105 protein-coding genes and 1 pseudogene (1 of these 106 only partly in view) are annotated in these 106334 nt (G+C 49.6%); 75 read left to right on the top strand and 31 right to left on the bottom strand.

From position 1 onward, the window contains the following. Nucleotides 1-162, bottom strand: a pseudogene (locus MHN33_RS16400) (transposase); the annotation flags it as partial. 424 nt (nucleotides 163-586) lie between these two features. Between MHN33_RS16400 and MHN33_RS16395 the strand changes: the two are divergent. From MHN33_RS16395 to MHN33_RS16385, 4 genes are all read left to right on the top strand, one after another. Then, nucleotides 587-1180, top strand: a complete 594-nt coding sequence (locus MHN33_RS16395) for a Crp/Fnr family transcriptional regulator (protein ID WP_239399385.1) — start codon at nucleotides 587-589, stop codon at nucleotides 1178-1180. Nucleotides 1181-1232: 52 nt separating this feature from the next. Next, nucleotides 1233-1355, top strand: coding sequence for a hypothetical protein (locus MHN33_RS23920; protein ID WP_275442843.1), 123 nt, complete (start codon nucleotides 1233-1235; stop codon nucleotides 1353-1355). Then, on the top strand, nucleotides 1355-1783 hold the full coding sequence (locus MHN33_RS16390; protein ID WP_239399383.1) for a hydrogenase: 429 nt from the start codon (nucleotides 1355-1357) through the stop codon (nucleotides 1781-1783). The genes MHN33_RS23920 and MHN33_RS16390 overlap by 1 nt, the downstream gene beginning before the upstream one ends. A 246-nt stretch (nucleotides 1784-2029) precedes the next feature. Further along, nucleotides 2030-2464, top strand: a complete 435-nt coding sequence (locus MHN33_RS16385) for a thioesterase family protein (RefSeq protein WP_239399381.1) — start codon at nucleotides 2030-2032, stop codon at nucleotides 2462-2464. 188 nt (nucleotides 2465-2652) lie between these two features. Here MHN33_RS16385 and MHN33_RS16380 read toward each other — a convergent pair whose 3' ends face one another. The 3 genes from MHN33_RS16380 to MHN33_RS16370 all read right to left on the bottom strand — a co-directional run bounded on the left by MHN33_RS16380 (nucleotide 2653) and on the right by MHN33_RS16370 (nucleotide 4485). Continuing rightward, nucleotides 2653-2967, bottom strand: a complete 315-nt coding sequence (locus tag MHN33_RS16380; RefSeq protein WP_239399379.1) for a hypothetical protein — start codon at nucleotides 2965-2967, stop codon at nucleotides 2653-2655. 437 nt (nucleotides 2968-3404) lie between these two features. Continuing rightward, nucleotides 3405-3719, bottom strand: a complete 315-nt coding sequence (locus MHN33_RS16375) for a DUF6172 family protein (RefSeq protein WP_239399377.1) — start codon at nucleotides 3717-3719, stop codon at nucleotides 3405-3407. A gap of 262 nt (nucleotides 3720-3981) precedes the next feature. Beyond that, complete coding sequence (locus tag MHN33_RS16370; RefSeq protein ID WP_239399397.1) at nucleotides 3982-4485, bottom strand: RNA methyltransferase; 504 nt, start codon at nucleotides 4483-4485, stop codon at nucleotides 3982-3984. 215 nt (nucleotides 4486-4700) lie between these two features. Here MHN33_RS16370 and MHN33_RS16365 point away from each other — a divergent pair, with 215 nt between their 5' ends. Beyond that, on the top strand, nucleotides 4701-4907 hold the full coding sequence (locus MHN33_RS16365; RefSeq protein ID WP_239399375.1) for a hypothetical protein: 207 nt from the start codon (nucleotides 4701-4703) through the stop codon (nucleotides 4905-4907). Between the two features lie 207 nt (nucleotides 4908-5114). Here MHN33_RS16365 and MHN33_RS16360 read toward each other — a convergent pair whose 3' ends face one another. From MHN33_RS16360 to MHN33_RS16345, 4 genes are all read right to left on the bottom strand, one after another. Further along, nucleotides 5115-5423 (bottom strand): hypothetical protein, encoded by a 309-nt coding sequence (locus tag MHN33_RS16360; protein WP_239399373.1) that lies wholly within the window; start codon nucleotides 5421-5423, stop codon nucleotides 5115-5117. Beyond that, nucleotides 5420-5704 (bottom strand): ion transporter, encoded by a 285-nt coding sequence (locus tag MHN33_RS16355; RefSeq protein ID WP_275442849.1) that lies wholly within the window; start codon nucleotides 5702-5704, stop codon nucleotides 5420-5422. The genes MHN33_RS16360 and MHN33_RS16355 overlap by 4 nt, the downstream gene beginning before the upstream one ends. A 260-nt stretch (nucleotides 5705-5964) precedes the next feature. After that, nucleotides 5965-8043, bottom strand: coding sequence for a hypothetical protein (locus tag MHN33_RS16350; RefSeq protein WP_239399369.1), 2079 nt, complete (start codon nucleotides 8041-8043; stop codon nucleotides 5965-5967). 240 nt (nucleotides 8044-8283) lie between these two features. Then, the gene (locus MHN33_RS16345; protein WP_239399367.1) at nucleotides 8284-9090 is read right to left on the bottom strand and encodes an ion transporter; all 807 of its coding nucleotides are present in this window, start codon (nucleotides 9088-9090) and stop codon (nucleotides 8284-8286) included. Between the two features lie 328 nt (nucleotides 9091-9418). On the opposite strand from MHN33_RS16345, the gene MHN33_RS16340 reads away from it, so the two are divergent. Both MHN33_RS16340 and MHN33_RS16335 read left to right on the top strand, forming a co-directional pair. Continuing rightward, nucleotides 9419-10252, top strand: a complete 834-nt coding sequence (locus MHN33_RS16340; RefSeq protein WP_239399395.1) for an alpha/beta hydrolase-fold protein — start codon at nucleotides 9419-9421, stop codon at nucleotides 10250-10252. Nucleotides 10253-10357: 105 nt separating this feature from the next. Continuing rightward, nucleotides 10358-10858 carry a WbuC family cupin fold metalloprotein gene (locus MHN33_RS16335; RefSeq protein ID WP_239399365.1) on the top strand — a complete coding sequence of 167 codons (501 nt, stop codon included), beginning with the start codon at nucleotides 10358-10360 and terminating at the stop codon, nucleotides 10856-10858. A 142-nt stretch (nucleotides 10859-11000) separates the two neighbouring features. On the opposite strand, the gene MHN33_RS16330 is transcribed toward MHN33_RS16335, so the two are convergent. Then, on the bottom strand, nucleotides 11001-12335 hold the full coding sequence (locus MHN33_RS16330; RefSeq protein ID WP_239399363.1) for a fibrinogen-like YCDxxxxGGGW domain-containing protein: 1335 nt from the start codon (nucleotides 12333-12335) through the stop codon (nucleotides 11001-11003). Nucleotides 12336-12513: 178 nt separating this feature from the next. Here MHN33_RS16330 and MHN33_RS16325 point away from each other — a divergent pair, with 178 nt between their 5' ends. Then, nucleotides 12514-13131 (top strand): LysE family translocator, encoded by a 618-nt coding sequence (locus MHN33_RS16325; protein ID WP_239399361.1) that lies wholly within the window; start codon nucleotides 12514-12516, stop codon nucleotides 13129-13131. Between the two features lie 14 nt (nucleotides 13132-13145). Here MHN33_RS16325 and MHN33_RS16320 read toward each other — a convergent pair whose 3' ends face one another. Next, entirely contained in the window at nucleotides 13146-13364 is a 219-nt protein-coding gene (locus MHN33_RS16320; RefSeq protein WP_239399359.1) for a hypothetical protein, read from the bottom strand. 234 nt (nucleotides 13365-13598) lie between these two features. Between MHN33_RS16320 and MHN33_RS16315 the strand changes: the two genes are divergently transcribed. Both MHN33_RS16315 and MHN33_RS16310 read left to right on the top strand, forming a co-directional pair. Continuing rightward, on the top strand, nucleotides 13599-14102 hold the full coding sequence (locus tag MHN33_RS16315) for a sigma-70 family RNA polymerase sigma factor (RefSeq protein WP_239399357.1): 504 nt from the start codon (nucleotides 13599-13601) through the stop codon (nucleotides 14100-14102). Then, nucleotides 14102-14647 (top strand): hypothetical protein, encoded by a 546-nt coding sequence (locus tag MHN33_RS16310; protein WP_239399355.1) that lies wholly within the window; start codon nucleotides 14102-14104, stop codon nucleotides 14645-14647. Before MHN33_RS16315 ends, MHN33_RS16310 begins: the two co-directional genes overlap by 1 nt. A gap of 174 nt (nucleotides 14648-14821) precedes the next feature. Here MHN33_RS16310 and MHN33_RS16305 read toward each other — a convergent pair whose 3' ends face one another. Beyond that, the gene (locus tag MHN33_RS16305) at nucleotides 14822-15337 is read right to left on the bottom strand and encodes a GNAT family N-acetyltransferase (RefSeq protein ID WP_239399353.1); all 516 of its coding nucleotides are present in this window, start codon (nucleotides 15335-15337) and stop codon (nucleotides 14822-14824) included. 209 nt (nucleotides 15338-15546) lie between these two features. Continuing rightward, nucleotides 15547-15987, bottom strand: coding sequence for an HTH domain-containing protein (locus tag MHN33_RS16300; protein ID WP_239399351.1), 441 nt, complete (start codon nucleotides 15985-15987; stop codon nucleotides 15547-15549). Nucleotides 15988-16074: 87 nt separating this feature from the next. Between MHN33_RS16300 and MHN33_RS16295 the strand changes: the two genes are divergently transcribed. After that, nucleotides 16075-16473 carry a hypothetical protein gene (locus MHN33_RS16295; protein WP_239399349.1) on the top strand — a complete coding sequence of 133 codons (399 nt, stop codon included), beginning with the start codon at nucleotides 16075-16077 and terminating at the stop codon, nucleotides 16471-16473. Between the two features lie 49 nt (nucleotides 16474-16522). Here MHN33_RS16295 and MHN33_RS16290 read toward each other — a convergent pair whose 3' ends face one another. From MHN33_RS16290 to ettA, 8 genes are all read right to left on the bottom strand, one after another. Further along, nucleotides 16523-16840, bottom strand: coding sequence for an ATP-binding protein (locus MHN33_RS16290; protein ID WP_239399347.1), 318 nt, complete (start codon nucleotides 16838-16840; stop codon nucleotides 16523-16525). 58 nt (nucleotides 16841-16898) lie between these two features. Then, the gene (locus MHN33_RS16285; RefSeq protein ID WP_239399345.1) at nucleotides 16899-18365 is read right to left on the bottom strand and encodes a HAMP domain-containing sensor histidine kinase; all 1467 of its coding nucleotides are present in this window, start codon (nucleotides 18363-18365) and stop codon (nucleotides 16899-16901) included. Continuing rightward, the gene (locus MHN33_RS16280) at nucleotides 18362-19087 is read right to left on the bottom strand and encodes a response regulator transcription factor (protein WP_239399343.1); all 726 of its coding nucleotides are present in this window, start codon (nucleotides 19085-19087) and stop codon (nucleotides 18362-18364) included. Before MHN33_RS16280 ends, MHN33_RS16285 begins: the two co-directional genes overlap by 4 nt. A gap of 76 nt (nucleotides 19088-19163) precedes the next feature. Further along, nucleotides 19164-19943, bottom strand: coding sequence for a spondin domain-containing protein (locus tag MHN33_RS16275; RefSeq protein ID WP_239399341.1), 780 nt, complete (start codon nucleotides 19941-19943; stop codon nucleotides 19164-19166). A gap of 10 nt (nucleotides 19944-19953) precedes the next feature. Continuing rightward, a complete protein-coding gene (locus tag MHN33_RS16270) occupies nucleotides 19954-20655 on the bottom strand; it encodes a spondin domain-containing protein (protein ID WP_239399339.1) in 702 nt (233 codons plus the stop codon). A gap of 468 nt (nucleotides 20656-21123) precedes the next feature. After that, nucleotides 21124-21285: a hypothetical protein gene (locus MHN33_RS16265; protein ID WP_239399337.1), complete on the bottom strand. Its 162-nt coding sequence runs from the start codon at nucleotides 21283-21285 to the stop codon at nucleotides 21124-21126. A 378-nt stretch (nucleotides 21286-21663) separates the two neighbouring features. Next, entirely contained in the window at nucleotides 21664-22026 is a 363-nt protein-coding gene (locus MHN33_RS16260) for a PilZ domain-containing protein (protein WP_239399335.1), read from the bottom strand. Between the two features lie 135 nt (nucleotides 22027-22161). After that, on the bottom strand, nucleotides 22162-23826 hold the full coding sequence (ettA, locus tag MHN33_RS16255) for an energy-dependent translational throttle protein EttA (protein ID WP_239399333.1): 1665 nt from the start codon (nucleotides 23824-23826) through the stop codon (nucleotides 22162-22164). Between the two features lie 520 nt (nucleotides 23827-24346). Here ettA and MHN33_RS16250 point away from each other — a divergent pair. From MHN33_RS16250 to MHN33_RS16060, 40 genes are all read left to right on the top strand, one after another. Continuing rightward, on the top strand, nucleotides 24347-24622 hold the full coding sequence (locus tag MHN33_RS16250; RefSeq protein ID WP_239399331.1) for a helix-turn-helix transcriptional regulator: 276 nt from the start codon (nucleotides 24347-24349) through the stop codon (nucleotides 24620-24622). Beyond that, a complete protein-coding gene (locus MHN33_RS16245) occupies nucleotides 24597-24959 on the top strand; it encodes a hypothetical protein (protein ID WP_239399329.1) in 363 nt (120 codons plus the stop codon). Before MHN33_RS16250 ends, MHN33_RS16245 begins: the two co-directional genes overlap by 26 nt. Before the next feature lie 9 nt (nucleotides 24960-24968). Continuing rightward, nucleotides 24969-25388 carry a glycoside hydrolase family protein gene (locus MHN33_RS16240; protein ID WP_239399327.1) on the top strand — a complete coding sequence of 140 codons (420 nt, stop codon included), beginning with the start codon at nucleotides 24969-24971 and terminating at the stop codon, nucleotides 25386-25388. Nucleotides 25389-25427: 39 nt separating this feature from the next. After that, nucleotides 25428-25673, top strand: coding sequence for a hypothetical protein (locus MHN33_RS16235; RefSeq protein ID WP_239399325.1), 246 nt, complete (start codon nucleotides 25428-25430; stop codon nucleotides 25671-25673). A 135-nt stretch (nucleotides 25674-25808) separates the two neighbouring features. After that, complete coding sequence (locus MHN33_RS16230; RefSeq protein WP_239399323.1) at nucleotides 25809-26630, top strand: baseplate J/gp47 family protein; 822 nt, start codon at nucleotides 25809-25811, stop codon at nucleotides 26628-26630. 9 nt (nucleotides 26631-26639) lie between these two features. Beyond that, nucleotides 26640-27554, top strand: a complete 915-nt coding sequence (locus tag MHN33_RS16225) for a phage tail protein I (RefSeq protein ID WP_239399321.1) — start codon at nucleotides 26640-26642, stop codon at nucleotides 27552-27554. Between the two features lie 15 nt (nucleotides 27555-27569). Continuing rightward, nucleotides 27570-28127 carry a phage tail protein gene (locus MHN33_RS16220; protein ID WP_239399319.1) on the top strand — a complete coding sequence of 186 codons (558 nt, stop codon included), beginning with the start codon at nucleotides 27570-27572 and terminating at the stop codon, nucleotides 28125-28127. A gap of 33 nt (nucleotides 28128-28160) precedes the next feature. Beyond that, complete coding sequence (locus tag MHN33_RS16215; RefSeq protein ID WP_239399317.1) at nucleotides 28161-28427, top strand: hypothetical protein; 267 nt, start codon at nucleotides 28161-28163, stop codon at nucleotides 28425-28427. A gap of 42 nt (nucleotides 28428-28469) precedes the next feature. Then, entirely contained in the window at nucleotides 28470-29051 is a 582-nt protein-coding gene (locus MHN33_RS16210) for a hypothetical protein (RefSeq protein WP_239399315.1), read from the top strand. Between the two features lie 10 nt (nucleotides 29052-29061). Further along, nucleotides 29062-29424 carry a hypothetical protein gene (locus tag MHN33_RS16205; protein WP_239399313.1) on the top strand — a complete coding sequence of 121 codons (363 nt, stop codon included), beginning with the start codon at nucleotides 29062-29064 and terminating at the stop codon, nucleotides 29422-29424. Between the two features lie 72 nt (nucleotides 29425-29496). Continuing rightward, nucleotides 29497-30486, top strand: a complete 990-nt coding sequence (locus MHN33_RS16200) for a baseplate J/gp47 family protein (RefSeq protein ID WP_239399311.1) — start codon at nucleotides 29497-29499, stop codon at nucleotides 30484-30486. Beyond that, a complete protein-coding gene (locus tag MHN33_RS16195) occupies nucleotides 30479-31201 on the top strand; it encodes a phage tail protein I (protein ID WP_239399309.1) in 723 nt (240 codons plus the stop codon). Before MHN33_RS16200 ends, MHN33_RS16195 begins: the two co-directional genes overlap by 8 nt. A 7-nt stretch (nucleotides 31202-31208) precedes the next feature. After that, entirely contained in the window at nucleotides 31209-31763 is a 555-nt protein-coding gene (locus tag MHN33_RS16190) for a phage tail protein (RefSeq protein WP_239399307.1), read from the top strand. 2 nt (nucleotides 31764-31765) lie between these two features. After that, entirely contained in the window at nucleotides 31766-32494 is a 729-nt protein-coding gene (locus MHN33_RS16185) for a hypothetical protein (RefSeq protein WP_239399305.1), read from the top strand. A gap of 10 nt (nucleotides 32495-32504) precedes the next feature. Continuing rightward, nucleotides 32505-32864 carry a hypothetical protein gene (locus tag MHN33_RS16180; RefSeq protein WP_239399303.1) on the top strand — a complete coding sequence of 120 codons (360 nt, stop codon included), beginning with the start codon at nucleotides 32505-32507 and terminating at the stop codon, nucleotides 32862-32864. A 69-nt stretch (nucleotides 32865-32933) separates the two neighbouring features. Continuing rightward, nucleotides 32934-33770 (top strand): baseplate J/gp47 family protein, encoded by an 837-nt coding sequence (locus tag MHN33_RS16175; protein ID WP_239399301.1) that lies wholly within the window; start codon nucleotides 32934-32936, stop codon nucleotides 33768-33770. Next, nucleotides 33755-34606: a phage tail protein gene (locus tag MHN33_RS16170; RefSeq protein ID WP_239399299.1), complete on the top strand. Its 852-nt coding sequence runs from the start codon at nucleotides 33755-33757 to the stop codon at nucleotides 34604-34606. Before MHN33_RS16175 ends, MHN33_RS16170 begins: the two co-directional genes overlap by 16 nt. Before the next feature lie 21 nt (nucleotides 34607-34627). Further along, the gene (locus MHN33_RS16165; RefSeq protein ID WP_239399298.1) at nucleotides 34628-35107 is read left to right on the top strand and encodes a hypothetical protein; all 480 of its coding nucleotides are present in this window, start codon (nucleotides 34628-34630) and stop codon (nucleotides 35105-35107) included. 8 nt (nucleotides 35108-35115) lie between these two features. After that, nucleotides 35116-37092 carry a DUF4815 domain-containing protein gene (locus tag MHN33_RS16160; protein ID WP_239399297.1) on the top strand — a complete coding sequence of 659 codons (1977 nt, stop codon included), beginning with the start codon at nucleotides 35116-35118 and terminating at the stop codon, nucleotides 37090-37092. After that, nucleotides 37092-38279: a hypothetical protein gene (locus tag MHN33_RS16155; RefSeq protein ID WP_239399296.1), complete on the top strand. Its 1188-nt coding sequence runs from the start codon at nucleotides 37092-37094 to the stop codon at nucleotides 38277-38279. The genes MHN33_RS16160 and MHN33_RS16155 overlap by 1 nt, the downstream gene beginning before the upstream one ends. A 9-nt stretch (nucleotides 38280-38288) precedes the next feature. After that, entirely contained in the window at nucleotides 38289-38507 is a 219-nt protein-coding gene (locus MHN33_RS16150; protein ID WP_239399295.1) for a hypothetical protein, read from the top strand. A gap of 45 nt (nucleotides 38508-38552) precedes the next feature. Then, nucleotides 38553-40034 carry a hypothetical protein gene (locus MHN33_RS16145; protein ID WP_239399294.1) on the top strand — a complete coding sequence of 494 codons (1482 nt, stop codon included), beginning with the start codon at nucleotides 38553-38555 and terminating at the stop codon, nucleotides 40032-40034. Between the two features lie 9 nt (nucleotides 40035-40043). Next, nucleotides 40044-40469 (top strand): hypothetical protein, encoded by a 426-nt coding sequence (locus tag MHN33_RS16140; RefSeq protein WP_239399293.1) that lies wholly within the window; start codon nucleotides 40044-40046, stop codon nucleotides 40467-40469. A gap of 406 nt (nucleotides 40470-40875) precedes the next feature. Further along, nucleotides 40876-41757: a baseplate J/gp47 family protein gene (locus MHN33_RS16135; protein ID WP_239399291.1), complete on the top strand. Its 882-nt coding sequence runs from the start codon at nucleotides 40876-40878 to the stop codon at nucleotides 41755-41757. Next, complete coding sequence (locus tag MHN33_RS16130) at nucleotides 41750-42877, top strand: phage tail protein I (protein ID WP_239399289.1); 1128 nt, start codon at nucleotides 41750-41752, stop codon at nucleotides 42875-42877. Before MHN33_RS16135 ends, MHN33_RS16130 begins: the two co-directional genes overlap by 8 nt. Beyond that, complete coding sequence (locus MHN33_RS16125; RefSeq protein WP_239399287.1) at nucleotides 42877-43434, top strand: phage tail protein; 558 nt, start codon at nucleotides 42877-42879, stop codon at nucleotides 43432-43434. The genes MHN33_RS16130 and MHN33_RS16125 overlap by 1 nt, the downstream gene beginning before the upstream one ends. Before the next feature lie 33 nt (nucleotides 43435-43467). Continuing rightward, nucleotides 43468-44298, top strand: coding sequence for a hypothetical protein (locus tag MHN33_RS16120; protein ID WP_239399285.1), 831 nt, complete (start codon nucleotides 43468-43470; stop codon nucleotides 44296-44298). Between the two features lie 2 nt (nucleotides 44299-44300). After that, on the top strand, nucleotides 44301-44546 hold the full coding sequence (locus MHN33_RS16115; protein WP_239399283.1) for a phage tail assembly chaperone: 246 nt from the start codon (nucleotides 44301-44303) through the stop codon (nucleotides 44544-44546). 76 nt (nucleotides 44547-44622) lie between these two features. Continuing rightward, entirely contained in the window at nucleotides 44623-45204 is a 582-nt protein-coding gene (locus MHN33_RS16110; RefSeq protein ID WP_239399281.1) for a hypothetical protein, read from the top strand. Beyond that, entirely contained in the window at nucleotides 45201-45938 is a 738-nt protein-coding gene (locus tag MHN33_RS16105; protein ID WP_239399279.1) for a phage baseplate assembly protein V, read from the top strand. The genes MHN33_RS16110 and MHN33_RS16105 overlap by 4 nt, the downstream gene beginning before the upstream one ends. 2 nt (nucleotides 45939-45940) lie before the next feature. Beyond that, on the top strand, nucleotides 45941-46258 hold the full coding sequence (locus MHN33_RS16100) for a PAAR domain-containing protein (RefSeq protein WP_239399277.1): 318 nt from the start codon (nucleotides 45941-45943) through the stop codon (nucleotides 46256-46258). Beyond that, nucleotides 46255-46590 (top strand): GPW/gp25 family protein, encoded by a 336-nt coding sequence (locus tag MHN33_RS16095; protein WP_239399275.1) that lies wholly within the window; start codon nucleotides 46255-46257, stop codon nucleotides 46588-46590. Before MHN33_RS16100 ends, MHN33_RS16095 begins: the two co-directional genes overlap by 4 nt. 125 nt (nucleotides 46591-46715) lie before the next feature. Continuing rightward, nucleotides 46716-47876, top strand: coding sequence for a phage tail sheath C-terminal domain-containing protein (locus MHN33_RS16090; protein ID WP_239399273.1), 1161 nt, complete (start codon nucleotides 46716-46718; stop codon nucleotides 47874-47876). After that, the gene (locus MHN33_RS16085; protein WP_010385144.1) at nucleotides 47876-48385 is read left to right on the top strand and encodes a phage major tail tube protein; all 510 of its coding nucleotides are present in this window, start codon (nucleotides 47876-47878) and stop codon (nucleotides 48383-48385) included. Before MHN33_RS16090 ends, MHN33_RS16085 begins: the two co-directional genes overlap by 1 nt. Nucleotides 48386-48483: 98 nt before the next feature. Continuing rightward, nucleotides 48484-48741: a phage tail assembly protein gene (locus MHN33_RS16080; RefSeq protein ID WP_239399271.1), complete on the top strand. Its 258-nt coding sequence runs from the start codon at nucleotides 48484-48486 to the stop codon at nucleotides 48739-48741. A gap of 5 nt (nucleotides 48742-48746) precedes the next feature. After that, the gene (locus MHN33_RS23915; protein ID WP_257721227.1) at nucleotides 48747-48872 is read left to right on the top strand and encodes a hypothetical protein; all 126 of its coding nucleotides are present in this window, start codon (nucleotides 48747-48749) and stop codon (nucleotides 48870-48872) included. 164 nt (nucleotides 48873-49036) lie between these two features. Further along, nucleotides 49037-52723: a hypothetical protein gene (locus MHN33_RS16075; protein WP_239399269.1), complete on the top strand. Its 3687-nt coding sequence runs from the start codon at nucleotides 49037-49039 to the stop codon at nucleotides 52721-52723. A 27-nt stretch (nucleotides 52724-52750) separates the two neighbouring features. Then, nucleotides 52751-53206: a phage tail protein gene (locus MHN33_RS16070; protein WP_239399267.1), complete on the top strand. Its 456-nt coding sequence runs from the start codon at nucleotides 52751-52753 to the stop codon at nucleotides 53204-53206. A 9-nt stretch (nucleotides 53207-53215) separates the two neighbouring features. Further along, entirely contained in the window at nucleotides 53216-53428 is a 213-nt protein-coding gene (locus MHN33_RS16065; RefSeq protein ID WP_239399265.1) for a tail protein X, read from the top strand. Between the two features lie 2 nt (nucleotides 53429-53430). Next, a complete protein-coding gene (locus MHN33_RS16060; protein WP_239399263.1) occupies nucleotides 53431-54441 on the top strand; it encodes a contractile injection system protein, VgrG/Pvc8 family in 1011 nt (336 codons plus the stop codon). Nucleotides 54442-54597: 156 nt separating this feature from the next. Here MHN33_RS16060 and MHN33_RS16055 read toward each other — a convergent pair whose 3' ends face one another. Then, the gene (locus MHN33_RS16055; protein WP_239399261.1) at nucleotides 54598-54948 is read right to left on the bottom strand and encodes a hypothetical protein; all 351 of its coding nucleotides are present in this window, start codon (nucleotides 54946-54948) and stop codon (nucleotides 54598-54600) included. A gap of 303 nt (nucleotides 54949-55251) precedes the next feature. Here MHN33_RS16055 and metA point away from each other — a divergent pair, with 303 nt between their 5' ends. The 18 genes from metA (at nucleotide 55252) to MHN33_RS15965 (ending at nucleotide 82955) form a co-directional block, all read left to right on the top strand. Then, the gene (gene metA, locus MHN33_RS16050; protein ID WP_239399259.1) at nucleotides 55252-56199 is read left to right on the top strand and encodes a homoserine O-succinyltransferase; all 948 of its coding nucleotides are present in this window, start codon (nucleotides 55252-55254) and stop codon (nucleotides 56197-56199) included. 55 nt (nucleotides 56200-56254) lie between these two features. Further along, complete coding sequence (locus MHN33_RS16045) at nucleotides 56255-57277, top strand: homocysteine S-methyltransferase family protein (RefSeq protein WP_239399393.1); 1023 nt, start codon at nucleotides 56255-56257, stop codon at nucleotides 57275-57277. Between the two features lie 11 nt (nucleotides 57278-57288). After that, entirely contained in the window at nucleotides 57289-59922 is a 2634-nt protein-coding gene (gene metH, locus MHN33_RS16040) for a methionine synthase (protein WP_239399257.1), read from the top strand. A 203-nt stretch (nucleotides 59923-60125) separates the two neighbouring features. Next, nucleotides 60126-60749: a hypothetical protein gene (locus MHN33_RS16035; RefSeq protein WP_239399255.1), complete on the top strand. Its 624-nt coding sequence runs from the start codon at nucleotides 60126-60128 to the stop codon at nucleotides 60747-60749. A 13-nt stretch (nucleotides 60750-60762) separates the two neighbouring features. Further along, the gene (locus MHN33_RS16030; RefSeq protein WP_239399253.1) at nucleotides 60763-61488 is read left to right on the top strand and encodes a hypothetical protein; all 726 of its coding nucleotides are present in this window, start codon (nucleotides 60763-60765) and stop codon (nucleotides 61486-61488) included. A 371-nt stretch (nucleotides 61489-61859) separates the two neighbouring features. After that, a complete protein-coding gene (locus MHN33_RS16025) occupies nucleotides 61860-62030 on the top strand; it encodes a hypothetical protein (protein ID WP_239399251.1) in 171 nt (56 codons plus the stop codon). A 203-nt stretch (nucleotides 62031-62233) separates the two neighbouring features. Beyond that, nucleotides 62234-63307, top strand: a complete 1074-nt coding sequence (locus MHN33_RS16020) for a YjgN family protein (RefSeq protein WP_239399249.1) — start codon at nucleotides 62234-62236, stop codon at nucleotides 63305-63307. Beyond that, nucleotides 63307-64323, top strand: a complete 1017-nt coding sequence (locus MHN33_RS16015) for a M48 family metallopeptidase (RefSeq protein ID WP_239399247.1) — start codon at nucleotides 63307-63309, stop codon at nucleotides 64321-64323. The genes MHN33_RS16020 and MHN33_RS16015 overlap by 1 nt, the downstream gene beginning before the upstream one ends. A gap of 310 nt (nucleotides 64324-64633) precedes the next feature. Beyond that, complete coding sequence (locus MHN33_RS16010) at nucleotides 64634-65521, top strand: hypothetical protein (RefSeq protein WP_239399245.1); 888 nt, start codon at nucleotides 64634-64636, stop codon at nucleotides 65519-65521. Further along, a complete protein-coding gene (locus tag MHN33_RS16005; protein ID WP_239399243.1) occupies nucleotides 65518-67356 on the top strand; it encodes a GGDEF domain-containing protein in 1839 nt (612 codons plus the stop codon). Before MHN33_RS16010 ends, MHN33_RS16005 begins: the two co-directional genes overlap by 4 nt. A gap of 117 nt (nucleotides 67357-67473) precedes the next feature. After that, nucleotides 67474-69603 carry an EAL domain-containing protein gene (locus MHN33_RS16000; RefSeq protein ID WP_239399241.1) on the top strand — a complete coding sequence of 710 codons (2130 nt, stop codon included), beginning with the start codon at nucleotides 67474-67476 and terminating at the stop codon, nucleotides 69601-69603. Nucleotides 69604-69816: 213 nt separating this feature from the next. Beyond that, a complete protein-coding gene (locus MHN33_RS15995; RefSeq protein WP_239399239.1) occupies nucleotides 69817-73299 on the top strand; it encodes an ATP-binding protein in 3483 nt (1160 codons plus the stop codon). Nucleotides 73300-73379: 80 nt separating this feature from the next. Beyond that, nucleotides 73380-76106 (top strand): CHASE domain-containing protein, encoded by a 2727-nt coding sequence (locus MHN33_RS15990; RefSeq protein ID WP_239399391.1) that lies wholly within the window; start codon nucleotides 73380-73382, stop codon nucleotides 76104-76106. Nucleotides 76107-76208: 102 nt separating this feature from the next. Beyond that, nucleotides 76209-77138 carry a diguanylate cyclase gene (locus MHN33_RS15985; RefSeq protein WP_239399237.1) on the top strand — a complete coding sequence of 310 codons (930 nt, stop codon included), beginning with the start codon at nucleotides 76209-76211 and terminating at the stop codon, nucleotides 77136-77138. A 99-nt stretch (nucleotides 77139-77237) separates the two neighbouring features. After that, nucleotides 77238-79682 carry an ATP-dependent helicase HrpB gene (gene hrpB / locus MHN33_RS15980; RefSeq protein WP_239399235.1) on the top strand — a complete coding sequence of 815 codons (2445 nt, stop codon included), beginning with the start codon at nucleotides 77238-77240 and terminating at the stop codon, nucleotides 79680-79682. Nucleotides 79683-79902: 220 nt separating this feature from the next. Beyond that, nucleotides 79903-81561 carry a sensor domain-containing diguanylate cyclase gene (locus tag MHN33_RS24065; RefSeq protein WP_239399233.1) on the top strand — a complete coding sequence of 553 codons (1659 nt, stop codon included), beginning with the start codon at nucleotides 79903-79905 and terminating at the stop codon, nucleotides 81559-81561. 299 nt (nucleotides 81562-81860) lie between these two features. Continuing rightward, nucleotides 81861-82037, top strand: a complete 177-nt coding sequence (locus MHN33_RS15970) for a hypothetical protein (RefSeq protein WP_239399231.1) — start codon at nucleotides 81861-81863, stop codon at nucleotides 82035-82037. Nucleotides 82038-82616: 579 nt separating this feature from the next. Continuing rightward, on the top strand, nucleotides 82617-82955 hold the full coding sequence (locus tag MHN33_RS15965) for a hypothetical protein (protein WP_239399229.1): 339 nt from the start codon (nucleotides 82617-82619) through the stop codon (nucleotides 82953-82955). 54 nt (nucleotides 82956-83009) lie between these two features. Here the strand turns inward: MHN33_RS15965 and MHN33_RS15960 are convergent, their stop codons facing one another. Next, a complete protein-coding gene (locus MHN33_RS15960; RefSeq protein WP_239399227.1) occupies nucleotides 83010-84722 on the bottom strand; it encodes an alkaline phosphatase D family protein in 1713 nt (570 codons plus the stop codon). Between the two features lie 525 nt (nucleotides 84723-85247). On the opposite strand from MHN33_RS15960, the gene MHN33_RS15955 reads away from it, so the two are divergent. Both MHN33_RS15955 and MHN33_RS24060 read left to right on the top strand, forming a co-directional pair. Beyond that, complete coding sequence (locus tag MHN33_RS15955) at nucleotides 85248-85394, top strand: hypothetical protein (protein WP_156158677.1); 147 nt, start codon at nucleotides 85248-85250, stop codon at nucleotides 85392-85394. A gap of 458 nt (nucleotides 85395-85852) precedes the next feature. Next, nucleotides 85853-88159 carry a methyl-accepting chemotaxis protein gene (locus MHN33_RS24060; protein WP_239399225.1) on the top strand — a complete coding sequence of 769 codons (2307 nt, stop codon included), beginning with the start codon at nucleotides 85853-85855 and terminating at the stop codon, nucleotides 88157-88159. Between the two features lie 11 nt (nucleotides 88160-88170). On the opposite strand, the gene MHN33_RS15945 is transcribed toward MHN33_RS24060, so the two are convergent. Continuing rightward, nucleotides 88171-88884: an SOS response-associated peptidase family protein gene (locus MHN33_RS15945; RefSeq protein WP_239399223.1), complete on the bottom strand. Its 714-nt coding sequence runs from the start codon at nucleotides 88882-88884 to the stop codon at nucleotides 88171-88173. A 180-nt stretch (nucleotides 88885-89064) separates the two neighbouring features. Between MHN33_RS15945 and imuA the strand changes: the two genes are divergently transcribed. From imuA to MHN33_RS15930, 3 genes are all read left to right on the top strand, one after another. Continuing rightward, the gene (gene imuA, locus MHN33_RS15940; protein ID WP_239399221.1) at nucleotides 89065-89757 is read left to right on the top strand and encodes a translesion DNA synthesis-associated protein ImuA; all 693 of its coding nucleotides are present in this window, start codon (nucleotides 89065-89067) and stop codon (nucleotides 89755-89757) included. A 5-nt stretch (nucleotides 89758-89762) separates the two neighbouring features. Next, nucleotides 89763-91280: a DNA polymerase Y family protein gene (locus tag MHN33_RS15935; protein ID WP_239399219.1), complete on the top strand. Its 1518-nt coding sequence runs from the start codon at nucleotides 89763-89765 to the stop codon at nucleotides 91278-91280. Nucleotides 91281-91342: 62 nt separating this feature from the next. Continuing rightward, nucleotides 91343-94456, top strand: coding sequence for an error-prone DNA polymerase (locus MHN33_RS15930; RefSeq protein ID WP_239399389.1), 3114 nt, complete (start codon nucleotides 91343-91345; stop codon nucleotides 94454-94456). A 483-nt stretch (nucleotides 94457-94939) separates the two neighbouring features. Here the strand turns inward: MHN33_RS15930 and MHN33_RS15925 are convergent, their stop codons facing one another. Both MHN33_RS15925 and MHN33_RS15920 read right to left on the bottom strand, forming a co-directional pair. Beyond that, on the bottom strand, nucleotides 94940-96952 hold the full coding sequence (locus MHN33_RS15925; protein WP_239399217.1) for a methyl-accepting chemotaxis protein: 2013 nt from the start codon (nucleotides 96950-96952) through the stop codon (nucleotides 94940-94942). A 207-nt stretch (nucleotides 96953-97159) separates the two neighbouring features. Next, entirely contained in the window at nucleotides 97160-98821 is a 1662-nt protein-coding gene (locus MHN33_RS15920) for a HAMP domain-containing methyl-accepting chemotaxis protein (protein ID WP_239399215.1), read from the bottom strand. 491 nt (nucleotides 98822-99312) lie between these two features. On the opposite strand from MHN33_RS15920, the gene MHN33_RS15915 reads away from it, so the two are divergent. Further along, nucleotides 99313-99780 carry a hotdog fold domain-containing protein gene (locus MHN33_RS15915; protein WP_125719946.1) on the top strand — a complete coding sequence of 156 codons (468 nt, stop codon included), beginning with the start codon at nucleotides 99313-99315 and terminating at the stop codon, nucleotides 99778-99780. 49 nt (nucleotides 99781-99829) lie between these two features. Here MHN33_RS15915 and MHN33_RS15910 read toward each other — a convergent pair whose 3' ends face one another. The 6 genes from MHN33_RS15910 to MHN33_RS15885 form a co-directional block, all read right to left on the bottom strand. Then, nucleotides 99830-100432 carry an outer membrane beta-barrel protein gene (locus tag MHN33_RS15910; RefSeq protein ID WP_239399213.1) on the bottom strand — a complete coding sequence of 201 codons (603 nt, stop codon included), beginning with the start codon at nucleotides 100430-100432 and terminating at the stop codon, nucleotides 99830-99832. 329 nt (nucleotides 100433-100761) lie between these two features. Beyond that, nucleotides 100762-101136 carry a polymer-forming cytoskeletal protein gene (locus tag MHN33_RS15905; RefSeq protein ID WP_239399211.1) on the bottom strand — a complete coding sequence of 125 codons (375 nt, stop codon included), beginning with the start codon at nucleotides 101134-101136 and terminating at the stop codon, nucleotides 100762-100764. Further along, nucleotides 101126-102232 (bottom strand): M23 family metallopeptidase, encoded by a 1107-nt coding sequence (locus tag MHN33_RS15900; protein WP_239399210.1) that lies wholly within the window; start codon nucleotides 102230-102232, stop codon nucleotides 101126-101128. Before MHN33_RS15900 ends, MHN33_RS15905 begins: the two co-directional genes overlap by 11 nt. A gap of 168 nt (nucleotides 102233-102400) precedes the next feature. Further along, nucleotides 102401-103714 carry a fumarylacetoacetase gene (fahA, locus tag MHN33_RS15895; RefSeq protein ID WP_239399208.1) on the bottom strand — a complete coding sequence of 438 codons (1314 nt, stop codon included), beginning with the start codon at nucleotides 103712-103714 and terminating at the stop codon, nucleotides 102401-102403. A 156-nt stretch (nucleotides 103715-103870) separates the two neighbouring features. Beyond that, on the bottom strand, nucleotides 103871-104917 hold the full coding sequence (gene hppD, locus MHN33_RS15890) for a 4-hydroxyphenylpyruvate dioxygenase (RefSeq protein WP_239399206.1): 1047 nt from the start codon (nucleotides 104915-104917) through the stop codon (nucleotides 103871-103873). A 429-nt stretch (nucleotides 104918-105346) separates the two neighbouring features. Next, nucleotides 105347-106334, bottom strand: partial view of a peptide MFS transporter gene (locus MHN33_RS15885; protein ID WP_239399204.1) — the 3' portion only. The gene runs 449 nt beyond the window's last position; only the last 988 of its 1437 coding nucleotides appear in the window; its start codon lies off the right edge, out of view; it ends in the stop codon at nucleotides 105347-105349.

Here is a 106334-nt window from a genome sequence, read left to right as displayed (position 1 = left end):
CAGCAGGAGCAGTTTATCTTCAACCCATTCACGGCGATGCTCGTAAGACTGGCCTGTTAACGGGTCCTCACCACATAAAAAGGCACGCCTGACACAGCGAGAGATGCAGTGGTAGTATTTTGTGTCATTTAAACTGACCTGGCTTTTCCGTGCCGCTGGCATTTGCTTCGCCCTCATCCTTGGAGCAGATTAAAAGCATAGATGGTGGAAGTGTGGCAGACAAGTTTTGGAATGGGTGTCTCCAAACTCCTGTCACAGGTTCAATAGCTTCGTCTTAAAATGCTTTTAGCGGCTGCTGACTCCGTATATTTCAACTCCGTTTGTTAAGAAACATAGATTACTATCGTGTAAAGCTTCAGTTGCCCGCATCAATGAATTAAGGCGCTTAACATGAATGTGAGAGCAGTTTTTTCTGTTCATATCGTGTACGATGGTAGTATCACGCATGGTGTTGTTATCCGGTTGGTTTTTGGCGAAACGAAATAGATTGAGCAATACCGTTCCAATCCACTTTATTGATTTTAAATAATATCTGGTGACTTCTCAGTCTGTTGCATTATATGAGAAAACCGACAACTGTAGCTTTATGAAATATTTTAGAAAAATGATAGAGCAGCATATTCCTGTTAATGATGACGAATGGGATGCTGCTTGCAGTATGTTTGAGACAAAACATGTTAAAAAAGGAACAACGGTACATCGTGCAGGTGACGTTTTTAGTGAGATATGGTTTGTTCGAAGCGGTTTAGCCAGATCATATCTTATTGATATGAATGGCAAAGAGCATACCTGGCAACTCTATTTTCGCGGAAAAAGTAAGCATGGTTTAAACCACTTTATGGACGATAGTGTCAGTTTTTATGAACAAACAGGGTCAATGCTAAACTTTGAAATTCTTGAGGATTCGGTTTTTTACGTGGCACCTCTGGAGGAGCTTGATAAGTTTATTTCACAACAAAAAAAGTGGGCGATTTTGGCTAGAATATGGATACACAACACCTATTATTCGGCCACATACAAACGTGTCCTTTCGCTCATGTCAGAGACTGCCGCCCGAAGGTATGAGCGCCTACTAGACGAATACCCTTTGATATTTAAGCAAGTTAAGTCATATCATATCGCCTCTTACCTTGGTATCGCTCCCCAGACTTTGAGTAAATTGAAAAATGAATCTAGGTGAATGAACTCTCGTATTACGTTGTTTACCATGTAGTTTTCACTGGAGATGAACAATGGATACCTTTCAAGAGTTTAAACAACAAGATGAACCAGGCACTCTGCTTTGCATTGATATTGTGTGGAATGTATATGGCACCACAGAGCCTGACGTTAGGCATGCGCAAGGAGTATGGTGATGGAACTTACACAAATAGGTGCACAACTCATATTTATTGGCATCGTCTTATTCCTTATTGGGTTAATACAAGGTGCATTGATACCTTATGTCAAAAACTCCCGGATGGCGCTTTCTGGTCACCTGACGGCTGTTCAATGTGGCATGGCTGTGGCACTCTTCGGCGTTATCTGGTCGTTAGTGGAGCTGCCTTTATTTTTGGAATTGCTGGCTGCTTATGGTTCCGTATTTGGATTCATACTTATTTGGTTGGGGATAACAATTGCTTCACTGACAGGCGCAAGTAAAGCACTTCCAATCGCTGGCGCTGGATTTTCAGCAAATAACACAATCGAATTCACGGTTAAGGTTGTGGTACGTACTGGCTCACTACTATCACTAATCGCCTGTGCCGTGCTGGTTTTTGGGTTTTTGCCGATATTGGGGTAGATACTTCTTTGGGCTGAGCCAACTTCTAGTTTTGAAGACACCCTGCTTAATTCTGTTGAAACTGGTCCTTATTTGGGTTGTAGCTGGCTCAGGTCTTGAATTATGCTCAGCTCGAAAAGGCATGCTAGAGAAGACCTGATTCAGCTAGGTTGGTTGAAGTCGCCATTAGAAAGATCGCATAGCACTTGTTACTGGTACGATGAGTTGTTACCCTCAAAGTAAATACGCAGAATCAAAGGCAAGATCATGCAGGAATTTTTCGATAAGTTTGCAATTAATACCAAAATTAATGTGGTGTGGGGCGAAATGGACGCATTAGGGCATGTGAATAACGTGTCGTACTTTCGCTATTTCGAGACCGCGCGCATAGACTTTTTAAAACAGACAGGATTACTTTCTATCTTGTCAGAGCCCACACATAGCCCTGTGCTCCGTGATACTTATGCACAATACAAACGACCGGTTACCTTTCCAGATACTTTGTATATTGGTTCATATATTACTGACATCAAAGCAGATCGCTTCACCATGCGCTATGAAGCGTTTAGTGAGTCCCAGCAGTCCATATGCACAACAGGGTATGCGAATGTGGTGATGTTCAATATGATAACAGGACAAAAGTCGCCAATCTCAGAGAATATGTTGGCCATATTAAAGCAGTACGAGATGGAAAATAGCTAATAGGAGCTGCTTTTTTGGACAACGACACCTGTGCTATTTGTGAGATACCCGCCTATCAGTTACACAGCTACTCAGCGGGCAGGCAATTTTGAAATGGGTGTCTGCCAAACACTGAGCACATCCATGGCGCCTCAATATTCATCGTGTTACTGTGACGAGCTCTTATACTTCAGAACGTATTTATAATCTTAATGCACTGTAATAGGCTGATCATTCACCACCAGTGATTGGCCATTTTTCTGAGCGCGAAGAAAACTTGATATCAAAACATCATTGGATAAAGTACTGATATCGTTGACCTTCTCAACTATGCAAAACGTAATGGATTCCCAACCTAAGTCATTAATAAAAGTCTTAAGCTGATTGATGTTATCTTGATAGTGTTCATCGGTTGTAAGCAGGCCGATGGAATGTTTGTTGCCGAGTTTGTACTTTTCGTGGTGAGTGGTTGAACATTTAGCGTACCCGCTTAACACATAAACTGTATTTGTATTTTTATTCATCTTGGCGACATTCTTACATTGGATGTTGTTTCCACATGCATTTTTCAAACCAAGCTTGTAAGTATTTCAATGTTTTTTGTCTATACCTTTAAAACAATTAAAAATTGTCTGGTTACAACCAGGTCAATGTCAGATCAAGGTGTCAATTTTTTGTACGGTGCGGCTGGGGAACCGGCTTATTGCAGCAGCTCTATAAAAGACATTTCAAACACAACACACCCAACCCCCAACCCCCAACATTCTCCGTTGCTGGTCTAGTGGCAGGGTGTGTGAAGGAGATATCAAAGGGGGCAGACTTTGCATTGCACACAGACCCGCTCGATGTATTTTCAAAGGCGAATGCAGGACAAGCCATTCAGGCTCATTCAAAACGGTTATGCTGAAGCAGGTTCAGCATAACCTTCAATTTATCCGGGTAATAAGCCAGGCGCTTATACTTAGTTATCACCTAATTCATCGTCAGAGGCATCATTCACTTTTCTGAAGCCCGGTTTTGCCAGGATCTCAACATAAAAGGAGGTGAGGCTTTCTGCCTGTGTTTTATCGATCAACTTGTTCAGTTGTGATACGTGTACAGGCTCAGCTTCTGCTTCTGTGTTACCAAATTTGCAATCAAAGTCCCAATAGTCGGCGCCTGCGGGCAAAGATTTTTTGCGCTCGCGCTTAAGGTATTTTTTAAGCTCATGTTTTACGGCGTCAACGCGTCTTGCAAGTTTGATTTTAGGGTGAGTTAGTTCAAATGTTTTTTTCATAGTTGCCTTCAAGCAAGAAATACTCAAGCAGCACAAAAGCCAGGCTGAGCAGATAAAGTGTATTCAGTCGGCGTAAACTACGCGCGGACAAATACAAACATGTAATATGCCATTTTACGCTATATTCAGCGAACTGGCGAGGGCTGGGAGTGCGCTTGTACAAAGCAATTACAACGACACCTTCTTCGGTGAACTGCGTTTACTGACCACCTGTTCCAGTGCCACATTGCTTCGTTTTTACAAGTACTTTCCACCAGTAAACTTACCCAATCACCAGGCGATTATTGGTATCCCGGCTGGTCAGTATCTGGTTCGCATCAAACCCGTTTGAACGTTTCGCCATACGATCATACAGTAGCACATTGACGGTGGCAGCCAGGTTCATACAGCCGGTGGTGGGTACATACACAACGGCGTCGGCGGCATCTACAATTTCCTGTGGCAGACTGCCATCCTCGGGGCCAAATACGTATATTGCATTGTCGGGGTGAGTATATTGCGGTAATGGTGTCGCGCCTTCCACCAGCTCAATACAGACGAGCGATCGGCCCGGTACTTTTAAGCTGGTGAGATCATCCACCTGTCGAATGGGGATGTTGTCGGCGATATTTTTGGTGTCAGTATGATACTTGGCAGCCTTTGCATAGCGATTTCCATTAAAATATACAGCCTGTGCCTGATAGCAACCCGCAGCTCTTAATACGCCACCCACATTAGTTGGTGACTTAGGGTTGACCAATCCAATCGCGGCAAACGACTCACTCATACTCATTACTCTCAACATACCGGCAGCTTGACTACCAAAACTCTTAGCACAGGCAGCATGGCTGCCCACAGATCTGACGGGCGATTGTACCATGGCGGTATTTTTGTGCCAGCCAGAGAGTAAGGCAGAGTTTAATTGTGCCGTTGCGCCGTATATTGAAACTGCAATAATTTGTATGTATTCTGGGTTTTTATTTAACAAAAGGAAATTAAAAAATGAAGATGAAGTTATCTTTGAGTAAGAAGAGCATTAAAATGCTAAGTGCTGACAGTCAAAAATTACCAACTCAGGCAACGCCTGGTGTGGCTGGTGGTGGATTCAAGACTGCACGTTGTACCTTTGACTGCCTGACTGAAAAACCGTTTTGCAGAACATATAATCCAACCAATCAAACTGGTTGCTGTAACTCAACTATCTGCTAGGTTTTAAGTTAAGCATGACTGAAAGGCAAGCTTAGCTTGCCTGTTCTGATAGTGCACAGCCGCTCATTGTGAAGCAACGAAAGCATCGACTTAACCAAACTTGTCTGTGATAGCGAAATGTGTCGAGGTATTGACGCGTTTTTTGGTCGATAAACCTCTGCCTACCAGCCGGTAAATCAATAAAAAAAGAAAATCAACTTTTATATCTCAATCTTCAGGGCCTGCTAGTGTAAAGGTTAAGTGTTTGCGCATGTCTTTCAGAATCACGCCTTTTTTCAGCATGGCGGCACTGAGGCGTTTTTGCCATTTGAGTAGGTCGGGTTTTGTGGTATCCAGCGCGGCTTGATCTTCGAACTGAAAACACAATAGTAAAGAGCCTGGGAAAAGGTGGTACTCCACATCAAACCAGCATTGCACCATACCGGGGATTTCAGCACGTGCCTGTTCTTCTAGTGCATCGGCAACGCTGAGTACCAACGCTTGTTGTTTTTGCTGAACTTTAGAGAGTTTTTTCATGGAGTTTCCAGGTTAAGGAATAAATAAAATTGCTCACAATTATAACCCGATGGGGGGGACGATGGAATCAAGCATATATTGAAGGGAGGCAGTTTTCTAGTGAATAAAATGGAGGGCGCAGAAAGTAACTTGCCGCTGCTGGCTGATGCCCAGGAAACGGCAACGATTATTAAGTCGAACCAGTTCCAACCCGACTTAAAGAATTTAAGGCGATATACCATCAGCTTAAGTACCAGTTCAATGGTAAAAATCATCAAAATAACCAAATCAATTTTATGCAGGACTGCGGCATTAGCTTTACTAAACTGAGTGATTTCCTGGCCTCACGTAAAGGCATTGAAAAAAATAATCGCGATCAAAAAGTTCTGAAACCACCGGGCTTCGACAATCGCCGTCAGTTTCGACATACCCAACTTGGTTGGATTTTGAAATGGGTGTCCTTGTTTTCTTTCCTGTTTTCCTCTTGTGGGATGATCCCGGGCGCTTGCACGCCGGGATAGTGTGTAATTTGGCTGAGCAACTAGCCGTCAGCTAGAAGCCATTAGTCAACTCTGTATATTTCCAAATCATCAAAATGCACTTCTCCATCCACTGCCCAGTCAGTCGATTGCAGGTGGATCTGAAGGATATTGTCTGCGGAAGCTGGCGCTTCAAACTCTAGTGTTGTCAGAGACCAATCTGAACTGTTAAAGGCTTTCTGTGCGACTATGGTATTGTTGGTTGCGTTAAAAATCAGGATCTGTCCTCCGACAGGGCCTGTAGCTGTGCGTCCCATTGTTTCTATGCGGTATGTTGCATCAGGTGCATAGCTAAAGTCCTTTAAAACCACTTGCCAGCCCAGAGTTGGCTCGTTCTTTATCGTCAGCCCTTGGGTACCAGAGTGGGCGCTTTGTGCGCTCAAAAAAGCGGTAGAGGGGTTAGACTGCCAATGATGCCAGTCATTTGGCAGAGAGTTTTCACCACCAAGATCAAATGACTGTCGATATTGCAAATATCCTTTTACACGCTGTGCAATCGCTCCCATATATTGGTGCTGGCTCACGCCAGTAATACTGGCAAATTCTTTGTTTAACATGCTAACAGAATCGAAATAAATACTGGGTTTAAACTCAGCAAGCTGCATCCACCAGCGTAGTTCTGACGTTGACTCTGAGTCTTTACACTCGTTTACCTTAGTACTTAAACTGCTACATTGTGTAATAATGAAATCGGCAGTATTAGCAAAGTAGCGCATTTCTTCTTCCTGAAAACCTATATTGGCTTTGTAACTACTTACTACCGCAGCAACATCTAAGTTTCCGTGGCTGATGTCTTCCGTCGCTGCCCAGTCGAAGCCATCCGCAATGGTGTCTGAACTTGTCAGTACATCCCAGTAGTTCCACTCATATTTATGTGCGCTAGTTCCCGCTTTAGTCTGGTACTGTCCTAGCTTAAGTGTGCTTTTGAATGATTGAATTAACGCTTGGGCCATCTCTTTGTGCTGAGGGTCGGCATTATTGATCTGCGCTAGCTCAGCATAAGTACGCTGAAGTGCTAGGTATTGGTTGTGTGGCAACGATTGGCCTGGTTTTAATGATGCAGAGTCTTTCGGGAACAAATATACCAAACTTTCGTTTGCTGTCATTGCTAAGTCTTTTTGCCACTTAGGTAGTATATGGGAAACAATGAAGTCATAGTATTGTTCAGCCGAACTGGTATAGCTGTTCGGCAGCTTATCGTTTCTGGAAAGTTTAACGAATTTTGCCAAAGGCGCGGAGATCATGCCGTCGTGTACCAAGTGCTCACGCCACGACTTAACCGTTATATCATCGAAATGTACGGTACAGTTTTTTTGATAATCGGAGGCATAAAAGGTGACATAAACGTCGTTATTTGGATTAGACGGTGCGGTAAATTCAGCTTCGTACAGCTGATAATCTGAAGTGCTGATAGGCTTTGTAACGAGAACTTTTCTTTGGGAGTAGTCGTAAACCTGAAACAGGCCCGTGACACCGCTGTCGCAATTTTCTATTTTTGCTTTAAATTCGACGGCATACTTCCCATTTGGATCGTAAGATTCGCCTTGCATATAGGGGCTGCTCAATGGTGCATGGAGGACATGCCAGTGGTTCGTTTGCGGTGCCGTTTTAACTGTGAATGATGCATTGCTATCTTTATGATTATGCTCAGTGGCCGTGTTTCTGAACGCCGTCTCGGCAGTAGACTGCCACCTTTCCCAGTGTGCGGGCAGTGTGGCATCCTGAGCATCAGCTGTTTCAGCTTTTGCATTCTGAATTGCATTGACAGAATAAGTCCATTCTCCCCAACCCAGGTATCCATCTGCACCCATGCCTGTATTGTCTTCTGCAAGGGCTAACACTTGGTTTGTGCGTGTGACAAAAACATCAAGGTATTTTGCATCTTGGGTGGCGGTATACATTTCAATCAGTGCATCAAGATAATAGGCTTCAGCCCATGCTAAGGCATTCGCGCGCTTGAAATTGCCTTTATACTGTAACTGGTATTGATCGCTGATAGTGTCAAATTTCTTTACCCACTCTGCTTTTGTTGGCTCTGCATGTGCGTTGGATATACTAAAAGTAAGCGCAGTAACTAGAATTAATTTGTGAGCATTGTTCATTAATTATCCTTGTTAAAATATTGTCGTAGTGGTTGCTGGGGTTAATCTGGGGAAGCGAGAGCGTAGCATGTTTATACCTTTGGTCAAATTAATCCCAGCGCTGATGGAGCAGGTATTTAAGGGCGTTTAAGAGAGTGGAACGGCAATCTTTAAGGGGCTAGTACTCGCCGCATTCGGGAGGTTCTCTCTCATGCGGTATACAGTACAGCCCCATTTTTCTCGGGCGGGCTCAGCGGGAGGTTATTCTTGGTCCTTTTGCTGTTTTAACAGTGCATCTAATTTGGCTTCAACTCGTTCAATGTCTTCGCGGGTTGCCAGTACTTGATCAGGCTTACCTTCTTCTTCATGCATAACCTGCATGGCGTCGACTATGATACCAATGAAGAGGTTCAGTACCGCGAAGCTGGTTATAATGATAAACGGCACAAAGAACAGCCAGGATTGCGGGAACAGCTCCATAGTTGGACGTACAATGCCCATAGACCAGCTCTCTAAGGTCATAACCTGGAACAGGGTGTAAGCAGATGCGCCAATACTGCCAAACCACTCTTGCATGTTTGGATCCGGGTGCTGGCCAAACAGTTTGGTGGTCAGTACCGCAGAGACGTAAAAGACAATACCCAGAACGCCTATGACCGACGCCATCCCCGGCAGTGAGTGGCCAAGCGCTCCAATTACCCGACGCATTTGTGGCACGATGGAGAATAGTCGTAACACCCGCAGGATCCGGAAGGCACGCAGTACCGACAGCGGGCCACTGGACGGCACCCAGGACACGGCGACAATAATTAAATCAAACCAGTTCCAGCCCGACTTGAAAAATGTAAGCCGATAAACCACCAGCTTAAGGACCAGCTCAATGGTAAAAATGATTAGAATAACAAAGTCAATTTTATGCAAGATAGCGGCATTGTCTTTACCAAACTGAGTGGTTTCCAGGCCTAAGGTGAAGGCGTTGAATAAAATGACCGCAATCAATAAGTTTTGAAACCACTGGGCTTCGACAATGGCCGTGAGTTTCGACATAAAAGGTTTAGAAGATGACATGGTTCTTTTATAGGTAATTTCCAGAGCCAATCATGATGTCGGGAAAATGCGGTTTTTTCAAGGTTTGCAACAGTTGCCAACATACAAAAAGTTGCAGGGGCCAGATTTTGTGACTATCTGTTCCCAATTTGGCTAGTATCTGAAGCAACTGTTCTCTTCTTCTGCATCAGTTAACGTGGTATGTATACAAAAAAGCCTCCCAACTGGCTAATCAACATTTCGCATTTAGTGTCATTGTGTCTGAGCGTCACTTTGCAGAAGTAACGTACACCCGGTTGCGATATCATAAATGCTGGCTGGAAAAAATAACAACAGGATAGTTTGTTTGATGTATTCACTATTTAAACTTTTTACACGCATTCTTCTTTGCACTCTGGCAGTCAACCTGAGTGCCTGTGGTGGTAGCAGTTCAGACTCAGGCACAACGCAGCAGAGCCCGCCTAATCAGGCTGCTCAGTCTTTTATGCCTGGTGAGCGATTACAGCTGGAGGCGTTTTCTTCGAGCTACACTGGCGTGTCGTATCCGTTGAGAATTTATCTGCCGCAAAACCGTATCGCCAATAAACGCTATCCCGTGATTTATGTGCTTGATGCGGAATGGCGATTCGACACCATTGCCGATAGTCTGGACGATAATAAAATGGCGGTGATCCTGGTTGGGGTGGAAAACTATGTCGATGAGGGCTACAAGCACCGGGAGGCTTATTCGCAGTGGCCACTGGCCAAAGATTACTTTGATTTTATCCGCAAAGAGCTGGCACCAGACATCGAAGCTCATTTTCCGGTGGAACAATCCGACAGAACGATTATTGGCCATTCCAATACCGGCTTGTTTGTCGGCCTGGCGCTACTCATGGATGATCCACAGCAGCCTTTTTTCCACCGCCATGTGTCGTTTGATGGAAGCTTCTGGGCACATACCCAAGCCACTTCACAGCTGGTCAATGACAGACGAGCGCAAAGTCAGGTCTTAAATAGCCGTACCATTTTGGTGGGAGCTAATGGCAAGGTTGGTAACGTGCTTTATGTACGGGAGTTTGATTCGCAGCTTACGCGCGCCAATTTTACTCAGCTGGATTTGACCTACCTGGAATACAAGCAAGATCATATTCCCGTAGTGGCTCACTCGGTTGATGACGTGTTGAGTGCTTTATATCGCTAGCCGTCAGTGGAGTTTTAGCTAAGTGATCAAACCCCTGTGCCGAATTGCCATAAAGTTAGGTTACGATAAACTACCCATATTTGATTTTTAAGAAGAAGTAGCGCAATGAGTTTAAAATTAGATAAAGCCTTTTTTGAACAACTGATCCTCAAGGCAGATGAAAGCCCCAGAAAACGCAGCCATTACAATTTGCATCAGGATTTGAATGAACCCGTTCAGCGACTGGCAATCGCACTGAAAAAGGGGACTTATGTGCGTCCACATCATCACCCTAAAAGCAATAAATGGGAACTAATGCTGGCACTCAGCGGCAGCGTGATGTACGTCGTTTTTAATGATGCAGGCACGATACTGGAAAAACTGACATTGAGTCCGGGAGAGACCCTAAGTGGTATTGAGACTCGACCCAATACCTGGCATACCGTTTACCCTTTAACAGATCATGCCATTATTCTTGAAGTGAAAGAAGGCCCCTATACGCCGTCTGCAAAAAGTGACTTCGCGCACTGGGCGCCAGAGGAAGGCAGTGAGCACAGTGCTGAGTTTCAGACCTGGCTCTCCTCAGCATTACCTGGTGAACAATACGCTCAAACTGTCACTCTTTGAAAAATAGGACGAGCTTAGCCTTTAGATAGCGTGTAAACACCACCTGGGTTGCTTATAAACTGGTTAATTAATCCAGCCTGCGGGCAAGGGCATTAAAAAAGGGCCTGTAACCAGGCCCACGATTGGCAATGAGTGAGCTTACTTATTTAATATAATACGCCACGATACCTGCGGTATAACCGCCGCTGAATTCCCATTTGCTGAACGCACCTGTGAAGTTGTAAGCGTGTGACCAGCCCTCATTGATGATGATTTCACTGTAATCACCGCCTGAGCCGCCACACCCTGAGTTTTCTGTGTGCCAGATACGGCCATAGGGCGCTGTGTTGTAGGCAATTGAATCTGTTTGACTGAGAGGAATACAACGGCCGTTTAGCAAGGCTTCTTTTTCAATAATACCCACTTTTCCGGCACTGTCGACGACCATCATGCCATACTGCATGGTGTCTCTGAGCGCTTGCCAGTTGGCATCGGTCATCACCGAGTAGGTATCCGGGCTCACTACATCGGCCACCTCGATTGGGTTAACAGCCGTGTTGTGCGACGCGAACAGCGTCCAGCCACCCGTTTCTTTGTCCATATCACAGTATGCCTGAATAGACGTGCCGAGCGCAGGTGTAATGGTATAGTAACCCGTTTTGGCAAGTGGATACTGTGTTTTGATCTCTGCGCAAGACTGGCCGCTTGGCTCCTGAGCAAAATCACGGCTCATTCTGAGGGCAGTGGTATCACGGCCAAATGCCGTTACATCCTGCGCGAAAACACGCTGACCAAAATTCAGCACGTTTACATGCTCAGTAATGTGCTTTATCTCAGAATCTTTTGACTGCTCTTCTTGCAGGTACAAACCATAGTCAGCGGCGCTGCCACCGGTGTGGTCCAGCGTGATTTGGTCTAGCTGAAAGCTACGCCCAGCCAATGTCCCCGCATTGTTTGGTGCGTAAATGGCTAAATATGCCACCGATTCTTTGTTTGCGGCATTGACTGCTTTTTCCTGCCCTTGTTTGAGCGCGGTGAAGCCATGCTGAGTTACCCCATGTACACGGGTCGCATATGCGGTGTTATTATTGAGCGACTGTCCGCTCAGGAACAGGTGAGGTGTATGTTCAAACTTATCAGCAAAGTTGATATGTGTTTCACCATTGCCCAGCTCAAAAGTACCGACTTCTATAATGGTGCCATCTCCCAGTATCTGGCGGCCAGCTGGCAAAGATAAAACAGCCATATTTTCATCGCCATGTGCACCATCCAGATAAGGCCATTCCTTAAAAGAAATTTCGATGGCACCGTTGTTGTTTTGCAATGCAACCACACCTGCATCTGCTTCATTGTCTGTTGGCACACTTGCAAAGGTCAAATTTCCCTGAGTGTGAGCCAGAGTATTCCATGCATCATTCACTGTAGTTTCGGCATATTCATTTGCAGCAAATGCACTTGTGCAAGCTAGTAGAGAGAGGTATAACGGGGTTTTAAGCATAATTATTTCCTTTAATGCATTGTTTTAGTGTTGCCGGAGCACGGTACATGAATTTCTTTCAGGAACAAATACTAATTTTGCTTCCGTGGTGTTTTTTTCATAATTCATTGATCTCAGTCGACAAAAGGGCAGCTTTAAAAGAAAATCTATGCTGTGTTTGTTCAATCAAGGAGAAAATATGACGTTTTGGCAGTTACTATTGTTTATTCCTGCATGTTTCGCACTCAATATGACGCCCGGCCCAAACAACTTATTAAGCTTGAATAATGCACGTTGTTATGGGTTTCGGTCAGCATTGTTTGCAGGTCTTGGGCGGGTAGCGGCCTTTTCAGTGATGATTGTGCTGGTGGCTTCTGGTCTGGCGGTTATTTTGTTTGCGTCCGAAACTGTGTTTTTTGCTATTAAACTGGCAGGGGCAGCTTATCTGCTTTGGCTTGCTGTTGCGCTTTGGCGTTCAGAATCCAGTCCGGTGGCGGAGGTAAGTTCCGGCAAGAGCCTGCTTTGGCTCGCCAGGCAGGAGTTTATGCTGGCGGCAGGTAACCCAAAAGCAATCCTGATTTTTACCGCATTTCTTCCTCAGTTTGTGGACAATTCTGGCCCAATCCGTACCCAACTTTTTGCGTTGGGAGCGACGTTTCTGATGCTGGAGCTATGCGCTATTGCCATTTATGCTCTGTTTGGCATATATCTCAGACAATGGTTTTGTAAACCGAGCAGGGTAAAACGTTTTAACCAGGCATGTGCGACATTTTTGGCTGTATCCGGACTTAACCTGTTGTTTAGTAAGCAACCTTAGCGCTTCCTGTTGATTCACCCCACCCGGCCAGTCTGCTGGCGTTGTGACTTGAGTAATGGCCTGGTCATCGTCATCGCCAGCTCTGTGACGCCGACTGCCAGTAAAGTGGCGCTGAATTTGAAAATCACAAAGGGGATGAAAGCCAGGATCAGTGCCATATTGATCAGACAGAGTATGGCCACCAGCCACACGATAGCGGTATGTTGACGGTGGTTATTATTGAGTGTGTGCATCGGCCTCTCCCGGGTAATGTTTGACAATGGTTCATCAGCTTTAGTCGGTCTGGCTAAGCAGAGATTACAAAAAACTTATTTTTTAAGTTTCCGAAATTTAATCGTTTACTCTTCTCTGGAGCGGACATGCCAATCCCAGCGTGGATTAAGATAAACAAAGATCAAAAAATTTGTAATATGCAGTAAAGCTAACCGACTAATGCAAGTAAAGTCATCTCAACGGAGCAACCAGGATTGAATGAACAGGGCAGGGAACTGGACAGATCGGCCATCGTCGAGACTTACTGGCCACAGATCAGTCGTGCAGCAAAGGGGTACGAAAACCGGCCACCTCAGCGTGAAGAGCTGACACAGGATATGGCATTTGCGTTATGGCGGGCATTGGGCAACTTTGCCGGGCAATGTAAGTTGAACACTTACGTGTATCGGGTGATCCACAACGTAGCGGTTGATCATATTCGTAAGTCCAGCAAACACAATGAAGATGAGCTGGCTGATGAACATGCACACAGCACGGATTCACCAGAGGCAAATATGCAGCAACAACAAAAACAATATCGCCTGGAGAAAGCCATTCATCAGTTGCCGTTAAGCCTCAGACAGGTGATGTTGCTCAAACTTGAAGGTGTGGATACAGCCGAGGCCAGCGATGTATTGGGAATTAGCGAAGCAAACGTCGGGGTCCGGCTGCACCGTGCCAAGACGCTACTCACCGAGCAATTAAAGGAGAATGCCTAATGGATAATCAGGATTTGTCAGATTTGGCGCAGCTGTGGCAGTCGGCACCAACACCACCACCGGCACTGGAAAAGTGCATCCAGCGCCATAAAAAGCAACGGCTTCGGCTATTTTTGAGTATTGCCTTCGAAACATTGATCATGCTGTTGGTGAGCGTTTGGTTTGTACAGGCATTACTGGAGAGCACACCTTTCGTTACACAACTTTGGCTTGGTTTTGGCTGTGTGTGGGGCGCAAGCCTCTATGTACTGGTGAATCAAAGCCGCATGGCCAGTTTAAGTATCTTAAAAAGTCAGCAGCTCTCACAGGCACTGGAAATGCATCAGCAGCTGCTCAGGCAGGAGATCTGGCGCTGGGATCTAAGCATAAAAGCCACCTTGCTGTTTGCGCTGGCGCTCGTGCTTTTTATCCTGATTCAGTACATAATGAGTTCAACACTGGCGGCTAAGAGTCTGTTAGGCTTGCTGGCAGTGGCTGCCCTGTTACCTGTGTTTAAGATGAAAAAACGCCGGGTACAGAAGGTTATGAGAACACTGAGTGAGTAATCACTCAGTGTTCCTCAATTAAAAAGGCAAATAAGCGCCCTTGTAGCGTGCCCCAAAGATATATGGCTGCGCTTTTTGGAACAGCGATATTGTAGTCAGCTGTTGTTTGATTAACTGTGGCCGGGTGGATATGTATCTGGCCAATCGAATTTTTACAGCGAAATTTATCTCATTTCAGGCTTCATAAACAAACAGGTCGACGGGCACGTCGGGAATAAACGCCACATTGACGGATTTTTCCTTTTTAAACCCAAATTTTGACAGCACTTTTTTGGAGGCTTCGTTTTCAGGGTGAATGCACCCCACTAAACGAGCACATTGTTTCTCTTCCAGTGCCCAGGTTAAGACGGCTTTTACAGCTTCGGTTGCCAGTCCTTTGCCCCAAAACGCGGGTAAAAATCGGTATCCAATTTCAATTTCATCGATCTCTTCCATATATTTTAAACCGCAAAAACCAATGAGCTGTTTAGATTTTTTGTCAATACACGCCAGTCTGCCAAATCCGGTTTCCTGGTAGTCATTAAGAGGGTGGGTTTCTAAATAGTTTTCAGCGTCAGCAAGGTGTTTAAAAGGTGTGTTACCGACATATTGAATGATTTGGGGCATTGAGCCGAGCAAGTACATATCGGGGGCATCTGTTAATTCAAAAGGCCTTAAAATCAACCTGTCGGTTTCTACCGTTTTTATCATAGCGGATTCCTTACATTGTGCGGTTCATTATTATTTTTATCACTTCCAAGGTGAGAGTGATGTTCAGGTTGAGTGCCAAGTAAGTCAACCGTCGGGAAATTTTCGAAATACAAATTTTTGAAAGACACCCAAAAATTTTCGAAAGACACCCAATACAAAATTCGAAAGAGACAAAATTCGAAAGACACCCAATACAAAAACTGTGTTGGTCAGGAATGTGTTTGCTTTTCTACTACCTGATAAATGTGGCTCAGTGCATTGATTAATTGGCTAATTTTTTCACCATGCGCAGAGTTTAATAGCACATTATCTAATTCAGATAGCAATGCCCTTGCTTCTGACATCAGTTGTTCACCACGCTCAGTAAATAGGATTTCTTTTTGTCGTCCTGTTCCCTGTACTTGTTCCAGGTACCCTAACCGACACAGCTCTTTGACTGTCTTAGCCACCATTTGTCTTGTAACCCCCAGTTTTCTGGCAATGTCTGAACCGAAGTTCACGCCACATTCAAGCGTGCTCAAAAAAGACAGCAAAGACGGAGTGAGTGAAGTGTGTCCTTTTGCAATGAGCCGCTGAGAAATGTGGTGTGTCATCACATCATTGAGTTGTGATGCACGCTGCATGAGCTGTAAAGACTGAGACTCCACCATGGGAATCCCTTTTTTTGTAAACCGAGTTGACATATAAACATTCTACGCATAACCTATGTCAACCAAGTATACATATGAGTCATTGCTATGTTAACCCTCAATAAAGTAATGCGAGCTAATGCTATCAGCTGTTTGATGTTCGGCCTTGTATTTGTTGTTGGCCCGGAGCTGACAGCCACTTTTCTGGGCGGAGACACGCCACCGCCATCGCTGGCCGTACTTGGTTTAGGCATATTGCTTATTTTGAACGGTCTACACCTGTTATGGGCATCCGCTCTCAAGCCGTCGTCAAACTACCTGGTTTACTATTTTTCCGCCGGCGATTTTTTATGGGTTTTTGCATCCATGTCACTTGTGTTTACACAGGTCTGGATCACAACAACAGAAGGGATTGTCGCCACAGTTTTGGTTGCTGGGCTTGTTGCCGCATTCGCGGTGCTGCAACTTTTTCATAAGCCGTCAAGGCGCATCACAAACGAGAGCTGATTTCGCAGGACACCCACCTTCGTTATTGCCAGAAACCGTAAGTCACTCCTTACTCGGCGCCACGCACCGCAAAGATAAACTCGCTGCCTTCACCAAGGCGACTGTTGACCTTAATGTCAGATTTCAGGAGTTGTAAAAGTCTTGCGGTGATCGCCAACCCGAGTCCGGCATGGGTTTTCTTGCAGCCCTGACTGTTACTTGCCTGATAACGTGCCTCAAAGATATACGGCAGTTCTTTTTGGCTGATCCCGACTCCGGTATCCCGCACCGCAATGTCGAAGCCGCCTTCTTTGGGTGAGACGACAATGGTAATGGTGCCATCGGTCGGGGTGTGGCGCAGTGCGTTTTCCAGCAAGTTACTCAGCACTCTCTCCGATTTCGCAGGACACCCACCTTCGTTATTGCCAGAAACCGTAAGTCACTCCTTACTCGGCGCCACGCACCGCAAAGATAAACTCGCTGCCTTCACCAAGGCGACTGTTGACCTTAATGTCAGATTTCAGGAGTTGTAAAAGTCTTGCGGTGATCGCCAACCCGAGTCCGGCATGGGTTTTCTTGCAGCCCTGACTGTTACTTGCCTGATAACGTGCCTCAAAGATATACGGCAGTTCTTTTTGGCTGATCCCGACTCCGGTATCCCGCACCGCAATGTCGAAGCCGCCTTCTTTGGGTGAGACGACAATGGTAATGGTGCCATCGGTCGGGGTGTGGCGCAGTGCGTTTTCCAGCAGGTTACTCAGCACTCTCTCCAGCTTGGCGATATCTGAATAGACCACAAAGTCGCATTCGGTAGGTGTCACGCATAATGTGATCCCAGCCTGTTTTGCCCGGAGTGCAAATTTGGCGAGTACATCGTAAATGAGCTCACCTATATTGAAGATCTCAAAGTGCACCTGAGTATGCCCGGACTCAAGGTGGGCCAACTCAAAGATCTGGTCAATCAGGTTCTTCAATTGTGTACAGTTCTTCAATGCAATGTCCATATAGCGCTGCATATCGCCCGATGTGTCGCAATGGCGCTCAACCAGCTCCAGATAACCCTGTAAAGAGGCTAAAGGGGTGCGCAAGTCATGTGACAGGTGCGCTAATAACTGACGGCGTTGTTCATCGACCGCCGTCAGTTGTGACATTTGTTGATTAATGGTTTGCAGCATAGCGTTGATGGCGTTGCCCAGTTGATGGATCTCATTGTCCTGTTGCTGCCAGCTCAGCAGTGGTACCTGTTTAATATCAAATTTGTGGTTTTCAACGTTGCGAATATACTGGTTCAAACGTTTTAGCGGCTGAGTCATAAAGCGGAATAGCAGCAGTAAGGTAATAAACAGCAGAAGCAGGAATACGCCCAGCCACAGGGCCTGTTTAACCAGCTGATCAGAGCTGCTCAGTTGTGCCACAATTGAGTCATAAATCGACGAACCAATAATGATATAGAGATATCCCTGTAACTTTTGTTCATTGTACACCGGTGCAACAGAGAATATTTTTTTGCCGTCAGGCGAGCGAGGATCGTCTCCATAAATCGGCAGCCTGGCGGGCGATTTAATCAGCTGTACCAGTGGGCCCAGGTCAATTGATTCACGCTTTACTTCGCCGGGTTTGGCTGAGTAGGTCAGCAACTTGCCGCCGGGGTCAACAAAATAGAACTCAAACGCCGGGCCCAGAACCATCAAGGTATGAAACAGGTTTTCCAGTGCCTTATAATCATAAACGCCTTGTTGTAACAGTGGGTTATCCTGAGCAAGGTGTTCCGCCAGGCCAATATGTAGTTGCTGCTCTGCCTGGGCACGAGACACCGAAGAGAGATTTTGCGTCCACCAGACAAATACCGAAACGATAAGCATAAACATGGCCGTGATCGTTAGCGCCAGGCGATGATAAAGAGACAGGGTCATTGCATTTCCTGCTGTAGTGGTTTTGCATTCAGTTTGTAACCCACGCCCCACACGGTTTCTATGATGGTATGCTCGGTGATCTGCTCAAATTTGTTACGAATGCGATTGATATGAGAGTTAACAGTGTGCTCATAGCCAAGATGATCATAACCCCAGACTGACTCCAATAACTGCGCTCTGGAAAATACCTGGTTGGGATGACGGGCAAAAAACAGCACTAGATCAAATTCTGTGGCAGTGAGGTCCACTGGCGTTTGTTTGAGTGTCAGTTCATGAAAGTGTGGATCAATTTGCAGCTGCCCAATTACTACCGGGCTGGATGTTGTTGCTGTTTGTGGTTGTGGTTCGTGCAGCAGTTTGATGTGTCTTAGCTGAGCTTTGACTCTGGCCTGAAACTCTCTGTAACTAAACGGTTTACAGATGTAGTCGTCGGCGCCCATTTCGAGGCCTATTATGCGGTCCATTTCACTGCTTTTTGATGTCATCATGATCACACTGATTTTGGGGTAACGGGTTTTGATCTCCCGGCACAGTGTCAGGCCGTCGACTTCAGGCAGCATGATATCGAGTATCACAATGGTATAATGCTGGTGGGTCAGTTGTGGCATAACCTTGTCTCCACTGGCAAGGTGATCAACGTCGAGATCTAACTCGTTCAGATGAACGCGTAGCAGATCGGCAATATCGGCATCGTCTTCAACGATAAGCACTTTTTGCTGCATGGCAGGTCTCCACACCGGTAAGGGTTACCGGCTGTCTGCGCTCCGTAACCACAACGGTCACGGAGCGGCTCGGAGACTACTTGGTTCTGGTTATGGTAACTGTCATCAGCGGGTTGTCGAATTTATGACTACTCATCAGAACCGACGTTGTCAGTCCGTCATCCATTCCTACCACCCCCGGGTGCATGGCTACCTTGTTTAACGCTTCTCTTTCGGCACTAAATCCTGTACCACCATCGGCCGGGCCTGGTATGGTACCCTGGGCTTCAGTATTGGCCTCTGTGCCCGCGTCATAGGCATGTGTCGTATACGTCAGCGTCTGGCCTACAGCCATTGCAGACACATCCAAAGCATTAAGACCGGTAAAGCCATCATTTGTATTCACCATCATGGAAATCAAAGACAACTTTTGTCCATCCAGTGAGTCATGGGTCAGAGTCAGCTCGGTTTTTTGCCCCGGTGCCAAAGGAGCCGCAGCAGAGGCCTGGCTTTGCACCACATCCAGTGCGAGCAAACCACTGTTGTCGCCGCCTTCAGCCAATACTTCTAATGCATCGCTTGCAGAGGTGCCCAGTTGCCAGAACTGACCCTCCTGATGCAGGGCAACACCAATGGGAGACAGCGGCTGAGCATAAGTCAGGTTAGTTGCCGTGATCATTAACTCCACTGTGGTTGGCGTGGGGTCTGTTGGATCAGTTGGGTCCGGGTCCGCAGGATCTGGATCAGCAGGAGCCGGGTCATCGACCATGCTCATATCATCATCGGGCATGGTGATTGGCATATTGTCGTCGTTGTCGCTGCCACAGGCAGCCAGTATCAGGCAGGCTGCGGGCAGGGTGAGTCTGAATAGTTTCATGGCAACCCCCTTACTTAACGGTGACTGTGACTTTGGCAACCGGGTTTAACCAGCGATGTACGGTATTATGCAGATCGCTCTTGCCGCCGGTTGCTTCATCATCGCCCAGATTGCCGCGATGAATATGCACGTTTGTATTTTCTTCCATCTCTGTCACGCCCATCCCCTGAGTACCTGGTGCTACGCCAGGAGACGCAGGTATACCGGGTGTACCCGGTGCGCCCGAGCCCTCTACAATCAGTTCATTATTTGCTTCGGTGCCAGCATCATAGGCGTTCAGGTAGATATGATACGTGCCCGGTGTGGTTGGGATTGGCCAGCTGTTCAGACCGACAAAGCCATCGTTGGTGGGTAGCATCATGGCTACAATAGACAAGCGGTCATTGCCCGCATCGGTTTCCAGGCTGGTCATGGTCGAGGTAACCGGTGCAAGTAAACCACCAGCTGGGTTTTCCATGGTGTTTGCATTGATGCCTGTGAGTATTTCACTCAAGCCAGCCAGCGATCCGCCTTCTGCCATGGCTGTCAGGGCATCAGACGCTTGCTCGCCAGCCTGAAACAACATGGCATCGCTGGTATGAGCGGTCACCAGCAAAGGGGTAAAATAGATCCCCTGAGTCAGATTGGTTACTTTCACGTCGAGAGATGCTGCGCTGGCTGCACCGGATGCGAATAAAATGCCTGTGATGAGGGGGAGAATGCGTGTTTTCATAATTTACTCTTGTTGTTTGGATTTGACCCTGACAAGCATGCAGGTAAATTATTGAGGAACACTCGCACAGTTATCACAAAACCATCACAATAGCATGACGTTTTTATTCCCGAGTATGTTATGTACCGATGAATCGGGCCTGCACGAGACTCTTTTCTTCGAGTTCTGAGCGGACTTTTTTGTTCAGTCAAGTGGTTAGGGGAGCAGGCTACGCCTCAGACTTTTACCCTATAGCTCCTGTTTAAGTTGAATTCAGGGATACAATAGTGTGTTTGCACTGGCATTAATCGGGGCGTAAGCGCAGGTGGTCGGTGATATTGCGTTTATCGGGTATCCGCAAGCGTTGTAATGTCTTGTCGTAGAGCTGGAAAAGCTAAGTGTATGTGGCGGGCAATCACAATATACGGGGAGTGGCTATAAGCCCGCTTAGCGAAAGCCAATTCAGCGGGCGAGGGCATTACTGTACGCTTAGCACAGCCAGGATGTTTGTGTGCCCGGGCAGCGATGATCTGACCAGCAGTAGTAAGTCTGCTCTACACCACCAGCCACTTTGGGTGTCATGTTTGCAGGAACACCTGCTTTGTCGTTAGATAAGGCTTTCATTGGTTTCTTTTTTAGTTTTAGTAACATAGTTATCTCCTTTGATTGTTACATTAACTAACCTAGCACAGGCTGAAAGTGAAAATAAAGTAAAATATTCACATATTTTTATCTTTAATGAGTCGTTTATTTTCTGTTCTGCCAACAGTGTGATTCAGTCGCTGTGGAGCACTTGCTGGTGCGACAGACGATAATACCTTGAGCGCAAATTCATATTACTGTCGCTGGGAATGCGTAATGTCACCGCTGGTCTCGAGTCTGATAGGGGTTGCTGGACTAATAATGGCAGTAAGATAAGTGGGCTGATACAACGTTGTCGCACATACTGAGTCGGGGATGATTCACTGTCTCAGTGCACAGAGAAGGGTGATCTGCCACCCTTTTGCAAGTTTACCTGGTAAGAGAGACTTAGTCGTGCAGTAATAGTTGCTCCAGGTCGCGGTGAAGTACGTCATCGTCTCCCAGGTTTAGTTCAATCAGGCGTTTGAGGTGAGTCACGCTATCAAGGTCTATCTGACTGCAGTGTACACCCAGATGCCCTTCTTCTATATGACGAACTTGTACTTCCATGGCGATTTGAATGTCGCTTTGCGGTAAGGCAAAGCGCAAACTTGCAGGCTCGTCTTTAAGGGGGACGTACCCAACAGGTAACGTCAGCAGGGCGCCATTCAGTGAGAGGTCGATTACTTCGCATTTGTAGTCGCCACTGGCCGTCATGAGCAGGGCCGGATTTGAAAACAGTACGCGTGAAAATCGTCTACGTTCTTTCATTTGTATTCTCTTAGCTTGTTTATCTATAGCTTAGCCAGTTTTTTGCCGACTCTCCACTTTGCGGTGCAAATTTCAGTTCAGAGCAGATATAAAAAAGCCCCGAAAATCAGGGCTTTTATCTGGCGTTATGAGTGATTAACCAATTTTTTTGTATTTAATGCGCTTAGGCTCTGCGGCCTCGGCACCATAGGTTTTTTTCAGCCACTCTTCATATTCGGTGTAGTTACCGTCGAAGAAGTTCACCTGACCTTCGTCACGATAATCCAGGATGTGTGTCGCAATTCGGTCCAGGAACCAACGGTCGTGCGAGATACACATAACGCAGCCCGGGAATTCCAGGATGGCGTTTTCCAGTGCACGCAGAGTTTCTACATCCAGGTCATTGGTTGGCTCATCCAGCAGGATCACGTTACCGCCGGCTTTAAGCAGTTTAGCCAGGTGCAGTCGGTTACGCTCACCACCTGACAGTTCCTTCACAAATTTCTGCTGGTCGTTGCCTTTAAAATTAAAGCGGCCAACATAGGCACGGCTGGGTACTTCAAAGTTGCCAATTTTCAGAATGTCCTGGCCATCAGAGACTTCCTGGAATACGGTGTTATTGCCGTCCATATCATCACGGAATTGTTCAACGGTGGCCAGCTGCACGGTGTCACCCAGCACAATCTCACCGTTGTCCGGCTGATGTTCACCACTAAGCATTCTGAACAGGGTAGATTTACCTGCACCATTGGCACCAATAATGCCGACAATGGCCCCTTTAGGCACTGAAAAGCTTAAATTGTCGATCAGGACACGATCGCCAAAGCTTTTAGTCAGGTTGTTGACTTCAATGACCTGATCGCCCAGACGCGGACCCGGTGGAATAAATAGCTCGTTGGTTTCGTTACGCTTCTGATAATCCGTTTGCTGCAATTCGCTGAACTGCGCCATACGGGCCTTTGATTTAGCCTGACGGCCTTTCGGATTTGAGCGCACCCACTCCAGCTCTTTCTCGATGGACTTCTGACGGGCCTTTTCAGACTTCTCTTCTTGTTTCAGACGGGCATCTTTTTGCTCCAGCCATGAAGAGTAGTTGCCTTCCCACGGGATACCATGGCCACGGTCCAGCTCCAGGATCCAGCCAGCAACATTGTCAAGGAAGTAACGGTCGTGGGTAATGGCAACCACAGTGCCTTCGTAGTCGTGCAAGAAGCGCTCTAACCAGGCAACCGACTCGGCGTCAAGGTGGTTGGTCGGTTCATCCAGCAGCAGCATGTCTGGCTTTTCAAGTAACAGTCGGCAAATTGCAACCCGGCGGCGTTCACCCCCTGACAAATGTTCAATTTTGGCATCCCACTCCGGTAAGCGCAGTGCATCGGCGGCACGCTCCAGCGCGTTGTCCAGGTTGTGACCATCGTGGGCCTGAATAATCGCTTCCAGCTCGCCCTGTTCTTTGGCCAGCGCATCAAAGTCGGCGTCTTCCATTGCATATTCAGCGTAAACTTCGTCCAGGCGGCTCAGTGCGCGTTTTACTTCACCCACTGCTTCTTCAATGGTTTCGCGCACGGTTTTGCTTTCATCTAATACTGGCTCTTGTGGCAGGTAGCCAATTTTGGTGCCAGGTTGCGGACGTGCTTCTCCTTCAAACTCGGTATCGACCCCGGCCATAATGCGTAGCAGGGTCGATTTACCCGCGCCATTTAGACCGAGCACACCGATTTTGGCACCCGGAAAAAAGCACAGAGAAATATCTTTTAAGATTGTGCGTTTGGGTGGCACGACTTTGCTCACCCGCGACATTGTATAGATATATTGAGCCATGAATTTTGCTTCTCTTTGTTTAGATGTGGTTATTTTAGTGAATGCCGTGCACGGGGGCAATGTTTGTCTGTGGCACAGGGCTTATTGTGAATAATATTCTTTATAATTTTACACATGTTAAACATTGTTCTTGCATTTATTGCTCATAAAACATTTCCCAGAAGAAGTGAGGGGAAATTTTAACTTTATAATTGTTAGGGCATTTTTGACCTGTTTTGCAGCGATGAAAAAGGTATTATAGCCCTAAGCTTGACAAAGCTATAACAAGGATTTGTAAACACGTGATGCGGTTTTTGCATCAGCGCATTATTACTTCAATGACTGCGCCGGCACGCCCATAACAGCGGATGTTACATGGTTTATGTGAACAGCCTACCAGGTTCACTCACGCATCCGCTTAATTCAATGACCAGAAAAACTAACAGTGACCACTGTTGTCTGTGACTGCCTGCCACAATCGCGAGCCGCATACAGGGCGCTGTTTTGTCTGTCAAATGACTTCACCAGTATAAGGAAAACGATGAAGCAATTTATGCATGCAAAGCCGCGGTTAACGCAGCACAGAAAAACACCGTTAGGTGCCGATATCCTGAGATATGCCCGACGTCTTCGAGGTTACACTCAGGCCGAATCAGCTGCGCACTATGGTGTTGAAGAGCGCACATTGAGACGCTGGGAAAACAAAGAGTACAGCCCAAGGTGGAACGACGTAGTCGGTCTGGTGGAGGATGTTTACTCGCTCGATATTTTAGAAGTAATAGGAAAGATCAATGATGATGACACAACCAACCATTAAGCAGCTACGCACCGCTTTAAAGCGCTGGGGTCGATTCTGGCGCACTAAAGAACTGGGTAAAGGGTTTAGCCGTCAGGCTGTGACTGAGCGGATAGGCGACTCCAGTGCATGTTACTCCAGCAGCGACATGATGACGGTGCCAGAAGAGATTGAAACGCTGACGCAGTGTATTGCACAACTGCGACCTGAGTGTATTCGGGCGCTACGAGGTAAATATCTGGTTGAAGGGGATATTGCTCTGGTCGCAAAAACATTGGGATTTGACTCTAAGCGGTCACTGGAATTTTGGCTGGTAAAAGCAGAAAGAAGCCTGCTCCAGAGTTTATGTCATCCATAAGGAGCAATTATGACCATTATGAACACGGTTGAACAAGTAAAAAAGCACGAAGGGTTTCGCCGCTTCCCTTATTACTGTACGGCGGGCAAGCTGACCATAGGTTATGGCAGAAATTTGGAACAGAACGGCATTGCAGAGGAAGAGGCCGAGCAGTTGCTGGCACAGGATGTTGCCAATGCACAGGCCGGCGTGCGCCGCCGCATTGATATTGTGCATTGCAACGAGGCCAGGCAGGCTGTACTGACGAATATGGCGTTTAATTTAGGTATCCAGGGATTGATGGGCTTCAATAAGATGCTTGAGGCTGTGCAGTGTGGCGACTTTGAACGCGCGGCACTGGAAATGCTCGATAGTCGCTGGGCACGCCAAGTCCCGGAGCGGGCACAGGAGCTGGCTCAGCAAATGCTCAGTGGTCAGTGGCAGTCGTAACTTACTGGGGGTAACTATGAATGAGGAGGTGGCCACACTATGCAGGCCGAACAATGGCAAATGAAAAAGGAGCTGAATCTGGCTCATATCCTGACCACCATTGCATTATTGGTATCAGGGATTTTATATCTGAATGATCTGGACAAGCGGATCACCACAAACTCTCAGGAGCTGGCGCACCTAAAGCAGATCCGCAAAGAGGATCAGAAGCGCATTGAAAAGCGCCTGGATTCTATCGATAAAAAACTCGACGCCCTGTTGAGTGCAAAACGCAATAACGGCTAGCTGACAGAACGGCTGATGCAAACCACGCGCATCAGACAACCCCGTCAATGTCAAAGCACTCCGCCACGCCCACTGTTACTGAACTAACCTGACAACACGATTTGGGCGGGATTACTTTGCCCGAGGAACTGACTTATGAATACCGCGATTGACCTTTCACGGCTGGCGCCACCGGCGGTGATAGAAACACTAAATTACGACGAGATCCGCCAGGCGCTCATGGCAGCGATAACGGAACGCTTGCCCGAACACACGCTATTGGAATCGGATCCGGCAGTTAAAGTTTTGGAAGTGGCCGCCTATCGGGAACTGCTGCTAAGGCAAAGAGTGAACGATGCTGCACAGGCAGTGATGCTGGCTTTTGCAACCGGAAGCAACCTGGATAACCTCGGGGCGCTGTTTGGTGTTGCCCGCTCAGAAGGAGAAAGCGATGAACGTTACCGTGCACGTATTCCACTTTCACTGGAAAGCCACAGTATGGCTGGCACCTGTGGTGCGTATCAGTTCCAGGCAATGTCGGCTGACACGCGAGTGCGGGATGTGCATGTGGCCTCAAGCACGCCGGGTGTGGTGGAGGTCACGGTGCTCACGGAGTTGGGGGCTGATCCGGCGGCAGTGCAGGCGGCGGTGTCAGCACACCTGAACCATGAGGATATTCGGCCATTGACGGATCTGGTGCGGGTAACGGTCACACGGCCCACCAATGTGGTGGTTGAAGCGCATATCTACCTGAACCCGGGTGTCAATGAGGCGCGAGTCAGGCTGGCAATTGATACGGCCATGGATGATTTCAATCACGCACATACCCGCCTTGGCAAAGAGATCCCGCATTCAGCCATTATCGATATGTTGCACCAGGGCGGGGTGCGCAAAATCAAGCTTTTGTCGCCTTCGGATGATATCACGCCTGAGGCAACACAGGCCGTCAGTTTGTCGCTGCAACTGTCTTTTTTATAGGAGGATGCAATGGCAGTTTCAGCTGAATTGTTGCCACCTGGTGCGAGCGCACTGGAACGCAGCTTAAGTGAAGTAACACAGTGTACTAAGCGTGGGGTTGTACCTGAGCAGGTTGCTAAGTTATGGGACCCACAAAGGTGCCCGGAATCTTTGTTACCCTGGCTGGCATGGGCTTTGTCAGTGGACGAATGGGACGAAAATTGGCCGAGTGAGAGCAAACGGGCATTGATCGCTCGCTCAGTCCCCATCCACAAACATAAAGGGACGGTGGGATCGGTCAAGCGGGCGCTGTCTTCTCTGGGCCTGGAGCTGGAGTTTTTCGAGTGGTTTGAGGATACCGATGATGTTTATCTGGCCCCGTACCTAAGCAAGGAGCCGCATACCTTTGTGTTTATCGCCTGGGCCAATGCACTGCCATACACCAGCAGAGCTATCAAGCTCGATCAGGCCCTGTACGACGCCATTTACCGGGTGACTAATCAGACTAAGCCACACAAGGCCCACTTTGACTTTCTGGTTGGGGTGAAAATGGCCAGTGGCGCAGCGGCGGGTGCCACCGTCCACCCGATCACACACAAGCGGATGTATGCGGCCGTGGGGCCCTGCACTGGCGATAAAGCCAAACAACGTGACAGCCAGGTTGGGTTGACTTTGGCTGGCAACTTATCTCGTTCGCGCTATCAGGTGCTCAGGCACCGCGCTGGGGTGGATAAACTGCGCCACCGAACCTGGCAATGTGGTTTACGGCAGGGACTGTGCATGACGCGCAAGCCCGTGCAGGTCGTTCGCTTGAGAGGGCTGACGAGTCAGCGAATTCCCGATGAGTTTATTAACAATCGCAGTTGCGCCGCTGCGGTGATGCACATCAGTCGCCGTCGGGTGAGTGCGGTGCGTTGCTACGGCACGCTTGGCGTATCTGCGTAAAGGAGCTTTTTATCAATGAGTATTTTACTACAGCCCGTGATCACCTCGACGGGCTTATCGGCGCTTTTCAGGGCGCAACAAGGTGGCTTTAAAGCCAAAATCAGCAAAGTGGGTCTGGGCAGTGGCAGCTATCAGCCGCATGAGGGGATCACACGACTGCAGGATGAAAAGTATAGGCTCGATCTGGCCAGTGCCAAAACCCTTGCCGATGGTAAACAGTTACATCTGACGGTGCGTGACGCCGAGCCTATCGCAGGAGAGGGGTTTTTCGTTAACGAAATCGGCTTTTACACCGAAGAGGAAGTCAATGGCGAAATTCAGCATGTCTTATTCGCCGTATATTCCTCACCAACTGAGTCTATCGCTTATAAATCCAATGATGTTGAATTGCTGCTGGCGTTTGACCTGGCCCTTACGGGTGTGCCATCTGATTCAATCACGGTGATTGATCAGGGCGTTGAGCTCAACATTCTGGTCGCGCCTGAGCTGGCCAAAATGGGCTCGGCACAAATTGGCAACATGCATCGTCACCTGAAACTGAAATTTGCATTGATGGATCAGGGCGTGCTTTAGGCACCTGGCCAGAACAAACAAGGAGGCACCTCTATGACTCAATACAGCACGGCTCCTGAGCGAGCACAACAGCTGGCCGAAGAAGCCATTAAATTACTCAAACAAGCCAAAGCACTGCAACATCAGGCACACGTTGATGCCGCCCGTATGCAGGCTTATCAACAACACAGTGACGGCCTGGCATTTCAGTTTCTGGCGGCGTGCGCTGAGTATGGTGAACATAGCCCGCAGGCTGGCAAGGCCCGTGAGCGCTGGCTGGGCGCACGTAACGCCATTAAAGCACAGTTTCCAAGAACCTAATTTTATTTAACTTTTTAATTCCAATTTTAAACGGAGAAAAATATGGCATTAGAACACGACATTGCCAGCCTGGTTGAAGCCTCAGAATCGCTGACCAGTACGGTAGACAACAAAATTCAGAGTATTGATAGCACCGTCAGCAGCAAAATGACGGAAGTGAATAGCTTTGTTGCACAGCAAAAGGCCAGGGTTGACAGCTCTTTAGATGATTTAACTGTCATTGGTGATGGAGGCAAGGGCACTTTGTCTTTTGGTATTGCGCAATTTTTTACGAGTGGTTCTGGCCCAACGACTGTCCATTTACGCCTGCCTCTGAATGTAAAAACGATGGATGAAATGTTTCATCTTAAAGTGCGGGGTTACGCCTACCATGAAGCGAAAGTTGTTGATGCAACGTTTGTTGGTTATGCCTACGCAACATACGGTGACTTAATCAATGAGCAAGCCATTGGTTCTCATCTACCAACCCTCTATGTAGGCAGTGATGATCATGTTTATTGCCGATTGTCTTTTGCTCAAAAGCATTTTTTAACTTTCAGTGTAGATGCGATGAGAGTAGGAAACGGTCGCTTATTCAGAAGTGGTGACATTGAAGTGATTGAATCCGATGTGGAACAGCTATAAGGAGTAAATTATGACGGATAATTTTCTGACCATTAACCCGGACCAAATGTCTGATACTCGGGTAGCTTCGGCGAAAAATGCATTGCGTAACAAAGTTAATTTTCATGTTGCTGACACTGCATCATTAACTGGCACTGCAACCGACATTGCGCACCTGCTTCTCAATGAATTGAGCGGCTTTGTCAACAAACTGTCAGAAGCCGACAACCTGGACGATGTGAAAGCGTCTGTGACTTCACTACAAGCCACCATTGGTGATATTGAAGGCCAGGTGGCAACGGGTGAGCTGACTTTCCCGTATCAAAGCAAAGGGCTGGACACCGTAAAACAGGAGATCATTGACCGCGCCAATGGCGTTAACAATCTGCTGTAATTCTCGCCCGCCCGCCGCATTCTTGCGCTGCCCTCTACTTTAATTTCCAAACTTGTAATATCAGGAGCTGCTATGTCTCTGACCAATTTTAGTGCCATAGATATGGCACGTTTACCTGCACCAAAACTGATAGAGCCGCTGAGCTTTGATGAGATAAAAACGGCCATCGTGGCGGACTTTTCACAGCGCTATGACGGGGGAGGGCTGGATTATGCCAGTGACCCTGCCATTAAGCTCATTGAAGCCTTTGCCTACCGGGAAATGCTAATAAGGCAGCGCATTAATGAGGCGGCTGAAGCCGTGTTACTGGCCAAAGCCAGCGGCGCTGAGCTGGATTACCTGGGTGCGCGCTTTGGTGTCAGCCGTGCGCTGCTCTCGTCAGGTGATGCCTCTGCAACACCGCCAGTACCATCCGAGTACGAAAGTGATGAGCGCTATCGCGAACGAGTTCGCCTGGCGCTGGAAGGATTCAGCACTGCGGGACCGGCCGGCGCTTACGTGTTTCATGCTATGAAAGCATCGCCAAACGTACGGGATGTGTATGTCTGCGCGCCTGAATTTGAGCACTCAGCGGTGGCGGACGATGCTGCAACAAGCGCGTTTGTATTGAACTGTACATCAAGTGCGGGACTGAGTGACCCCATGCCGGGTGATGTGGCGGTAACCATTCTCAGTGATGAAGGAACCGGGCAGGCATCGCCTGCTTTACTGAATACAGTCCAGACCTATCTCAACCAGGATGAGATCCGTCCGCTGACCGATAGGGTGAGGGTGAAACCGGCATTGATCCGTCATTTTACCATTCACGCCCGTTTATATTTGTATCCAGGTATGGATGGCGACGCCATTAAGCAGGAAGCATTGAAGACCACCTCTGATTGGTTGCTTGATCATCGCAAACTCGGCCATGACATTTCTTTGTCAGCCCTGTACGCAGTATTGCATCGAGAAGGGGTTCAGCGAGTTGAGTTACTGGAACCACAGTGGGACATCACGGTGGGGCAGGATGAGGCTGCTTATTGCTCCGGGATTGAAGTCGATATCGGAGGCGAGCATGTCTGAATCACTGTTGCCCTGTCAGACGAGCGAGTTTGAGCAAGCACTGGATGAGGCCGGACGTCGTATTTCTAAGGTGCCAGTAACCATTTCGCAAATTTGGGATCCGTGGCGCTGCCCGGCGCATTTTTTGCCCTGGCTGGCCGATGGGCTCAGCGTGGATAGCTGGGACAGCCTCTGGCCCGAGCATATTCAGCGTCAGGTGATTGCCGACAGTGTGCCGAATCACAGGATCAAAGGCACCGTTGGGGCTATTAAGCGGTCTCTGAGCAGCCTGAATGCCAGTGTTGAGTTGCAAGAGTGGTGGCAAACCGGCGGTGTGCCGCACAGTGCTGAGCTACTGGCACTGGCCCATGAAAACCTGGATCCACAGGGAAACACCCTACTGACGCCAAAGCTTCAGGCCCAGCTGTGGCAAACCGTGGCGGCCACTAAGCCATGTCGCAGCCAGATCCAATTTAGTGTTGGGGTTATGCAGCAAAGTAGTTTGGCCCTGGGCGCAGGTGCGGATGCCGTCAGTGCCCAGACTGGTCAATGGCATCAGCACTACGATTTTACTTTTTCACCTTCATCAACACATCTGGCCTGCGTTGCTCAGTCGCTGTCAGTGGCTACGCCTGTTATGCATCAGGCAATAGACATGCAGCTGGCAGAGGCTATCTGGGTTGCCAGTGCAATAGCGACAACCCAATTTCAGCAGGTCGTGATGACAACTGTTTAGGCAATCTATGAGTATCTATACACCCATTATTACCCAGGCGGGGATCAACGCCGCCGTGAATGCGCAGATCCATGGCATTCAATTAGAGATCGGGCGCATCGGCGTCGGTGACAAAGGCTATGTGCCCAATCGCACCCAGACGCGCCTGCAAAATGAACGTAACAATGTGCTGGTCAGTGATGGCCGGGTGATCGGCGACGGCCAGTTTCATCTGTCCGGTGTGTTCTCTGACGATAATGAATATGCCGTCCGTGAAGTGGGCTTTTATCTGAACGATCATTCCGATGATGCCCAGAAAACGCTGTTTGCCATCTGGTCGCATCCGGAGCACGTATTATTTTATCAGACCCCGGTTGCCCGTGTTGTGCAGGGCTTTGACCTGACATTAACGGCAGTACCCTATGAGCATCTGACCGTCAATACGAGTGGGGATCTGAACCTGTTTCACACCCCCGAATTTGTGGCCATGACAGAGGCGCAAACCAGTATGGCCATTGCCCAGCTGCAGTCAAACCACAGACAAATTCAATTTAACGACCGTTTACTCGAACTAGGAGTGTAACTATGAGTAATTCACAAACTATGTCGCTGGATCAGCGTATCGCAGCGTTGCAGCAAACCAATGGAGAGCTGGTGGCGTCAAACAACACGCTGACCCAAACCGTCACCGGAAAAATGTCTGCGATTAACGCCACAGTTGCCAGTGCTGAGGCACGTATGGACCAGGCCATCGCTAACCTGGCTGCCAGTCATTCGGATATGCGTATCAATTATTTTGATGGCGTTGCACACTCCAAAACATCTTTGGAGATTGAAGCTGATCCACAGCAGCCACATATGTCTAAATGGAAACTTGTCCCTGTGACTGGCATAGGCTATCACCAGTACCCGGTAGCGGGTGCTTTAACGCGAGTCCATCTAAAAAATGGCTACAGCTATGAGCCGGGTTACTCAGAGTCTCCCACCCAGTATGCCGCGGACTGGAGTCGTTCCAATATGCAGTTCGTGCTGGCAAATGAACATGCGAACAGCGAGCAGCTTAATGCTGCCATAGAAGCCCAGGGCGCAACTGTTTATACAATCGGTGGATGGAATAGCTGCGCTAAAATGCTGACGATCCCCTGTGTGAGCATTGCTGGGCTGCACCCCTATACACGGCTTTTTGTTCGTTTTGTCAACGCTGTCAGTACTCAGGTTCCGTCTGACAAGCAACCACAGAATATTGTCGATTTTGGTGGCAATGCCACATTTGCCGTTGACCGCGTTGTTAACTATCCGCATATCAAAGCATAGGAGTATCGAAATGGATCAATTTCCAACCCCAGAAGCACATCAGGCCATGCTGGCAAGCCTGGAAAAACAGGTCAAGCGTGGTCAAATCACGCAACGAGTCGGCGACAGTGAGTCACTGTTAGGCACGACTTCAGATACGGCTCACTTGTTACTGGTGGAGCTCTCCAAACTGGTTTCTGCGATTGCCAGCGCAAGCACTCTGGAGGATATTAAACCGACGGCGCAAGGCTGTGTCGATCTCATTGGTACAATCGGTGAGCAGGTTGATTCTGGCACCTTGTATTTTCCCTATCAGCAAAAAGGGACCGAGGTGGTTTTATCCGAAATTCAAAGCCGCGCTAAAGGGGTTTCCGAGATTTTGGCGCCCTAATCACTCCACTTCTGAACCACTTCAAAGGCAGCTTCTGACGCTGCCGGTACTCTCCCTTTGAGGCTCTTCATGACCGACCTTTTCGATTTTGCGGCGCTGCCAGCGCCCGATATTTTAGAATCTATTGAATTTGAAGAAATTTATCAGGCGCGGGTAGCGCGGTTTAAAGCCCTTGCGCCACAGTATGCAGAGGCATTGGCCCTGCAAAGTGAGCCATTATCGGTCTGCTTGCAGGTCGAAAGCTATCGCGAATTGCTGCTGCGTCAGCGCATTAACGAAGCTGTGCAGTCGAACTTACTGGCAACAGCACAGGACGCCGATCTGGACCAGCTGGGGTTGTTTTATGGTGTAGTGCGGGCGGCCAATGAAGCAGACGTCGGATTTCGCCAGCGGATCCGGCAAAAGACCCTGGCATCCAGCACGGCCGGCAGTAAAGACCACTATCGCAATGCGGCACTGAGTGCTGCCCCCAGTGCGATTCGCGACGTGGAAGTAGACAGCCCTCAACCAGGTAAGGTACGGGTGGCAGTGTTATTTCATCCGGACCTGGATCCCGTAACAGCTTTACAGCAGGTACGCAGCTATGTGCTCAGTGATGAGGTTAAAGTGCTGACCGATGCGGTGGATGTGGAGCTGGCCCAGGCCATTGAGGTGGATGTCCGCGCTGATATTTACCTTAACCCGAATACGCCTTTACGGGTGTTTGAACAGCTGGAGGCTAAGCTTTTTGCAGCCTGGCAGACAGAGCTGGCGCTGGGCACTGTGATGACCCCCAGCTGGCTTAGTGCGCAGTTACACGTGGCCGGTGTGAAGCATGTTGAGATCCTTACGCCTGCTACTTTGGTTGAGGTTGCGGCAAATCAATATGTTCAGCTTAAGCAGGTAAACCTATGTCTGAAAACCTGACCCCGAACACGCCATTAGTCCCGCCAAATCATACCGCGCTGCAGTGGGCTTTAGATCAGCATGGACAACTTACCCAGACGCTGGAAGCCGGCATTGCGTTGTTACGCGGCTTTAAGTCTCATCCAAATCCGGATTTGCTGCCCTGGCTGGTATGGGAATATGGCTTAGATCCTTTGGAGCCCTATCTGGACAATTTGGATCAGGTGTTGTTGCAGGGACTGAGCTGGCAACGGATCCGGGGTACCCGGGCGAGTCTGGCCATGGCGGTCGGCTGGCTCGGTGTACCTTTATTACAGATTGAGGAGTCGCAATCACGTCGGCATTTTTACCGCTACCAGCTGCATCTTGACAGCGTGCCCGGAGAGTGGCAACTCAACCGGCTGGCGCAACTGAGTGAGTTAAGTGCACCGGCTCGAAGCCAGTTGGTTCGCATTACCTATCAGCTTGATCTGCGCGAACTGGCTCTGTCTTCGAGTCAGTTTGGCGATTTACTCAGTGATCAGTCTGGCTTTCACTACACCCTGCAAGATGGCAAAAAAGTGAGATTGTCTCGCCAGCGTTCCCACTGTGAACGCACTGATGTATCTGCGCACAGTGAGGGCGGCGCATTACGCAAGCGAGGACAACTATGGGGCCATCTCCATGCTCACCGCCTGGGTGCATTGGTACTGAGTGTCCCGCTAACTTGCCAACTTCAGGCAGGTATTTCGCATCAACGCGCGATTGCCAGCCACATTCACACTCAACCCGGGCTCTGGCAGGGAAGTTGGTCAACGGTGAGCTGGTCAGACAGCCAGACACCTCAGCTTGTCCAGTGTCATTACTCACTTACCTAACTTTCAAAACAAGGAGTTACATTGTCTATTTTCACCTTTAACGGGCGCACTCTGCTTGCACGTAGTGTGGCCCAAACCCCACTTTATCTGGCATGGGGCCGCGGTGATGGCAACTGGCAGACGCCACCATCCGAGCCCATAAGTGCTGCACAACTAGCTGATCCCCTGGGATATCGCAAAGTGAAAATACAAGGTTTTTGCGAACCGGATGAACAAGGCGACATTGAGGTACAAGGCGCGCGTTACCGCCACTGTGCTGAGCCAACGCGTCATGTTTATTGCCAGTTTATTTTTGACTTCGAAGATGCGCAGGGCGAAACCATACGCGAGCTGGGGATCTTTTCGGGCACCACGTTCACGACAGATGTACCTGGCGGGCAGGTGTATGTTTCGCCGGATCAAGTTGTATCACCAGGCACACTGCTGTTACTGGACCACCGGGCACCGTTGGTCAGGGAACCAGGAGTGCGGGAAAGTTTTGAATTTGTGATGAGTTTTTAGGAGAGCCCATGCTACAGGATTATTATCACAATTATGACAAAGCCAGCGGCTATGAACGGCTGCTGTTTCGCTCCGGGCGTGGTTTACAAAGCCGGGAACTGAACGACTTACAGTCGCAGGTTCAGCATCAGGTTAAAGGCATTGCCGATGTCTTACTCAAAGATGGTGATTTGGTCTTTGGCGGTGATGTGGTTATCGATACACAATCGGGTGAGACGCAACTGAGCGCCGCTCAGGTTTATCTGGATGGTCATATCAGAAGCCTGCCTGCTGCCACACTCACCATTGCGCTGCAAGGCCCGGTGGATATTGGTGTCTGGCTGACCCACAGTGTCGTAACGGAAGTGGAAGACCCGGGGCTCAGAGATCCAGCCGTGAATGCCCTTAATTACGATGAGCCTGGTGCTGCCAGATTACAGCAGCATTGCCTGTGGGGGTTGCGAGATGATGCCCTGGCTGAAGAAGATGCTTTTTACCCGGTACACCGCATCGAAGAGGGAGTGCTGATCATTAAACAGCCACCGCCTCAGCTGGATGCCGTGACTCAGGCGCTGGCCCGCTATGACCGTGAAGCCAATGGCGGCAGCTATGTCGTTGAAGGCATGGCGTTGAGCTATCGTGACCGCGAAGCCGACCAGCAGGTCTTTAGCTTGCAAGAAGGTAAGGCACATATTCAGGGCTATGAAGTGGCCTTTGATACTGCGCGCAGCACCGCCTTTAACTGGGATCCTGATATAGGCACGGTCAGGGAGGAGCCTAAAGCCTTTATCAGTGTTCCGGCGTCGGACGATGGCACACGCAGTATGCGGGTTGATCTGGATTTCTTCCCGGTGAAAGCGGTGGAAGAAGTGAATGTCAGTATCGAAAAAAGCGCCACAATAACCCGTGCTCAGCTGGCAGGCGGTGAAGATTTGCTACCGGATGAATCGGTGCTGGAGATCCTCAGTGTGACGCAGGGTGAGACCACGTTTGTTGCCGGAGTCGACTTTTTGTTTTTGCGTAACCACATCAGCTGGCAACTTAGTGGCGCGGAGCCTGCACCCGGCAGCCAGTTTGAGGTGCGTTATCGCTTTCGTACTCAGGTGGCAATAGACCATGATGAGTTCGGTTTTACTCTGCAAAAACAGCAGCCACAGGGTGAACTGGTCGAGAATGCGCTGATCACAGTCGATTATCAGTGGTATCGGCCACGCATTGACCTGGTGGTACTGGACCGCTTTGGCCAGCTTAAACGTATTAAAGGCCAACCTGCCCACCAGTTGCCCGTAGCACCTAAAGTGCCTGCCAACCATTTGCCACTGGCGCAGGTAAGTCAGAGTTGGTACGCCGAACAGGCGCCGGAGATTGAAAACCTGGCGGTCAGAGCGGTGTCTATGTCTGAGCTGGAACAAATGCAGTCTCAGATCAGTGATTTGTATCAGTTGCTGGCGATTGAGCGACTGCGTAATGACGCCAACAGTGAAGAATCCGCCAGCAAGTTTGGTGTGTTTGTCGATCCCTTCATTGACGACGATATGCGCGACGCAGGCGTTGAACAATCGGCTGCCATTGTTGATGGTGAGCTGATCTTACCCCTGAGTGCCGACATTGTTGAACTGTCTTTGCCGACCGGCAGTGTGCTGACCTTGCCCTATGAACTTGAAGACGTGCTGGCGCAAACCAAGCAAACCGGCAGTATGAAGGTGAATCCGTACCAGGCGGTTGAACCTATCCCTGCCACTGTACGTTTGTCACCCAGTGTTGACCACTGGACCCAGACAAGTCGCAGCTGGACCAGCCCAATCACCCGGCGCTTTGATATTGGCCGGGGCTTACGCAGGTTAACCCGCACTCGCACCAGTACTCAGGTATTGAACCGGACCACGCGTCAGGCTCAGTTTATGCGTTCACGTTGGGTGAACTTTACCATTTCCGGATTTGGCCCGCTGGAAACCCTGGACCGGGTGACCTTTGATGGGATCAGTGTCCAGGCTCAGGAGGTTTAATGATCAAGGCAGACAATAATGGTCAGGTACGTGGCCGATTTTTGATCCCCGGTAATGTGCCGGTGGGCAGTAAAGATGTGCGCTTCAGTGGCGCAAAGGGCTCGGTGGGGCAGGCGCGTTATACCGGCAATGCCACCATTCGCAGCGAAACGGTCAGGCGCATCAATTCCATTGTGACGGTGCGCTACGATCCGCTGGCGCAAACCTTCACCCTGCCAGAGCGCCGTTTCATAGCCGCAGTTGAGCTGTGGTTTAAAAAGACCGGTGAGGAAGCGGTCCGCGTGCAGATCCGTGAGACCGAGCTGGGGATCCCCAATCAGACGGTGCTGGCTGAGGCGACTTTAGAGCAAGGCGACATCAAGCTCGCTGGTGAACCAACTTTATTTGAATTTACCCCGGTGTCGCTCAATGCTGGTGAAGAGTATGCGCTGGTGGTCCTCACGGATGGCGCTGAACATGAAGTGGCGATTGCTGAGCTGGGTAAGTTTGACAGCCAAAGCGGCTGGGTAACCAGTCAGCCCTATCAGGTGGGTGTCCTGTTATCTTCAAGTAATGCGTCCACCTGGACACCGCACCAGAATCGCGATCTGGCATTTCGTCTCAAAGCAGCGCGCTTCACTCAAACCGAGCGCCAGGTTGCACTGGGCGAAGTGGCACTGGATAGCCACACAGACTTGCTGGCGCTGGCCGTTGCGGAGCGCCCGGGCAGTGACACTCAGCTACAACTTGAGTTCTCAGGAGAAAGTACAGGTACGTTCAGCTTGCAGGAGCTGCAGTCAGTACGACTTGCCAATAAAGCCACAGAAACACTCAGCGTCAGTGCCAAACTGACCGGTACGGCGACTCAGTCTCCGGTGTTGTTTGAAAGCGTACAGACGGCGCTGGGCAAGGTGGCAGAGCAGGCCGATTACGTGACCCGGGCGATTCCCTGTGAACTGGATGGCAGCCTGAAAGTGAGTTTTGAAGCCCAGCTGCCCGGTGTGGCGAAAGTCACAGTTTTGATTGAGCAGAGCGACACCTGGGCAGAGGTACCACTGAAATCGGCGCAGGCCGCGGATGAGGGCTGGCAGTTGTGTCACTATCAGTTGGATAACCTGACACAGCGCAGTGCCCGGGTGAAGTTGCTGTTGTCGGGCAGTCACACCGAACGGCCCAGGGTACGTGCTTTGCGGGCATTTTCTATCTAAGGAGGCGGTATGAATAATCCAGTAACCACGCATTTTTCATTGCCGCTGCCGCACCCGGACAACCTGTTGCAACAGGATGTCTTGCGGCTGGCCAGTGCCCTGACGGCAGTAGATATGCAGTTATATCAGCAACAACACATTCAACAGCAACAGTATCAGGCGGTGCAGGAGAAGTTGCGCCGTAGCCGTCTGAACCAACTGCTGGGTGAGCCCCTGCTTGCGCTCTAGTGCAGGCCCCTTCATTTACTTTCTACATCATTCAACGAGGAATTTATGGCAAGTATACAAACTGCTGTGCAGGTCATGGTCGACAAATTAGTCGCCGACATGCAAGGCGAACAACCGCTTAGCGCTGAAGAGCAGGCGCTGGTTAGCAATGCAATCACGAAACTGGCCGACAACGAAAAACTGGAACAGGCTGTTGTGGCAGTGGCCGAATCACATATAGATGATGCCACGACGGCGCTGCAACAGGCCGCTCAGGTCGGCCAGACCAGCCTGCAGCAGGCGGCGCAGACCCTTAACGACAATGGCGCTGCGCTTGAAGGGAAAGCGGCCAAGCTGGATCAGCTGGATGCAATGGCACCGAGTCTCGCCCGGGTTGAAGCTTTGCAGGGGAGGGCTTTCTCTAATCAGATCAAGCCTTTGTTTGGGATGGTACCTTTGGAGACTGCTCATTCAAATGCCCAGTACAGACGTTCTACAGCGGTTTTGGCTGTCTATGACCATAGTGGTAAAACATATTTGGTTCGCCCTGGGTTTACCCACGGAGCTGACCAGGAACAATGTAGACTTGAGCATTTGATGCTTGAAGACAATGGCAGCGCTAAAGTAACCACCAGTACGAGTTATTTATACTCGAATGTCTTTGCGCAAAATCCAACCAGTAAAGTGTATATGTATGGTGCAAGCGCTTTTTTACCATTGGGAACAAAAGACAACCCTGCTGATATCGACTATGACGTGGTATACAGCACTCAAGATTCGCAGGCAACAGCCACTGTAAATTATGGCGGCGTGTTTGTACGTTCACAGGGATTCACTTCATTGACTAAGCCTAAGCAAAACCTGAATGCAATAGACCAGTATGGCGTATCAACTAATACCAGCCATAACTATGCCAGTGTTGCTGTGTTATACGATAATGTGAAACATTGTTTAGTTATGGTAGATGAAAATACTTCGTTGCTTATTGAGAAGTACCGGGATGGCAATGTCGTTACCAATATAGCGATTGCTAACCAGGCTGAACTGCAGGCTTATGTGGATGCAAGAGATTTTACAACGGTTAATTTCATTCATCACTTGGTGGATCATCCTTATGGAATGAACAGGTATTCAGGCAGTGAATCAAAGCTAAGCAGCTATGCCGCCAGCTACTACGGGTTCTTTGGGGTATTTAATAACGTGGTAAAAATGGGGGGGTCTAAATACAGCGCCCATTATCGTTTCACAGCTGAAAAGCGACTTGAGCCGCTTAACTTTTTCTTTATGAGTAGTTCTGAACCTTATCGGACTCCCAGTTCAACCGGCATGACTAATAGTGAGGGAGAAGTCACAGTGGCGTTGGAGAGCCAGGATGGTGAACTCCTTGGAATGTATTCTTATCGTTCCAAGGCTGACAATATTGGTTATGATGCAGGTATTGTGGCTGGGTCCATAAATTGTATAAATCCCTACAATCATATTGGCCTGCTCAATGAGCATTATTTGTACAACCAATACGGCCTTGGCCGTACCTGTCGCGCATTTTAAGGAGAGATCATGAGTTGCGAATATTTTGCCGATAAAGGCATGAAGATTGAGGGAAACTATTGGCTGGTGCATCCGCACACGGGAGAAACCTGGGATGAAGCGTCTGTCGAGGCCTTTATCGCTGCTTACCAGCCACCTAACCAAAGCGAAGACGCCATTGCTTTACGCAAGGCTGCGCTGATTCGTGAGATTAAACGCGCCGTTTATGATTGTCTGGAAGCGCAGCAGTGGCGTGTGACCAAAGTTCAGGAACATTTACTCATGGCACAGCTTAGCCGCGATGATGTACAGCAACAGGAAGCAACGGTATCACTGCGGGCTGAACTGGTAAAACGCGAAGCGCTGCGCAAGAAAAGTGATGAAGCGGAACAACAGGTTACAGAGCTGACTTCCATTGAAGCGCTGGATGCATTCAGTTTTACAGCAGCGCTGTAACTTTGCTGCTGTCGGGCATGAAAAACGTGAAAATACTCAATCCGGTCAGAATTGACCGGTTTTCTGCCCTGAGAATCAGTAAGATATACCTAAGCTTGAGAAAGTTAAGTCAAGCAACCAGGTAACTGTTATTTTTGTAGTTAAATAATCCGCAAGTTAAAAACCACTGGCTCGTATTACGACTGGTGGTTTTTTTATGCCTGATTAACAGTGGCTCACTCTGTGACATTTAAACCGGTCAAAGTTGACCGTTTTTAATTCCAGAAAATCAGTAAGATACACCTAAGCTTGAGAAAGCTAACAGAGATTAAAAACAGACTTCCCGTGATAAACCCGATGCGGTGCTGCACTGATGCAGGACCAAATCGAGTTTTTTTATACCCTTATTGTAAAGACCGAGGATGAGATGAGCCAATTTGCAACACCAGACCTGTCTCGGGTGCCTTTGCCGGACCTGCTACAGGATGTGGATTTCGAGCAGCAGTTTAGTGAAATCAAACAGCGTTTTTTGGCGTTACATCCTCAGTATGCTGAAGCCCTTAAACTGGAAAGCGACCCGCTGACCCCCTTGTTGCAAACGCTGGCTTACCAGCAGGTACTGAATACTCAGCAGGTAAATGATGCGGTCAAAGGAATGATGCTGGCAACAGCCAGTGGCGCAGATTTGGATGCCATCGCATCGCGCTATAACCTGCTGCGCGGCGACGGTGAAAGCGACATCCGGTTTCGCCAGCGTATTCAGCTGGCCTTTGATGGGTTAAATACCGCGGGCAGCGCATCGGCCTATACCTTTCATACTTTGTCGCTCGACCCGGCCATTCGGGATGTGACGGTGCGCAGTCCGGCGCCGTGCGAGATCACCCTGACCATTTTGAGTAACGAAGGGGACGGTACGCCCACGCAGGCTTTGCTCGACAAGGTGGGTAAACATTTTGCGGCCCAGGGATGGGAGCACCAGGGGGCCTCGCAAGTCAGACCTCTGGGAGACAGAGTAACTGTGCATGGCGCACAAATTGTGCCCTTTACGGTTAACGCCCAGCTGATTGTGTTACCTGGGCCGTCTGCCGAAGCTATCCGGCTGGCGGCCGAAGACGCATTGCAAGCCTACCTGACAAGTCGCAGAGCGTTGGGCAAAAAAGTAACCCGCGCTGGTTTGTTTGCGGCGCTGCATCGAGAAGGGGTAGACGAAGTGAACTTGCTGTCTCCCGCCAGCAATGTGTCTGTCACACAGACTCAGTCGGCCTGGTGCGAGCATACGCAAGTGACTGTGGTGGTCAAAGATGAATGAATTATTGCCAACCAATGCATCGGCGCTGAGCCGGGCGGTTGCGGATGAGATAGTCAGACCAGATCAGGTACGGGCTTTGCTGCTTGATACGCTGAATATCAGCAACAGGAGCCAGGCAGAACGTCAGCGCCTTGCCACACAGTGGCGGTTAAATAGCACGACCGACCGAGCTTTTGTTAGTGCGGATATCAGTCTGCTACTGACCTTACTATGGGACCAGGCGATTTGCCCGGCAGCTAAGCTAGCTGAGCTTGCCCGGGCACTCAAGATCCCTAACTGGCACCACTACCTGGATGAACAAGCACAGCGCCGGGCGCTGCAGGATGCCTGTATTTTACAGGATATCCGCTTGCTGCTTCGTGCGCTTTGGGATCCCATGCTGTGTCCAGCGGCCCTGTTACCCTGGCTGGCCTGGGCGATGTCGGTGGATGAATGGGATGAAGCCTGGTCAGAAACACTCAAACGCCAGGTTATCCGTGATGCCTTTGCGGTGCACCAGTACAAGGGCACCCCTTACGCGCTGCAAAAAGCGCTCGACAGTTTAAATATTGCTACTGAGATCAAGGAATGGTGGCAGTCCGAAGGAGCGGACACTCCCTCAGATGAGGTCATGCCGCCCGGGACGATTAAAGTCTGGGCACTGGTGAATCAGAATTTGGACGACCAACAGCAAGGACTGCTGACTCCCCGGATGCTGAAAAAAATCCGCCGGGTGATCAATGCCGTCAAGCGCGGCGCGATTCATGTTGATTTACAGCTGGGTATAGCATTAAGCGAATCTCTGGCACCTTTCGGGGCGGCACAATCGCCGCTGACCCTCATTGACTATGAAGCGATGGGAGTAGGCATCACGCCTGATCCGACTCCGGGCTCGGTGGCAATAATCGCGGCGGGACATTTACTTCATTGTCAGCGCTGGCGCGCAGAGGGCGAGGGGATTAAACCGGACTCTGGTTGCGGCACCCTGTCCGCCCATGGGCTGCTGCAGTCGTTAAATAATGCCCGCATTGCGGTCGACGGTGTTGGTGTAACCCCCGATACATCGGCCGGGCACTTGGCGCTATTTTCTGGTGTTCATGCCCTGAATATTCAATCTTTTCATTTCCAAGGAGTGACTTAATGTCAGCATTAACCTTGCAATTTACTCAGGTGGGGCTGGATGCGCTGTTGTCGGCGCGCGCCAGAGGCTTTAAAGGGCAAATAAGCCATATGGCCTTTGGCGATGCAAGCTACACCCCGTCGAAAAATCAAACCACGCTGCGCGCTCAAAAAGAGCTGGTGGAAATTGCCGACTCGGATTATACCGACGGTGAAAGCAGCAGCCTGAAAGTGGCCGCCAAATTCGAGGCACCGCTGGAATACGCCATTGGCGAAATTGGCGTATTTCTGGATTCCGGCGAAAAGCTGGCAAACGGGGAGCCCAAGCTTATTTTACTGGGCGTCTACTCAAAACCCAATACTACGCTTGGGTACCGGACGCCGGATGTCAAGGTGCTGCAGTGGCTCACCCTGAGCCTGACACAGCTGCCCTCTGACAGTGTTGAGGTCAAACTTGGCGTTGATAACCTCAACCTGATCCTCGACAACGAACTGGCCGAGCTGGCCCTGGTCCAGTTAGATACAATGCATCGCCAGATTGCACAAGAATGGCGACTGACGGCCCTGGAACATGCCTGATAAAAGAGACTTACAAAGTTTAAAGGAGACTATATGACAACTGAAACTAAACCAATCTCGCAGCAACTAACAGAGGTCGCAGGGCGTGCCAACGCATTGTGCCAGACTGTGGCCGATAAAGCCGGTGAAATAACAACCACACTGAATGCCAAGCTAGCGCAGGTTGATGCCCGTGTAACAAACGCTGAAGCGTCGCTCAATACTGAGATGGCTCAGGCCCAGTCTGAGTTTAATAGCTGGAAAAGTGGCCATACTGAACTGGTTAACGGCTTGGATGTTCATAAACAAGGCAAAATAAAGCGTTACTTTTTTGCGACTACGCTTGGTAATGGTGGGTATACAGCAGCTGATGGACCGGATGCTGCTTTTCCGCGTTGCGCCGCGCCACAGGAGCCCTACTACATCAATTTACTTGAATTTGACGCACGAAATGGCGGTGGTTTCGGCGCACCCGGTGACTACTTTAAATGCGAAGTTATTATGACCCATCGAGGGATGTTTGCATCCGCATACACCGAGCGCCTGGTGTTTACTGGCACTTCATTTGCGGACTGTGTTTCTGCCGTGATGGAAGCAAAAAATATTGTCCACAATAACCATCTGAGCCTGTTTATTTCAGAGCCGGATAACCCTGACAAAGAAATTCCTCTGGGTCCGGATCTGGCAGGGTCGTCGGTCCCTGTGAATTTCAGGGCAATTAATCAGGGCTATGACTCGGGAATCGCGAGGTTAACCCTTAAAGTTGACCCAAGATTCCACTGCGGCGCATCCCGAGCTATTAGCGTAAGCACTGAGTATACGTCGGAACGTGGTCGCCCTAGTGCAGAGCGCATCAGTCAAAACCAACCTACATGGGAGCAGTAAACATGGACACAGAAGAAAACGAAGTGCAAATGCCCGTTCAGCAACTAGCAGATGAGAGTCAGTGGCACTCAATCAGAGTAATGCGCGATGCGTATTTGCGCTCAACGGATTGGTTAGTACTGAAGTATCAGGAAACACAAGGCGCGATCCCTGAAGAGCTGAAGCAATACCGTCAGGCATTGAGAGATTTACCGCAGGCATTTAGTTCGCCAAACGAAGTCGCCTGGCCGGTCAAACCCGAGCTGTAATATCGTCCCCTTCGGGCACGTCGCCCGCCCTGACTCACTGATTGTCTTCGAGTCTTTTTAATCTAAGAGCAAGTCTATGCAACGAACGACCTTAATCACCCAGGTGCTTGAGCGCCTGACGACGTCCCTGGCACAGGTGGCTCAGGTGGATTACCTAATCCCGAGCCAGGTTGCCCCGGACCTGACCCAGCAAGCGCAACTAACTGTCACGCCTAAACAGGAACGACAGGCCAGCGAGCTGCAAAGTAAAGGCACCGATAAAGGTGTCAGCTATGGACCGGCGTACAACAAAAATCTCAGCCCAAACCCGCTGGACAGGCGGGTGCTGAGCGTGCAGCTTGATATTGCGTTGATGGATGGCGATAAAGCCAGGCTACTGGAGCGGCTGGATGAGGTACTCAGCACAGGCGAAGCCGCGATGCAGGCGGACGACGTGCCCACCCACTGGCAACACTTTATTGCCGAGCAAACGACCTTTGCGTTTAGCCAGCACAGTGAAGGGATTAAAGCACAGTTACAGCTGAGCTGGTCATTTTACTATCAGGTTGAACAAAGCGAATCACCTGGCACGCCCATCACGGACGTTTATCTGGGGCAGCAGGGTTATGAGCACAAGTTAATCTACAGCACCCAAACGCCTGCCGGGGAGGTGCTATGAATCTGGATCCTGCTCAATCTGAGTTAGCATTATCTGACTTACAGCATCGTTTAAGCAAGCTGATCACGCTTGGTACGGTGCACGAGGTTGATTACGAGACGGCCCGGGTAAAGGTAAAAATCGGCGACTGGATCACGGCCAAACTTCCCTGGCTGACCGACATGGCTGCACATAACATGACCTGGCGCGCCCCGGAAATTGGTGAGCAGGTTATTGTCCTTGCGCCCTGTGGTGACACCGCTCAGGGGGTGATCCTGGGCAGTGTGTATAGTGCGGCAGCTGATCACCATAAACCCGACCATGTGCTAGGTGCAGGGGAAAGTTACGCTGCCGCAAGCAGCCGTGAACATGTACATCGCACCCGCTATCAGGATGGCGCGTTGGTGGAGTATGACAACCAAAACCATGCTTATCACCTCTATGTGCCGGATACCGGTGGTGAGGAAACTGCGAAAATCACAATACACAGTGACAGAGACATTCACATCGAGTGTGGTTTTAACGCCACGATAGAAGTGGGCAATAACGCCTCAATCAATGTCGTCAATGATGCCAGCCTTACAGTGGGTAATGACGCTACTGTCAGCGCTGAAAAGAACATGCGCATTGCGGCAGGAGAAACTCTGACGCTAGAGGGCAAGCAGGTCAATGTCAGTTCAACGGAACAGAATATTGCTGTCACGGCGACGGGCAACTTATTGCTCAATGCGCAGATGATCAAAGCCCAGGAGTAACTATGCCAGCCATTTCGTTGAATAAAGCCCAAACCAATTTGCACGATGATTACAACCCAGCCACGGTGGCCGCAGCGCAAAGCACCTTTAAGGTCGGTGAAGATGCCGTGTTGTGTGTTGGTGACGTATTGTCCGTGCACTTACACAGCAAAGACAGCAAGCTGCCGCCTCACGCAGGGCACACGGTAACAAAAGGTGCACCGGGCTTTACCATTGGGGGGAAGGCGGTCGTCCGAGTGGGCGATACCAGTAGTTGTAACGCAAAGCTCGAAGATGGGTATGCTCAGTTCATAGTGGGTAATAAAGGAGGTGAAACATGATTGGCATGCATGCCAAGACAGGTAAGCCATTGGGGGGTGTTGAACATCTGAAACAAAGTATTCGCGATATTGTGACGACCCCCAAGGGAAGTCGGGTGATGCGTCGCGAGTATGGCTGCGGTTTATTTGAACTCATTGACCGGCCATTTTCACATTCTCTGGTTGGTGATATTACCATTGCCATTTCCAATGCTCTTGAGCAATGGGAGCCGAGGTTCGCACTTGAAGGGGTGGCGGTGCACCCGGCCGGAGACGGCAAATTATCAATCGCCATTGAAGGCTTATACCTGATCAATGGTGAACCGGTAACCATCGAAGGGATCCAAATCTAAGTTCTGATTTTTTAATTTTCTCAACATATTTTTCAACTTAAGCCACAGCAATTGTGCTGCGTTTTGTCGCTGCACATCTGTGGCTTTTTTATTAGCTAATTGACATACCTTTAAAGGAGATATCTATGTCTGAATTTCTACACGGTGTAGAAGTCATCGAGGCGCAATCTGGTACGCGTCCTATTAAAACTGTAAAAAGCTCGGTTATTGGTGTTATCGGTACTGCTCCTGGCGCAGATACAGACGCTTTCCCGGCCAATACACCAGTATTAATCGCAGGTAAACGCAGTGAGGCAGAAAAGCTGGGTACTGAAGGTACACTGCCTGCTGCACTGAGTGGCATTTTTGACCAGGCGGGCGCCGCTGTGGTTGTGGTACGTGTTGAAGGTGCAGATGAAGCGGCTGTGATGACAGCCATGACAGACGATTCAACGGATGATGGCAAGTACAAAGGGGTGTTTGCATTCTTGGGCGCCGAGTCTGTACTGGGTGTTGCACCACGTATTCTGGTTGCTCCGGGTTACACGCATCAACGTGATGGCGGTGCGAACCCTGTCGTCAGCAAATTAGTGGGTGTGGCTGAGCGACTACGTGCGGTGATCATCGCAGATGGTCCGAATACCACAGATGCGAAAGCCATTGAGTATCGGGGTGATCAGAGTTCACGTCGTGTATTCCTGGTGGACCCACATGTTCGCGTGTTCAAAGACGGAGCCGAACAGGTTGAGCCAGCCAGTGCACGTGTTGCGGGTATGATTGCCAAATCGGATAACGATCGCGGTTTCTGGTGGAGTCCAAGTAACACGGCCATGAATGGCATCGTCGGTACAGCTCGCCCAGTGGACTTCCAGCTGGGTGACAAACAAGCGCGTGCGAATCACCTGAACGAAAATGATGTCGCGACGATCATCCGCCAGAATGGCTTCAAGCTATGGGGTAACCGCACCTGTTCCGGTGACCCGAAATGGGCCTTCCTGTCAGTGGTTCGTACCGCGGATATGATCAATGACTCACTACTGCGTGCGCATATGTGGGCAGTTGACCGCAACATCACCAAAACCTATATCGAAGATGTGAAGCAAAGCGTGCAGTCTTACCTGGACAGCCTGAAAGCGCAAGGTGCAATCCTGGGTGGCGAGATCTGGGCAGATGAAGAGCTGAATACACCGGAAAACCTCCAGGCTGGCAAGGTTTACTTCAGCTTTGACTTTACGCCGCCAACCCCGGCTGAGCACATCACCTTCAAGAGCATTCTGACAAATAACTACCTAGAGGAAATCGTATAATGGCAATGTCTCCTAAAATCCTTAAAAAATTCAAACTGTTCGTAGACGGCAAAGGCTACCTGGGCATTGCGGATGAAATTCAGCTGCCAAAAGTCACAGTCAAAACCCGCGAAGTGACATCGGGCTTTCAGGCACCGATTGAGCTGGACGTGGGCCAGCTTGAGAAACTGGAAGGTAACATCACGTTACTTGAATACAATGCTGACATGATGAAGCTGCTGGGTGACTGGAGCGGTGCAACAACGCCATTGACAGCGCGTGGTGCGATTCAGGCACAAGGTCAGCCGCCACAGCCAGTGGTTGTGACGCTTGAAGGGTTCTTCAAAGAAGTCGACATGGGCAACTGGAAAGACGGCGAAGAAGCTAAGTTGACGCTGCAATATACCGTGCAGAAGTACAAGCTGGAGATCAACAACGAAGTGATCTACGAAATTGATTTGTACAACGACGTACGCAAAATCAATGGTACAGATCAAATGGCACTGTTACGCGCTGCGATTGGCGCTTAATTCGCGTTCTTGCCTTGATGTGGTGGGTGCTTCTTGCTGGTTTAATCCCCAGGGGGTGCCCACCTGCGTACTGAGAAAACAATAATAGGAGCAAAAGCATGAAAGAAATCATTACCCTGGCATTTCCAATTACGGTTGACGGGCATGAGTATGCCGAACTGACAATGAGACGACCAAAAGTACGTGACCGGTTAATGGTGGATAAGGCAGATATCAGCGAGTCGGAAAGTGAAATTCGTTACTTCTCCAATTTGTGTGAAGTCTCACCGGATATCGTCGAAGAGCTTGACTGGAGCGACTTTGTGAAGCTCAGAGAGACCTTACAGGCTTTTCTCGTATCCCGCCCAGGCGCTTAAGAGCCATGGTTATCGCCTTAGCCAAATACACCGGCTGGGGCCTGACCGAACTCAATGCGTTGACCGAAGATGAACTAATCGACTGGTTTAACGCAGCGGTTGACTACAAAGAGGCAACCTCAGTGTCCTGAACCATCGCGGGTCATTCCACTGCAGGCATGCGCTTTGGCGCATGTTTGTGGTTCCAATCTCAGGCATTGCTCAGTGGCTTTTCTCAGGCTGCTTAGCAATGCCAATACAGATCATATCCCACTGCATTTTCTGGTAACACCACTTAACTCTTTCAGGTAAATCTATGAAACAAGGAACTGTCGAACATCTTCGTGCTCCTGGCGGGGCCAAAAACAAAGTTAAATATCGCCTGGCGCAGAGCAATGGCGTGGACCAGCGACTAGCAAAACTGGGTCAGGCTCTGCGTATTTTGCAGCAGCAAAGTGAGGCAAGTGCCATGTCCATCGGACAATTACTTGCACAACTTCAGGCGCTGACGTTTTTAGTCCCTCAAAGTGGCGAATTGCAAAAACGCCTGCAATCCGTGCTGGCGCAACAGGGGCCGTCGGCGCAGCCTGCTTCAGGCGCAGGCGCAGGCGCTGTCAGTCTGAGTGTCGATAATCCGGCTTCTGCTGAGGTGTCAGACGCTTTGCTGGCGTCTTTGGATAACCTTGGCACTGTGATTGCGCGCCTCGCAGCTCAAAATGCACCAGCATCTCAGCCTGGCGGAGTCAGCCAGATTGCAACCACAACGGCACCAGATTTTGCGCCGGTAAACGCACCCGGGCTTCGTCAGGAGACGCTTGAACTCAATACGTCCGCAGGCACAGGCAGTGATGCGTTGGCGACAGCGGCTGCTGAGGGCGCAGTGGATGGTTCGGCCGTGACTGCGCTGTCTCAGTCAGTGAATGCTGAACTGGACAGCCTGACCACTTTGGTGCCCGAAATGGCGCGCTCACTGGATCTTGGCCAGGCAGTGGCGGCGTTTCAATCCGCAGTGCCGGTATTGCAAAATCTGGATCTCAAGTCGTTGCTCGAAGGGGACCTGAGTGGGCTAAAAACGGCTTTACCCGCGTTGATTGACGCGGTCGACTTGCCTCAGCTGCACCAGGTATTGGCCTCAGAACTACCGGCACTGGCACAGTTAGACTTATCAGGTGCATTGCGTGGTGATGCACAGGTATTGGCATCAGAGCTGCCGCACATGCTCAGTGCGCTGCAACTGGACGGCGTATCGGCCAGCGTTGCACAAGCCTTGCCCGCACTTGCGCAACTGGATATGCCGGCAATTGCTTCAGGGGAGCTGGATTCCCTGGTTCAGGCTGCTCCGCAGCTATTTCAGGCCTTGAATATGCCGGGTGCACTACAGGCGATGGAAAAAGCCTTGCCAGTGCTCAGTAAACTCAACGCGCCTGCAATCATCAAAGGTGACCTAAGCAGTTTACTGGACGCTGCGCCTGAGGTACTGCGTGCATTTGAACTGGAAGAGGCTGCCAACAAATTGCAGGGCGCAATACCCAGCCTGACCCAGCTCGACCTCAAAGGCATAGCACAGGGCGATGTGTCCACTCTGATGACTGTGGCACCTCAGTTGCTGAGTGCATTGGAGCTGGGGGATGCGGGCACGGCGATGGCTGCCGCGCTACCGGCATTACAAAAATTTGATGTCGATGGAATGCTCAGTGGTGATCTGACTTCTCTGGCTGAAGCCGGCCCGGATCTGCTCAATGCACTGGGGATGGAAGATGCGGCAGCCCTGCTGCAGCAACACGCTGGCATTGTGCAAAAGCTGGACATCCAGGGCATGATGCGCGGCGAGCTGGCTTCACTGGGTGAGGTTGCTCCGGCCATATTTGATGCGCTGGACATGCCCGGAGCGTCGGCAGCAATGCAAAAGGCCACGCCGGTGCTAAGTAAGCTCAATGCCCCGGCGATTATGGAAGGGGATCTCAGCAGTCTGCTGGATGCCGCGCCCGAAGTATTACGCGCATTTGAGCTGGACGACGCCGCAGACAGGTTACAAACCGCCATTCCCGGGCTGGCCAAGCTTGATTTGAAGCACATAGTGCAGGGGGATGTCTCCAGCCTGATGGACGCCGCCCCGGACTTGCTTAAAGCACTGGACCTGGGTGACGCAAGCATCCTGCTTGAGTCGGCTTTACCAGCGCTACAGAAATTCGATGTGGACGCTCTGCTGAGCGGTGACTTGTCTTCTTTGACTGAAGCGGGCCCTCAGCTGCTGAGCGCCTTTGGTATGGATGATGCCGCCGCGTTGTTGCAACAACATGCCGGGGTGTTCCAAAAGCTTGACGTGAAAGGCGTGCTGGATGGCGACTTGTCGTCACTGGTGTCTGCTGCACCGGATCTGCTGAATGCGTTTGGCATGGACGGCGCGGCCTCATTGTTGACGCAACATGAAGGGGCGCTCAGCAAGCTGGATTTTAAAGGGCTGATGAACGGCGACTTGTCGTCTCTGGGCGACGCTGCATCTGAGTTTTTGACAGGTTCAGGGCGATTTGGCGATTCCGAAGGGGACGTCGAAGCCTCCAGTGTCTTTGATGACCTTGACGGGCACCTGGAAGACGAGCCTGAAGAAAAGAAAAAGCAGTCAGGAAAGCGCAAAAGCAAAGGCAAATCAAAGGTTAGATCAGGCTCTAAACGAGGGCGTCATAAAGGAAAAGGCAAGGGCCAGACTGATCCAGAACGTGAAGAGAGCACCAGCAGGAAAAATAAGCGTAAGCCAGCGCCACAGGGCAATACGATCCGCACACTCGACCGTGGCAGGCAGCTTCCGGGGGCAACATCGAAATCGATCTCGCTACAGGCTGCGGCAAACGATGCCAGGGCGGGCAAACTGGGGCAGTTTGCCGGGAAAAAAGGTGGATTATTTGGTCGCCTGCCAGGGGTCAAAATGTTCGGTAAACTGGCTGCTCCTCTGAGTGCCGTGATGGGCGCCGTTGACGTCGCGACCACGCTGTCAGATGACAGCCTCAGTGCTGAGCAGAAAACTCAGCAGGTTGGCAGTGCCGTCGGCGGTGCCGGCGGTGCCTGGGCAGGCGCCGCAGCTGGTGCAGCCATTGGTTCAGTGATCCCGGGTATTGGCACTGCCATAGGCGGTCTGGTTGGTGGCGCGCTGGGCGCGATGGGCGGTGAGTCTGTTGGCGGCTGGCTGGGTGAGAAGCTTGGTGGCTGGTTTACGGATGATGAACCCGCTAAATCTCAGGTGACATCAGATATCAGCGGTAATGTTGGGACACCCCGGATTGCAACGAATGATGCCGGCGTGTCCGGCACGGCACCACAAGGTGGCGATGGTAATAATGTGCTGGGTCTGGCCGAAGGCTTTATCAAAAACCAGTTTATCAATCCATTTAATTTGGCCGCAGGTACTGCGTCTGCGCTGGCTGAACTCAGTGGAAATGATAAGAGTCGCGCCCATAAAGTGGCCAGAGTCGGCAACTTTGTGGGTGATGCGCTGAACTACCACACCGTATGGCAGGCCGCTAATGATGAGTCATTGAGTGGCTCGCAAAAAGCCGGTGTGATTGGCGGCACGCTCGGCGGCATGTTCTCAGCCAAAGCAATAAGTGGGTTGATGGAGAGCAGTCGTCACCCCTGGTTGAAGATGGCAGCCCCGCTGGCTGGATTTATCACTAACACAGCCGTTGGCTCGCAGATGAGCAACTGGTTGAGTGGGAGCAAAGCGGACACAGAAGCTGGTGTTGAGGCTCAGGAGGGCAAGATGGTGACTGCGCCTGAGGTGTTATCCGTTGCGTCTGAGCCGAACGTCAGTCAGGTTGCCTCTGCTGCGGCGCACAACAGCGCCGCATATCAGGCTGCACAGGTCACGGTGAACGCCAGTATCACAGTGAATGCGCGCCATGGCGAACAGGCTCAGGACATTGCCATTCAGGTTAAGCAGCTTCTCGAACAGCAGCAGCAACAAGCCATTCGGGACTTAAATGCGCGTTATTTTAATCAGGTGGCTTGAGCCCACATTTCATAATTCAGGTGAACAATGAGCAATTCCAATCATGCCAGACACATGATGCAGCTGGGCGACTATAAATTCTCGGTCAGTACAGCGGCATTCAATAAATTGAAATATGACACACAATATCGCTGGAAGTCGCTTGATGCTCCAACCAATAAAAACAGCCCGCTGATGCAGTTTATCGGGGTGGGTGAACAAACGCTGGATCTGGAAGGCACCATATTTCCACAGATCGTCGAAAACGGCTTAAAACAGCTCGATTATATGCGCGATGAGGCGGCCAAGGGACAGCCGCTGACCCTGGGCTATGTGGAGGAAAGTGGCAAGACCAATCCCAGTGTGGGTCGGGTACTGGGTAAATGGGTGATCAGCAGTATCAGTGAAACCCGCACCTTGTTTTTCAACGATGGTATTCCCAGGGAGATCCAGTTTGCAATGCGATTAAGTCGTTATCAGGCGGCACTGAAGGAACCCGAATAAGGAGGTGTTATGAAAGGTGTAACGTATGTAACTCGTGATGGCGATTGTCTGGATCTGATCTGCTATCGTCATTATGGACAGAGTTCCGGTACCGTGGAAAAAGTGTTGGGTGCTAATACGGGACTGGCGGGGCTGGGTGCCATCTACCCGGCTGGCATTGAAATTTTCTTGCCAGAGTTGCCTAAGCCTAAGACTAAGCATGTGATCAATATCTGGGATTAGTTATGAATCAACAACCCTATTTTTCTATCAGAGCGAATGGCAATGAAGTCACCAAAAGTCTTAAAGATCGGATCGTTGAGGTCAGTGTAACGCAGCGAACGGGTTTACTCAGTGATGTATGTATGGTGCGGTTTGATAACCTGGAGGAGCTGCCGATCCAACTTCCCAAGCCGGGTAATGTGCTGGAAATCGCATTGGGGTATAAAGATGGCACGCCGGACACCCATGCCGCACTTACGCCGGTGGGGAAATTTGATGTGGGTGCGTATGAACTCACAGGACCTGCCAGAGCACTGGCTTTGTATGGCAACAGCATTATGTGGGATGCCGACTTTAAATCACCGAGGTTTCGTTCCTGGCCGCAGCAAGGGAGTGAAACGCCCGTCACACTAGGTGACCTGGTGGCGCAAATTGCCGCAGAATATGGCCTGCAAAGCGGGGTCAGTGAGGCGTTACAAAGTATCACCCTGCCTCATCTGGAACAAAGTGAAAGTGACATGCAGTTGCTGACGCGGCTTGCTCAGCGCTACGATGCCGTGATGAAAGTGGCGGCGGGTAAACTGCTGTTTGTAACTCAGGGAACTGGGCAGTCATTGTCCGGGCAAACCGTGACCTCGGCCACACTAGGCAAACATCAAATTATACACTGGTCCAGGGAGAGTATTCATTATCACTTAGTGGGAGCAGTACAGAGCTATTACCACGACCCAGAACTGGCGCAGCGGGTAGTGGTTCAGGCGGGTAGGGGGGCGCCTGTGATCACTTTACCTTACCTTTATCCCGATGAAGCCAGTGCGCAGGCTGCTGCCACCAGTCAATTGACGCGTTTGAAACGCACACACGGGGCGGTTCGACTTACGGTGCCTGGCAATCCAGACATTGTTGCCGGCGCATTAATCACGGTCGATAAATCAGTGGACCACCTCGAAGGCACCTGGTTTATCACAGAGGTTACCCATCAGCTGTCATCAACAGGCTATATTAGCCAAATTAAAGCCGTACAACCTAATTAGTCCCACCATCGCATCGGCCTGATGCGAAAAAGTCCTTTCTCTGTTCCTTTCAATACACCATTTGGCGTCGTTACATGGCAAATGGTGTCCTGCCACTTTATTTAGCCCGACAAAGACGGTGTCTGTATCGGGCTATCTGAGCGAATTGCCTATTACTTAGTACATGCGAACGATGCGTGAATAAGCCGCGCTGTTTGAGTCCCAGGGTTCACATGCCGCTGCAGAGTCGTAAGTCAGGCTCACCGCTTTGCCGCTCGCTTTTTTAGCCAGCAGCATGGAGTACATGCGGTTACGTCTTTCTTCGGGTAGATTAGAGCTGATAGCCAGTACGGGAGTTTTAGTTGTGCAATTGTTAGTTAAGTTGCTTGTACCAGCTTGTAGCGTGACCAAAATGGTATTGGTATTTGCATACACAGTAATTGCATCTATGCTGCCACCGGCAGTTAACCAGGCCGCCTGTGCTTGCCCAGCCATTAACATTGCGCAGCCTAAAATGAGCTTTTTCATTTTAATTTCCTTTTTTTATTATGTAGATCTCACGTATTGTACATATATAAGGTAAGGAAAATAAAGAGGTATTTTGTTGCAGCGCAGCTGAAGCAGTCATCGCACTGCAGTCAAGTTTGAACTAGGGGCTGAACGATGCAGTGACCTGCACCTGTCAATTACTCAAAGTGACATTTTAGAGGATTGCCATATTATTTTATATAGACGGCTAAACATCTAGAAGTTGAAATTTATTCCCATTGCTTCATAATATTGCTGATAAGCGGATCTGCCTACCAAGGTCCGGCCACCTAGGGGAATACTATGCCAATCACAGTAACCGACGATTTACCTGCCATCAGCCATTTGCGCCATGAGAATGTCTTTGTGATGCCACAAAGCCGTGCCAGCACGCAGGAGATCCGGCCAATGCGGCTGGCCATACTTAATTTGATGCCCAATAAGGTTGAGACCGAAGTACAGTTTATCCGGCTGCTGGCCAATACACCCTTGCAGGTGAACGTCGATCTGTTGCGCCTGGACACCCACCGCAGTTCAGAAAATTCAGAACAACATTTGAACATGTTTTACCGCTATTTTTCGGATGTCAGAGAAGAAAACTACGATGCATTGATTGTCACCGGAGCACCACTTGCTCACCTTGAGTATGAAGAGGTGACTTACTGGGAAGAGTTACAGGCGTTTTTCGACTGGGCAGAACACCATGTGACCTCGACTTTGTTCTCCTGCTGGGCGGCACATGCCGGTCTGTTCCATCATCATGGCCTGAAGCGGGCGCTTAAAAAAGACAAGTTGTGCGGGGTTTTTCGCCATCAGTGTTATTTTGAGCATGGTGCGCTGACCCGCGGCTTTGATGATGAGTTTTTGGTACCGCATTCCCGTTATGGTCATATTGAGGCCAGTAAAATAGATGCCTGTGAGGATTTGGTGACACTGGCGGGCTCAGAGCGGGTCGGAGCCTACCTGATTAAGAATGTTTCGGGCAGCCAGGTCTACATAACCGGGCACCCTGAATACGATGCCGATACCCTCAGTAAAGAGTATTTTCGCGATTGCGAAAAAGGCCCGGATGCGCCCAAGCCGGAAAATTATTTTCCCGCAGATGATGTGAACGCAAAGCCATCCAAGACATGGCAAAGCCATGCCTTTTTGTTATTCTCCAACTGGTTAAACTACTATGTTTACCAGACCACACCGTACGATATTAATCTGGTTAGCCAGGATGTAAGGACTAACAATTATGCCGAATAAACAAATCACCACCGCGATCAATGGTTCTGCCATTGCTGACGCGTTGAAAACGGCCATGCAGCAGCGCATTTTGATCCTCGACGGCGCCATGGGCACTATGATCCAGCAACATAAGTTTGAAGAGGAAGATTACCGGGGCGAGCGTTTTAAAGACTGGCATGTCCTTATCAAAGGTAATAACGACCTGCTCAGTTTGACTCAGCCCGAAGTGATCCGCCAGATCCATCGTGAATACCTCGATGCCGGTGCGGACATCATAGAAACCAACACCTTTAATGCCACTACCATTTCAATGGAAGATTATGACATGGCCAGCCTGAGCCGCGAGATCAACGTCGAGTCGGCCCGTCTGGCTCGGGCTGTGTGTGATGAGGTTACTGCCAAAGATCCCAGTAAACCGAGGTATGTGGCCGGTGTTCTGGGGCCAACCTCAAAAACCTGTTCTATTTCACCGGATGTCAACGACCCGGGATATCGCAATGTGTCGTTTGATCAGCTGGTGGCTGCGTATATTGAGTCGACCGAAGCCCTGATTGAAGGCGGCGCACATTTGATCCTGATTGAAACCATCTTCGATACGCTGAATGCCAAGGCGGCGGCCTATGGGGTAGAAGAAGCTTTTGAACGTACCGGCATAACCCTGCCGGTGATGATCTCCGGCACCATTACGGATGCCTCAGGCCGTACCTTGTCGGGCCAGACAACGGAAGCCTTTTACAACTCTATCCGCCATATTAAGCCTATCTCGATTGGGCTCAATTGTGCACTGGGGCCGGATCTGTTGCGTGCTTACGTTGAAGAGCTATCGCGGGTCTGTGAAACCTATACGTCGGTGCACCCTAATGCGGGTCTGCCGAATGAGTTTGGCGAGTACGACTTGGAAGCTCCGGAGATGGCGAAGGAAATCATTGACTGGGGTAAGGAAGGCTTTATAAATATTGTGGGTGGTTGTTGTGGTACAACGCCGGAACATATTCGCGCTTTTGTTAAAGGGCTGGAGCAGGTGGCACCGCGCACTTTACCTGAGCTTGAAGTTAGAATGCGCCTTGCGGGCCTTGAAGCCTGTAATCTTAATTAGGAAGTACTGACATGACGCAATCTACAGCCATTTTTACCAACGTCGGTGAAAGAACCAATGTAACCGGCTCGGCGCGTTTTAAGCGATTGATCCTGGAAGAAGATTACGAAGCCGCGCTGGATGTAGCACGCAGCCAGGTGGAAAACGGCGCGCAGGTGATCGACATCAATATGGATGAAGCCATGCTGGACTCCAAGGCCGCCATGGTTAAGTTCCTGAACCTGATTGCCTCTGAGCCGGATATTTCCCGTGTGCCCATTATGGTCGACTCTTCTAAATGGGAAGTGATTGAAGCGGGCCTGAAGTGTATTCAGGGCAAGGCCATCGTCAATTCCATCTCGCTTAAAGAAGGTCGCGAGCCATTTGAGCGGCAGGCGAAAATCATTAAGCGCTTTGGTGCGGCTGTGGTGGTGATGGCATTCGACGAAACGGGCCAGGCCGAAACCGCCGACCGGAAGTTTGAGATCTGTGAGCGTTCTTATCGCATTCTGGTGGATGAACTGGGTTTCCCGCCTGAGGACATCATTTTTGACCCTAATATCTTTGCTGTGGCAACGGGGATCGAAGAGCACGATAACTATGCCGTTGAGTTTATCGAAGGTACCCGACGCATCAAACAAAACCTGCCGCACTGTAAAGTGTCGGGCGGGGTATCGAATGTATCTTTCTCGTTCCGGGGCAATAATCCGGTGCGTGAGGCCATTCACTCGGTGTTCTTATATCACGCCATTCAGGCCGGTATGGACATGGGCATTGTGAATGCCGGGCAGCTGACGGTATATGATGATATTCCCGATGAACTGCGTAAGGCGGTAGAGGATGTGATCCTCAATACTGATCCGGGAGCGGGTGAGCGTCTGGTGGACATCGCGCCTAACTACTCCGGCATGGCGCAGGCTGAGAAAGCCGAAGATCAGGAATGGCGCAGCTGGCCTGTGGCCAAACGTCTTGAGCATGCGCTGGTTAAAGGCATTACTGAATTTATTGAAGAGGACACAGAAGCCTGTCGTCAGCAGTTCGACAAGCCCATAGAGGTGATCGAAGGCCCGCTGATGGATGGCATGAACGTGGTCGGCGACTTATTTGGTGCCGGTAAAATGTTCCTGCCTCAGGTGGTTAAATCTGCACGCGTGATGAAACGGGCGGTGGCCTATCTGGATCCTTACATTGAAGCGGAGAAGCAGGCCGGCCAGAGCAATGGTAAAATCATCATGGCGACGGTAAAAGGAGATGTGCACGACATCGGTAAAAACATTGTGGGTGTGGTGCTTCAGTGTAATAACTATGAAGTTGTGGATTTAGGCGTAATGGTGCCGGCAGAGAAAATCCTGCAGACTGCGATAGATGAAAATGCTGATGCCATAGGTTTGTCGGGCCTGATCACCCCGTCGCTGGATGAAATGGTACACGTGGCGAAAGAGATGACCCGGCGGGGGTTTGAGATCCCGCTGCTGATTGGCGGGGCAACCACGTCAAAGGCGCATACGGCGGTCAAGATTGAACCGCAATACGACAAGGGGGTGGTGTATGTTAACAACGCCAGTCGCGCGGTTGGGGTGGTCTCCAGTTTGCTCAGTGCCACACAAAAGCCGGGCTTTCTGGAAAAAACGGCCGGTGAATACGTTAAGGTACGTGAGCAGCAGGCGCGTAAAAAGCCCCGCTCTAAGCCCGTTACTTTGGCCCGCGCGCGGGACAATGCGGTTAAGCTCGACTGGGACAATTACACGCCACCGGTGCCCAAAAAGCTGGGCATTACCGAGTTTAAAGACGTCAGTATTGCCACCTTGCGCGAGTACATAGACTGGACACCCTTTTTCATGACCTGGACACTGGCGGGCAAATACCCACGTATTCTGGAAGATGAAGTGGTGGGTGAAGAAGCGCAAAAGCTTTTTGCCGATGCCAATGCCATGCTCGACGAGCTGAGCGCCAAAGGCAGTTTACAACCGCTGGGCGTAATTGGTTTGTTCCCGGCCAACCGGGTGGGCGATGACATTGAAATCTATCGCGATGAGCGTCGCAGTGAAGTGCTGCTGAAGTCTTGTCAGCTGCGTCAGCAAACCGAAAAAACCGATTTTCCGAACTATTGCCTGGCCGATTATATCGCACCCAAAGGCACGCCGGATTACTTCGGTGCTTTTGCCGTCACCGGTGGACTGGAAGAGGATGATTTGGCTGAGGTATTCGAGCAGCAGCAGGACGATTACAACAAAATTATGGTGAAAGCCGTGGCAGATCGTCTGGCCGAGGCCTTTGCAGAATACCTGCATGAACAGGTGCGTAAGCAATACTGGGGCTTTGCTGAGGATGAAAAGCTTAGCAATGAAGAACTGATCCGCGAGAACTATCAGGGGATCCGCCCGGCGCCGGGTTATCCGGCGTGTCCTGAGCACACCGAAAAAGACAAAATCTGGCAGTTGCTGGATGTAGAAAGTCGCATCGGTATGAAGCTCACCAGCTCTTATGCCATGTGGCCGGGCGCGGCGGTATCTGGCTGGTACTTCTCGCATCCGGATTCCAAATATTTTGCCGTGGCAGCCATCCAGCAGGATCAGGTTGAAGATTATGCCAAACGCAGCAATATGACGTTGGCAGATGCCGAGCGCTGGCTGTCACCCAATTTAGGGTACGAGCCACAATCATAACCAACTTACATGAGAGCCATAAGCTCATCTGTCAGGCGCGTGAATCGCGCCTTTTCTTTTACTTTCAAAATATTGTGTTGACCCTCTGCATATCAGCAGACTTCCGAATCTTTTGATTTGTTACTTTTGGTTACAATCGGGCTTGACCTGTTGCGTTTGTTGCAATAGATTGTGCGGCTTTTATTCATGGGGGAAATTGGGATATGAAGGTGATTGGTGCAAGCAAAGTGGCGTTAGTCCTAATGGGCCTATTCGCATTGTCGGGGTGTGAAGGCGTTGGTGAAGAGGAAGCGAGTGGTGATATTTCATCGGGCTCAGGCCTGAGCAGCAGCGGCAATAGCTGTAATTTACAGGAACTGATTACTGATGCTGACAGAGAAGCGGCCAATGCGTGTGGTGTGCAGGCGTCATCTCAGTTAGCAAATGCTGATATTTATTACACCGCCGCTGTCAAAGCGTGCCGTAGTGGCGAGACGGGCACAGATCCTAAAACCGGCCGCACAACCACATATAAAGACACCTACAATGTTTATAAGCAAGCGTCTGAATATGCACTTAATGTGGTTGACCAAATGAACTGCGGGGCGAATTCCAGCGGTCAAAATGGCGGCGGAATCATAGTGCCGGATACGAATGTCGTGCAGCACAATTTGTGTGTTGGCTATATTGATAATGGTAAAAAAGCGCTGGGCGTTTGCTATGGACCTGTTAAGCAGCACAACACGGAATGTGGTGATAACCGTGTTCACTACTTAAAAAGCTTTGAAACATCATCTGCCTGTATCGCCGAGCGCGATAGCTGGGTGAAAAACGCCTTCAATAATTAAGAGGAGAGTGCCTGTGATCCGTTATATGTTACTGATCTTTTTGGTAGGTATGATCTCAGGCTGGTTTCTGCGTGGCACCTTTGTGGTGCCACTCGTTACAGAGCAGGTGGACTTAGCTACTGAAGTGAGCCACAGCCCGAAGTGCGAACCAGGTAGGCCATTAGGCTTAGCAGAAACAGGCACACAGACCCAGACCGCGCCCGCTGATAATCAATTCCTCAACAACTCTATGGTCGAAACGGCGATCCGCTTTGCAGATGAAGACACTCTGGTTCAGTTTGCGGCGTCTCATGGTATTCTGGATGATGACAGTTTACTGCAGATCACGGATGTTCGTGCTGCCGCCCAAAGGCTCGCAGACATCGCGCTCAGCAGTGATTTACAAGCGCAAACGGAGCAGCTGAATTATGGCAGCTCTAGGATACTTTTCTCGTCTCAGGCAGAATTTGACTCAGGGTACGCTGTGCAGAATATTTTCCCTGCTAACGCCGGCAATATCACTGCTATTTTCGAGACTGGTGCCGATTATGGTCATAAAGTGCTGGTGAAGTGGATAAGAGAAGAAGACAATCAAATCGTCGTGTTTCGCAATGTAGCGATTAAATCTGCAGATAGCCAGCATTTTGTGCGTTATCACAAGCGCCTTTGGCCTGTCGGCCGCTATCGGGTAGAGATATACGCAATTTCTGATCAGTTCCCTTTATTATCGAGAGGGCATTATCAGGTGATGAAACCGTAATTTTTTCTTGTGTTTGGATAACTTTTTAGTTATTATTTCTCTCTTGCTTTAAATAACCTCTGATTTAAAGCGTCATAGAAGTAATGCCCTCTTGCCTTGATCCAGTAAGCCCGCATTAAAAAATTAAGAAAGTAGAGCTTATTATAGTCAGGCGATATACTGCTGCAGTGCCCCGATCGGGGACGTTGTGAATGCAAAAATGCGCGATCGCCAATACCAGTAGCCTGGATATGAGCATCAGTTGGACAACACAAAGGTGTTGAAACATTGACCTCAGATCTTTTTTGGCTTTGGTATCAAACTGTCATAAAGCTCGTTTATTGTTTAAAGCGATAGCCGCCAGGCTGCGCATTATAAAAGTGAGTTTTATTATGTCTTATACATACAACGGAACAGAGATCCGTGTTGAACAACCCGTACGTTCAATCTCGGTCAATAAATCAAAAGTCGTTTTTGCTGATGGCTCAGGCCGCAAACAAACGCAATTTTCAAGTGGCAGCGAAGCCCGTCACTTCCTGAATTGGTTGACGCGTGCTTGCTAAGTAAAGCAAGCCCATCAACTCAGACACAGCGCCGAGGTAACCGACAGGTTACGTCGGCGTTTTGCTTTTATGCATTGCGCTCAAGGCTTTTCTAATGTAATTTTCCGTAGTTTTCATGGGGACAGTTCACCATGAAGATGCCAGTAGTGTGAAAACGAAAAATAACGAAAAATAACGAAAAATAACGAAAAAGGAAGCCAACAATGGACTCGACTTCTACGCCTGCAGCTGCGCAGTCAGGCAGTCAACCCCCACCATCTCAACTGCGATTCACCGGGAGTGGGAAAGAATACTTCGGTATCTGGATTATCAACATGTTGCTCACGCTGTTGACGCTGGGTATTTACTCTGCATGGGCCACGGTGCGCAATAAACAATACTTCTACGGCCATACTGTGCTTGACGGACACCGTTTTGACTATCTTGCAACACCAATGCAGATCCTCAAAGGCCGTTTACTCGCTGTGGGCTTATTTGTGATCTATAGCGTGGTGTCGAGCTACTTTCCGCTGGTGGGCGCTTTGATGGCATTTGCTTTGGCATTATTGGTGCCCTGGATGATCAATCAGGGCCTGAAGTTCAGTATGCGTATGACCCGCTATCGCAATATTCGCTTTGCCTTTAAAGGTCGCTATGGTGAAGCAATGGTGAACTTTGTCGTGCTCCCATTTTTCAGTATTTTCACCTTGTATCTGTTGATGCCCTGGGTGCTGAAGCGTATTGACGCGTATATCCACAGTAATATTCGCTACGGTGATAAGCCAGTACAAGTGCAGCTGGAGGGCAAAGAATACTATGCAGCCGCATTACTGGTAATGTTACTGGGCATACTTGTGATGATGTTGCTGGTTCTCGTATTTAGTCTGGCAGGTGATATCAACATTAACCCAGGTGAGCTGGCATCGGGCAACATGGGCATGTTGTTGATTTTCCCTTTGTATTTGTTCGTGATTTCTGCACTACAAGGTATCTACCAGGCGCTGATCCGCAATCACATCCTCAACAATGCACAGATTGAAGATGTGGCGGAGTTCAAATCGAACCTGGAGCCGCAGCGCTATGCACTGATTTTGGCCACCAATGCCGCTGCGATTGTGCTGACAGCCGGCCTGGCTTTCCCCTGGGCAAAAGTGCGCAAAGTCCAGGCGCTGGCTGAAGCAACGCAGGTGGTAGTGTTACCAGGGGCAGATCAGGTGCTCGACACTGCGCAGCAAGCTGACTCGTCCTTTGCTGAAGAAGCTGCCAATGTGTTTGACGTTGATATCTCGTTGACCTGATGATCCGCGGATACTTTTATCAGCCAAATAGCAGCCGGGTGCAGGAAAGTACTGCCCGGCTGAGCGACAGTCGCGTTGCCATCTATGCAGGCGACGAATGTGTGTACGAAACAACACCGGAAGCGCTCAGTGTATCGGCCCATTTACCCGGGCAGGCCAGTGAACTGATCTTCGCAGACGGCGCTCGCTTCGTGCCGCTCGACACGCGCTATCGCTGGCCATTTCAGCGACGAAACAGTGCGCTGCTGGCACGCCTTGAGAGCAACCTGGCGCTGATTGTATGCGCGCTGGTCGCCACGCCTGTCTTGCTCTATGTGCTGCTTTTTAAACTGGTGCCGACAATCGCGGTGACGGCCGTACAAGCGATGCCCGAAGCGGTGGTGGAGCAAATGGGACAGCAGTCTATGGTGCTCATCGAGCAGACTGTGCTGTCGCCCAGTGAGTTGTCGGGTGATCAGCAGCAGGCTGTCCGGGATTTGTGGCACGAAACGTTGTCGCAGCTTGGTCTGTCCACCGATAAGTACCGTATTGATCTGTATCGCTCAGACCATTTTGGCGCCAACGCATTCGCGCTGCCCCACGGTCAGGTGGTGGTCACCGACGAGTTAGCATTGCGCCTGACGGAACACCCGGGTGCGCTCAGAGCGATTTTATTGCACGAAATCGGTCATGTAGAGCGTATGCATAGCGTCCGACTGGCATCCCAGGCCGCGGTTGCCAGTATTGCCATTGCAATGCTGGTGGGTGATATGGATATCGTTGCTGAGGTGGTACTGGGCTCGGGTAGTGCACTGATGGACTTGCAGTTCTCACAAAATATGGAATGGGAAGCCGACAATTATGCCCTGCAGCAACTAGAACGCCTGGGGTATAGTGGTGAAGATTTTGCGCAGGCACTGGAGTCATTGGCGTTGCTTGATGAAGAGCAGGCGCAAAGCTGGTTGAAGTACCTTTCTACTCACCCCAGTGTGCAGCAGCGCATTGAGCACGCCAAAAACTACGCATCATCCCCCTGACAGCCGGATTTGAAACTGAATGCGAGCCAGCAGTCTCAAGTTTTACTGACTCGCTTCAAATCCTGCTCTTTTATAAAATTTACTTCCTTCAGTGTAATACCTGCTCTTTTTGCGCACCGCGACATCCGACCTAAACGCTTGCATTACTTATTTCATCTCATGTAACTCTTTATTATTGTTTTGAAAATCGAGATCTGCGTCATATTTTTACGGCGTTGTACTTATTTTTTGTTATTGTCAGGTTAACATATGCTCACTCCTTCCTGTATACTAGAGAATGCTTTGGTTGATCTGTGTGCTGGGGAGGCAAATGAAGTTTTTGGTGATGTTATTGCTTGTTGTGTCGCAATGTGCCAAAGCCCACAACCCTTTGATTGTTGATATCATCAGCAGCGAGAACTTTTCTCAGCGCTATCAGGCATTTTTACAAGGCCGCTCGGTGCTTGATGTGACCGACTTTCGGCCAACCACGCAGGGTTCCCATATTGAAATCATTGAAATGGTGTTGTTACAGCAGGCACTGTTTCTTGGCGGAGAAACCCGGGAGGTTGTGTTCAATCCGAAGCCCTCAGTCAACATTCTCGAATTCACCGATATGATAGCCGGCGAAAGCCTGATTTTAGCACGCACCGTTTGGCACGAAGATGTTATCAATTATCGTGGTTCCGTGTATGTCAGTGATCCGGTTGTGAAGTTCGGTGAGTATGAAGCCGGCATTTACGTCGCCAAGCGAAATCAGGCACTGCAGCAAACCACGCAAGACGGACTGGAACAACTGACGCTGGTGGCCAACCCACGCTGGCGGGTAGACTGGCACGCCCTGACGAATAGCAAAATGAACCTGGTGAGCTTTATTGGCCCATGGGAAAGCATGCTGAATATGGTAGAAACCGACATTGTTGATGGCATGCTGGTGAATTTCAGTGTCAGTGAGTCTTTGCAGCTGGTGTTTGAGGGGCGCGATTATGTGCCTATCGAAGGGGTAAAAATGGTATTACCCGATTCACGCCACTTTATAGTCAGTAAGCGCCACCCGGAAGGGGCACAGATATTTGCTGCACTGAACCGTGGTCTGAAAGAGCTCAGACGTCGGGGCATGATCCGTAAAGCGCTGACGGAGTCCGGGTTTATTAATCGTAAGGTGCGGGACTGGACTGTCATTAATCGTGCGATGTTGCCGCAGGAGTCCAGACCATGACTCGACCAGGTACATTGATAGGCTGGCTGTTGTGCATTGTATTCAGTGTATCTACCTTCGCAACAGAACTGGTTTCACCCAGTGCACTTGAAAAGTCGCTGAGCGAATTAAATGAAACGCTTAAAAGTGATTTTGACCTCTCACTGTTACCCGAATTAAGAGCGTTGCGACGCGACGCTCAGGCAGTTGATGCGCTGGAAATTGTTGCTCAATCTTTATTGCTGGAAGGGCAGATCCGCCAACAATATGGGGACTATCAACAAAGTCTGGTGTTACATAACGATGCCCTGCAGTTGGCCATTAAGCGAAAAGACCTGGCCCTGATGGCACAAAGTCGACTGGCCATCGCCAGACTGGAAATGGATCTTGAGCGCTATAACTACGCACAGCGCTCACTCGATGACGTACATCAGCTGATCACCCAGTTACGCAATAACGCCCAGAAATCGCCTTATGTGACTCAGCGATTGCTGCTTGAGCACAGATTGTGGCAAGGTTACTTGTATGTATTACTAGGTAGTTATCACCAGGCAGTGGCGGCGTTAAAAACGGATGACCTGGTCGTGACCGGAGCGCCTGAATTGCTCGATACACTTTTGCTGGTGCGGGCCTGGGCGCTGCTCAAGCTTGGCCGCTATCAGCAGGCGCAACCAATCCTGAATCAGGTTGCGCAAAGTCGCACTCTGATCCGTAATCAAAGAATGAGGCTTCGCTTTAAGCTGCTGCAATCTATGGCCTGGTTACAGTCGGGCGATTTTCAGCAAACCCTGGATACGGCCATGCCGGCGCTCATGGAAACCTTCGCAACCCGGTTTTTAGAAGAGCAGGCAGACCTGCAATTTGTAATGTCTAATGCCTATGTACAACAGGGGGACTACCAACAGGCGCATGTGTACTTGAAACGATATGCCCTGACTAAAGATGCCCTTAATTTTCAAAAGCGTAATAACAAGTTGCTGCAACTGGAATCGCAGTACGCGCTGGCAACACAAAAACAGCAGCTAAGCTTGCTGGAAAAAGACAACGCCTTACAGGCACAGGAGATCTTTCGCCACCAACAAATTCTGGAAAACACCCGCCTGGCGCAGCAGCGCGGCGCATTATTGCTAATTTTGGCTTTGGCGTTATTGGGTTTTTTGTACTGGCGATGGCAAAACAAGCGTTATCTCTCTTTACTCGAAGAAGAGGTAAAACAAAGAACGGCAGAGCTGGACGAGCGCAACCGCCAATTACAGGCGCTCAGCTACTCCGACAGTCTGACCGGTTTGCATAATCGACATTACTTTTTCAGCGAGGCCGATAAACTGTTGGCACAGGCCCATAATGCGTCGCAGAGCACGATTTTTTGTCTGATTGACATAGATTACTTTAAACAGATCAATGATGGTCATGGCCATGCGGTGGGCGATCAGGTACTGAAACAGTTTGCTCAGTTAGTGAAGCTTGAGCTTCGTGAGCAGGATGTTCTGATCCGCTGGGGAGGAGAAGAGTTTCTGTTGATTATGCCAAATACTGAAACGCCACAAGCGCAGCAATTGATTGAGCGGATCCGCCATGTTGTCGCACAAGCCTTATTTGGGTCAGCACCACAGCCACTCATGTGTACCTGTTCAATTGGGTTTGCGCCATACCCACTGCGCCTGGGGAATGGTCAGTCACTGGATTGGGAGCAGGTGTTGGAGCTTGCGGATAACTGCCTGTATCAGGCTAAGCATGGGGGGCGTGATGCCTGGGTAGGCCTGAACCCGCCCGCCCAACCACTGGCCATGACGCTGGCGCAGTTGCAACAAAATATGGAAGCATTCACTGTGAGCAGTACTCAGCTGGCGGGGTAATTATTATTTTACATTAAGGGATTTGGCATAAAAAATCAGAGTATTTCATGCGTTGAGTTTTAAACTGTGTGGCTTGGTCTATGCTCTGTAGATAAAGGAAAGACAGATGACTTGCCTGTGAAACTGAATTTACCCGATAACCCCAGAATACTGATAGTGGATGATGACCCCAGTAGCATTTTAATTATCAAAAAAGCTGTCATTGACCTCGGGGAAGTGTTCTCAACCTCTGAAGCCAGCTATGCGCTGACATTAGTTAAGGAGGTTAAACCGCATGTGATCCTGCTGGATATCGATATGGGGGAGTATAATGGCGTAGATATTTGCCGTATGCTCAAAAGTGATCCGGAAACAGCCCACTATATCATTATTTTTATTACCGCCAGCCGTGACCCCGACATTGAATATAAGTCGCTGACCGAAGGGGGGGCCGATTATATCCCGAAACCCTTGGACCTGAGAACCTGCCGGATGCGGGTCTATAATCAGCTGGCCATGCTGGCGTATCAGCAAAACCTGGAGCGCACTACGCAAGCACTGTATCAGGAAAAGCAACGTCTTAAAGTGACCCTCAACTCCATTGGCGATGCGGTGATAGCCACAGACACACAAGGCCTGATCACTTATATGAACCCCATAGCTGAGCGCCTCAGTGGATTCGCCACAGGCTATGCGATGGGCAAGCATATTGAAGACATTCTTGATTTGCGTGACGCATCGTCACAAAGCCGCTCCTTTAACCCGGCCACCATGGCACTCAAAGAACAGCGCAATGTGGCAATGGCACTGAACTGCCAGTTGCACAGTCGGGAGGGGCAGGTTTATCGGGTTGAGGATTCCGCCGCGCCCATTCGCGATGAAGACAATACCATCATCGGAGCTATTATGGTGTTTCATGATGTCAGCGAGTCGGTTGCAATGGCGGTTAAAATGAATTTTCTGGCTAATAATGACCAACTGACGGGCTTACCCAATCGTATCTTGCTGCATGACCGGTTACAGCATGCCATTGCCTGTTCAAAGGCGTCGGATACCTACACTGCGTTGCTGCTGATTGATCTTGACCATTTTAAATACATTAACGACGCGTTGGGGCACTTTCTGGGTGATGAACTTATCAAGAAAGTAGCGAAGCGGCTGGAATCAGTGATTGACCCTAGCGCGACACTTGCGCGCGTTGGCGGCGATGAGTTTGTGCTGGTGTTAGAAGAAGTGCGCTCTGTCAATTATGTGGCTGTGGTCGCCAACAATGTGATTGCCAGCTTTAAAGACCCTTTTACACTGGAACAAAAGGAATACCAGATTTCGGTCAGTATTGGCGTAAGTATGACGGAGCTGGATGCGGATCAGGAAGAAGTGATGATGCGCCACGCCGATGTGGCCATGTATCGGGCAAAGAATCAGGGGCGTAATACCGTGTGCTTTTTTTCGCAGGAGCTGGAAGCCGAGCTGATGAAACGTCATGAGCTGGAACAGTTGCTTCGTGAAGCCCTGGAAAAAGACGGATTAATCGTGCTGTTTCAGCCCCAGATAGAGATTGCATCGGGACAAGTGTGTGGCTTTGAGGCGCTGGCCAGGCTGAAGGATAACCACGGAGGTTGGGTTTCGCCGCTGGACTTTATCCCGCTTGCTGAGGAAATCGGCCTGATTGACACACTGGGCCACCAGGTATTGCAAAAGAGCTGTGAGTTTGCCAGCCAGCTGATGGCACTGAGCAACGACCTCAAAGTGAGTGTTAATGTTTCTGCGCAGCAGATCCGTCACCGGCAATTTATTGACCATGTTGTACAGAGCCTGGAGTCGAGCCAGATCCGCAGCAGAATGCTGGAACTCGAAGTCACAGAAAGCGCGCTGATCGATGACTATGAGCAAACCCGGCGGACGCTCCTGGAGCTGTCCGAGATGGGAGTCAGCATTGCCATTGACGATTTTGGTACGGGTTATTCCAGCCTGTCTTATCTGAAGTCGTTTCCACTTGATGTGCTCAAGATCGATCAGTCTTTTATTAAAGATATGGACAGTGACGAGCAGAGTCATGGCATTGTACAAACCATCGTTTTGCTGGCGCAGGCGCTGGATCTCAGGCTGATTGCAGAGGGCGTGGAGATGGCGTCTCAGTTATCTGAGTTAAGTGCGATGAAATGTGATGTGGCACAGGGATACTTATACGCCCGGCCACTCGATAGTCAGGCTGCCTATCAGTTTGCCGAGTGCAATTTGCAGGCCCCGGATAAACGGGGGCGGTAGCCGTTAAACTGACCAGGCTTTATGGTGCTGGTCAAAGCTGAAATGTCTGTACGGGTGCCGTGAAAACTGTGTGGCATAGACTATAGTGTTAGAGTAACAGCTATTTTAACCGTTTTTATCAGTCAATGGCCTGCTTGTTAGGGCGTTTGACCAAGCTGACATCAGTAACACACCATTAAAAAACACCCTGTGTACAGGGGTAAAGGGTATACTATGATAAGGATCCTGTCGGCAAAACAAGATAAGTCAACGCGCTGGTTTGCGGGCGTGTTCAGCGTATTTTTACTCCTGCTGATTGCGCTGGCTTTGTTTTTCTTTGAGCATAAACTACAAAATGAAGTGAAGTTTGAAGTCACAAGCCAGCTGAAGAAAAACACAGCGAGTATTGCCGAACAATTCGAGCGGCGCTACCGGGCAGATTTAAGCTATCTGCACTTTCTTAAAGATACGCCGCCTTTTCCCGGGATTGCCCGCGCACTGAAAAACAATGGCGTTGACCCCAAGGACAACCAACCTATTGCGCTGTGGAAAACACGTATCGCCACCATTTTTAAATCCCTCATTCATAATAACTCGCAGTTACTGCAGCTGCGGATCATCATGCCAGATGGCCGGGAGTTTGTCCGGGTAGACCGGCGGCGGGGCAAGGTGGAGCGGATCTCCGAGGCCAAGCTGCAAGACAAATCACACAAAGACTATGTGCAGGAAACCCTGGACCTGGCGGAGGAAATGCTCTTTGCGTCGCGGGTTTCTCTGAATTTTGAAAATAATAAAGTGCAACGTCCGTTTACCCCTGTGTTGCGCATTGCCATGCCATTATTCGATACAGACAATGACCTGTTTGGCTTGCTGGTACTTAACTCCAGTGCCCGACAGTTGATTGATTTGCTGGAGAGTGACAGCGCAGAGTATTACCTGACCGATCATCAGGGGCATTATATTTATGGCCCGGAGTCGCTGTTTCATTTTACCCGGGACCTGGCAAAACCCCGGTTGTTTGATGATGACTTTCAATTACACAGCACAGCAGAGGGCCGCGTTGACGGGGCGATTAAGCATGGCTCTCAGTTGATGCAGGTCGCGATACAGCAGGAGCTTAACAGTGGCTATCAGGGACCCGGGCATGAAATGTTTATTACTGCCATTGCGCTGCCCCAAAAGGCTGCAGCACTGCTTAATGAGCGGCGCGTATCGAGTTATATGTTACTGGCGGTGGTGACTTTGGTGCTACTGCTGTTTATGGGGGGCATTGTGCTGTTTTACCGTAACCGTGAACGGTATCAGGAAGATAAAGCTGTGTACGAGTCGATCATTGATGGGGCGGATGAGCCGATTGTCAGCTTTGATACTCAGCTCAACGTACAAACTTACAACAGTGCGTCTTTATTGATATTTCCCAGCCTGGCGGCCAGTGAGCGTCAGCATAAAATTACTGATCTGGTCGCGTTGCCCATGGATCGCCTGCAAGAGGCGGTGGCGTATTTTAAACACGAAGATGGCCCAAAAGACACCGACTGGTACGAAAGTTACACGCTGCAGGACCAGACCCGACATGTTAATTTTACCGTTTCACCTGTGCGTGGCCCGGATAACCAGTTGGTTGGGATCACCTTATTTGGCCGTGACACAACCAAAGAAAAGCTCAGTGAACAGCAGGTTAAGAGTGCCAATGAAGGGCTGGAGCGTTTGGTGCAGGAGCGCACCGGGGAGCTGGAGGCAGAAAAGGCCAAGGCGGTGAAAGCCTCTGCGGTTAAAAGTGCGTTTATTTCTACCATTAGCCATGAAATGCGCACGCCGCTGAACGGGATACTGGGCACACTGAATCTGATCCGCCGTGAGCCTCTGACCAAGAAACAGCTCTCTTACCTGGAAATGACCGAAACCAGCTCGTCAACCCTTGCCTCTTTAATTAACGATATCCTTGATTTATCTAAAATTGAGGCAGGCAAGCTGGAGCTGGAGCAGGAGCCGCTGAACCCCATCTCAGTGGTGGAGCATGTCGTAACGTCTATTTCTTTAAAAGCGTATGAGAAACAACTGAGTCTGGTGGTGGATGTAACAGACATCGAGTTCATTGAGCTGGTGGGGGATGCCGGGCGGATCAAGCAGGTGGTTTTTAATCTGGTGAGCAATGCCATTAAGTTTACCAGTAAGGGGGGGATCTGCGTGCGTGGCCAGACTACACAGGAGGCGGGCAAAATTTTTCTCAGTATAACGGTGGAAGATACCGGAGTCGGGATTGATAAAAACAACCACCATAAGATTTTCTCTGCCTTTACTCAGGAAGACAGCGGCATCAGTGCTGAATTTGGTGGCACCGGGCTGGGTCTGTCAATCTGCAAGAATCTCTGCGAATTGATGGGCGGGGAGATTGGCTTTGAGTCGCAAAAAAACATTGGCAGCAAATTTTACTTTACTTTGCCGTTTGCACTGGATACGGCTAAGGCCAAGCCTCATGAACAAACCCTGGAAGGCCAGAGCTTTGAACTACATGTGGGTGACACCCGTGAGCGTAGCTATTTATCACATGTTATCAGTAAGTACGGTGGCACCGTGGTGGAGCGCGACGGCGAGTTCCTGGTGGTGGATCATGACAACCCCCACATTGAGACACTGACTGAGTCGCCAATGTATGAACGCACCATAGTGCTGTACAGCGAATTTACCCACCAAAGTGTTGCGCAGGGCTTCTTGGCTAAGCTGGTTAAGCCTATCCGCCTGGGGGCGTTTTTATCGGTCTTTGATCAGGATGCAATTGCTAAAATGCTGAAAAATCAGCATCAAGTGCTGGTGCCCAGCATACAATGCACGGAACACAATGACTTGGGTGGCGCAACCGTGATGATTGTTGACGATAATCAGATTAACCGGGAAGTGGCCCGCGGCATTCTTCAGGGGATCCATGCCAATGTTGTGAGCTATCAGTCGGGTCATGAGGCACTGAGTGCCTTACTGAACTTTGAAAAAAACAGCCAGCCGGTGTTTGCCGTTTTAATGGATTGCAATATGCCAACGATGGACGGTTACCAGGCCACGCGCTTGATCCGCGAAGGTAAAGGAGGCGAGTCTTTCCGCCACCTTCCGGTTATTGCGATGACGGCCAATGCGATGTCGGGGGAGCGGGAACGGTGTCTGGCGGCGGGAATGGACGACTATGTGACTAAACCGATACAACCCAAGCTGCTGTTTGATGTGCTATCCAAATTTAAATCCTATCAGCAGCCGGATAAGCCCCATCTCACCCCTCACGCTGGCAATCCCTCTTCGCAAGTCGCGACAGAGCACAGAACGCTTGCAGAAGTTGAACAGGTGTCAGGGCTTTCCGGCGAAGTGCTTGATATTGATGGCACCATTGCACGGTTGCAGGGAGACTCAGAGTTGTATCTGCAAATTTGTATGCTGTTTTATAACAAAGCACCGCAGAAGCTGTTATCTCTGAAAGAGCAGTGCAACAAGCAAGCCCACGCTCAGGTTAAGCAGATCAGTCACGCATTACGGGGGCAAAGTGGTGATATTGGCGCGCAGCGGCTGACTCAGTTGCTGGCAAAACTGGAAGAGGGCGCTGGTCGTGAAGACGGTGCTGACTATAGCGTGCTGATCGAAAGTATTGAAGCGCAGTATCTGGTACTTGAGCAGGTATTGCAGGATGAGGTGTTTAACACTTCATCTGCATCCAAACAAAGCAATGAGAGTTAATGGATTATGAAGCGCGCGCAGCGTAACGGTCACCATCTGCTATCGACCACACATGAGGCCGGAATAAGGTGAATGACGTGATGACCCAGCAGGAAACACCACTAAGGAAAAACAGACCATTGTGGCAACTTATCTGGCCTTTATTGCTGGTGATGGGGCTGGGTGCCTTAGGTGGCTGGTATAGTCATCAGTCGCATTTAGAGCGCATTGATATGCGAATAAAAAGTGCCATGACGTCAGATCTGTCCCGGCTCACGCAGGCCGTGGAAGAACGGATGGCTTTGTACCGCTACGGGCTGGCGGGCCTGCGAGGTGCTATTCAGACCGTGGGCGTTGAGCACTTTAATTACCAGCGCATGCAGCGTTACACTGGCACCCGTTACCATGAGCAGGAGTTTCCCGGTGCCCGGGGGTTTGGCTTTATTCGCTTTGTGCCCTTTGATGATAAAGCGGCGTTTGTTCAGGATGCGCGCCAGCAACGACCCGACAAGCAATTTAATATTAAGCAACTGATGCCACATGCGCAAAGCCTGTATGTGATCCAGTTTATTGAGCCAGAGTCGCGCAATAAGCAGGCGGTAGGGTTGGATATTGGCTCCGAAGCCATGCGCCGGGTTGCGGCAACCAATGCTGCCCGAAATGCCGAAGTGATGCTGACAGCGCCGCTCACCTTAGTGCAGGCCAATCAAAAAGTGCAGCATGGTTTTTTAATTCTAATGCCTGTTTATGCACAAGGTACAACGCCAGACACCCCCACAGAGCGCATGGCGCAACTTGCCGGCTGGAGTTACAGCCCGATCCTCATTGATGAGGTACTGGGTTCTATCAAAGGCATCAAACGTAATCTGGTTTTGAATGTCAGAGACATTGACCGCCACGCCAGCACTTTGTTCTTCCGCCGTGGTGAGACTCAGGCACAGCTGAGTCGGTATCGGGTGCACAGTATAAGCCAGCTGTATGGCCGAACCTGGCGAATAGAGCTTAGTCCCACCATCAGTTACATCGAGGCATTGGGTTTACCCAGTCCCTACCGGGCATTGCGCGAGGCGGTGATGATCACACTGGCATTAATGCTGGTGGTATTTTGCGTGCAGTTGTTGATATTGCGTGCTCATCAGTCTAAAGCACACCAGCTGGACTTGTCCGAGACCCGGGAAAAAGCCTTGTCGGAAGCCAATGCGGTATTGGAGCATAAGGTTCTGACCCGCACTGCTGAAATAGAGCGGGTCGGTGTCCTGCAGCGCAGCATTTTGGAAAGTGCCACCTATTCGGTGATAGCCACCGATGTGCAGGGAGTGATCACGGTATTTAACCCTGCGGCAGAAAGACTGCTGGGCTATACAGCGGAAGAAATGGTCGGCAAACTCACCCCTGCGGTGTTCCATCTGGAGTTAGAGGTGGCGCAGCGTGCAGAAGAGCTTACCCGGGAGCTGGGTTATCCTGTTGAGCCAGGGTTTGAAGCCTTTGTGGCAAAGGCGCGTCATGGCAAAAATGATATCAATAATTGGACCTATGTTAAAAAGTGCGCGCAATTGACGCCGGTACGTCTGAGTGTGTCACGCTTACAGGACAACTACGGCCAGCTGGTGGGCTTTTTGGGCGTGGCTTACGATTTGACCGAACAGCTGGAGCACGAGCAGGCACTGGCAGAAGCCAAGCGGGTGGCTGAGCAGGCAACCAAGGCCAAATCAGAGTTTCTGGCTAATATGAGCCACGAAATCCGAACGCCCATGAATGGCCTGTATGGTACCTTGCAGCTACTGAATGAGGAACCTTTGTCGGACAATGCCCGAGAGTATCTGGATAAAGCCACTTACTCGGCAAAAGCCCTAATTACCATTATCAACGATATCCTGGATTTTTCTAAGATAGAGGCGGGCAAGCTGTCTTTGGAGGTTAGGCCGTTTAATCTGACCGAGCTTGTCAGCCATATCCAGGCGGACTTGCAACCGGTCGCGGCTCAAAAAGGGATCTATTTGTCGATTACCGGCCACTTTGATCATGCCAGCTGGCAAGGGGATGCTGTCAGGATCCGGCAGATACTTTTAAATTTGCTCTCTAATGCCATTAAGTTTACGCAAAGAGGTGGAGTAGACCTGGAAATAGAAGAAGTGCAGGGTGAACCGGGGGTGGTTTTTACCGTGCGTGATACCGGCGTAGGTATTGGCAAAGAGGCACTAGAGCGGCTGTTTCAGCGCTTTGAGCAGGCCGATAAATCCACTACCCGCAGGTTTGGCGGGACCGGGCTTGGGCTGTCCATCACCCACTCTTTAGTTGAATTGATGGCAGGTACCATTGATGTACAAAGTATGGAAAACGTAGGCAGTGTATTTACTGTGTACCTGCCGCTGGAGAAAAGTGAGCTGGCTCAGGCTGAAATGCACGAAGAATGGGAAGAAAGCCCGGATTTACGCGGTGTACGCGTGTTAGTTGCGGAGGATAATGAGATTAATCAGCTGGTGATCCGCGCGTTGCTGGATAAATGCAATGTGCAAGTCGCAATGGTGAGCAATGGCAAAGAAGCGGTGAATCAGGTAACACGTCAATGTCCTGACTTTGTGTTGATGGACATTCAGATGCCGGTAATGGATGGCGTTGAGGCCTGTAAGCTGATAAAACAGCAGCATCCGACATTGCCAGTAATAGCCCTGACTGCTAATGTGTTAACCGAAGACAGGCAAAAATATCAGCATGCAGGCTTTGATGGCTATATTGCCAAGCCAATTGAGCAAAAAGTGCTTTGGCAGGTGATTACTGAGCATGCGCCCAGGCGACCCAACATGCTGGGTCGATTGAAATCGATATAATTGGCTATGATAGAAATACCCTCGTTAATTAACTCAGGCTGTTAAACCTGTCTTAGTACGGGTGTAGAGTGGTAGAACCCAGGGTAAACGGGATGGAATTCGATGTTTGAAATTGTACACAGTATCGAGAGCTGTACGGTATTGGTTGTTGACGATGCAAAGGTGATCCGCAAGCTGATCAGTGCGATCTTAAAGCCTGTTTGCCGCACGGTGAGTTTTGAAAGCGCGGAAACTGCGCTAAAGGTGTGCCATAAAATTAAGCCCGACTTAATCATTATGGACATCAACCTGGAGGGAATGTCCGGGCTTCAGGCGTGCGAAAAAATTAAATCACAACCTGAGCTCGCTGATATTCCGCTGATTTTTATTACTTCAAGCCAGGAGCCTAAGGTTCAGGAAAAGTGCTGGGATGCTGGGGCAGTGGACTTCATTGAGAAGCCTTTGGTTGCCAGTACGCTGGTTAAACGGATCACCACCCACCTCAAATACAAAGTACAGGCCGATATCCTCACTAACCAGTCCTTTGTTGATGGCCTGACGGAGATATATAACCGGCGCTTTTTCGATATCGAAATTGACCGGCTATTAAAGGACAGTATGCGACGCCGCATACCGTTGGCACTGCTGCTTATTGATATCGATTTCTTTAAAAAATTCAATGACAGTCTTGGTCATCTGGAAGGCGATCAGGCTCTGAAAAGTGTCACCCGGCAAGTGTCTTTATGCGCCAGGCGTCCGGTCGATCTGGTCTGCCGTTATGGTGGCGAGGAAATCGCCGTGTTGTTACCCGATACATCCATTCACAGCGCTCAGCAGTTTGCAAGTGACATAGTGAAAAGTGTCGCTGACTTAGCCATTACCCACCCTGTGTCGCCCCACAAACATGTCACGGTCAGCATAGGCTTGTCCTGTACTGGCAGTAGCAAAGCCACAACACCGGCGAAGCTTATAGCACAAGCCGATGATGCTTTGTATCATGCCAAAGAATCTGGACGTAACCAGTACCAGGCCTGTATTGCGGTAGCATCGTAAGTAGCTTCCTGAAGAACAGAGCAGTGTCGTGCCAGTAGTCACTTAATTGCCCGGATTAGTATAAACTAGCCCTATATTGGATTTAACACAGCAGTAAAAATGACCACAGCGCTACCCATTCAGGCCGTCTATAATGAACTTGTCTCGCAATTAACCACGCAACCTCGTGTTTTGTTACAGGCGCCGCCGGGCGCCGGTAAGTCTACCTGGCTGCCGCTACAGCTGATGCTGGATGGGCACTTTAAACGCATTATCATGCTTGAGCCAAGACGCCTTGCGGCGCGCAATATTGCCAGCTTTTTAGCGGCGCAACTGGGAGAGGCCGTTGGTGAGCGGGTGGGGCTGCGGATCCGCCAGGAAGTCAAAGTGTCCGCTCGCACTCAGCTTGAGATTGTTACTGAAGGCACATTAACGCGTTTACTTCAGGCAGATCCTGAACTGGAAGGGGTTGATTTACTGATTTTTGATGAGTTTCACGAGCGTTCTTTGGCGGCAGATACGGCGTTGGCTTTTGCACTGGAATCGCAACAGGCATTACGTGATGATTTACATATACTGGTGATGTCGGCGACGTTGGACAGTGCGCGGTATCAGCAATTTTTGGCATGCCCTTTAGTGCGCTCAGATGGACGCAGCTTTGCGATTGATGAAATATATGTTCCGCTAAAGGAGGAAAGCCGCTGGCTGGAGCAAATCCCGGCAATGATCCGTCAGGCATTACACGAGCAAACTGGCAGCATACTGGTATTTTTACCCGGCCAGAAAGAAATTCGTTATGTATCAGATGCCCTGCGAGACACCCTTTCATCTAACCCGGATCTGATTTTGGCTACGCTATCTGGCGATCAGGACAAACAAGCCCAGCAGGCGGCGATTGAGCCCCCACCTGCTGGTATGCGCAAAGTAGTGCTGACCACTAACGTTGCTGAAACCTCCCTGACCATAGAAGGGATCCGTATTGTTGTAGACAGCGGGAAGCGACGCGTTGCACAGTATAATTTGCGCACCGGTGTAAGCGAGCTGGTGACGCAGTCTATTTCGCGTAGTTCTGCGGTACAGCGCGCCGGGCGGGCGGGCCGCATCGAGGCTGGGGTGGTATATCGGCTGGGCAGCAAGGCCGTGTTCGAACGCCGTGATGGCCATGATCGCCCGGATATATTGTGCAGCGATCTGAGTGGTTTGATGCTGGAAGCGAAAGTCTGGGGCAGCGAGGTACATGAACTGGCGCTGCTGGATACACCGACTGAAGCTCAGTTGTCTAAGGCTCGGGCATTACTGCACAGTTTAGAGCTGATTGATGACCGTGATCGGGTAACAGGGTTGGGTAAGCAGGTTCAATCACTGGGAGCAGACCCCAGATACGGACATATGCTATTAAAGTCTAAAGCACTTGAAACAGACTATCCGGGGATAACGCGGCTAGGCTGCTATGTGATTGCACTGTTAGAGAGCCGACTATCAGTACCTGCTGAGCTGAGTATTGCCCTGCACCAGCAGGCAGCAAAACCTCACGGTGCGTTTCGTCAACAGTTAGCATACTGGCTGCGTCGTGCTCAGCTTCAGCAAACGAGAGAAGAGCTTGCAATTGAGCACCTGCCAATCGTCATTGCGCTGGCGTTCCCGGATCGTCTTGCCAGGCGGCGTGGGCAGGGCTGGGTGTTGGCCAACGGTGCCGGCGTGAATGCGCACAAAGCATACTGGCTGGATGCCAGCTACCTGGCGATTGCCGAGCTGGGTGGTCACAAAGGTCAGCAGATCTTCAGTGCCACGGCTTTTGAGCCCAGGCAATTGCAAGCGGCTTTGCCATACCTGTTCAGGGAGCGAAATGTGTGTGAATTCGAGCAAAAATCGGGGCAGTTTATTCATGAACAACGGACTTATCTTGGACACTGGGTCTACATGGCAAAGCCTGCGCCGGGTACGCTAGACACTGCATTGCGTACTCAGGCCTGGTTAACCCTGATACATCAGCAAGGTTTGGCGATCTTCAATAGTTACGCAGATTGTCAGGATTTGCTGACCCGCATGGCATTGGCGCAGCAGTTTTACCCGCAGGAATTTAGTGACACGTATGAAACCAGTTTACTGGCGCGTCTGGAAACCTGGCTGGGACCTTATCTGAATGATATCAAGCAATTGCCGCAACTGAAAAAGCTCGATCTCCATACGGCTTTGCTCAGTTCGTTGGAGTGGGCGCAACAGCAACGCCTGAAAGTATTACTGCCACAGCGTATTACAGTACCCAGTGGGTCAAGTATACGTGTTCAGTATCAGCTGGATGGGCCGGCGCGTTTGTCAGTGCGCATGCAAGAAGTATATGGTATGAGCCAAAGCCCGGTGTTGTGTGAGGGGCGTTTACCTGTGCTCATGGAGTTACTCTCTCCGGCACAGCGACCTTTGCAACTGACCCAGGATCTGGCGCACTTCTGGCAGTCCAGCTATCGTGAAGTACAAAAAGAGATGAAAGGGCGCTATCCTAAGCATTTCTGGCCAGACGATCCGGCCATGGCTCAGGCCACTAATCGGGTAAAGAGTAGAATGTAAGTTTAATTTTGATATCAGCAGTGTACCCTGCCATGCAGGGGGCCAGAGCCAGGCACAGGTGTTATGTACTTGTGCTGAAGCCGGATATTGTCCACCACAATGACATGGTATATCCATGCCGATACTTCTTTCGTTTACGTTATTGCATTGTTGCTTTGCTCGCAATGTGTGAGGCCTGTGCTATTCTGAATAGATAAATTAAGCTGTGTGACGCGCGCATGTGAAGTTAAAACACTTGCTTATCGCAACCTTTATTTTGGTGACGGCACTGCCTTTGTTTATCGGGCTGTATTCTCTTAATAGCTACACAGGGGTTCAGTATCGGGAGCAGGTAAAGTCTAACCTGAGCGCGATTTCTCAAATCGCCAAACTGCGGATCCTCGCCGGAGTTGAGCGGGCAAATGATAATGTGGCACAAATCGCCAGCAGAACTCAATTGCGCCGCTCGCTGGCGCTGTGGAACAGCACGCACGAAGCACGGCACCGGGAGCAGATCATCCGGATCATCAATGATGCTGCTATCGACAGATCTTATCTTAAAAGCATTGGGGTGTTTGACCACCAGGGCCAGTTTGTAGCGGCAACGCACGGGTTTGAAAAGCTCGACAGTCTGGCGTCTGCGCAATTTGAAGATCGCCCCATCCGTCTGGAGCAACATGATGAGACGGTGCAACTGAGCCGGGTGGCCCCCTTATTGCTGGACGGGCGGTTGACGGGTTATGTTAAAGTTGACTTTTCGACCCAGTTTCTCAACCAGCTGGTGAGAGATCGCACAGGTCTGGGTCAGAGTGGGGAGTGGCTGGTTGCAATACAGAACAACGATGGTAATGCCTTGTTCGCAACACCTTTGAAGTACGACCCTAAAGCCGCATTTACACGCACTGTGGCTTTTACCGAAGATACAGTGCCCATCATACAGGCCTTGTCTGGCAATGAGTTGGTGCTTGAGCAGTCTCCTGATTACCGGGGTGTACCTGTGCTGGCGTCAACACGTTATATTGACCAGCTAGACTGGGGGCTGGTGGCTAAAATAGATGAAAGTGAAGTGAATGCGATGGTGCACGCCAATCGTTCAGTCATCTATGCCGCTGAACTGGGAATTGTATTGATGGCCGTGATTGTCGGAGTTGGACTATCAATATACATTTCACAGCCCATAGAGAATCTCAAGACTTATATAGAAAAAGTGACCCATGAGGGTGATTTAAGCGATCCTCCCAGAGTGACGCGTGGCTGGCAGGAAGTTCGCGAGTTGACAGCACATTTTAGCTACATGATGCATACACTCAGGACATTGAATGAAAACTTGCAGGAAAAAATTGAAGAGCGTACCGCTGAGCTAACAAAAGCGAATGCGTTGCTGGAAAAAACGGCCAACCAGGATCCACTGACGAATCTGTTTAACCGACGTTTTTTCACTCTACGTTTTGAACAGGAGCTGGATCGCTCATCTCGTTACGGATGTCTGTTTGCGCTGGTTCTGATTGATATTGATTATTTTAAGCAGATCAATGATAAGTGGGGCCATGATATGGGCGACGAAGTACTCAAAGAGGTCGCACGGTTTTTACTGGCGTCCAGCCGTAGCTCAGATTTGGTTGCGCGTATTGGTGGCGAAGAGTTTTGTATTTTGATCCCAGAGTGCGAGCAAGATAAAGTCATTGTTTATCTTGAACGTTTGCGCTGCGACCTGACGGAATTAAACTTTACTGCCAAAGAGACCCTGTTTACAGTCTCAGCCAGTTTTGGCGTGGCATTTTATCAGCCTGGCATGCTAAGTGGTAAAGTGCTTTTAAAACAAGCGGATGAAGCGTTGTACGATGCAAAGAACGCAGGTCGGAACCGAGTATGTATTTATCAGGGGCAATTCCACACTTAACTGGCACTTAGTGCACAGTGGCTGAAAAATCACGGTTGGCACGCCTTAAAATTGCACCACAAATGCTTGTTATTTAAACATTTGATTGTAATTTGCCGCAATATATTTTATAACCATGCCTTTCATATTAATATTTTCATGGTAACTTAGGGATGGGTGTATCTGTAAAACAAGTCTGGTCATAGTTAGTTTGGTTGCACTTTTGTTAAATTGAGGTTGAGTGTTTGGCTCTGCTTGTTTAACATGGTTATAGCAAGTGGCTGGGCTGTTCTATCCAATGAAAAATAAGGAAAAAAACCATGAAAGCTACTACAAAACAAATTGGTCGCCGCTTAAGTGTGAAATCGAAGAAACTCAAACAACTAAACGGTTTTAGCCTACCGCATGAGAAACTTGCTGAGGTTTTTGGCGGTGGCAGTACCGGTGATGGAGATCAACCAAAGCAGATGCGTATCTTGAGCGCTGATTACTGCTAGTACGGGGACTTTAATAGGACTAAACATGAGTGAGTTTTATCTAGTAACCGGGTGGGCTCTGCGGTTATTACAACTGATGGTTGTGGTGTACTTGCTATATTATTTTAAACAGCACAGGTTCAGCTTGTTCTTTGGTGGCAGTGCCTCGTTGAAAACGCCTGAAGACCATAAACTACATTCATGTTTTTTAACGGCAGTCGCTTGCCTGACCTTTTACATAATAAGTAGTCAGTTAGCTGGCTTTATCTTGTTGTCTGAAATGGAAAGGCTCGCAAAAATTAAAATATATTATTTTACCTTAGTGTGTACCGGTACGTCATTCGCGGTCACCTTATATTTGCTACATGTAATCAGGGGATGCCTGTTTTTCTCGGCTGCACGATACTCTATCTACTTGGTTCTTTTCCTCGTACTACTTAACGCAGCTCAGTTGATGTTGCGTGGTTACTTTAATAATGACTTACTGTTCAAAGTGTATGGCCCAGCCACCATTGTGACGAACCTGCTAGAGTGGCTGATAGTTGCTAAGTATCCATTTTATAAATTTATGGAATCCCGTATCCGTCAGGAGGCGTAATTATGTTGTTAGTCCTTGCTTGTTTGGCGATATTTCTAGTTGTGGGGATCGCGATTGGAGTGTGTATTAAGGGTACTAAATTGCACACACCTGAGCAAAAAGTGCAGGATTTTTTTATGCGCTTTCGTGCTGAAGAAGACACTAAGCAAGAACTGTACGATACTGCCTATCGGATAGTGATGGACTTGGGTGAAGCGCTGGATGAAGAGGATATTATTGCCCAGTGTGATGCGGTGCGCAGCGCCCATGACAGGGCGCGTGCCTTCAGAGCCAGGGCAACGGACCAGCCTATACCTGAACCCACCAGAGCCCCCGGGCAGGGCCTCAAGGTCGTCAAATAGTCGGCTCAGTAAGCTGACCTGCAAAGGCAGATCAGCATTATATTATCACCTTGATTAGAAAGTAATAACGGTCGATACGGCTTCTTCCTCTGCCGTTTCTATCGACATCTTAATTGTCCGTTTTTGCCAGTCTATATCCAGCATGCCATAGTTACTGCCAGACTGATTGATCAAGTGGCGATTGCTGGTGGTCAGGCTCGCGATGTCTTTACTGACGACACCAACCTGGCCTGTCGGGATGGTTGCGCCGCTGGCAGCACAGTTACCCCATTCACCTTTTATCCCATTACCATGTTCATCAACTTCGGTGTAACACCAGGGCTTGTCATGATCCTTAGTAATACACCCCTGATAAGTCACCGCGGCATATTTAGCGGGGAATTGACATTGTTTGGTGTAGTTACCATCGCCCTGGGTATCGGCATAGACAGGTAAGCGCAGCGGATTGTCGATATGATAGGGCCAGTTCTGACCAAATCCTGAGGCGGTTACTTCGTAAACTCTGGCCATTTTGCCATGCTCGTTACTCGCGGGAATATCCTTTTGTAGCAGCTCACCCCAATGCTGATCGCCAGATAAGAAAATCACGGCTCTGGTGTTACCTGCATTGATTGACTTTTGTACTAGTCTTAACAGGCGTTCACGCTCCAGGGGGACTTCCGCCCAGGACTCGTAGCTGGTACCGGACATACCGGATTCTTGCAGGTTACTCAGCGCCTGCTCGAACTTTTTGCCATCGCCATAAGCACAGTAACTGCTTCGGCTACGGCCCTGATATAAGGGAGGTAAAACCTGGATCCCACTGGCAATCAATTTAATCTCTGATGGCTTATTAAGCTCTTTTTCCAGCCATTGCCACTGCTCTTCACCCAAAATCGTAGTGGCGTTTCCTTCGCAGGTGCCATAATTGCTAAAGGTCGGAGAGCGAAAGTAGCGGGCATCCAGTGTGATCACATGCGTTTGCTCGCCTTTTTGTCCCAACATTTTCGCCTCGTAAATTCCGGCACGACCATTGAGTCTGGGGTCGTCTGCCGGGGCATCAAAGTGGCGTAAGTACTCCTGCTGACTCTCAGCGCGTTTCGGGTAGTGTTTGCCGTCATTGTTACGGCCAAAGTCGTGGTCATCCCAGGTTGCCATGACCGGGACTTTGGCAGCCAGAAACTTTTGATAGTCTGAGTTGCGCTTTTTATCATCGTATTTTTGGCGCATAGTGCTCATGTCTGTGGTGTCTGCGTAAATATTGTCACCCAGCCAGAAAAACAAATCCGGTTTATGGCCTATCAGACGTGTAAGCGCAGCGGGCATGTCTCCTTTGGTTTTAAAGCAGGAGCCCAGCGCTATGCGGTCCAGGCGTTTACCTGGCTGTGGGTGGGTGTGACTCAGCAAAGGTTCAGGCGTTTGTGTCGCACACTCTTCCCAGCTCCCTTGCTCGTCGACATAACACCATGGAGCACTGTGGTTACGTGTAGAGCAGCCGTAAAACTGCTCGCCCTGATAGCTGGAAGGAGTCTGACAACTTTTCCCGGTCACTGTGGTAAATGCAGGAATGGTCTCAATCCGGACATTACCCCAGCTGGAACCACCAGTGGTTTGTTTGAGGTAACACCATTGGCTACCCGAGTTATTCTTATCTGTTGTGCCCTGATAACTGGCACCCAGATAGCTGAAAGTGCCCTGGCACTGGTCATAGTGTACCTCCGGAGCACTGAATGCGTGAAAACTGCAAAGTGCGGTGCTGATACTGAGCAATAAGCGTGTTTTGTTCATTATTTTACCTGGCATTAACGCAAGCTGAGCGATACATCGCGCGCATGCGGATCTGATTTGTATTTCCTTTGTTAATTCGACCCAGATTGTCTTTGCAAATTGCAGAGTTTTGATGCTCGGGAAGCCTCTTCCTGCTGAGGAAGGCGTCATTTTAGAGACAAGATGTGAAAGAATGCTTGCAGCTTTATTGCAAAATAAAGTTATCTTGATTGCTGAGTGCGGCTGTTGCGTTTTTTGGTTTATTTGGTGTTTAAAGTGAATTGGTGCTTAATTATAAAGACTGAAACAGTCTGCTAGGCCTTATTATTTGTATGTATTGTGTTGCCATTATTTTTTATTTGTTTGATTTTATTTTGTATGAATATTTTCATTGCTAAAAATGGCTTTATTGAGGTTCTCACTGGGTTAAGCGAGCCGCAAGAGAAGTGATATGAACAGCGGTTCTCGTTTTTACAAATTTCATATTGCAAAGGTGGTTTTTTTGTGATTAAACTGGACCTGATTTTAATAGAAGGAAAACTAGATATGAAACTTGCAGTTAAAAAACAAAAGCTTAAGAACCTAAACGACAGCATGAATATCAATGCTAAGGAAACCATGAAAATCGCCGGTGGTGGTACTGCCACTTCTGCATTGAGCGGTTGTAAAGAAGTACCTTGCCAGCCTCATTAATAGCCCTGCCGATCTGTTTTATTAACTTCCTTTGAATTAAGGGAAAGTAAAACATATCAGAGATACCTATTACTTTTATCGGGTCATTGATATGACCCGATATATTCTTATGCTTCCAGTTCCGTCGGTCCAGCTCGCTTTATTGGTCAAACCAGATTGACATCAAAAACCAATCTTTTATTACTAGTATCAAAGTATTAAAAGGTGTAGGTTAGTCTATGCATTTAAATTATATTAAAACTTTTAATAATAACTAATTCATGTCTCTGGAGCGGCTGTCGTGGAAACCAATCTGCATAGCTTCCCCGGTTATATTGCGACATGGTGTATTAGCCGCTTCTGACCTACCGAATCCTTGTATCCATGTAGAACAACGGGCTTTGGGTCAGAGTTGCTGTGGTATGCATTTGCCGCTCCCCCAGCATGGAGCGGGTTTGCTTTGTACTGTAGGAGTTCACGTGCAATTAAAAAACCGTCTGAGTATTGTAGCTGTTCTACTTGCTGTTATTCCTTTGCTCATTAGTTGCTTTGTTATCGGTTTACTGGCGTATCAGGAAGGAAAAGCGGCCGTAACAAAGGAAATTGAAAACAACCTGGTTTCGCGCCGTAATGCGATGCAAACTCAGGTTGAACGTTATTTTAAAACTATCTCGGATCAAGTGGTGACACTGGCTGGCTCAACGATGATGATCGACGCCAGCCAGGCATTCTCAGATGCATTTGAGCGTTACCCACATGCCGGGGTGGAGAAGCGCGCTTTGAGCCGCTTTTATGAAACTCAGTTTCTTGACCAGTATAAGCAAAAAAATCGTGGCGACAGCCTCAGCGTGAGTACGTTGCTCAGCCGTCTCAGCCCAACGGCACATGCACTGCAAACCCAGTATATTGCCGCCAACCCGAATCCGCTCGGCAGTAAAGATCAGCTACTGGATGCTGGCGATAGCAGTACCTACAGTGCGATACACCGCCGTTATCACAAAGCATTACGTGAGTTTCAGGCGCGCTTTGGCTTTTACGATGTCTTTATTACCAACCCTCAGGGTGACGTAGTGTATTCCGTATTCAAAGAGCTGGACTTTGCCACGTCTCTGATCAGTGGCCCGTTTCGGGGATCGGGTTTGGCACGAGCCTACAAGGCAGCCCGCACTCAACAGGTGCGTGAAGGGCACTTTATCGACTTTAGCCCTTATACACCATCTTACAATGCGGCGGCGGGGTTTATTAGCTCTGCCATCTTGGCCGATGACGGCAGTTTACTTGGCACTTTGATATTTCAACTGCCGGTGGATGAGATTAATCGTATGCTGACGCTGGATGGGCAATGGCATGAACAGGGGCTCGGCGATACTGGCGAACTTTATCTGGTGAATCAGAACAAACTGCTGTTGAACAACAGCCGGTTTTTTGTGGAAGATCCGGGTGCTTTTATTGCCCAGCTCAGATCATTTGATGTCGATAAAAGGATGGTTGATAACATTGAACAGCAGCAATCCACCATCGGCACTTTGCAAATTGACTCGCCGGGTACCCGTGCGGCGCTGGCTGGTCAAAGCGGATTTGCTATTTTTCCTGATTATCGGACGGTTTCGGTAGCGTCGGCCTTTGCGCCGCTAGACATAGAGGGTTTGCACTGGGCCATTATCAGCGAAATTGATGAAAGCGAAGCCTTTGCGATGATTTCACAACTACAGTACTCAGTGCTTCGCTCCTCCGTGTTATTTGTGTCTGTGGCGGCTATCATTGCCAGCCTGGTGGGTTTCTTTGTGGCCAACCGGGTAACGCGGCCTGTGATTGCAGCAAGCAAGGCAATACGGGGTATTGCAGATAACAATGACTTCAGAATGCGTGCGCCCGATGAAGGTGACGATGAGATCCGCGATTTAAGCCGCTCAGTCAACAGTCTGGTTGAGCGGTTACAACAAAACTTTGGCGACTTATTGCACAGTGCCCATACACTCAAAGAAATGTCGTCGGCACTGTCTGAGCGCGTAGCGGGTCTGATTGATGGTGTGAATAAGCAGTCGCTCGACTGTGAGCAATCGGCCACTGCCGGACAGCAAATGCAACAGACAGTGCAAGAAGTTGCAAGCAGTGCACTGAATACCTCAGAGCAGACCCAGCAGGTAAGCTCGTTGACCTGTCAGACCAATCAGCTGGTAGAGCACTGTGCCGAGATCTCGGAGCTGCTGGCAGAAGAAATGGATAAAGTCGGGGGCGTTATGAACGGGCTATCGTCTCAGAGTGAGCAGATAGGCAGTGTACTGGATGTGATCCAGTCCATTGCAGAACAAACCAATTTGCTGGCACTGAATGCGGCCATTGAAGCGGCGCGGGCAGGAGAATCGGGACGCGGTTTTGCGGTCGTGGCAGATGAAGTACGGGGCCTGGCACAGCGCACTCAGCAAGCGACGGAAGAAATTGAACAGATGATCAACGCCCTGCAAAGCGGTGTTGGTGAGGCGCGCCAGTCGGTGCAGCAAAGCCGCGAACGCTCTGTCGACAATGCGCAAACGTCCGAGCGGGCCAAGGATTCATTGATGGAGGTGTCCGGTGCGATTGAACAGATTGTGGCAATGAATACTCAGGTTGCAACCGCAGCGGAAGAGCAGTCGGCGGTGGTTGCACAGATCAGCCAGGCCATCAGTGCCATCAGCGAAGAGGCCAATGGTAACCTGGGACGCAGCCAGGATATTGATGACCGCTCACAGCATCTGGCTAAGCTGGCGGTACAACTGGACGATATTCTGGCCCGTTATCAGGTTTAGTTTTGTCCTGCTTATATCTTGTTACGAGGGGGATCTTTGGTGATGTAAGTGACCTCACTCACAGGATGATACTGGCTGGGTTTGTCTATCTGAACAGCAGCCAGACGCTGGTAGAGGTGCGGGATCAGCAAATGCGTAAAGCGTCCCCCATCGTGCTGTGTGCTGTCCAGCCAGGCGTTGAGTTCAGCAGGATCGGGTGGCAGGATCAGCGGGCTCGCCTTATCGTGATAATGGCGTAGCTTAGGGTGTGGCGGCAGTGTGATCACTGAGCAGGAGTAGTGCTTTTGTCCGCTGTCCGGATGGTGCCATACCTTGTATAACCCGCCCAAACACAAAGCCCCGTCTGCGGCGATAAAGTCGTAATATTGGTACGGCTTGCCCTGTACAAACTGAGTTTCACCAAACCCTTTTACCACGATAATGCAGCGACTGTAATGAAAAGGCCGATAGGCAGCACTGCCTTTGACATGCAGTTTATCGTAGCGGCTGTTAAATGAGGTGTATTTAGACGGCTTAAAGCCCTGCCCGGGTTGCGGGTCCAGCAACAGCCACCAGGTTGCGTTGCTGAGTTGCCGCTGGCCGTTTTCTTCATGGACAATACTAATGCTGTCAGTTGCTTTTTTAAAACGACCAAAGTGCATGCTTGCTCTGGGGTTTGTGATGCCCAGCCCTGTTAAGACCTCAATCACAAAAGGATCATCGGTGATATTTAATCGTCCACACATATTATGCTCCTGTTGTCTTTATCACTTTAGCTGACTTTGCGTGTAACTGCTTGATCTGGATTAACTGTTTGATGCTTCCTTGACGCCTGCAAGAGGCTGCCAGGTGCGTGCCATGCACAGCATGCTTGCACTTTGCTCAACAGTAATTATACTGTATAAATATACAGTTTGAGGTGTGTCATGAGTAATTTAATTGAACTACTACAGCGTCAGGATCTGGTATGGCAGGGCACCGGGCTTGCAGAGCGCCAGCAGCAAGGCGCATTGACAGCAACGGGGTTTGCTGAATTAAACAAACACCTGCAAGGCGGTTTTCCTGCCGTGGGGGTGGTCGACTTACATACTGAACTGGGGATCGGTGAGCTAAGGCTGTTATTGCCCTGCCTGATGCAGCAAAGTGGCCTGACTGCGGTCATTGCGCCGCCGGCACGGCTGAACGCCGATGCATTACAGCGTACAGGCATGGATACCAGTAAATTGCTGGAGATCACACCCGGATGCCCACAGGAAGCACTGTGGGCCGCTGAGCAGTGTCTGAAAAGCGGTGCCTGTAACAGTGTGTTGCTCTGGCATGGTGAGTTACAGGTCCATCAGGTTAAGCGTTTGCAACTGGCGGCTCAGACAGGCGAAGCGTGTTTGTACTTGTTGCGCCATGCACACCATGCTCATGGCACCTTGCCGGTTTCTTTAGGTCTGGGGCTTAGCCCACACGCGCGTGGCCTGAATATCACCGTTAAAAAGCGCAAGGGCGGCTGGGCTCAGTCTCAGTTTGCACTGGACCTGTCATCGCGCTGGCCTGAACTGACCGAATACTTTTACACCCAGCGCAAGGAGATGCCTGAAGCCGCGCGCCAGTATCGTACAGGCAGGTAGTTGCAGTGACTTTGTGGTTGTATTTACACTTTCCAGCCATTCAGCTCGATAAACTGAAAATGGCAGCACAGGCACAAACCCCCGATGGAGCGCAATCTGACGATGCTCTCGCCGCGTTGTCCCGGCCCTGTGTTATTGTCGGAGGCCATGACAACAGAGTGATGCAGCTGGATCAGGCTGCCGCGCAGTTGGGCATTGCGGCGGGAATGGGGCTGGCAGGGGCCGCTGCACGTAGCCGCGAGTTGCTTGTACACCCCTATGATGAAGCCGGTGAAAAGCGGACGATACGTGAAATTGCACAGTGGCTGTATTTGATCACCGCAGACATTGCTTTGTTTGCCCCTCAGGGACTGTTGCTGAAAGTCAGCGGTATGCTGGCCATGTACCGGGATTTGTCTCATTACCTGAGCACACTGCGTTCACATCTGGATACCCAGTCATTCAGCTATCGCTTTGCCTGTGGTTATTCCCCGGAGGCGGCGCGGCTGCTGGCAGAACACCATGGTGAATTAGTGAGCCAGGATCCCGAAGTGCTGGAAAGCGCCTTATACGGCCTGCCTTTAACGGCGCTGTCGCTGCCAGCCAAACAGCTTGAGCGGTTACGTCGGGTTGGGCTTAAAACGGTGGCAGATCTGTTTACTTTGCCTTTAGTGGAGCTGGGTAAGCGCTTTGACTGCGAGCTGGTGCAGTATGTGTCCAGGTTGCGCGGCAAGGTACCTCACCCGGTGACTTTCTATCAGAGCGAGCCGGAGTTTGAGCGCCACCTGCCTTTGTTATACGACATAGAAAACCTGGACTGGCTGAACAAGCCTTTGCTCAAACTCCTGGTGCAGCAGGAGCAATTTCTGCGCTTGCGCAATCGTCATGCGACACAATTGACGCTGACCTTGCATCAGCGGGATGCCGAGCCGCTGGTGTTAAACATTGGCCGTGGAGAAGGCACAGACAGGGCCGACCTCTGGCTGACCTTGTGCTACCTCAAACTGAGCAAAGTGACACTCAGTGGCCCAGTGCAGGCGATAGGGCTGAAAGTGGCCCAAATGTGTCAACCCGATGAACTGATGACAGACTTATTCGCCGAGCGACGAGGTACTATGACGCCTGCCGGTCTGGTTGCGGTACTGCAGGCCAGGTTAGGAGAGCAGGCTGTACAGGGCGTGAAAGCCTGTGATGATCTGCGTCCTGAGCGGGCCAGTGCATATTGCACACCACTGAGTGGGTCGGGGACACCCTTGTCGGGGACACCTTTGTCGGGGACACCTTTGTCGGGGACACCTTTGTCGGATGATAGGATGGCATCGTCTGCCATACGCTATCTTCGGCCTGCCTTTTTGCTGCCAACTATTCAGCCCTTACAACACAAAGTGACAGTGCACCTGGGGCCTGAGCGGATCTGCACTGGCTGGTGGGATGCCCATGAGGTTGAGCGCGACTATTTTGTTGCACAGGATCTACAGGGGCGCTGGTTATGGGTATTCAGAGACCGCCAGCAGCGCTGGTTTTGTCATGGGATTTTTAGCTGATGGCAGTGCATAAGTCGCCCATGTTTACACTGCCGGCTGCGTACTCAGAGGCAGAACAATCAATGAGTCAGGGCAAAGGTGAGCCGCCGGGTGACACTCAAATACCGGGTTATGCGGAGCTGTTTTGTCAGACCAACTTCTCGTTTTTGCAAGGGGCATCCCGGCCGGAAGAGCTGGTGCGACAGGCCGACTTCCTCGCTTACACTGCGCTGGCGATCACCGATGAGTGTTCGCTGGCGGGTGTGGTCCGGGCGCATACGCTGATCAAAAATCAGCAGCTGGATTTACAATTGATAGTAGGCAGCCTGATGCGCTTTGAGACCCTCGAAGTGGTGTTACTCTGCCCGGATAAAGCCGCCTACAGTGAATTATGCCGGGTGATCACCAATGCCCGGCGGCGGGCTGAAAAAGGCCATTATCAATTAGCTGAGTGGGACTTGCTGTCATTGCGCCATTGCCTGCTCATCTGGTTACCTCAAGGCTGCGAGCAGGATGCGCAGTGGGGCGCCTGGTTGGTACGTCATCATAAGGGCCGCAGCTGGGTGGGTATACAGCGTCATCTGGTGAATCAGGAACAGCGTTTTATCGCGCGCTGCGAAGCGCTGGCTGCCCGTTATCAGTTGCCTGTTACCGCCTGTGGCGGGGTGCTAATGCATCACTGTGAACGGCTCAGGTTGCAGCATACGCTGACGGCGATTCGGCTTAATCAGCCGATTGAGCAGGTTAAAGGGGAATTGCTTGCAAACGCTGAGCGAGCCCTGCGCAGCCGCGACAAGCTCAGCAAGTTGTTTAAGGCCCCCTGGCTGGCAGAATCTTTACGCATTGCCAGGCGCTGTACGTTTGATCTTGACTCACTGCGTTATCAGTATCCGGCAGAGCTGGTTCCTGAAGGGAAAACCGCGATGCAGCATTTGCGCGCCCTGGTGCAGGCGGGGCAGCGGCGGCGTTTCCCCCAGGGGGTGCCCGTTGAGATTGCACAGGTTATAGACAAAGAGCTGGCACTGATAGAAGAGTTAGACTATCCCTATTTTTTCCTCACCATTCATGATTTAGTGTGTTTTGCACGCAGTAAAGGGATTTTGTATCAGGGACGGGGCTCAGCGGCCAATTCAGTGGTGTGTTACTGTCTGGAGATCACTGCGGTGGACCCTCGTCAGGTGTCTGTGCTGTTCGAGCGCTTTATCAGTAAAGAGCGCAATGAGCCGCCGGATATAGATGTCGATTTTGAACATGAGCGCCGTGAAGAGGTGATCCAGTACATCTATCACAAGTATGGCCGTAAACGTGCCGCACTGGCTGCAACGGTCATCAGCTATCGCTTTAAAAGTGCAATCAGGGATGTGGGTAAAGCTCTGGGAATTGAGGTCACTCAGCTGGATTACTTTATTCGCAATGTGAATCGCCGTGATCGGGGGCAAAACTGGCAAACTCAGCTGGCAGAGCTTGGCCTGCAGAGCGAGTCGCACAAAGGTCAGCAGTTTATTTCCCTGGTTGAAGACATCATGGGCTTTCCCCGCCACCTCTCTCAGCATGTGGGGGGCTTTGTGATCTCCGCAGGCCCGTTGCATGATCTGGTTCCTGTCGAAAATGCAGCCATGTCGGAACGTACGGTGATCCAGTGGGATAAGGATGACCTGGAAAGTCTCAGGTTACTCAAAGTGGATGTGCTGGCACTGGGCATGCTGAGTGCCATTCGTAAAGCGTTTGCACTGATAGCGCAGCACACATCAAGACAGCTGGATCTGGCCGAGTTAACCCGCATGGGGGACGATCCTCAGGTATATAACATGCTTCAGCGCGCAGATACGGTGGGGGTATTTCAGATAGAATCCCGGGCACAAATGAGTATGTTACCGCGGTTAAAACCGGCGTGTTATTACGACTTAGTGATCCAAATTGCCATTGTCAGGCCGGGGCCCATTCAGGGGGATATGGTACATCCCTTTCTAAAACGTCGTAATGGTGAGGAAGCCATTACTTACCCTTCCGAGGAGGTGAAGTCGGTTTTATCACGTACTATGGGGGTGCCTATCTTCCAGGAGCAGGTGATTAAACTGGCGATGGTCGCGGCTGGCTTTTCCGGCGGGGAGGCGGATCAGCTGCGCCGGGCCATGGCGTCATGGAAAAAAAGCGGCGAGCTGATGCAGTTTAAAGAAAAGTTGATCAACGGCATGCAACAACGGGGCTATGAGGTGTGCTTTGCCGAGCGTATTTTTGAGCAGATCTGTGGCTTTGGTGAATATGGATTCCCGGAGAGTCACTCAGCGTCCTTCGCTGTGCTGGCTTATGCATCAGCCTGGCTAAAATACTACTATCCGGCTATGTTTTATACCGCTTTACTTAACAGCCTGCCAATGGGGTTTTACAGCGCCTCTCAACTGCTCCAGGATGCCAGGCGCCATCAGATAGAGGTGCTGCCGGTGTGTGTCAATGCCTCTGAGTACGATCATCATATTTGTCAGCAGCACGACAAGTTTGCGATCCGCCTGGGTCTGCGCCTAGTCAAAGGGTTACATCGTAACAGCGCAGAGCAGCTACTGGCTGCCCGGCCAGACACCGGTTTTTCCGATATGTCAGCGTTACAGCGTCTCGGACTACCCGCTAATACATTGGAAAGCCTGGCATCGGCCAGTGCACTTAAAACGTTGCAGGGTGATCGCTATGCCGCGCGCTGGGCGCTGATGGATAAGGAACACACCTTACCTTTGTTTGCCGGGCATTCAGTAGCGGAGTCTACCTCTTGTGTTTTCCAGCCGGATGACATGGACGACCTGGTGGAAGACTATGCTGCGCTGGGTCTTACTCTGGGTCAACATCCGGTCACCCTGCTCGACAAGGCAGGTAAACTGGGGCGTTTTACGCGCATGGCGCAGCTCAGTGCCTGTCGGCATAAATCTCTGGTGACGGTGGTGGGCATTGTGACTGGCAAACAGGCTCCGGGGACTGCCGGGGGGGTGACCTTTTTTACGCTGGAAGATGATACGGGCAATATCAATGTGGTGGTATGGGCGGGTACCGCACGGGCTCAAAAGCAGGCTTATCTCAGTGCCAGGCTATTGGAAGTAAAAGGGATTGTCGAAAAAGAAGGGGAGGTTATTCACATCATCGCAGGCAGGCTGATTGATCGCAGTGAGATATTGGGGACGTTCTGCAGTAAATCCCGGGATTTCCATTGAACGGGAAATGAATGTAATACCAATTTGCTTAATTAAGCGTTCTATTTTGAGGCGAGAAAATAGGGTCGATAGCACTGCTCACGCGTCCTGCTATCGCTGAGGCGCCTACGTCCATGTGGGCGAGGCAAAAATTTGTGAACCTATGTCTAAGGTATAAAGTTCTAAATGAGAAATGCTTAACGCTGTTAGCGTCATATTTGCTCCGTCAAATTGAACAGGTATTTAGTGAAATTGGTATAAAGCGCATGCAGAAGAGAAGATCAGTAAAAGACTGCTCAAAGTTATTATATGATGCATGTATTATCCTTATTATTTATCAACTTGCATGAGTAAGGCTGGCGTGTATTTCTCGACAGGTGTGCCGGGAAAAAGGAGAGGCAGTGTATCACTATGGAGACTAAAATTAAGATTCATTTCACTAACAGGCGCTGTCCAGAGCGCCTGTTAATGATACATTCCGGACCAATCTATGGGTGCGGGTATTTAAGATCTGAGTCTGAACTTACGTACTAACTGGGCCAGCTGCTCAGCCTGTTTATTGAGCTCTTGTGCTGACAAAGCGGCAACCTGAGTATCCTGTAAGGAGCTCTGGCTGGATTGCTCTATTTTAGAAATGTCCTGAGCCATTTCACCGGCAACCACAGATTGTTCCTCCGTTGCTGTGGCGATTGACTGGATCATGGCGGCAATTTCAGATGCACCGCGTACAATGTCATCCAGCTGGGCGCCCGCAGCCTCTGCCATAGACACACTTTGATCAACCTGAGATACGCTGTTTTGCATCGAGCTGACGGCATGTTCGGTCTGAGACTGGATTGACTGTACCGTTGAGACCACTTCCTCGGTGGCTTTTGAGGTGCGTTCCGCCAGTGTTCTGACCTCATCGGCAACCACTGCAAAACCACGTCCCTGCTCACCGGCTCGGGCAGCTTCAATGGCGGCATTTAATGCAAGCAGGTTAGTCTGCTCGGCAATACTGCCAATGACGCCAATCACGTTACCAATCTGGCTACTCAGCTCACCCAAATGGGTCACGTTTTCAGCGGTTTTCTGTACATTCTGCGAGGCTGTTTTAATCTTGCTGACGGTCTGTCCAACGGTGTCTCCCCCCCCAGACGCCAGTGTACGGGCCTGATCGGCATGGCTCGCAGCAACCTGGCTTTGCGACGCTACCTCAGAGACCGTGGCGCTCATTTCCTCAATGGCCGTGGCAACCTGGGTTGACTGATCGGCCGACGAACGGCTACGCGAGGCAATCTGATCATTGGCCTCAGCGATATCGTGGCTTGAAGTGCGAACATCGTCCACCACTTTGGCAATGGCGTGTAGCAGCTCGTTCAACGAGCGGGCCATTTTATTGGTGGCTTCGGCTAGTCCGTCAATTTCATCCTGTCCTTTATGGTCAATATCTCTGTCAGAGATATCACCCGCGCTGATCCGTTCCGCAACACCGAGTACCTGATTCAGTCGAGATACGATCGAATTGCTGATCAGATAGGCAATCACCATGCCCAGGATAGCTGCAATCAGGGTTATCACAATAATCACAATCGAGGTCGAGTTAAGCCCTTCGACTAACAGCTCAAGCGCACCGGTGGCATCATCGATTTCTTCTCTGGCAGACACATCCAGGATTTTTGCCACATCCTGGATATGTCTCCTGTCCAGTTCACTGAGAGTTGCAGTTGCCTGTTTAAATGCAGTTGGATCGTAGCTGGTAAATACCGCGCTCGCTTCATCACGAATGATTTTGTATAAGCGTTTGATAGTGGCGATGTCTTGTAGTTCGTTAGGCTTTTGTTCCAGTGGAATGAGAAGGTTTAAGTACTCTTCAAAACTGTTTGCATCATCGTTAAAGTCTGCCTGAGCGTTGGCATTGCCCGTTGTGTGCGAGATCACCGCAGCAATCATGTCTCCGGCTTCATCGACTAATTCCAAGTAATAACGAACGCCCGGTAGATCATCATTGAGCGATTCCTGTAAGTCGGTTGATTGCATGGCGTCGTTAAACTCTTGTTCCTTTAATTTATCGAGTAGCGTTTCCAGTTGCTCTCCGGTCGTCGCCTCCAGACGGTCAACCCGGGATTTGACACGCTGATATGCGCTGGGATCATAGCGACCAAAGACATCCTGATTCACTCGCTGGTGGTAAGTGGAAATGCTTTTCAGAATATGGGCCATTTTTTCGCGGTCGGCCTGTTTAGCCGATTCATAACGATATAATTCTGTGTGCACTTCCTTATATCTACGAAACACCTCATTGAACACGGCCTTTTTACTGGCGTCGCCATTCATATATTCGAGCGCGGCACTTTTGAGCTGATGCTCAGTGTCTAGCAACCGGCTGTAGAGGATCATGCCGGGCAAGTCATCACCAGTGACCTCCTGTGCACGGGCGGTTTCCGTCGAGACTTTGAACCAAACTAAAGTACTGGACATCACCATGAGTAAAATCAGCACACCAAAGGCTGAGTATAGCTTATTACTGAGTTTCATAGGGTCACCAAGTTCGCAATAGGCGTCATCCATGGCATACTTTTCATTGTGTTATCGTTCATAATTAAAGTCGTTAATTACGAAAACAGGCAAGTTTTATCTGGAAGCTGAGCACACTGAACAAGCACTGCATCCATATTACCGGACTGATCCTATCAATCATTTCGGCCCGGTAATGAGTGAACTGCACGAGGTCATGCAGGTCGTTTATGTCCTTAATCTGAACTTGCTGACCAGGCAGGCAAGTTCCTCAGCTTGTTGGTTCAGCCCCTGAGCGGATAGCGCCGCGACCTGAGTATCCTGTAAAGAATGCTGACTGGACTGCTCAATCTTTGAAATGTCTCTGGCCATCTCACCGGCAACCACGGATTGCTCTTCTGTGGCAGTGGCGATTGACTGGATCATAGTGGCGATGTCCGTGGCGCCGCGCACAATATCATCCAATTGCATGCCAGCAGCTTCGGCCATCGAGACGCTTTGGTCAACCAGGGCTACACTATGTTGCATGGAACTAACCGCATGATCTGTCTGTGACTGAATGGATTGCACGGTGGAAACGACTTCCTCGGTTGCCTGAGATGTTCGTTCGGCCAGGGTTCTGACTTCATCCGCAACGACTGCGAAGCCACGGCCTTGTTCACCGGCCCGGGCTGCTTCAATCGCAGCATTGAGCGCCAACAGGTTGGTTTGCTCTGCAATGCTGCTAATCACTCCGATCACGTTACCAATCTGGCTACTGAGTTCGCCCAGATGTGTGACATTTTCTGAGGTTTTCTGCACATTTTGCGACGCAGTTTTGATTTTACTAACGGTTTGTCCGACGGTATCTCCTCCGCCAGAGGCCAGTGTGCGTGCTTGTTCGGCATGACTTGCTGCGACCTGACTTTGAGCTGCGACTTCAGTGACTGTTGCACTCATTTCTTCAATGGCCGTGGCGACCTGAGTCGACTGCTCGGCGGATGAACGATTGCGTGAGGCAATCTGCTCGTTCGCTTCAGCGATATCCTGACTGGATGTTGCTACATCACCGACTACCTGAGTGATAGAATGCAGCAATTCGTTCAATGAGTGGGCCATTTTATTGGTTGCTTCCGCCAGTCCGTCAATTTCATCCTGTCCCTGGTGCACAATATCTTGCTCAGAGATATCACCGGCGCCGATCCGTTCTGCAACACTGAGCACCTGGTTGAGGCGAAACACGATTGAGCGGCTAATCAAAAACGCGATGATGAGGCTCAGTATCGCGGCAACCAAAGTGATTGCTATGATGGTCATGGAAGTCGCGCTCAGGCCTTCAACCAATTGCGCCACTGTACTGGTTGCATCATCAATTTCTTCTTGTGCAGAAACTTCAAGAATTTTAGCAATATCTTGTATGTGTTTTTTATCTAAAGCCCGGAGCGTTTTACTGGCTTGCTGAAAAGCATCTGAGCTGCTTAAAGCCACGGATGTTTCACCCTGAAGCGTCTGAACGGCAACCGGACGGTAGCGCGCAAAGACGTCCTGATTGACTCGTTGGTGGTAGGAAGAAATATTCCGCAGGATATGTGCCATTTTCTCACGATCGGATTGTTTGGCTGATTCATAATGGTAAAGCTCGGTGTGGACGGCTTTAAACTTTTCAAATGTGGTGTTAAATGTCGCTTTTTTACTTGCATCACCATTCATATATTCGAGCGCAGCGCTTTTGAGCTGGTGCTGAGTATCCAGTAAGCGGTTGTAGAGTATCATCCCGGGCAGATCGTCACCGGTTACTTCTTGTGCACGGGCGGTTTCTGTGGATATTTTAAACCATACTAGTGTGCTGGATATGATCATTAGCATGATTAATACGCCAAAGGATAAATAGAGTTTTTTACTGAGTCTCATAGAAATTCCTGAGTAAAGCGTGAGTAGGTAAGTTATTGATTTATTTAAATAGGAATAATAATTATTGAGATTGTATCGTTCCAAAAAATAATCAGAAAAAAGCCGGTGTGAAGCATTAAGTTCGCTGTGGCATATCGGTATACCACAGCGAACTTATGGATTTTCAAAAAATCATCTCATTAGCTGTTTAATTAATTCTAATGTTTTTTATTTTAATAGTGAAGTGCTGGAATTTTTACTATTTAAATATAAATTTGTTATGATTTATTTAATATGATTAAAATCATATTTTAAGTGAGTGAGTTACCTAATTTTATATCCTTCCTATTCTTTATAGCTTGGATAAGCAGCCCGGAGAACGGTAATTGAATATGTAGCAACAGTGCCAAGTCAGTTGTGATCCTTGACTATAAAACTCTGTAGGTATGATTGGCTCAACTGGTCAGATGTGTTAGTGTGGGGTGTTTTCTACAATCAACAGGTTAAGCGTTATGGCAACACCCTTATTAAAAACCTATAAGAAGTTTAAATGGTTGCCCTTTGGCAACTGGCTATTCAGCAAGGCGGTCTGTAAAAGGGCACCTTATTTTGGCACGATCAAGCCTAAGATCACCCATCTAAGTGAAGGCCGTATTACGGCTCAGATGCCTAATCGAAAGGCAGTCCACAATCACATTGGGACAGTGCATGCAATTGCTCAGTGTAACCTTGCAGAATTATGCGCAGGGGTGGTGACCGATGCCAGTATTCCATCGAAAACACATCGCTGGATCCCGAAAGGGATGACAGTGCAATACCTGAAAAAAGCCGATACCGACTTACGTGCAGAGGCGACGATTCCACTCCCGCGCCAGTGGCAGGATAAAGAAGAACTGATAGTGCCGGTTGAGGTGTTCAACAGTGATGGGGTGAAGGTATTTCATGCCGATGTCACTATGTATATTTCAGCGAAGAAGTGACATATAAAAAGGCCCAGCTAATGTGGGCCTGTCTTACAGCGAAGTAGCATTAAAAGCTGTAGCGGTATTTAACTTCCGTTTGCGTGTATTCCACACCATTGGTGTATTCCAGCACGACAGCGGAGCGCTGCGTAAAGCCAAAGCGCAGACCGATATTAATAAAAATACCATTTTCATCATCTCTGGAGTTGTCCAGTAACTCATAACCTGCCTGAGCATAGGTGCTAATGCGCTTGGAAAAGGCGTATTCGTACTCACCGTACAGGCGACGCGTATCTATTGTTGAGTTAGCATTCTTCGTTGAAACTTCAAACTCACCAATCTGAGCGCCCACCGCCAGACGACCATTGTCTGTCGCGCGCAGAATGTAGCCCAGATTAAAGGTGGTTTCATCAACGTCGTAATCATCATCGAACAGGTCGTCGAGCACATTCAGGCTGTCTGAGTGTTGATCGATTTTGAGGCCCATGAAGATGCCATTAGCAAATTCATAGCTGCCTGCAATAATGAACCCCTGGGGATCTACAGAGTTTGGTGTACCTTCCAGACTGGTTTCTCCATACCCTATTTCAAGGTAGCTTTTGCTCAGCTCAGCCGCCTGAGCGCCCAGAGATGCGGTAGCCAGCATTAGTCCTATTACTACTTTATTCACTTTATATCCTTTTAATCGTTTTAGTGTCGTATTGATACCAGTTTCACTTAATACCTGTTCAATTTGAAGGAGCAAATATGACGCTAACGGTGTTAAAAATTTCTCACTTAGAGCGACTAAACATCAAAATTTTTGCCTGGTTATCGACCAGATTTTCTCGCCTCAAAATAGAACACTTAATTAAGCAAATTGGTATGAAACGAGCCGTATTAGCTCGTTCTAATGAAATAATATGCGTGAAATGTATCACTATTAGATACATAAGTGAAAGGCTAACTCTATGTTTTTATGTTAATAAGTGTTACCCAAGAGGGATTGTTTCGGATAGTTCAGCCTTCGCTGGCTTTATCCAGTGGTGTGACATTAGAAGGTTCCGCGCGGTGGTTCAGCTGGCCCTGAATGTGTGCACCGGCCTGAATACTCAGCGTATCGTGTTCGATATCACCAGTCACTCTGGCGCTGGGCTCCAGCGTAACGCTGTCGGCGCTGATCGCACCCTGGACTTGTCCTCGTACCTGGACCTGCGTGGCGGTAATATTGCCTTCCACCAGCCCAGATTCACCAATGATAAGCTGAGCAACATTGAGGTCTCCGATCACTTTACCGTCGATCTGAATTTCACCATCGCACTGGATATTGCCTGTGATTTCGGTGTCGGGAGAAATAAGTGAGAAAGGAACTGCGTTTTTCTTTTTATTGAACACGTTTGAGCACTCTTGCCAGTTTTACAGGATTTATATGCTTTTTATCCTGTAACACCTCATAATGCAAGTGTGTACTGGTACTACGACCTGTGCTGCCCATCAGTGCAATCACGTCAGATTGCTTTACTGTCTGGCCTTTTTTCACTTTGATGGTGTGCAAATGACCATAACGCGTGACGATACCGTTCGCATGTTTAATTTCAACAAACTTACCGTATCCGCCATTTTTACCGGCTCTACTGACCACGCCATCTGCCGGTGCAATGATCTGGGTCTTATGCCAGCCCGCCATATCGACCCCTTTGTGGTAGGCACGGCGACCTGTGATTGGGTCTTTGCGAAAGCCAAACGCGCTGGAAATATAATATTTGTCGTGCGCGACGGGCATCATTTTGGGCGTGGAGTGTAATAAGTTCTCTAATTGATTGAGTTGTACAGAGTCATCGATAAGCTGGGTGTAGTGTGCATTCAACAGCGTTGCATCAACCTGATGATAAGGACCACCCTGTGCGGAATTATTGTCGGTACTCAAAGAGAGACCTGCTTCATTAAACCCGGCCATTAATTGGTTGTGGCGCGCCGAAATAATCGTTTGCAATGTCTCAAGCAACGCGGCCTGCGCATCGTCCAGCTCAGTGCTGTGCGCCTCAAACTCATGGCTGTCATTGATGTCACCAGCGGCAGGTTGCACATCACTGGGCTGTTGGCTTTCAGGCAAAGACACCGCTGCGTCTGCCTGCTCTGTAATGGATGTCGGCAGGGCGCTGACAATTTCACTGAGTACTGTGTGTTGTTCGTTCAAAGTGGCAAGCTGAGTCTGCTGCTGTGACAGACGCTCTGCCAGCTGTTGTTTTTCTTGTGCCCAGGCTTGTTGTTGTGTCTGAAGCTGAGATTGCAGCGCGCTGACGGTGTCTTGTTGCTTAAAAAACGCTGATGTACTGATAACTAACCAGGTAAGAGCACTACAAACCAGCACTAGCGCAATAAATTGCAACCAGCCAGGCACAACCATCAGACTAACCTGGCCATTCTGGCGCAGCATTAGCTGTTTAGGTTGAAATAATGATGTGATCAGGCGTTTGATATAGCGAAACATAACACGTAAAAATTAAAAATAACGACTCACTTTAACAATTTTTATGCAAAAAGCCAGTATTTACTTACAAAAAAAAGGTGTACTTAAGCACACCTTTGTTTTGTATAGAAAAGCTTTTGCGAGGTAACGCAACGCGTATTCTCGCAAGAACGAGTTTTTCGCTTGCGATTACTTAGCCGGCAGGATAGTGCCTTCGACTGAACCGAAACCGATACGAGCAAAGCCATTGGCTTCACACCAGCCGCGCATAATGACCTTGTCGCCATCTTCCAGGAACTTACGCTCTTCGCCATTGTTCAGAGTGATGGTCTCTTTGCCACCACGCGATAGCTCTAACAGTGAGCCCGCTTCTTCGTGCTCTGGACCAGACTGTGTACCTGAACCCAGCATATCGCCCGGCAGGAAGTTACAGCCGTTTACGGTGTGGTGAGTCACCATTTGTGCTACTGTCCAGTAGCTGTGCTTAAAGCTTGATTCTGACAGCTTGCTAGGCGCAGCATTGGCTTCGCGCATTTTCTCTGTTTCAAGTAGTACGTCCATCTGGATATCAAACGCACCCGATTCACGGTTTTGTGCAGACTCCAGGTAGTCAAGAGGCTGAGGATCTTGCTCATCACGGTGCCAGTTGGTGCGATACGGCGCCAGGGCTTCAGTGGTGACAATCCAGGGTGATACCGTTGAGGCAAAGTTTTTCGCCAGGAACGGGCCTAACGGCTGATATTCCCAGGCTTGCAGATCACGGGCAGACCAGTCGTTGAACAGACAGAAACCAAAGACATGGCTTTCGGCATCTTCAATCGAGATTGAATCACCCAGTTCATTGCCTTTACCCAGGTAGATGCCCAGCTCCAGCTCGTAGTCCAGGCGCTTACAAGGACCGAAAGACGGTGCATCTGCATCAGGTGCTTTCGTCTGACCTTTCGGGCGAGGGAAGCTCTGACCAGACACATCAATTGAAGAAGCACGGCCGTGGTAACCGATTGGTACCCACTTGTAGTTAGGCAGCAAAGGGTTGTCCGGGCGGAACAAACTACCTACCGCAGTAGCGTGGTAGATTGACGTGTAGAAATCGGTGTAATCGCCAATGTGACAAGGCAGCGCATATTCAGCGTCATCTTGTGCAACCAATGCCGCCTCTAGGGCGCTCTGCTGCTCTGAGCCTTCACGAAGAGCACGAGACAGTGCCAGACGCAGGGCAGACCAGTAGTTCTGACCCATACCCATAAACTCATTCAGTTTAGGTGCGTTGGCCGCTTCTACTGCGTCCTGTGCTTCGCCACTGAAAATGCCTGCCGCGGCAACCACTGCCAGGTCCAGTACTTGATCGCCAATGGCAACGCCGCCACGGAACTCTTCTGCGCTGTCTTTACGACGGAATGAGGCAAAAGGCAGGTTTTGGATAGGGAAATCGGTGCCAGCCTGGTTGGCGCTGGCAACCCAGCTCTTCAGATTAATGTCGTGCGTTTCGTTGATAAAAGACATGGTCTTTCCTTTTTGCAAGTTTGAGGCTGTTCTCAGATGTGGTGATAGCGTTCTGTTTTTTCAATGCAACATCTGAGTCTCAGACAAATTAAACGGCAAAAGCAGCCACAAGGCATCGCCCCAAGCTGCTTTTAATTTTCTACTCTCAAAGGAGGATTAGATCACGCCGCGGCGTTCCTGATCACGTTCGATAGACTCGAACAGTGCCTGGAAGTTACCTTCACCGAAACCACCGTCGTCAACACGCTGGATCATCTCAATAAAGATAGGGCCAAACAGGTTCTTAGTGAAGATCTGAAGCAGGTAGCAGTCTTCGCTCTGGCTGTCTACCAGGATCTGGTGCTCTTTGATCTTTTCACGGTCTTCTTTAACCCAAGGTACACGGTCAAAGATGGTGTCGTAGTAGTGATCAACAATGTCTAAGGTTGCAATGTTAGTCTGGTCAAGCTTGTCCAGTGATGCAACCAGGTCGTTGGTCAAAAACGCCAGATGCTGTACGCCCGGGCCATTGTATTCGTCCAGATACTCGTCGATCTGATTGTTGTTGTCGTCTTTACCTTCGTTAATTGGAATAGAGAAGGTGCCACACGGAGATTTCAGTGCATATGACAACAGCGCCGTCTTCTGACCTTTGATGTCGAAGTAGCGTACTTCAGTAAAGCCGAATACGTCTTTGTAGAAGTTTGCCCATGTTTCCATGGTGCCTTTGTATACGTTGTTAGTCAGGTGGTCGATACGCAGGAAGCCTTTGTCTTCAACAATCACCTGCTCTTCCAAGTCAACAAAGTCTTGCTCGAAGATTGAACCTTTGTCACCGAATACGTCGATGAAATAGATCAGGCTGTCACCGATGCCGTAGATGGCAGGGTAAGGCAAGTCTTTGTGGGTAGAATCAGTGGCTGGTTTTGCACCGCGCTCAACAGCGATTTCAAACGCTTTTTGCGCGTCTTCTACACGCCAGCCCATTGAGCAGATAGCCGGACCGTGGCTCTTAGCGAACTCAGCAGAGAAACCGCCGCGCTCTTTGTTCAGCAGGAAATGAATGTCATGCTGGTTGTAGTACAGAATGTCTTTGTCTTTGAACTTTTTCAGTTTAGAAAAACCAAAATCGGCAAAAATCTTTTCCATGTAGTCCGCATCTGGTGTTGCGTACTCGGTAAACTCAATGCCAACTAGGCCTAGAGGATTTGTTACTTCACTCATTGTCATACTCCCGCTTAAAAGCACTGGATCGCTATTTGTTTTGTGCTGTGGATGATTAATCAAAATGTGCAAAAGGGGAAGCTATAGGCATCAATTAGCAAGAGTGCAAAATGTAAATTCTGTCGTACAAATTGCCCGGGTTATACGGATTGTGTGAACAGGATAAATTTATCGATTAAAAAATGATTTTTGCTCTATAAAACAGATTGTTTGATAGCGAGACTTTATTGGTGAGTAAGTTTATCTATATGAAAAAAAAGAACTTTAAAGTTCATTGTTGACAGCGATATCACACTGGTGCCAATTTAAAGGCTGGCGCAAATTTTGCTGAATTTCACTTGGGTGTATTAATAAGTTTACAAATGGGTGTCAGAAATGGAAAAGCCACACTAAACTAGTGTGGCTTTTACACGAATCACAAGGCAGAAATTACTGTCTTTCGCCAGAGATCTCTAACTCTTTCTCAAGATAATGTTCCTGAGTGTGTGGCTCATCGCTCGTCCCTTCAGCGCCATGCATCCAGTCAACCAGCTTGTTACTAAGCAGGTACATTGCCAGTGCAGACAGCAACGCGGTTGCTCCCAGACCAATGAAGATGCTCATGGCGTTGTTCATTGCTTCCTGGCCTTCGCCGATGAAAGAGCCAACAAAGCCCGCGATTTTGTTCGCAACTGCTGTACACAGGAACCACAAACCCATTAATAATGAAGCCAGGCGCAGCGGAGCCAGCTTGCTCACCATAGACAGACCAATTGGCGACAGACACAGCTCACCCAGGGTATGGAACAGATAAAACAGCACCAGCCACATCATGCTGATCTGCAGGTTACCGGCATCACTGCCTTCGGTGATCAGCGCCATCATCATCGTCAGGAAACCGAGCGCCAGGAATACTAGCGCGATGGCAAACTTGACTGGAGAATTGGGTTCACGTTTGTCCAGCTTAAGCCAGATCATGGCCACCAGAGGCGCGAAGATAATAATAAAGATAGAGTTCAGAGACTGGAACCAAGAAGCCGGAATTTCAAAACCCATTAGCATGCGATCGGTATAGTCAGCGGCGAACAGGTTCATCAGGCCACCGGCCTGCTCAAAGCCCATCCAGAAGATGATGCTAAATACACTCATGGTGAAAATAACACGGATGCGGTCTTTTTCCTGACTGGTTAGCGGTTCTTTCTTGTTGCTGGCAGATTGCTGCTGAGACAGCTTGGCAGCCGGTACTACACCAATGTCACCCAGATACTTCTGGCTTAACAGTAGTTGCATCACAACAGAGATCACCATACCGATACCCGCCGCGATGAAGCCGGCTTGCCAGTTGATTTGCGCTGCAACGTAACCTGCGATAAGTGGCCCGAGTGCGCCACCTAAGTTGATGCCCATGTAGAAAATCGTGAAGGCACCGTCACGGCGC

Source organism: Pseudoalteromonas sp. OOF1S-7 (genome assembly GCF_022347765.1).
Taxonomy (GTDB): Bacteria; Pseudomonadota; Gammaproteobacteria; order Enterobacterales; family Alteromonadaceae; genus Pseudoalteromonas.
This window is presented reverse-complemented; position numbering and strand designations above follow the sequence as displayed.

Excerpts from the sequence above, each read along its gene's own strand:
- MHN33_RS16325 (WP_239399361.1), top strand. The coding sequence starts at position 12,514 with ATGACGTTTTGGCAGTTACTATTGTTTATTCCTGCATGTTTCGCACTC.
- MHN33_RS16285 (WP_239399345.1), bottom strand. The coding sequence starts at position 18,365 with ATGACCCTGTCTCTTTATCATCGCCTGGCGCTAACGATCACGGCCATG.
- MHN33_RS16105 (WP_239399279.1), top strand. The coding sequence starts at position 45,201 with ATGAATCTGGATCCTGCTCAATCTGAGTTAGCATTATCTGACTTACAG.
- MHN33_RS16340 (WP_239399395.1), top strand. The coding sequence starts at position 9,419 with ATGTATTCACTATTTAAACTTTTTACACGCATTCTTCTTTGCACTCTG.
- MHN33_RS16260 (WP_239399335.1), bottom strand. The coding sequence starts at position 22,026 with ATGAAAGAACGTAGACGATTTTCACGCGTACTGTTTTCAAATCCGGCC.
- MHN33_RS15945 (WP_239399223.1), bottom strand. The coding sequence starts at position 88,884 with ATGTGTGGACGATTAAATATCACCGATGATCCTTTTGTGATTGAGGTC.
- MHN33_RS15925 (WP_239399217.1), bottom strand. The coding sequence starts at position 96,952 with ATGAAACTCAGTAATAAGCTATACTCAGCCTTTGGTGTGCTGATTTTA.
- MHN33_RS16155 (WP_239399296.1), top strand. The coding sequence starts at position 37,092 with ATGATCAAGGCAGACAATAATGGTCAGGTACGTGGCCGATTTTTGATC.
- MHN33_RS16110 (WP_239399281.1), top strand. The coding sequence starts at position 44,623 with ATGCAACGAACGACCTTAATCACCCAGGTGCTTGAGCGCCTGACGACG.
- MHN33_RS16045 (WP_239399393.1), top strand. The coding sequence starts at position 56,255 with ATGCAGCAGCGCATTTTGATCCTCGACGGCGCCATGGGCACTATGATC.
- MHN33_RS16055 (WP_239399261.1), bottom strand. The coding sequence starts at position 54,948 with ATGAAAAAGCTCATTTTAGGCTGCGCAATGTTAATGGCTGGGCAAGCA.
- imuA (WP_239399221.1), top strand. The coding sequence starts at position 89,065 with ATGAGTAATTTAATTGAACTACTACAGCGTCAGGATCTGGTATGGCAG.
- MHN33_RS16210 (WP_239399315.1), top strand. The coding sequence starts at position 28,470 with ATGGCATTAGAACACGACATTGCCAGCCTGGTTGAAGCCTCAGAATCG.
- MHN33_RS16205 (WP_239399313.1), top strand. The coding sequence starts at position 29,062 with ATGACGGATAATTTTCTGACCATTAACCCGGACCAAATGTCTGATACT.
- hppD (WP_239399206.1), bottom strand. The coding sequence starts at position 104,917 with ATGAGTGAAGTAACAAATCCTCTAGGCCTAGTTGGCATTGAGTTTACC.
- MHN33_RS16035 (WP_239399255.1), top strand. The coding sequence starts at position 60,126 with ATGAAGGTGATTGGTGCAAGCAAAGTGGCGTTAGTCCTAATGGGCCTA.
- MHN33_RS16020 (WP_239399249.1), top strand. The coding sequence starts at position 62,234 with ATGGACTCGACTTCTACGCCTGCAGCTGCGCAGTCAGGCAGTCAACCC.
- MHN33_RS16140 (WP_239399293.1), top strand. The coding sequence starts at position 40,044 with ATGAGTTGCGAATATTTTGCCGATAAAGGCATGAAGATTGAGGGAAAC.
- MHN33_RS16250 (WP_239399331.1), top strand. The coding sequence starts at position 24,347 with ATGAAGCAATTTATGCATGCAAAGCCGCGGTTAACGCAGCACAGAAAA.
- MHN33_RS16360 (WP_239399373.1), bottom strand. The coding sequence starts at position 5,423 with ATGAAAAAACTCTCTAAAGTTCAGCAAAAACAACAAGCGTTGGTACTC.
- MHN33_RS16075 (WP_239399269.1), top strand. The coding sequence starts at position 49,037 with ATGAAACAAGGAACTGTCGAACATCTTCGTGCTCCTGGCGGGGCCAAA.
- MHN33_RS16200 (WP_239399311.1), top strand. The coding sequence starts at position 29,497 with ATGTCTCTGACCAATTTTAGTGCCATAGATATGGCACGTTTACCTGCA.
- MHN33_RS16225 (WP_239399321.1), top strand. The coding sequence starts at position 26,640 with ATGGCAGTTTCAGCTGAATTGTTGCCACCTGGTGCGAGCGCACTGGAA.
- MHN33_RS16295 (WP_239399349.1), top strand. The coding sequence starts at position 16,075 with ATGTTAACCCTCAATAAAGTAATGCGAGCTAATGCTATCAGCTGTTTG.
- MHN33_RS16390 (WP_239399383.1), top strand. The coding sequence starts at position 1,355 with ATGGAACTTACACAAATAGGTGCACAACTCATATTTATTGGCATCGTC.
- MHN33_RS16015 (WP_239399247.1), top strand. The coding sequence starts at position 63,307 with ATGATCCGCGGATACTTTTATCAGCCAAATAGCAGCCGGGTGCAGGAA.
- MHN33_RS16365 (WP_239399375.1), top strand. The coding sequence starts at position 4,701 with ATGAAGATGAAGTTATCTTTGAGTAAGAAGAGCATTAAAATGCTAAGT.
- MHN33_RS16220 (WP_239399319.1), top strand. The coding sequence starts at position 27,570 with ATGAGTATTTTACTACAGCCCGTGATCACCTCGACGGGCTTATCGGCG.
- MHN33_RS16215 (WP_239399317.1), top strand. The coding sequence starts at position 28,161 with ATGACTCAATACAGCACGGCTCCTGAGCGAGCACAACAGCTGGCCGAA.
- MHN33_RS16345 (WP_239399367.1), bottom strand. The coding sequence starts at position 9,090 with ATGTCATCTTCTAAACCTTTTATGTCGAAACTCACGGCCATTGTCGAA.
- ettA (WP_239399333.1), bottom strand. The coding sequence starts at position 23,826 with ATGGCTCAATATATCTATACAATGTCGCGGGTGAGCAAAGTCGTGCCA.
- MHN33_RS16170 (WP_239399299.1), top strand. The coding sequence starts at position 33,755 with ATGTCTGAAAACCTGACCCCGAACACGCCATTAGTCCCGCCAAATCAT.
- MHN33_RS16240 (WP_239399327.1), top strand. The coding sequence starts at position 24,969 with ATGACCATTATGAACACGGTTGAACAAGTAAAAAAGCACGAAGGGTTT.
- MHN33_RS16025 (WP_239399251.1), top strand. The coding sequence starts at position 61,860 with ATGTCTTATACATACAACGGAACAGAGATCCGTGTTGAACAACCCGTA.
- MHN33_RS16095 (WP_239399275.1), top strand. The coding sequence starts at position 46,255 with ATGATTGGCATGCATGCCAAGACAGGTAAGCCATTGGGGGGTGTTGAA.
- hrpB (WP_239399235.1), top strand. The coding sequence starts at position 77,238 with ATGACCACAGCGCTACCCATTCAGGCCGTCTATAATGAACTTGTCTCG.
- MHN33_RS16070 (WP_239399267.1), top strand. The coding sequence starts at position 52,751 with ATGAGCAATTCCAATCATGCCAGACACATGATGCAGCTGGGCGACTAT.
- MHN33_RS16310 (WP_239399355.1), top strand. The coding sequence starts at position 14,102 with ATGGATAATCAGGATTTGTCAGATTTGGCGCAGCTGTGGCAGTCGGCA.
- MHN33_RS16065 (WP_239399265.1), top strand. The coding sequence starts at position 53,216 with ATGAAAGGTGTAACGTATGTAACTCGTGATGGCGATTGTCTGGATCTG.
- MHN33_RS15990 (WP_239399391.1), top strand. The coding sequence starts at position 73,380 with ATGACCCAGCAGGAAACACCACTAAGGAAAAACAGACCATTGTGGCAA.
- metA (WP_239399259.1), top strand. The coding sequence starts at position 55,252 with ATGCCAATCACAGTAACCGACGATTTACCTGCCATCAGCCATTTGCGC.
- MHN33_RS16160 (WP_239399297.1), top strand. The coding sequence starts at position 35,116 with ATGCTACAGGATTATTATCACAATTATGACAAAGCCAGCGGCTATGAA.
- MHN33_RS15970 (WP_239399231.1), top strand. The coding sequence starts at position 81,861 with ATGAAAGCTACTACAAAACAAATTGGTCGCCGCTTAAGTGTGAAATCG.
- MHN33_RS16135 (WP_239399291.1), top strand. The coding sequence starts at position 40,876 with ATGAGCCAATTTGCAACACCAGACCTGTCTCGGGTGCCTTTGCCGGAC.
- MHN33_RS16300 (WP_239399351.1), bottom strand. The coding sequence starts at position 15,987 with ATGGTGGAGTCTCAGTCTTTACAGCTCATGCAGCGTGCATCACAACTC.
- metH (WP_239399257.1), top strand. The coding sequence starts at position 57,289 with ATGACGCAATCTACAGCCATTTTTACCAACGTCGGTGAAAGAACCAAT.
- MHN33_RS16125 (WP_239399287.1), top strand. The coding sequence starts at position 42,877 with ATGTCAGCATTAACCTTGCAATTTACTCAGGTGGGGCTGGATGCGCTG.
- MHN33_RS15995 (WP_239399239.1), top strand. The coding sequence starts at position 69,817 with ATGATAAGGATCCTGTCGGCAAAACAAGATAAGTCAACGCGCTGGTTT.
- MHN33_RS16385 (WP_239399381.1), top strand. The coding sequence starts at position 2,030 with ATGCAGGAATTTTTCGATAAGTTTGCAATTAATACCAAAATTAATGTG.
- MHN33_RS16395 (WP_239399385.1), top strand. The coding sequence starts at position 587 with ATGAAATATTTTAGAAAAATGATAGAGCAGCATATTCCTGTTAATGAT.
- MHN33_RS16145 (WP_239399294.1), top strand. The coding sequence starts at position 38,553 with ATGGCAAGTATACAAACTGCTGTGCAGGTCATGGTCGACAAATTAGTC.
- MHN33_RS16130 (WP_239399289.1), top strand. The coding sequence starts at position 41,750 with ATGAATGAATTATTGCCAACCAATGCATCGGCGCTGAGCCGGGCGGTT.
- MHN33_RS16280 (WP_239399343.1), bottom strand. The coding sequence starts at position 19,087 with ATGCAGCAAAAAGTGCTTATCGTTGAAGACGATGCCGATATTGCCGAT.
- MHN33_RS15920 (WP_239399215.1), bottom strand. The coding sequence starts at position 98,821 with ATGAGACTCAGTAAAAAACTCTATTTATCCTTTGGCGTATTAATCATG.
- MHN33_RS15960 (WP_239399227.1), bottom strand. The coding sequence starts at position 84,722 with ATGAACAAAACACGCTTATTGCTCAGTATCAGCACCGCACTTTGCAGT.
- MHN33_RS15915 (WP_125719946.1), top strand. The coding sequence starts at position 99,313 with ATGGCAACACCCTTATTAAAAACCTATAAGAAGTTTAAATGGTTGCCC.
- MHN33_RS15955 (WP_156158677.1), top strand. The coding sequence starts at position 85,248 with ATGAAACTTGCAGTTAAAAAACAAAAGCTTAAGAACCTAAACGACAGC.
- MHN33_RS16320 (WP_239399359.1), bottom strand. The coding sequence starts at position 13,364 with ATGCACACACTCAATAATAACCACCGTCAACATACCGCTATCGTGTGG.
- MHN33_RS16120 (WP_239399285.1), top strand. The coding sequence starts at position 43,468 with ATGACAACTGAAACTAAACCAATCTCGCAGCAACTAACAGAGGTCGCA.
- MHN33_RS16305 (WP_239399353.1), bottom strand. The coding sequence starts at position 15,337 with ATGATAAAAACGGTAGAAACCGACAGGTTGATTTTAAGGCCTTTTGAA.
- MHN33_RS16100 (WP_239399277.1), top strand. The coding sequence starts at position 45,941 with ATGCCAGCCATTTCGTTGAATAAAGCCCAAACCAATTTGCACGATGAT.
- MHN33_RS16085 (WP_010385144.1), top strand. The coding sequence starts at position 47,876 with ATGGCAATGTCTCCTAAAATCCTTAAAAAATTCAAACTGTTCGTAGAC.
- MHN33_RS16230 (WP_239399323.1), top strand. The coding sequence starts at position 25,809 with ATGAATACCGCGATTGACCTTTCACGGCTGGCGCCACCGGCGGTGATA.
- MHN33_RS16330 (WP_239399363.1), bottom strand. The coding sequence starts at position 12,335 with ATGCTTAAAACCCCGTTATACCTCTCTCTACTAGCTTGCACAAGTGCA.
- MHN33_RS16150 (WP_239399295.1), top strand. The coding sequence starts at position 38,289 with ATGAATAATCCAGTAACCACGCATTTTTCATTGCCGCTGCCGCACCCG.
- MHN33_RS16185 (WP_239399305.1), top strand. The coding sequence starts at position 31,766 with ATGAGTAATTCACAAACTATGTCGCTGGATCAGCGTATCGCAGCGTTG.
- MHN33_RS16370 (WP_239399397.1), bottom strand. The coding sequence starts at position 4,485 with ATGAGTGAGTCGTTTGCCGCGATTGGATTGGTCAACCCTAAGTCACCA.
- MHN33_RS16080 (WP_239399271.1), top strand. The coding sequence starts at position 48,484 with ATGAAAGAAATCATTACCCTGGCATTTCCAATTACGGTTGACGGGCAT.
- MHN33_RS23920 (WP_275442843.1), top strand. The coding sequence starts at position 1,233 with ATGGATACCTTTCAAGAGTTTAAACAACAAGATGAACCAGGCACTCTG.
- MHN33_RS16235 (WP_239399325.1), top strand. The coding sequence starts at position 25,428 with ATGCAGGCCGAACAATGGCAAATGAAAAAGGAGCTGAATCTGGCTCAT.
- MHN33_RS16375 (WP_239399377.1), bottom strand. The coding sequence starts at position 3,719 with ATGAAAAAAACATTTGAACTAACTCACCCTAAAATCAAACTTGCAAGA.
- MHN33_RS16180 (WP_239399303.1), top strand. The coding sequence starts at position 32,505 with ATGGATCAATTTCCAACCCCAGAAGCACATCAGGCCATGCTGGCAAGC.
- MHN33_RS16010 (WP_239399245.1), top strand. The coding sequence starts at position 64,634 with ATGAAGTTTTTGGTGATGTTATTGCTTGTTGTGTCGCAATGTGCCAAA.
- MHN33_RS16270 (WP_239399339.1), bottom strand. The coding sequence starts at position 20,655 with ATGAAAACACGCATTCTCCCCCTCATCACAGGCATTTTATTCGCATCC.
- MHN33_RS16350 (WP_239399369.1), bottom strand. The coding sequence starts at position 8,043 with ATGAACAATGCTCACAAATTAATTCTAGTTACTGCGCTTACTTTTAGT.
- MHN33_RS15965 (WP_239399229.1), top strand. The coding sequence starts at position 82,617 with ATGTTGTTAGTCCTTGCTTGTTTGGCGATATTTCTAGTTGTGGGGATC.
- MHN33_RS16005 (WP_239399243.1), top strand. The coding sequence starts at position 65,518 with ATGACTCGACCAGGTACATTGATAGGCTGGCTGTTGTGCATTGTATTC.
- MHN33_RS16335 (WP_239399365.1), top strand. The coding sequence starts at position 10,358 with ATGAGTTTAAAATTAGATAAAGCCTTTTTTGAACAACTGATCCTCAAG.
- MHN33_RS15985 (WP_239399237.1), top strand. The coding sequence starts at position 76,209 with ATGTTTGAAATTGTACACAGTATCGAGAGCTGTACGGTATTGGTTGTT.
- MHN33_RS16195 (WP_239399309.1), top strand. The coding sequence starts at position 30,479 with ATGTCTGAATCACTGTTGCCCTGTCAGACGAGCGAGTTTGAGCAAGCA.
- MHN33_RS16380 (WP_239399379.1), bottom strand. The coding sequence starts at position 2,967 with ATGAATAAAAATACAAATACAGTTTATGTGTTAAGCGGGTACGCTAAA.
- MHN33_RS16060 (WP_239399263.1), top strand. The coding sequence starts at position 53,431 with ATGAATCAACAACCCTATTTTTCTATCAGAGCGAATGGCAATGAAGTC.
- MHN33_RS16245 (WP_239399329.1), top strand. The coding sequence starts at position 24,597 with ATGATGATGACACAACCAACCATTAAGCAGCTACGCACCGCTTTAAAG.
- fahA (WP_239399208.1), bottom strand. The coding sequence starts at position 103,714 with ATGTCTTTTATCAACGAAACGCACGACATTAATCTGAAGAGCTGGGTT.
- MHN33_RS16275 (WP_239399341.1), bottom strand. The coding sequence starts at position 19,943 with ATGAAACTATTCAGACTCACCCTGCCCGCAGCCTGCCTGATACTGGCT.
- MHN33_RS23915 (WP_257721227.1), top strand. The coding sequence starts at position 48,747 with ATGGTTATCGCCTTAGCCAAATACACCGGCTGGGGCCTGACCGAACTC.
- MHN33_RS15930 (WP_239399389.1), top strand. The coding sequence starts at position 91,343 with ATGAGTCAGGGCAAAGGTGAGCCGCCGGGTGACACTCAAATACCGGGT.
- MHN33_RS16175 (WP_239399301.1), top strand. The coding sequence starts at position 32,934 with ATGACCGACCTTTTCGATTTTGCGGCGCTGCCAGCGCCCGATATTTTA.
- MHN33_RS16190 (WP_239399307.1), top strand. The coding sequence starts at position 31,209 with ATGAGTATCTATACACCCATTATTACCCAGGCGGGGATCAACGCCGCC.
- MHN33_RS16265 (WP_239399337.1), bottom strand. The coding sequence starts at position 21,285 with ATGTTACTAAAACTAAAAAAGAAACCAATGAAAGCCTTATCTAACGAC.
- MHN33_RS16115 (WP_239399283.1), top strand. The coding sequence starts at position 44,301 with ATGGACACAGAAGAAAACGAAGTGCAAATGCCCGTTCAGCAACTAGCA.
- MHN33_RS15900 (WP_239399210.1), bottom strand. The coding sequence starts at position 102,232 with ATGTTTCGCTATATCAAACGCCTGATCACATCATTATTTCAACCTAAA.
- MHN33_RS16090 (WP_239399273.1), top strand. The coding sequence starts at position 46,716 with ATGTCTGAATTTCTACACGGTGTAGAAGTCATCGAGGCGCAATCTGGT.